At 54.5% G+C, this 115,343-nt stretch carries 91 protein-coding genes, 2 tRNA genes and 1 other RNA gene (1 of these 94 only partly in view); 36 read left to right on the top strand and 58 right to left on the bottom strand.

Annotated features, from left to right (window positions below; all coding sequences use genetic code 11):
- The 11 genes from BUA44_RS06775 to BUA44_RS06725 form a co-directional block, all read right to left on the bottom strand.
- Positions 1–231 carry the beginning of an efflux RND transporter permease subunit gene (locus tag BUA44_RS06775; protein ID WP_072810071.1) on the bottom strand. It extends 2,829 nt beyond the left edge of the window, so only the first 231 of its 3,060 coding nucleotides appear in the window; the start codon lies at positions 229–231; the stop codon falls past the left edge of the window.
- A 6-nt stretch (positions 232–237) separates the two neighbouring features.
- Positions 238–1,353 carry an efflux RND transporter periplasmic adaptor subunit gene (locus BUA44_RS06770; protein WP_255370478.1) on the bottom strand — a complete coding sequence of 372 codons (1,116 nt, stop codon included), beginning with the start codon at positions 1,351–1,353 and terminating at the stop codon, positions 238–240.
- A gap of 64 nt (positions 1,354–1,417) precedes the next feature.
- Positions 1,418–2,560, bottom strand: a complete 1,143-nt coding sequence (locus BUA44_RS06765; protein ID WP_143151893.1) for an SGNH/GDSL hydrolase family protein — start codon at positions 2,558–2,560, stop codon at positions 1,418–1,420.
- A gap of 22 nt (positions 2,561–2,582) precedes the next feature.
- Positions 2,583–3,293, bottom strand: a complete 711-nt coding sequence (locus BUA44_RS06760) for a hypothetical protein (RefSeq protein WP_072810064.1) — start codon at positions 3,291–3,293, stop codon at positions 2,583–2,585.
- Positions 3,294–4,730 (bottom strand): DUF5683 domain-containing protein, encoded by a 1,437-nt coding sequence (locus BUA44_RS06755; protein ID WP_072810061.1) that lies wholly within the window; start codon positions 4,728–4,730, stop codon positions 3,294–3,296. It lies immediately after the preceding gene.
- Positions 4,731–4,799: 69 nt separating this feature from the next.
- Positions 4,800–5,246 (bottom strand): 50S ribosomal protein L9, encoded by a 447-nt coding sequence (gene rplI / locus BUA44_RS06750; protein WP_072810059.1) that lies wholly within the window; start codon positions 5,244–5,246, stop codon positions 4,800–4,802.
- A gap of 14 nt (positions 5,247–5,260) precedes the next feature.
- Entirely contained in the window at positions 5,261–5,512 is a 252-nt protein-coding gene (gene rpsR / locus BUA44_RS06745; RefSeq protein ID WP_072810056.1) for a 30S ribosomal protein S18, read from the bottom strand.
- Positions 5,512–5,883 (bottom strand): 30S ribosomal protein S6, encoded by a 372-nt coding sequence (rpsF, locus tag BUA44_RS06740; RefSeq protein WP_072810054.1) that lies wholly within the window; start codon positions 5,881–5,883, stop codon positions 5,512–5,514. The genes rpsR and rpsF overlap by 1 nt, the downstream gene beginning before the upstream one ends.
- Positions 5,884–5,983: 100 nt before the next feature.
- Positions 5,984–7,123: a hypothetical protein gene (locus BUA44_RS06735; protein WP_072810051.1), complete on the bottom strand. Its 1,140-nt coding sequence runs from the start codon at positions 7,121–7,123 to the stop codon at positions 5,984–5,986.
- Between the two features lie 89 nt (positions 7,124–7,212).
- Positions 7,213–7,998 carry a nucleotidyl transferase AbiEii/AbiGii toxin family protein gene (locus BUA44_RS06730; protein ID WP_072810049.1) on the bottom strand — a complete coding sequence of 262 codons (786 nt, stop codon included), beginning with the start codon at positions 7,996–7,998 and terminating at the stop codon, positions 7,213–7,215.
- The gene (locus BUA44_RS06725; protein ID WP_072810046.1) at positions 7,991–8,617 is read right to left on the bottom strand and encodes a type IV toxin-antitoxin system AbiEi family antitoxin domain-containing protein; all 627 of its coding nucleotides are present in this window, start codon (positions 8,615–8,617) and stop codon (positions 7,991–7,993) included. Before BUA44_RS06725 ends, BUA44_RS06730 begins: the two co-directional genes overlap by 8 nt.
- A 130-nt stretch (positions 8,618–8,747) precedes the next feature.
- Between BUA44_RS06725 and BUA44_RS06720 the strand changes: the two genes are divergently transcribed.
- Together BUA44_RS06720 and BUA44_RS06715 are read left to right on the top strand one after the other, a co-directional pair.
- On the top strand, positions 8,748–9,767 hold the full coding sequence (locus BUA44_RS06720) for an MlaD family protein (protein WP_072810044.1): 1,020 nt from the start codon (positions 8,748–8,750) through the stop codon (positions 9,765–9,767).
- A 33-nt stretch (positions 9,768–9,800) separates the two neighbouring features.
- On the top strand, positions 9,801–11,960 hold the full coding sequence (locus BUA44_RS06715; RefSeq protein WP_072810041.1) for an ATP-dependent DNA helicase RecG: 2,160 nt from the start codon (positions 9,801–9,803) through the stop codon (positions 11,958–11,960).
- Between the two features lie 47 nt (positions 11,961–12,007).
- Here the strand turns inward: BUA44_RS06715 and BUA44_RS06710 are convergent, their stop codons facing one another.
- Entirely contained in the window at positions 12,008–12,337 is a 330-nt protein-coding gene (locus tag BUA44_RS06710; RefSeq protein WP_072810039.1) for a hypothetical protein, read from the bottom strand.
- 26 nt (positions 12,338–12,363) lie between these two features.
- Positions 12,364–14,187: a BamA/TamA family outer membrane protein gene (locus BUA44_RS06705; RefSeq protein WP_178348756.1), complete on the bottom strand. Its 1,824-nt coding sequence runs from the start codon at positions 14,185–14,187 to the stop codon at positions 12,364–12,366.
- A gap of 149 nt (positions 14,188–14,336) precedes the next feature.
- On the opposite strand from BUA44_RS06705, the gene rnpB reads away from it, so the two are divergent.
- Positions 14,337–14,713, top strand: an RNA gene (gene rnpB, locus BUA44_RS06700) — RNase P RNA component class A.
- Positions 14,714–14,763: 50 nt separating this feature from the next.
- Here rnpB and BUA44_RS06695 read toward each other — a convergent pair.
- On the bottom strand, positions 14,764–16,599 hold the full coding sequence (locus BUA44_RS06695) for an OmpA family protein (RefSeq protein WP_178348755.1): 1,836 nt from the start codon (positions 16,597–16,599) through the stop codon (positions 14,764–14,766).
- A 288-nt stretch (positions 16,600–16,887) separates the two neighbouring features.
- Between BUA44_RS06695 and BUA44_RS06690 the strand changes: the two genes are divergently transcribed.
- Positions 16,888–17,538, top strand: a complete 651-nt coding sequence (locus tag BUA44_RS06690; RefSeq protein ID WP_072810035.1) for a hypothetical protein — start codon at positions 16,888–16,890, stop codon at positions 17,536–17,538.
- Between the two features lie 38 nt (positions 17,539–17,576).
- On the opposite strand, the gene BUA44_RS06685 is transcribed toward BUA44_RS06690, so the two are convergent.
- On the bottom strand, positions 17,577–17,999 hold the full coding sequence (locus BUA44_RS06685) for a VanZ family protein (protein ID WP_072810435.1): 423 nt from the start codon (positions 17,997–17,999) through the stop codon (positions 17,577–17,579).
- Positions 18,000–18,059: 60 nt separating this feature from the next.
- Here BUA44_RS06685 and BUA44_RS06680 point away from each other — a divergent pair, with 60 nt between their 5' ends.
- Positions 18,060–19,253 carry a class I SAM-dependent rRNA methyltransferase gene (locus BUA44_RS06680; RefSeq protein ID WP_072810033.1) on the top strand — a complete coding sequence of 398 codons (1,194 nt, stop codon included), beginning with the start codon at positions 18,060–18,062 and terminating at the stop codon, positions 19,251–19,253.
- Between the two features lie 87 nt (positions 19,254–19,340).
- On the opposite strand, the gene BUA44_RS06670 is transcribed toward BUA44_RS06680, so the two are convergent.
- From BUA44_RS06670 to BUA44_RS06660, 3 genes are all read right to left on the bottom strand, one after another.
- Entirely contained in the window at positions 19,341–20,873 is a 1,533-nt protein-coding gene (locus tag BUA44_RS06670) for a family 16 glycosylhydrolase (protein ID WP_178348754.1), read from the bottom strand.
- A gap of 159 nt (positions 20,874–21,032) precedes the next feature.
- Positions 21,033–22,466 carry a tetratricopeptide repeat protein gene (locus tag BUA44_RS06665; protein WP_255370477.1) on the bottom strand — a complete coding sequence of 478 codons (1,434 nt, stop codon included), beginning with the start codon at positions 22,464–22,466 and terminating at the stop codon, positions 21,033–21,035.
- Between the two features lie 106 nt (positions 22,467–22,572).
- Positions 22,573–24,639, bottom strand: coding sequence for a pectate lyase family protein (locus BUA44_RS06660; RefSeq protein ID WP_072810030.1), 2,067 nt, complete (start codon positions 24,637–24,639; stop codon positions 22,573–22,575).
- A 221-nt stretch (positions 24,640–24,860) separates the two neighbouring features.
- Between BUA44_RS06660 and BUA44_RS06655 the strand changes: the two genes are divergently transcribed.
- From BUA44_RS06655 to BUA44_RS06640, 4 genes are read left to right on the top strand one after another with little or no spacing between them, the layout of a single operon-like run.
- The gene (locus BUA44_RS06655; RefSeq protein ID WP_143151892.1) at positions 24,861–26,078 is read left to right on the top strand and encodes a hypothetical protein; all 1,218 of its coding nucleotides are present in this window, start codon (positions 24,861–24,863) and stop codon (positions 26,076–26,078) included.
- Positions 26,079–26,092: 14 nt separating this feature from the next.
- Positions 26,093–26,677, top strand: coding sequence for a hypothetical protein (locus BUA44_RS06650; RefSeq protein WP_072810025.1), 585 nt, complete (start codon positions 26,093–26,095; stop codon positions 26,675–26,677).
- Between the two features lie 22 nt (positions 26,678–26,699).
- Positions 26,700–28,055: a hypothetical protein gene (locus BUA44_RS06645; RefSeq protein WP_072810023.1), complete on the top strand. Its 1,356-nt coding sequence runs from the start codon at positions 26,700–26,702 to the stop codon at positions 28,053–28,055.
- 15 nt (positions 28,056–28,070) lie between these two features.
- The gene (locus tag BUA44_RS06640; RefSeq protein ID WP_139258672.1) at positions 28,071–28,298 is read left to right on the top strand and encodes a hypothetical protein; all 228 of its coding nucleotides are present in this window, start codon (positions 28,071–28,073) and stop codon (positions 28,296–28,298) included.
- 98 nt (positions 28,299–28,396) lie between these two features.
- On the opposite strand, the gene BUA44_RS06635 is transcribed toward BUA44_RS06640, so the two are convergent.
- On the bottom strand, positions 28,397–28,723 hold the full coding sequence (locus BUA44_RS06635; protein WP_072810430.1) for a hypothetical protein: 327 nt from the start codon (positions 28,721–28,723) through the stop codon (positions 28,397–28,399).
- An 82-nt stretch (positions 28,724–28,805) separates the two neighbouring features.
- Between BUA44_RS06635 and BUA44_RS06630 the strand changes: the two genes are divergently transcribed.
- Positions 28,806–30,575, top strand: a complete 1,770-nt coding sequence (locus BUA44_RS06630; protein WP_255370476.1) for an AMP-dependent synthetase/ligase — start codon at positions 28,806–28,808, stop codon at positions 30,573–30,575.
- A gap of 25 nt (positions 30,576–30,600) precedes the next feature.
- Here the strand turns inward: BUA44_RS06630 and BUA44_RS06625 are convergent, their stop codons facing one another.
- From BUA44_RS06625 to BUA44_RS06615, 3 genes are read right to left on the bottom strand one after another with little or no spacing between them, the layout of a single operon-like run.
- The gene (locus tag BUA44_RS06625) at positions 30,601–31,929 is read right to left on the bottom strand and encodes a hemolysin family protein (RefSeq protein ID WP_072810019.1); all 1,329 of its coding nucleotides are present in this window, start codon (positions 31,927–31,929) and stop codon (positions 30,601–30,603) included.
- Positions 31,929–32,387, bottom strand: a complete 459-nt coding sequence (gene ybeY / locus BUA44_RS06620; protein ID WP_083579514.1) for an rRNA maturation RNase YbeY — start codon at positions 32,385–32,387, stop codon at positions 31,929–31,931. The genes BUA44_RS06625 and ybeY overlap by 1 nt, the downstream gene beginning before the upstream one ends.
- On the bottom strand, positions 32,387–32,677 hold the full coding sequence (locus BUA44_RS06615) for a hypothetical protein (protein ID WP_072810016.1): 291 nt from the start codon (positions 32,675–32,677) through the stop codon (positions 32,387–32,389). The genes ybeY and BUA44_RS06615 overlap by 1 nt, the downstream gene beginning before the upstream one ends.
- A 115-nt stretch (positions 32,678–32,792) precedes the next feature.
- On the opposite strand from BUA44_RS06615, the gene BUA44_RS06610 reads away from it, so the two are divergent.
- The 3 genes from BUA44_RS06610 to BUA44_RS06600 all read left to right on the top strand — a co-directional run bounded on the left by BUA44_RS06610 (position 32,793) and on the right by BUA44_RS06600 (position 40,191).
- Positions 32,793–34,769, top strand: a complete 1,977-nt coding sequence (locus BUA44_RS06610) for a FecR family protein (protein ID WP_083579513.1) — start codon at positions 32,793–32,795, stop codon at positions 34,767–34,769.
- The gene (locus BUA44_RS15285) at positions 34,769–38,368 is read left to right on the top strand and encodes a right-handed parallel beta-helix repeat-containing protein (RefSeq protein WP_072810012.1); all 3,600 of its coding nucleotides are present in this window, start codon (positions 34,769–34,771) and stop codon (positions 38,366–38,368) included. Before BUA44_RS06610 ends, BUA44_RS15285 begins: the two co-directional genes overlap by 1 nt.
- Positions 38,369–38,529: 161 nt before the next feature.
- The gene (locus BUA44_RS06600; RefSeq protein WP_072810010.1) at positions 38,530–40,191 is read left to right on the top strand and encodes an NAD(P)/FAD-dependent oxidoreductase; all 1,662 of its coding nucleotides are present in this window, start codon (positions 38,530–38,532) and stop codon (positions 40,189–40,191) included.
- Between the two features lie 506 nt (positions 40,192–40,697).
- Here the strand turns inward: BUA44_RS06600 and BUA44_RS06595 are convergent.
- Genes BUA44_RS06595 through BUA44_RS06585 form a run of 3 tightly spaced genes read right to left on the bottom strand, consistent with a single transcriptional unit; the run spans position 40,698 to position 44,305 of the window.
- Positions 40,698–41,021, bottom strand: coding sequence for a YbjQ family protein (locus BUA44_RS06595; RefSeq protein WP_072810007.1), 324 nt, complete (start codon positions 41,019–41,021; stop codon positions 40,698–40,700).
- 56 nt (positions 41,022–41,077) lie between these two features.
- Positions 41,078–43,279: a cytochrome c biogenesis protein gene (locus BUA44_RS06590; RefSeq protein WP_072810004.1), complete on the bottom strand. Its 2,202-nt coding sequence runs from the start codon at positions 43,277–43,279 to the stop codon at positions 41,078–41,080.
- A 33-nt stretch (positions 43,280–43,312) separates the two neighbouring features.
- Complete coding sequence (locus BUA44_RS06585) at positions 43,313–44,305, bottom strand: metallophosphoesterase (RefSeq protein WP_072810001.1); 993 nt, start codon at positions 44,303–44,305, stop codon at positions 43,313–43,315.
- 54 nt (positions 44,306–44,359) lie between these two features.
- Here BUA44_RS06585 and BUA44_RS06580 point away from each other — a divergent pair, with 54 nt between their 5' ends.
- Positions 44,360–44,920 (top strand): DUF5662 family protein, encoded by a 561-nt coding sequence (locus tag BUA44_RS06580; protein WP_072809999.1) that lies wholly within the window; start codon positions 44,360–44,362, stop codon positions 44,918–44,920.
- Positions 44,921–44,944: 24 nt separating this feature from the next.
- On the top strand, positions 44,945–45,838 hold the full coding sequence (locus BUA44_RS06575; RefSeq protein WP_255370475.1) for a CvfB family protein: 894 nt from the start codon (positions 44,945–44,947) through the stop codon (positions 45,836–45,838).
- 17 nt (positions 45,839–45,855) lie between these two features.
- Here the strand turns inward: BUA44_RS06575 and BUA44_RS06570 are convergent, their stop codons facing one another.
- Positions 45,856–46,587, bottom strand: a complete 732-nt coding sequence (locus BUA44_RS06570) for an OmpA family protein (RefSeq protein WP_072809996.1) — start codon at positions 46,585–46,587, stop codon at positions 45,856–45,858.
- Between the two features lie 154 nt (positions 46,588–46,741).
- On the opposite strand from BUA44_RS06570, the gene BUA44_RS06565 reads away from it, so the two are divergent.
- Positions 46,742–47,785 (top strand): hypothetical protein, encoded by a 1,044-nt coding sequence (locus BUA44_RS06565; RefSeq protein ID WP_072809994.1) that lies wholly within the window; start codon positions 46,742–46,744, stop codon positions 47,783–47,785.
- A gap of 134 nt (positions 47,786–47,919) precedes the next feature.
- Here the strand turns inward: BUA44_RS06565 and BUA44_RS06560 are convergent, their stop codons facing one another.
- The 9 genes from BUA44_RS06560 to BUA44_RS06520 all read right to left on the bottom strand — a co-directional run bounded on the left by BUA44_RS06560 (position 47,920) and on the right by BUA44_RS06520 (position 64,406).
- Positions 47,920–48,837, bottom strand: coding sequence for an outer membrane beta-barrel protein (locus tag BUA44_RS06560; protein WP_072809991.1), 918 nt, complete (start codon positions 48,835–48,837; stop codon positions 47,920–47,922).
- Between the two features lie 63 nt (positions 48,838–48,900).
- Positions 48,901–50,163, bottom strand: a complete 1,263-nt coding sequence (locus tag BUA44_RS06555) for a CsgG/HfaB family protein (protein ID WP_072809989.1) — start codon at positions 50,161–50,163, stop codon at positions 48,901–48,903.
- 36 nt (positions 50,164–50,199) lie between these two features.
- On the bottom strand, positions 50,200–51,216 hold the full coding sequence (locus BUA44_RS06550; RefSeq protein WP_072809987.1) for a hypothetical protein: 1,017 nt from the start codon (positions 51,214–51,216) through the stop codon (positions 50,200–50,202).
- Between the two features lie 187 nt (positions 51,217–51,403).
- Complete coding sequence (locus BUA44_RS06545) at positions 51,404–53,101, bottom strand: glycoside hydrolase family 11 protein (RefSeq protein ID WP_072809984.1); 1,698 nt, start codon at positions 53,099–53,101, stop codon at positions 51,404–51,406.
- Positions 53,102–53,320: 219 nt separating this feature from the next.
- On the bottom strand, positions 53,321–55,231 hold the full coding sequence (locus BUA44_RS06540; RefSeq protein WP_083579511.1) for a glycoside hydrolase family 11 protein: 1,911 nt from the start codon (positions 55,229–55,231) through the stop codon (positions 53,321–53,323).
- Between the two features lie 204 nt (positions 55,232–55,435).
- Positions 55,436–58,117, bottom strand: coding sequence for a DNA gyrase subunit A (gene gyrA / locus BUA44_RS06535; protein ID WP_072809980.1), 2,682 nt, complete (start codon positions 58,115–58,117; stop codon positions 55,436–55,438).
- Positions 58,118–58,135: 18 nt separating this feature from the next.
- Positions 58,136–58,930, bottom strand: a complete 795-nt coding sequence (gene surE, locus BUA44_RS06530; protein WP_072809978.1) for a 5'/3'-nucleotidase SurE — start codon at positions 58,928–58,930, stop codon at positions 58,136–58,138.
- A 71-nt stretch (positions 58,931–59,001) separates the two neighbouring features.
- Positions 59,002–61,692, bottom strand: a complete 2,691-nt coding sequence (locus BUA44_RS06525; protein WP_072810423.1) for a TIGR02171 family lipoprotein — start codon at positions 61,690–61,692, stop codon at positions 59,002–59,004.
- A gap of 5 nt (positions 61,693–61,697) precedes the next feature.
- Positions 61,698–64,406: a TIGR02171 family lipoprotein gene (locus tag BUA44_RS06520; RefSeq protein ID WP_072809975.1), complete on the bottom strand. Its 2,709-nt coding sequence runs from the start codon at positions 64,404–64,406 to the stop codon at positions 61,698–61,700.
- 82 nt (positions 64,407–64,488) lie between these two features.
- Here BUA44_RS06520 and BUA44_RS06515 point away from each other — a divergent pair, with 82 nt between their 5' ends.
- The gene (locus BUA44_RS06515; protein WP_072809972.1) at positions 64,489–65,247 is read left to right on the top strand and encodes a TrmH family RNA methyltransferase; all 759 of its coding nucleotides are present in this window, start codon (positions 64,489–64,491) and stop codon (positions 65,245–65,247) included.
- Here BUA44_RS06515 and BUA44_RS06510 read toward each other — a convergent pair.
- From BUA44_RS06510 to BUA44_RS06495, 4 genes are all read right to left on the bottom strand, one after another.
- Positions 65,221–66,468 (bottom strand): PD40 domain-containing protein, encoded by a 1,248-nt coding sequence (locus tag BUA44_RS06510; RefSeq protein WP_072809970.1) that lies wholly within the window; start codon positions 66,466–66,468, stop codon positions 65,221–65,223. The two genes, BUA44_RS06515 and BUA44_RS06510, sit on opposite strands and share 27 nt — an antisense overlap.
- Before the next feature lie 85 nt (positions 66,469–66,553).
- Positions 66,554–68,044 (bottom strand): glycosyl hydrolase family 8, encoded by a 1,491-nt coding sequence (locus BUA44_RS06505; protein WP_072809968.1) that lies wholly within the window; start codon positions 68,042–68,044, stop codon positions 66,554–66,556.
- Positions 68,045–68,186: 142 nt separating this feature from the next.
- On the bottom strand, positions 68,187–71,048 hold the full coding sequence (locus tag BUA44_RS06500; RefSeq protein ID WP_072809965.1) for a TIGR02171 family lipoprotein: 2,862 nt from the start codon (positions 71,046–71,048) through the stop codon (positions 68,187–68,189).
- Between the two features lie 67 nt (positions 71,049–71,115).
- Positions 71,116–73,890 (bottom strand): TIGR02171 family lipoprotein, encoded by a 2,775-nt coding sequence (locus tag BUA44_RS06495; protein ID WP_072809962.1) that lies wholly within the window; start codon positions 73,888–73,890, stop codon positions 71,116–71,118.
- A 90-nt stretch (positions 73,891–73,980) separates the two neighbouring features.
- Here BUA44_RS06495 and BUA44_RS06490 point away from each other — a divergent pair, with 90 nt between their 5' ends.
- From BUA44_RS06490 to BUA44_RS06470, 5 genes are read left to right on the top strand one after another with little or no spacing between them, the layout of a single operon-like run.
- A complete protein-coding gene (locus BUA44_RS06490) occupies positions 73,981–74,172 on the top strand; it encodes a TM2 domain-containing protein (protein ID WP_072809959.1) in 192 nt (63 codons plus the stop codon).
- A 55-nt stretch (positions 74,173–74,227) separates the two neighbouring features.
- Positions 74,228–74,899 carry a non-canonical purine NTP pyrophosphatase gene (locus BUA44_RS06485; protein ID WP_072809956.1) on the top strand — a complete coding sequence of 224 codons (672 nt, stop codon included), beginning with the start codon at positions 74,228–74,230 and terminating at the stop codon, positions 74,897–74,899.
- Positions 74,900–74,943: 44 nt separating this feature from the next.
- Complete coding sequence (locus BUA44_RS06480) at positions 74,944–75,909, top strand: tRNA-dihydrouridine synthase family protein (protein ID WP_072809954.1); 966 nt, start codon at positions 74,944–74,946, stop codon at positions 75,907–75,909.
- Positions 75,906–76,850, top strand: a complete 945-nt coding sequence (locus BUA44_RS06475; protein ID WP_072809951.1) for a radical SAM/SPASM domain-containing protein — start codon at positions 75,906–75,908, stop codon at positions 76,848–76,850. Before BUA44_RS06480 ends, BUA44_RS06475 begins: the two co-directional genes overlap by 4 nt.
- A 45-nt stretch (positions 76,851–76,895) precedes the next feature.
- A complete protein-coding gene (locus tag BUA44_RS06470; protein WP_072809949.1) occupies positions 76,896–77,777 on the top strand; it encodes an arginase family protein in 882 nt (293 codons plus the stop codon).
- Here the strand turns inward: BUA44_RS06470 and BUA44_RS06465 are convergent.
- On the bottom strand, positions 77,770–78,324 hold the full coding sequence (locus BUA44_RS06465; RefSeq protein ID WP_072809947.1) for a ribonuclease domain-containing protein: 555 nt from the start codon (positions 78,322–78,324) through the stop codon (positions 77,770–77,772). The genes BUA44_RS06470 and BUA44_RS06465 overlap by 8 nt on opposite strands.
- 148 nt (positions 78,325–78,472) lie before the next feature.
- Here BUA44_RS06465 and hisC point away from each other — a divergent pair, with 148 nt between their 5' ends.
- Together hisC and BUA44_RS06455 are read left to right on the top strand one after the other, a co-directional pair.
- On the top strand, positions 78,473–79,582 hold the full coding sequence (hisC, locus tag BUA44_RS06460) for a histidinol-phosphate transaminase (RefSeq protein ID WP_072809944.1): 1,110 nt from the start codon (positions 78,473–78,475) through the stop codon (positions 79,580–79,582).
- Between the two features lie 92 nt (positions 79,583–79,674).
- Positions 79,675–80,475 carry a pseudouridine synthase gene (locus tag BUA44_RS06455; RefSeq protein ID WP_072809942.1) on the top strand — a complete coding sequence of 267 codons (801 nt, stop codon included), beginning with the start codon at positions 79,675–79,677 and terminating at the stop codon, positions 80,473–80,475.
- A 7-nt stretch (positions 80,476–80,482) separates the two neighbouring features.
- Here BUA44_RS06455 and BUA44_RS06450 read toward each other — a convergent pair whose 3' ends face one another.
- The 6 genes from BUA44_RS06450 to BUA44_RS06425 form a co-directional block, all read right to left on the bottom strand.
- On the bottom strand, positions 80,483–81,205 hold the full coding sequence (locus tag BUA44_RS06450; protein ID WP_143151891.1) for a hypothetical protein: 723 nt from the start codon (positions 81,203–81,205) through the stop codon (positions 80,483–80,485).
- Complete coding sequence (locus BUA44_RS06445) at positions 81,193–81,720, bottom strand: hypothetical protein (protein WP_072809937.1); 528 nt, start codon at positions 81,718–81,720, stop codon at positions 81,193–81,195. The genes BUA44_RS06450 and BUA44_RS06445 overlap by 13 nt, the downstream gene beginning before the upstream one ends.
- A gap of 54 nt (positions 81,721–81,774) precedes the next feature.
- Positions 81,775–83,424 (bottom strand): glycoside hydrolase family 9 protein, encoded by a 1,650-nt coding sequence (locus BUA44_RS06440; protein ID WP_072809935.1) that lies wholly within the window; start codon positions 83,422–83,424, stop codon positions 81,775–81,777.
- 77 nt (positions 83,425–83,501) lie between these two features.
- A complete protein-coding gene (locus tag BUA44_RS06435; protein ID WP_072809933.1) occupies positions 83,502–84,191 on the bottom strand; it encodes a cell division ATP-binding protein FtsE in 690 nt (229 codons plus the stop codon).
- Positions 84,192–84,224: 33 nt separating this feature from the next.
- On the bottom strand, positions 84,225–85,511 hold the full coding sequence (locus BUA44_RS06430) for a peptidylprolyl isomerase (RefSeq protein ID WP_072809930.1): 1,287 nt from the start codon (positions 85,509–85,511) through the stop codon (positions 84,225–84,227).
- Positions 85,508–86,359 carry a hypothetical protein gene (locus BUA44_RS06425; RefSeq protein ID WP_097035068.1) on the bottom strand — a complete coding sequence of 284 codons (852 nt, stop codon included), beginning with the start codon at positions 86,357–86,359 and terminating at the stop codon, positions 85,508–85,510. The genes BUA44_RS06430 and BUA44_RS06425 overlap by 4 nt, the downstream gene beginning before the upstream one ends.
- Positions 86,360–86,519: 160 nt before the next feature.
- Between BUA44_RS06425 and pheT the strand changes: the two genes are divergently transcribed.
- Positions 86,520–88,955 (top strand): phenylalanine--tRNA ligase subunit beta, encoded by a 2,436-nt coding sequence (gene pheT / locus BUA44_RS06420; protein ID WP_072809925.1) that lies wholly within the window; start codon positions 86,520–86,522, stop codon positions 88,953–88,955.
- Positions 88,956–89,024: 69 nt separating this feature from the next.
- On the opposite strand, the gene BUA44_RS06415 is transcribed toward pheT, so the two are convergent.
- Complete coding sequence (locus BUA44_RS06415; RefSeq protein WP_072809923.1) at positions 89,025–89,402, bottom strand: hypothetical protein; 378 nt, start codon at positions 89,400–89,402, stop codon at positions 89,025–89,027.
- A gap of 166 nt (positions 89,403–89,568) precedes the next feature.
- Between BUA44_RS06415 and dnaX the strand changes: the two genes are divergently transcribed.
- The 7 genes from dnaX to BUA44_RS06380 all read left to right on the top strand — a co-directional run bounded on the left by dnaX (position 89,569) and on the right by BUA44_RS06380 (position 101,174).
- Positions 89,569–91,284, top strand: a complete 1,716-nt coding sequence (gene dnaX / locus BUA44_RS06410; RefSeq protein ID WP_072809920.1) for a DNA polymerase III subunit gamma/tau — start codon at positions 89,569–89,571, stop codon at positions 91,282–91,284.
- Positions 91,285–91,297: 13 nt separating this feature from the next.
- Positions 91,298–91,606, top strand: a complete 309-nt coding sequence (locus tag BUA44_RS06405) for a YbaB/EbfC family nucleoid-associated protein (RefSeq protein WP_072809918.1) — start codon at positions 91,298–91,300, stop codon at positions 91,604–91,606.
- A gap of 180 nt (positions 91,607–91,786) precedes the next feature.
- Complete coding sequence (locus BUA44_RS06400) at positions 91,787–93,205, top strand: TolC family protein (RefSeq protein ID WP_072809916.1); 1,419 nt, start codon at positions 91,787–91,789, stop codon at positions 93,203–93,205.
- A gap of 13 nt (positions 93,206–93,218) precedes the next feature.
- The gene (locus BUA44_RS06395; RefSeq protein WP_072809913.1) at positions 93,219–94,265 is read left to right on the top strand and encodes an efflux RND transporter periplasmic adaptor subunit; all 1,047 of its coding nucleotides are present in this window, start codon (positions 93,219–93,221) and stop codon (positions 94,263–94,265) included.
- A 14-nt stretch (positions 94,266–94,279) separates the two neighbouring features.
- Positions 94,280–97,429, top strand: a complete 3,150-nt coding sequence (locus tag BUA44_RS06390) for an efflux RND transporter permease subunit (protein ID WP_072809910.1) — start codon at positions 94,280–94,282, stop codon at positions 97,427–97,429.
- A 149-nt stretch (positions 97,430–97,578) separates the two neighbouring features.
- Positions 97,579–99,780, top strand: a complete 2,202-nt coding sequence (locus tag BUA44_RS15280) for a T9SS type A sorting domain-containing protein (protein ID WP_143151890.1) — start codon at positions 97,579–97,581, stop codon at positions 99,778–99,780.
- Between the two features lie 167 nt (positions 99,781–99,947).
- Positions 99,948–101,174: a GspE/PulE family protein gene (locus BUA44_RS06380; protein ID WP_083579508.1), complete on the top strand. Its 1,227-nt coding sequence runs from the start codon at positions 99,948–99,950 to the stop codon at positions 101,172–101,174.
- 7 nt (positions 101,175–101,181) lie between these two features.
- Here the strand turns inward: BUA44_RS06380 and mtgA are convergent, their stop codons facing one another.
- Together mtgA and BUA44_RS06370 are read right to left on the bottom strand one after the other, a co-directional pair.
- Positions 101,182–101,925 (bottom strand): monofunctional biosynthetic peptidoglycan transglycosylase, encoded by a 744-nt coding sequence (gene mtgA, locus BUA44_RS06375; RefSeq protein WP_072809903.1) that lies wholly within the window; start codon positions 101,923–101,925, stop codon positions 101,182–101,184.
- 21 nt (positions 101,926–101,946) lie between these two features.
- Entirely contained in the window at positions 101,947–103,089 is a 1,143-nt protein-coding gene (locus tag BUA44_RS06370; protein ID WP_072809901.1) for a toprim domain-containing protein, read from the bottom strand.
- Between the two features lie 31 nt (positions 103,090–103,120).
- On the opposite strand from BUA44_RS06370, the gene murB reads away from it, so the two are divergent.
- Both murB and BUA44_RS06360 read left to right on the top strand, forming a co-directional pair.
- Positions 103,121–104,059, top strand: a complete 939-nt coding sequence (gene murB / locus BUA44_RS06365; protein ID WP_072809899.1) for a UDP-N-acetylmuramate dehydrogenase — start codon at positions 103,121–103,123, stop codon at positions 104,057–104,059.
- 122 nt (positions 104,060–104,181) lie between these two features.
- A tRNA-Ala gene (locus tag BUA44_RS06360) sits at positions 104,182–104,254 on the top strand.
- Between the two features lie 39 nt (positions 104,255–104,293).
- Here BUA44_RS06360 and BUA44_RS06355 read toward each other — a convergent pair.
- From BUA44_RS06355 to BUA44_RS06325, 7 genes are all read right to left on the bottom strand, one after another.
- Positions 104,294–105,547: a hypothetical protein gene (locus BUA44_RS06355; RefSeq protein WP_143151889.1), complete on the bottom strand. Its 1,254-nt coding sequence runs from the start codon at positions 105,545–105,547 to the stop codon at positions 104,294–104,296.
- 23 nt (positions 105,548–105,570) lie between these two features.
- On the bottom strand, positions 105,571–106,011 hold the full coding sequence (locus BUA44_RS06350) for a hypothetical protein (RefSeq protein ID WP_143151888.1): 441 nt from the start codon (positions 106,009–106,011) through the stop codon (positions 105,571–105,573).
- Positions 106,012–106,179: 168 nt separating this feature from the next.
- Positions 106,180–107,634 (bottom strand): sigma-54 interaction domain-containing protein, encoded by a 1,455-nt coding sequence (locus BUA44_RS06345; protein WP_072809892.1) that lies wholly within the window; start codon positions 107,632–107,634, stop codon positions 106,180–106,182.
- Between the two features lie 19 nt (positions 107,635–107,653).
- Entirely contained in the window at positions 107,654–108,829 is a 1,176-nt protein-coding gene (locus tag BUA44_RS06340; protein ID WP_072809890.1) for a protein kinase domain-containing protein, read from the bottom strand.
- Positions 108,826–109,533, bottom strand: a complete 708-nt coding sequence (locus BUA44_RS06335) for a tetratricopeptide repeat protein (protein ID WP_255370474.1) — start codon at positions 109,531–109,533, stop codon at positions 108,826–108,828. The genes BUA44_RS06340 and BUA44_RS06335 overlap by 4 nt, the downstream gene beginning before the upstream one ends.
- Before the next feature lie 294 nt (positions 109,534–109,827).
- Positions 109,828–110,265, bottom strand: coding sequence for a DUF3332 family protein (locus BUA44_RS06330; RefSeq protein ID WP_072809886.1), 438 nt, complete (start codon positions 110,263–110,265; stop codon positions 109,828–109,830).
- 83 nt (positions 110,266–110,348) lie between these two features.
- The gene (locus BUA44_RS06325) at positions 110,349–110,726 is read right to left on the bottom strand and encodes an NUDIX hydrolase (RefSeq protein WP_072809884.1); all 378 of its coding nucleotides are present in this window, start codon (positions 110,724–110,726) and stop codon (positions 110,349–110,351) included.
- 109 nt (positions 110,727–110,835) lie between these two features.
- On the opposite strand from BUA44_RS06325, the gene BUA44_RS06320 reads away from it, so the two are divergent.
- Both BUA44_RS06320 and BUA44_RS06315 read left to right on the top strand, forming a co-directional pair.
- The gene (locus BUA44_RS06320) at positions 110,836–112,341 is read left to right on the top strand and encodes an extracellular solute-binding protein (RefSeq protein ID WP_072809882.1); all 1,506 of its coding nucleotides are present in this window, start codon (positions 110,836–110,838) and stop codon (positions 112,339–112,341) included.
- A gap of 9 nt (positions 112,342–112,350) precedes the next feature.
- The gene (locus tag BUA44_RS06315) at positions 112,351–114,027 is read left to right on the top strand and encodes a sensor domain-containing diguanylate cyclase (protein ID WP_072809880.1); all 1,677 of its coding nucleotides are present in this window, start codon (positions 112,351–112,353) and stop codon (positions 114,025–114,027) included.
- 140 nt (positions 114,028–114,167) lie between these two features.
- Here the strand turns inward: BUA44_RS06315 and BUA44_RS06310 are convergent.
- Positions 114,168–114,241, bottom strand: a tRNA-Pro gene (locus BUA44_RS06310).
- Between the two features lie 98 nt (positions 114,242–114,339).
- Positions 114,340–115,074, bottom strand: a complete 735-nt coding sequence (locus BUA44_RS06305) for a hypothetical protein (protein WP_072809878.1) — start codon at positions 115,072–115,074, stop codon at positions 114,340–114,342.
- Positions 115,075–115,343: the final 269 nt, after the last annotated feature.

Raw genomic sequence — 115,343 nt, 5'->3', positions numbered from 1 at the left:
GATGCCCGACGCACTGTTGATGGATGCTTCCAAGATTTCGGTGACTTCGGCCTCCACCACCGCGGCGTTCGCGCCCGGGTACGAGGTACGCACCTGAATCAAGGGATAGTCGACGTTCGGGTATTCGCGCACGCCCAGGTTGCTTGCGCCAAACGCACCGAGCAGGATGATGACAAGCGCCATCACCGTCATGAGTACCGGGCGACGTACGGAAAGGTTCGCGACACTCATCCGCGTTTACTCCACTTCGTAATCGGCGTTGTGGCGGATTTCACGGATGCGCACGGAAATGCCTTCGCGCAGGCTAATGAGGCCCGAAGTAATCACGGTATCGCCCTCGTCGAGCCCTCCGGTCACATCGACCGTAATCGGCGTGCGGAGCCCGGTCTGTACGTGCTTGATTTTCGCCTTCCCGCCCGTAGCCACGAACACGTAGGCGCCGTCCTTGTCCAGCGTAAACGCCTCGGCCGGAATCGGGATGCTCTTTGCGACTCCCGCCTGCATAGTCACATTCACCTTCGCATAAGAACCCGCAAGGAGTTCGCCCCCTGCGTTATTGACTTCCACCAACACCTGGCGGGTACGGCTACTTTCCGAAAGTCCCGCTTCCAGGGCCTTCACCTTGCCGCTTGCAGAAATATTGCGTTCCTCGTCCTTGAGTTCCACGGCATCGCCCGGCTTGAGGGCCGATGCATAGCGCTGCGGGAGGGCGAATTTCGCCTTCAACTTCTTCACTTCGCTGAGAGTTGCGACCGAGGTCCCGGTCGTGAGCCACGCGCCCACCGAAACGTTCACGAAACCGAGCTTGCCAGCGAACGGGGCACGAACTTCGGTCTTCGCAATCTGCGCCCTGATGAGTTCCACCGACGCTTCCGCAGACTTGAGCGACGCTTCCGCCGCTTCCATGTCGGCCTTCGTCGCACCATCCTTCTCGTAGAGCCCCTTCGCGCGGTCGTACTTCTGCTGGGCGAGCTGCTTGTTCGATTCCGCCTGCTTGAGCTGCGCCCTGAGTTCGGAATCGTCAATCTTTGCAAGGAGCGTGCCCTTCTGCACCTGGGCGCCGTCCTTCGCATAAAGGTTCATGAGTCTGCCGGATGTTGCCGCGGTCAGTTCCACACTGTTGAGGGGTTCGAGCGTCGCCATCGCAGAGAACGTCTTGCCGCCCTCGTGGGCTTCGGCAATATAGCCTTCCACAGCAATCTCGCGTGCAGGCCTGCCTCCCGGTCCGCCTTTCCCGCTCGGGCCACCCTTGCCCGGAGCACCGGCACCCTTCGCACCGCTCGCAGCGGAATCTTCGCCACCGCAGGCGGCAAGGAAAAGGGCTACAAAAACGAATACAGTAAACTTTTTCACGCTATTTAGATGCATAGAGGGTATCAATTGGTTGCAAAATCTAGAAAAAAACAAAACCTCGCCCCTAATTCCACCCGAATTCCGAGCGTATCCACGCGGTCAGGCTTTGGGCATCCGCAGCGGCCTCTTCCCTTGTCGGGTGGTAGTAAACGTTATACGCAGACTCTCCATGCGGGTCAAACGAGAACCTGTACAATTCATCAACACCCTCGCCTTCAAGAATCGCCTTCGCGGTGTCCAGGTACTGGCGGCATCTCACCATGTAATCCCCGGTAAGCATCGGGCCATCCAGCAATACAATCTTTGCCTCCGGATGGTAAGAACGTATCTTTCGGATAAAGTTTACGGTCGCGTTCACAAATCGGGTAGAATCAATCATCCTGCTTGCAAAATCGTTCGTGCCCAGGTTTACCACGACAATATCGGGATGCCACTTGCTATGGTCCCATGCAACCGCATCGAGCGACAGCGTCGCCGTCCTGTTATACACAACCGGAAGAGCAAGGGCCGTAGAACCATCGTAATTGAGATAGACCCCGTGACCGCCGCTACAGATGTTATGTTCCTCCGCATGTAGCATCTTTGCCGTCTGCCCTGCATAACTGTAGTATGAGCTTTCAAAATACAGGTCAAATTCCTGCCCCGGCACAGGCATCAGCACATCGCAACCGCAGGCAATAGAATTCCCGACAAACTCAATCCGGCGCTCCGGCCTAGCGGGCAACAAATCCTTCTCCGCACGGCCCAGCACCCGCATTCCATACACGCGCCAGTCACCAAAGTTGCTGCCAGTCCTTTTATACAAAGTAACAACATGTTCGCCATAGGGCAGGTCCGAAACTACAGGTACAGATACAGGCTCGTTCAGCGAATCTTCCTCGGAATAGGTAAGCTTTATCAGGGAGGAAGGGTCTTCTTCCCCATCCACAAAGACATCAAGATAGACGATATTGTTTGTCCAGCCCTTCATCTCCAGGGCGGTTCCGCGAAAGGCAATCGTAACGGAAGACGCCGACCACGAAAGAATCAGGAAGTCGCCTTTTTCGTAATTGGTGCGCCCGGAAATCTGCAATACGTCCGAATCATAAGGGACCCAAGTCCATTCCAGCACGGGAACATCGGTAGAATCTTCTGAATAGGAAACACTGTTGCTGCAAGAAGCTAGGCAAAGGGAACAGAGCAACGCCATGACGAGAATATTCTTCACCGCGATACCCCGCAACCACAGCCTAGAACTTCACGTTCATCAGGATTCCGCCGCCGTCTTCCAGGAACTCGGGCGCAAATTCCATCCGCTGCGAAAAGGACCTGGACGATGTCGCCCGGTAGACGCGCATCACGTCAAGAATCGAGACCACGCGGTTAAGCACCAGCGCGCCGACAGAAACCTGGAATACAATGCGGCTCACGCGGAAATGGCGCAGGCGGCTCTTGTACTCCTCGATACGCTCGGTCGATTCGGGATTGTCGCTCGAGCCCCAGTCCCACTGGATGCTCTCGCTGTATTCGTCGTCAATCGCCTTGCCCGCACGGATCATCGCCTGGTTGTAGTCCTCGTCCATATCGGGAGAGGAATTCTGGCCGGCGACTCCCCCGCGGCTGCGGTAGTCGCCCACAGTATTGAGGAGAGAAACATCCTTGCTATCCGTAGTGAGGCCCGCATGGCGCACCGCGTAGCCGTGCGCCGAGGTGATGTAGCGTTCACCAATGAAATACGACCCGATTGCAGTAAGCCAGAGGGCGGCATCCGTCCACACGAACGGCTTGACCAGCGAGCGCTCGTCCAAGTAAAGTTCGCCCATACCGGGTAGCAAGGCCGACGCCCCGAGCGCAAGCCAGAGGCTCTTGTCCTGGTTCTTGCTCACGTTCTCGTCGACGGTAATAACTACCTGCGAAAAGGCTGAGACCGCAACCAGAAGAATGACCATCAAAAGGCGCATCTAGAATCCCCAACTAGCCTGCACGCCCACGTCGAGCCCGTTAAAGATGCTCACGTAGCTATCGAAGTGAAGGCGGTCATACCACGAAAGTTCCTCGGAGTAGAGCGTCTTGTTGTGAGCGTTCGCCGTAAACGCGGCGTCGATGGCCGAAACAATGTGGTTGAGGATAAGCCCGCCGAAGAACCACACCTGCAAATCGGCGTAGTCATTCGCCTTGCTGCGCATGGAGCGGTACTCGTCCATGTTCGAGGATTTCGCGAGCGGCACAATTCCGTCGGAAGGCTCGTCGTCCTCGAGTTCGAGGTTCATGGCAACCGCCGGTTCTTCCACATCGTCCCAACCGAGCACATAAGCCCTGTCCGCAATCTGCTGGTAGACCGCAGAACCATCATAGAACGAACCGACCGACTCGATTTCGTTCTCGAGCGACGTGGGGTTGCCCACAGAGAAGCGGTCGTAATGGCTCTTGTCGTTGTAGAAAAGCCTGTTCGCCGTATAGCAACCCGCCGAAGACGCGTTGCCGTAGATGGCCTCGCAGAAACTTTCACGACTATTCATGTAGCGGGTCTCGAAGCGGGATTCTTCCGTCTCGTCAGAAAGCTGGCCCACAAGTTCACGCATGCCCGCCTCGTAACGGCCAATGGAATAGTGTTCCCTGGCAAACTTCTTGTACTTCTTGACCTGGTCGTTGTACTTGTACACCGAGAAATAGGCCCAACTGCCCCACAGGGCCGCTTCGAGCGCAAGGTAGGCACCACCGCGCACATACGTGAACGTCGAACCGCCCACATAGAGCTGGCCGGAACCCGGCACCACGAGCGACATGAACAGCGCCTTGCGCGGGCTCTTGTAACGGCCCTTCATATCGTCAATGCCATAGACCTTCGAAACCTTCACCGGGCCAAGCAGGTCTCGGCGACTCATGGAACTGGACGAAATATCCGGTGCAGGCTGTTCGGAACTGCTGGAACTGAGGGCCGCAAGCGAATCGCGGATACGGTTTTCTTCCGAAAGTCTCCTCATCTCTGCTGCATAGGCCTCTTCGGGGGTCATCGGCTTCGCAGAATCGCCGGCAGCGGAATCTGCAACAGTGGTGTCGGCCGGAGCAGTCGTATCCGCGACGGCAGGGGCGGTCGTGTCTGCAACAACAGGGGCGGCAGTATCAGCCGGAGCCACAGAACTTGAAGAAGCCTCTACAGAAGAACTGTTCGCCACACTCGAACTGGAGGGTGCCACAGAACTCGATGACAGCGCTGCACTAGAAACAGGTGCGACGCTACTGCTGGAGACAGCCGCCGAACTGGACGAAACAACCGTCTCGCTCGACTGGGCAGCCTCGGCTTCCGCCTCGAACTCCGCAAAAAGGTCACGCGGCTGCGCAAAGGACTGCACTGCCAAAAGACCGGCAAAACATGCCACTAAATGAAACTTATGCATACGGCTATAAAATAGCAAAAATCGCCCCCGCAGAGGGAGCGACTTTCTAAAGTTCAGTTGTAGCCGGAATTACTTCGCGGCGACCACCCAAACCTTGACCTGTGCTTCGACATCGCCGAACACCTTGATGGTGACGGTGAACACGCCGACCTGCTTGATAGGTTCAGCAAGTTCGACCTGAGCACGGGTAACCTTGACACCGGCCTTAGTGATGGCGTCGGCAATGTCACCAGCGGTCACAGAACCGTAGAGACGATCGCCTTCGACAACGCGGCGTTCGAGGTTGACAGAAATCTGAGAAAGCTTGGCAGCGACGTCACCAGCGGCGGCGAGTTCCTTCTGGAACTGAGCTTCGAGAGCAGCGCGGTTGGTTTCAATCTGGAGCTTGGCTTCCTTGGTTGCACGGACAGCGAGCTTGCGCGGGAAGAGGTAGTTACGAGCGTAACCGTCCTTAACCTTCACGACGTCGAGCATCTTGCCCAAGTGAGGAACGTTGGCCTTAAGAATAATTTCCATAGTCTAGTTCCTCCTTAGCGCAGACTGTCCGAAACGAACGGGAGAATGGCCATCTGACGGGCACGCTTGATAGCCTCGTTCAGCATACGCTGGTACTTGGCAGAGGTGCCGGAGATGCGGCGCGGGATGATCTTGCCACGTTCAGAGATGAAGCGACGGAGAGTCTTCTCGTCCTTGTAGTCAATGAACTTGACGTTGTTTTCCGTGAACCAGCAAGTCTTCTTGCGGCGGACACGGGTAGCCTGCTTCTTATCTTCAAAAGCCATTATTCAGCCTCCCCTTCTTCTGCGTCAACCGGGATGATTTCCTCGGTAGACTGAGCCATGTCCTTGTTGTAGACGATTTCGCTCATCGGATAATCAGCGAGAGTCATCCAGCGGAGGACGTTTTCGTTAAGCTTGAGAGCGGCTTCCATAGCGGCGACCACAGCGGCTTCTGCCTTGTAGTAGAAGATCACGTAGTAACCGTGCTGGCGCTTGTTGATGGTGTAAGCGAGCTTGCGCTTGCCCCAGTCGTCACGGCGGAGAATTTCGCCGTTGCCGTCGGTGATGCTCTTGCCAATCGTCTCGACTTCGGCATTGATAGCGTCGTCAGAGATCATAGCGTCGATGATCACCATCGTTTCGTATTGTCTCATAATGAGTCCCTTTGGTCTATCGCCCGGGTACCGACATTGGCTCCGGGAGGGTTCCGATTAAAAAATCGGTGTGCCAAATATAGAAAACGGGGACTTTTTGTCAATTCCTGCGGAAAAGATACATGCCGGGAGCGGCATTTTGGGGCACGGACCGCCCATTGAGGTCGAACTTTGCCGGTTTCGAGGGGAAAACGCCCCTGTACGTGTAGGGGGAACGGCGGATGCCGGTCGTACCGCCCGCAAAGGATCCATACGGGTCGATTTCGCGGATACTTACATACTTGTATTCGCCCTGGACCACGTTGTTCGTGCTGCCGTCGGTGCGCATCAGGGCAATTCCCCCGCCCTTGAGGATGGGGGCAAAAGCGTCCTCGAGCCCGTTGTAGTCCTTGCAGCCATCGATGGTCGCAGCCCCGCCCGAGGCCCCCGACCAGTCCTTCCCCCTGTCGAGCGCCTCGCCTACCTTCTCCCACTTGGCACTTGCGGGCTCGCCGTTCGAGGTCGAGTCAATGTAGAGTTCCAGACGGACAGATGTCCTAGATTCGTCGGGGCCACCATTATCCGGGTATGCACTATTGTACACTATAAACTTCATGCCGATCCAGCGGTCGGTCGGGAGTTTCGCGCCACCCCAAAGAGGCGTCTGCCTGCCCACCACGCCCTCGCTCTGGTAGTAGCTGCCGGGGTGCTTCCATTCCTTCTCGAAATCCCACTTGCCATCGTGCCTAAAGCGCGCATAGTATGTATTTGCATCGCAGTTGTTGCCCCCGCCACTTGCATGCCCGAGCGCACCGCTCCGTACGCCCATCACCATGCCGCCGTAGTCGGGGCCGTTTGCCGAAGCCTCGCCCCTGCGGTAGTAGGCAGTGAATTCCACATCGCGATAGAACTGCTTCTTTGCCGCCCATTCCGTCTGGCTATTGATATGGAAGCGCGGGCCGGAGCTCATCATCTGCATCACGCCGTTGCCGTCTATCTTAAAAAAGGGAGACGCATCGCCAGCGCTACGGTTGTCCGTCCACTCCAGCGGATCGTCGGCATCGCCATCCCATTCGATACCGCGGGCATGCCCATTGTTCCAGTGGGCAGAATTCCACTCGACCGAGCCCTCCTTCGTGGGGTAGAACTTCTCGATGCCGAAAGTATCCTGTGGAACCTCGTCGTAGAGGGTTACCGCGAAAGCGAGTTGGCCCAGAAGGCCTACTGTAAACAGAAAAGATTTCTTTCCAGCAAACACCATACCTTAAACACTCCTTTACGAGGAATATATGTTTTTTCTAGCTAAATGGAAACAATAATGTTTTTTTATACAGGAGCCAATCGCAAGAGTTACAACCAGTTTTCTACGAATTCCTTGAACTGCAGGATTTTTTCGCTAGAGTGGACATTGAACAGCAGATGTTCGAAATCCCGCTTTTTCATGTTTAGGTCAACGGTATCGGCGACTTTCAGGAGTTCTTTTTTTAGACTACGCAAATCCTTGATGCCGTTTCTCTTTTGCAAGAAATCCATATTCGGGCTAACTTGAGGCAAAAGGAACATACAATCGTAAAAATCCCGCCCCTTGCCACGGGACAAAAGCGCTGAAATTTTCATTGCGCAAAGAATGTCATCAGGAGGAACCTGCAACGGGAAAAAGAACCCGCATCCGCTCACGTTTACTATCTGAGGCTTGTATCCAACACCCTGATCTTCGGCTTCAATCTTTACCAGCAAACGTTCTTCCCTATGGCCGCTCAACTTCAGTGTAAAGAGCAGTTCCGGGAAATAGATGCTTCGCCGGAATGCGGTTATCCGTTCACTTTCCTTTTGCTTGACGACTGCATTCAACCCATTCCCCTGCAGGTATCGAATTATGTTGTCTGTAAGTAAAATAAAGTCTTCCTTGGAAAGATCCTTGCAGTCAAAATCCAGGTCTTCGGAGAACCTGTCTATCTTCTTGATTAGCCGGAGATTTGTTCCGCCAATAAAGGAGAGACGACTCACATATTCCGAACTAGAAATGTAGTCAAGAATCATCAGCAACAGATACTCCTTGAGCATCTGCTTTGCAAACAGAGGATTGTTCGCAATTTGTGGCGGAAAGAAATTCTTGATGTAGTTCAAATCAATCATACAACCTCAACAAACTTGCGACGCGCTTGTCCAACGCCTTATTAGCAAATTTCCTCAAATAGGCATCCATTCTCTCGCGGTCCAGCGAATTCGTCATAAAATCTTCGTCCAGGCGGAGCGCCTCGAAATCATCTTGTGTCTTGTAAAACGGGTTCAAGTACAAGAAATCCAGCAGCGCCTTTTCGGGTGTCGCCATCAAGAAATACTGGCCATTTGCCGACGGATGCTCTATAGGGTACGGCGCATAGCCAAAAAACAACGACGGCTTTAGGTTCTGGTAAACGAACTGCCCCCAGCCATTTTCGAACGAGGCGGTCTTTAGCGACGCCACGCAGGTCAGTTGCACCACCGTTTCGGGAATCATCCCGTAGAACGCAAGCGCATACTGGAGCGAAATGTAAGAAGGCTTGTAAATCTTGTTAGCGGCAAGCCTCACAAAGTCAGGATTTTTGCCGAACTCCGGAAAAGAAAACCACCCCCGGCGCAGGCGCACGATATATCCCTGCTTTAGCCAGTGCGTCAAGTTCATCTGACTGAAATCAGTATACTTCGCAAGCACCTGGTTCGTCGTAAAGCAAACCAACGGGAAAAAAGCTTCTTTAAACTGCAAAAAATTCATTTTATTTCCGTTGTTATACAAATATATATAATTTCAGAAACAAAATCAAATTTTCTCTATTTTTTTCGTTTTCTACGTTATTTTGCCGTTCAACAAAGAAATCCATGCGAAAAAAACTATTTTTCCGCACATGAACAAGTCCGACAGGATTATAGGCTACATTTCGCTCCTGGCGCTCCTCGCCCTCTTTGCGGGCATTGCCTACGGCATGTTCGAGGCGCACGAGCACGTGACCTACAAGGCATACGTCGATTTTGACGAACTGGGCTCGCTACAGCCCGAAGACCCGGTGGTCATCCGCGGCTACAACGTGGGCACTATCGGCAAGGTAACATGGCTGGGCGACCGCGCCCGCGTGGAAATCAAGTTCGACGAGCCCCGCACCATCCGCGAGGGCACGCAGTTCAACAACGTGAACTACGCCATCATGGGCCAGCGCAGGCTCGAGATTGTGCCGAACAAGCACGGCAAGGTGCTCCCGCAGGACTTTATCCACCAGGGAACGTTCGAGCCGGGAATTTCCGAGGCGCTCCGCTACATGGAAGACGTGAACGCGCAGATTACCCGCGTCCGCGAGGTGATAATGCTTATCGCGAACGGGGATTCCACCCACCAGTCCGCGCAGGAACTCTACGAGAACGTGATGGGTACCATCGAGGGAATCCTCGAGAACGCCGACAAGACCATCGACAAGCTGAACCCCGCCATAAACGGTCTCGTGAAGCAGATAAACGAGGCGGGCAACACGGTAGCAACCATGACAGACCAGGTCGATACCACGGTGAAGACGACGACTGACGCCCTGAATGCCAAGATAGGCGAAGCCGAGAACGTCATCAAATCCATCGCCGAGGGTACGGAAAAAGCCGAGAAGATGATTGCCGACATCGAGAACTCCCCCGCCATGAACAAGCTCATGAATTCCACCGAAATCGTGGACAAGGTCGCCGACCTCACCAAGAAGATGAACGAGCTCATCGCGGCCATCGACACGAAGGGAATCAAGATGTACGACGACCAGGGCAAGGAAGTAAAGCTCTTTACCTGGAAGAACACGAACCTTATCGGCAAGACTGCCCGCGAGAAGGCGAAACTCCGCGCCGAGAAGGGCGAAGCACTGCCGGGTTCGGAAGAGGTCGAGGGCGAATAGCCCGAAAGCGCAAACCAACGGAAGCGCACCCAGATGGAAATTTCGCAACTACCGGGGCTCGGGCCCAAACGCGCAGAAGCGCTCCGCAAGGCGGGGCTCGGTTCCGTTGCCGACCTGCTGTACAACATTCCGCGCACATACCTCGACCACACGAAGGTCACCCCCATCGGGCAGTGCCGCGCCGGCGACAAGGTGGTGCTTATCGGCACCATCAAGCGCGCGGGCGTGGTGCGCGGGAGACGTTCCCGATTCATGGCGACGCTCACCGACGGCACGGGCGAAATCCAGTTGTTGTTTTTCCAGGGGACGAGCTACTGGGCAAGGCGCATCAAGAACGATACGCGCTGGTGCGTCTCGGGTGCGGTCGGTGAATACCGCGGCCTCCAGATGACACACCCCGACATGCAGCCGTTCGATGACGACGAGGAATTCACCGGAGCGATTCTCCCGGTGTACCCCATCAGCGAAGCCTGCCGCGAAGCCCGCATGGAGCAGAAGTTCTTCCGCAAGCTGTACAAGACCATTTTCGGGTTCCCGGGACTCACGCTGCCCGGGCTATGCCCGAAGGCGCTCACGGACTACCTCCGTTTTGCGCCGGTCATGCAGAACCTGCGCACGCTCCACCTGCCCAAGGAATTCCCCGCGATATACAAGGCGAAGCGCGAACTGAAGGTCCTTGAACTGCTGCCGTTCTGCCTGCGCATGGTGAAGCGGCGCGAGAACCAGAAGTTGCGCGGGCACGAGCGGCAGATTGACCTCGGGACGGTAATGGCGGCGAAGGCGCAGTTGCCGTTCGCGCTGACCCGCGGGCAAGAAGAAGCTCTCGACACGATTGTAGCAGGTCTTAACGGCAAGAAGCAGTTCCACGCGCTTTTGCAGGGCGACGTCGGCTGTGGAAAGACCGTGGTCGCGATGCTCGCGATGATGGCCGTATGCGGCGGCGGAAGGCTTGTCGCCGGTTCTAATATGCCCGCCGATAACGGGATGCGCGAGCAGTGCGCGCTGATGGTGCCGACAGACATTCTCGCGCGACAGCACTACAAGAGTCTCAAGCCGTTCTTCGATGCCGCAGGCCTGAACGTACGCCTGCTGGTCGGCGCCACACCCGCCGCCGAGAAGAAGGTAATACTCGGGGAAATCCAGATGGGGCTCGCCGATATCGTGATAGGCACGCACGCGCTATTCAGCAAGGACGTGATTTTCTCGCGTCTCGGGTTCGTTGTCATCGACGAACAGCACCGTTTTGGCGTGGGCCAGCGCGAGGCCCTGCTCGCGAAGGGCGACTACCCCGACATGCTCGTGATGAGCGCGACGCCGATTCCGCGAAGCCTCGCGATGACGCTCTACGGCGACCTGAAGGTCATCAGCATCAAAGAAAAGCCCGCGGGCCGCAAGCCCATCAAGACGCGCCTCGTGAACGCAAGCAAGCGCGAGGACATGAAGAAGTTTATATGCAAGGAAGCCGCCACCGGGAACCTGTGCTACTGGATTGCGAGCCGCGTCGGGAGTGACGACGCTTCGGCAAGCTCAGCAACCGGCGATAACAGCGCAAGAACCGTCGACGAGATTGTCGAGGAACTGCGGGCGTATGTCGCAGGGCCGGGCCGCGCCGTTTTAGGGCCGGCTTTAAACGGCGACACGCTGAAGGTCGCGGGCGTGCACGGCCAGATGGACGAAAACGAGCGGGATGCGATTATCGCGCAGTTCGCCGCCGGAAAGATACACATCCTTGTGGCAACGACCGTAATAGAGGTGGGCGTGAACGTGCCCGCGGCAAACCTGATGGTCATCGATCAGCCCGACAGGTTCGGGCTCGCGCAACTGCACCAGTTGCGCGGCCGCGTTGGCCGCGGCGATCGGGAAGCGTGGTGCTTCTTGATGATGCCCGAGGGCGACACCGCCGATACCAGCATGGAGCGGCTCTCCCAATTCTCGCAGACCGAGGACGGCTTCGAGATTGCGGAACTCGACCTGCAGACGCGCGGCGCAGGCAACCTCGAAGGCAACGAACAGAGCGGCGCGTGGGTGTTCCGCTGGTTCGACTGGATAGCCGACCAGGAACTCATCAGCCAGACGCTCGAGACCGCCGAGCACATACTGCACGACAAAGAATCCTTCGACGACACCGCCCGCGAGCAGATACAGGCGTGGTACGGCGAAAGGGATTTCGCGAACGAAGACGGCGTGCACTAGGCCCGCGCAATTCTATACGCGATTTAAACCGCGCGATAATTCCGCAACTAGATTAAATTGGTAAACGTGCCGAGCACGAGCGCCAAAAGCGCAATATTCAAGAAGAACATCGCCCTGCGCACAATCATGAAGAACACCGCCTGCCAATGGAGCAGGTGGTCGGTCGGGGCGACAAGTTCCTTGAACGCGAGGTAAATATTGAGCGCGCCGGTAAGCACCATCATGAGCGCCCCCGCAAAGTAGCCCTCGCTCCAGACCATCACGGTAACGATGACGCCCGCCACCATCGCAAAGAACCCGATGATGAGTTCGACGCGCAGAATCATGTTCTTTATCTGGCGCAACTTGGCGCGAGTCATATTTTTCTGTTCTTCCATATTACCAATATTAAAAACTGCGCGTCTTACAGCGTATAGCTTGTCGTAATCGAGTAGTGCGGTTCAGCCTTGCGCGCGCCGTTCAAGGGGAAGCTCACATCGAGTTTGTTTATCAACTTGCTTATTGACTTTGTCTGTACAAAACGCGCGCCAAAGCCAAGCACGTAAATCAGGTCCTTGCGTCGGATATCGCCAATTTTCCACGCAGTCTCGCCCACGCTCGCATAGCCCACGAACACGGGAACGAGCGTCGCGATTTCGAAATCCGGGAACCAGCGCTGTTCCAGGCTTCCGTAGACGCGGGCCTGCCCCGTGTAGAACCCGGTCGGGAACCCGACAAAGCCATCCGTACCGCCGAGAGAAAGCTGGTAACCGTAACGCGCCTCGTCATAGAAGTCGACAAGCCCGGTAAGCGCCGTAGAGAACCTGTTGTTCGGGTGGAAAATATATTCGCCCTTCACGCGGGTGTACATGTCGCGCATTTCGCCGTGGTCCAGGTAGAAGTTGCTGTACGAAAGCAGCGTCAGGTAGTGCATCCCCGCGCCCAGGTAAAGGTTCAGCCAGAAGTCGAGCCGTATATCGTTGTCGTGCGCGCCTATCTGTTCGTAGTTTTTCGAAAGTTGCACCTTCGCGGTCCAGCCCTTGTCCACATCCTCGTTCCACTTCACGTTATGGAAGTTGCGGAGTTTCTCGTAGCGCAAATCCGAATACATGATATAGGCGCCCAGGCGGGAATCCTTGCGTTCCGGGAGCCACTCGTTCCAGGCAGACGCGGAATCAATCGCGTACGAATTTTCGCCGTCGGTAAACCTGTAGCGCAACAGTTCGCCCTTGCTTGCAGTGAGCCTGCGGTAGTCGTATGTCGCCCCGAGGTAGAACTTGCGCTGCGTGCCCCCGAAGGAGCGACTCACGCGAAAACTGAGCGAGTCACTGATGAATCCCTTCACCTTCATGAGTTCCACAGTCTCGTCGCCGTTATACTGCTGGAGCGAATCGAGCGGCAAATCGGTCGGCGAAAGAACCGTACCTGCGGGCAAGTCGCCACTGCCATAAACGTAATAGTAACTCTCGTTCTTGAGGCCCGCGAGCGTGTAGGCCCACTGGTTCACGCTCCTGCTGAGGAACGGCACGTACATTGTCCAGCTGGCGAGGTAGCCGTCGGTATTGTAACTGTAGAGGAAATCCAAATGGTTGTAGCGGAATATAAAGTGCGGCGCGCCGTATTCCACCTGCCACATGTCGCGGAACTCGTTGTGCCCGAAATAGAACCCGAGCAGTTGTCCGAGCCCGAGGAAGTTGCTTTCTTGCACGCCGACACCCCACACCAGGTTCTTGTACTTCCATTCGCGGCCACCGAACCCGAAACTTGTCAGCACATTCAACGTCCAGTTGTCGCTCGTGTGCACGTTCACCACATTCTTCCCGCTATCCTGTTCCACCGTGATGGTGGCATCGCTCAAGAAGCGCTGTTCGCGCAGGAACCGCTCCGATTCGAGCATCAGGTCGAGATTCACCATGTCGCCCGTATTGAAGAGGAGCAACTTGCGGACGGTGTGCTCGCGGGTCTCGATATGCACAATGTTCAGGATGTCGTAAACCAGTTTATCGTACTTGGTATGCACCTTCGAATCGTCAAAGGCATCGCCGATATCGTAGACAATGCTATCGACGCGAAAAAGTGCGGATGAATCGCGAGACGGACTTGTTACCGACGGGTCAAGAGAAGCCGCGACAGAAGAATCGACCGTAGCGGAATCTACAGCAGAGGAATCCGCAACAGAGGAAACGGGCTCGGCAAAGGCGACCGCCGCAAAAAAAGCAAGAAACAGAGAACAAACAAGTTTATGCACAGTGAAATCCCCAAAGGCAGGTCTAATATAGAAAGAAAGCAAAAAAGGCAGGCCGAAAAAAGCGCGAAGAAGCGCAAAAACGCGCAAAACCGTATTCCATACAGACCACTTCGCACTTGCCGGCCGGAGCGATTGTTTTTAAATTTGCCTGCGGGTAGCGGATGGCCGCCGGCAGCAATGCTGGAGGAAAGTCCGGGCACCACAGGGCAGGATGCTGGATAACGTCCAGGCGCGGAAACGCGACAGACAGTGCAACAGAAAGCAAACCGCCAGGTTCGGGCGCAAGCCCGGGCAAGGTAAGGGTGAAACGGCGAGGTAAGAGCTCACCGCATTCCTGGTGACAGGGATGGCACGGTAAACCTCATCCGGTGCAAGACCAAGCAGGAATCCGTCCGCAAGGACCGGCTGCGGCTCGCGGCTGTTGGATATCCGGGTAGGTCGCTTGAGGCGGTCGGTAACGACTGGCCCAGAGAGATGGTCATCGCCCCGCAAGGGGTACAGAACCCGGCTTATAACTACTCAATATGGAAACCCCCGCTAATCGCGGGGGTTTTCACTTGTATCTTTTACAGAGTACTACTGTTCGTCGTTGTAGAACGGCACGAGTTCCACGCGGCGGTTCTTCGCACGGCCGGCCTTTTTCTTGTTGTCGGCAATGGGCTTCGTGGGGCCGAATCCCTTCGCGCGCAGGCGTTCCACAGGAATCCCCTTACGGATAAGGTAATCTACCGCCGACTGGGCACGGCCCTGCGAGAGGTTCATGTTGTATTCTTCCTCGCCCACGTTGTCCGTGTGGCCCTGAATTTCGAGGTTCACCTCGGGGAACTTGTTCAACAGCGAAACAATGTCGTCCAGGGTCTTGAAACTCGGCTTGGTGAGCACGGTCGACCCGCTCTTGAAGTTGATTCCCTTCTTGAGGCGTTCCAGGTCTTCCCTCTTGTTCACGGGGCAGCCCTTCTTGTCTATCTTCACGCCGCGGAGCGTGTTGGGGCACTTATCCTGGTAATCGGGCACGCCGTCCTTGTCGGTATCCATCGGGCAGCCGGTCGTATCCACGGGTATTCCCTTCCCTGTCGCCGGGCACTTGTCGTTATCGTCGGCAACGCCATCGCGGTCCTCGTCCTTCGCGCATCCGGTCGAATCCACGCCGATGTTCGGGAGCGTGTTGGGGCACATATCCTGGTAGTCGGGCACGCCATCCACGTCAAAGTCACGCGGGCAACCCGTAGTATCCACGGTAATACCCTTCGGGGAATCCGGGCACTTATCCAGGTCGTCCGAGACGCCATCTTCATCCGTATCGGACATCGGCAGAACCTTCACGAACGATTCCGTCTTCTCGACCGTATCGACCTTCACGAGAGTATCCACATGCACAAGCGTATCGACCTTGAACAGGGTATCCGTCTTCGCGACCGTATCCTGCGGCGGCAGCCCCTGCGGGCATTCGCGTTCCGGAGCCTTTTCCGCTCCGCCAAAGTACCACGTGAGCAACCCGGTGAACGCATAGGTCGCGGTAGGCACGTAGCCGTAAGTCTTCACGTAGCCCTTCTCGTCCTTGTAAGTAATCGTGTAGTCCTCGGTCCCGCGCATTTCCGTCGACTTGCTGCGGCCAAAGTTACGCATGGAGCGCACAGACAGGTCGAAACCGCCAGCAATATCCACACCGAACGGAGTATGCAGGCGAATACCCGGAGTAAGCGTCATCGGGTCTTCGAAGAAATCAATCGGGTACTTTTCGCCTTCTACGCGGAACTCGCCGGAAAATTCGATAAACGGGATAATCCAGTCGGTCATGAACCAGTTAAGGCCCGTCGAATAAACAATAGTGTTCGAGCCCAGGTTCGCGTACATGAACCCGCCCTCCAAGTTAAACCGCAAGGGAACGTCGCGCTTGGTAAAGTCAAGAGTCATGATGGCGTGAGCACCCACCACGACTTCGTCGGCGGTATAGGGATTGGTATATCCTTTATCCTTAAGCATCCAGGCATGGCGCGGACGCAGACCAATTTCCTTCGAGCCCGTCGGCAGCATCATGTGCAACTGCATCGCAAGCCCGAGAATGTTGTCTTCGGCCAGGAACGGAGCAGACACCTTCATGAACAAGTCAATGTCACCCGGACGTATGTTGCCGGTCGCTTCCAGGTAGTCTTCCGCATAGGAGCGGTCATAGTTGATAGGGAGCGCAACCGCCACATCGATATTATCGGCCAAGCCAAACCCGATGTAGAAGTTACCCGTCGCAGAGATCTTGAAATCCTGCAAGTGCTGCTCGACACCATCATCGTAAAAAACGCCACCGCGGGTAAGCGCCCACGGGTCGATAGTCACGTTACCGCCGGTTCCGAGCGAGAACCTGTACTTGCCCAGCGTTTTCGAATTGATCTGGTGGATACCGTCGGTTCCGCCCATAAGGCCACTTTGAGCAAAGGCTAAGCCCGCGGCCATCAAAAGAAAGAAAGTAAAAAAACGTATTTTCATAATATTTCGATTAAAAATTCATCGCCAAATTTAGAAAGTTATTCCTATATTCCAATATTGATAAAAGGCCCAAGAAGCGTATTTTTACGCAATAGCAGGAATTATTTACAAACCGACGGACGCAGTTTTCATATTTTTGTAACGTACGTCACACAATAATGCACACGTGCAAAACACGACTTTATCGAGCGCACCAGACAAGGAGAAAAGAGGCTTTAAATGATCTGCAAAAAATGCGGCAGGGAATACGCTGACGACATGTTCAATTGCCTCTGGTGTGACGCGCCCAACGAACACCATGTTCCGCCCGAAGTTCCCGAAACGGTCGACATCTCCGAAGTTCTTGATGTGCAGCAGCACGTAGACAACATCATCCTCAGCAGGATACCCGAGGAACACAGGGAACTAGACGAAGAAGGCGAAGCAAAAGTCGCCAAACACCCCGCAGGAAACTTCATGTGGTGCGCAGCCATTCTCGGAGCGGGCGCCTACGCCATATTCCTCGTGCCTTTCTACGTAGCTTTCTTCCACCGGAAAGAAATCCTGAAAAAAAGTTCCATGCTGAAATTCATCGGAGCGTACGTATCCTCGATGGCAGCATTCACCATCCTCATGAACATACTCGACCTCAAGAAGCTCATCGAAAAGCTTCCCCTGCACGGGAACTCGGCAAGCATTCTCCAGGCCTTTACGACACTCGGGCAAGCGCTCGTCTATCTTTTGCTCTGCGGCTATACTTCAGCATTCATCATGAAAAGGCTCGCTCCGGACTACAGTGCAGAAGAATACGAGAAATGCTCAAAGGCGGCAACGCTCTTTGCCGTACCGGCAATGATTCTCTCGTACATTCTAGAGCAATATATAAAGTAACGTTGTTCGGGCTACTTTGTAAAGCCGCCTTGTTCGGGCTACTTTTCTTCGGGCGGAGGTGGGACCGGATCAAAGCGGTTCAGGATGCGGACAACAACCGCATAGACAATTCCGCCAATCAAGCCACCGGTAAGGTCGGCCACGAGGTCAAACACGCTGCTTTCGCGACCATCCACGAAACTCTGGTGGAATTCATCCGTGCAACCGTATGCAAGCGCGAGTACGCCCACAACAAGTACGCGCAGCCACTGCCGCTTGGACCACTCGGCGCGGGACCAGAGCATGGCATAGCAACCGGCAAGAGTCGCGTATTCGCAGAAATGCGCCAGCTTGTCCCAGACCTGCGGAAAATCTTCCAGTTGCTCGTTTGTGAGCGAAGATATCTTGAAGATTATCGCCATGCAGAGAACAGCGGGAACGGCACGGAAAAACGGGTACTTGTCAAAAAGGCTTTCAAACATCTTGACGCCAAATATAAAAAAACGCCCCGCCCAAACTGCCATTTTTCTACATTTGTATGCATGAAAGCGATTACCCTGAAGGCCGGACGCGAGAAGTCCGCATTGCGTTACCACCCGTGGATCTTTAGCGGGGCCGTCGACGAAGTCGTCGGCGACCCGGAACTCGGCGATACCGTCGAGGTGTACAGCTACCGGAGCGATTTTCTGGGTCTTGCGGCGTACTCGCCCAAGTCCCAGATTCGCGGGCGCTTCTGGACGTTCGGCGAGAAGGCGAACATCGACCGCGAATTCTTCAGCGACATTCTGGACCGTGCGATTGCCGCCCGCAAGAGCCGCGGCTTCGACATCGAAGACAAGGAATCCGCTTTCCGCCTGATTAACGCCGAGAACGACGGCATTCCGGGCTGCATCATCGACAAGTACGCCGACATCTATTCTGTCGAAATCCTTGCAGCCGGTGCGGAAGTCCACCGCGAAACGATTTACGAGTTGCTTGCCGAAAAGACGCACTGCAAGGGCATCTACGAGCGCTGCGATTCCGAGGTGCGCCGCAAGGAAGGCCTGCAACTGCGCACGGGTGTAGTTTATGGCGAAGTGAGCGACGAGCCCGTAATCATCAACGAGAACGGCATCCTCTTCCCCATCGACGTGAAGAACGGTCACAAGACGGGTTACTATCTGGACCAGCGCGACGCCCGCCGCCGCATTGGCGAACTCTCGAAGGGCAAGAAGGTCCTGAACTGCTTCTGCTATACCGGCGGGTTCGGGCTATACGCCCTCCGTGGCGGTTGCGAGAAGGTTTACCAGGTAGACGTCTCGAAAGACGCCCTCAAGCTCGCGAAGGAAGGCATCATGCGGAACAAGCTCAGCACCGCACATGCCACGCACGTAGAAGCGGATGTATTCCAGTACCTGCGCAAGTGCCGCGACAAGGCGGAAACGTTCGACCTCATCGTGCTGGACCCGCCCAAGTTCGTGGAAAGCAAGGATAACCTGCAGAAGGGCGCCCGCGGGTACAAGGACATCAATCTACTTGCAATGAAGCTGTTGGCCGAAGGCGGCATGCTCGCGACCTTCAGTTGTTCCGGGCTAATGGAGATGGACCTGTTCCAGAAGATTATCGCGGATGCCGCCGCCGATGCACATCGGCGCGTTCAAATCATTGAACGCTTCGGCCAACCCGCCGACCATCCCGTAAACACGGCATTCCCCGAAGGTCAGTACCTCAAGGGATTGCTCGTACAAGTCGTTTAACCATTCTCTTAAAACAGAAGATGCCCGACTTGATCGGGCATGACAACGTTTGAGCGAGCACGACAGCGGGCTCGCGAAAGTTGCTTCCTATTTCTTGAACCGCCGGATTTCCGTGCGGTTCTTGTTCTGCACGGCAACGTGGTAAATGCCCGCGGGCAAAGCCTGCACGTCGAATGCAGCAGACCGCGCAGCAATTTTGCGCATCACCTCGCGCCCCTGCAGGTCAAGAATGCGCACCGTCGCACCATCAATAAACGTGCTTCCGAGTTCTACAAACAGATGGTTGCCAGCATAATGGACCGAAGTTCCGTACACGCTTGCGAAATTACCCAGCGCAGTCGTACCCGTGTCGGTTTTTGCCGTATCCTTCTTCGTCGTATCCTTCGAGGGAACAACATCGTCCTTGCCCACCAGGCGCCACATCTGGTTCCATTCCCAGTCGTCGGCCCAGCTCTGCACCACGCGTTCGCCGTCTGTTGTCGCACGCAGGTACATGTTGCTGTGCTGCATCTTCATGCGCACCACGGAGCCCTCGTACCCGGACTGTTTTTCCATTACCACCTTCTGGTGAGCGCCCCCATTCCACTTGTAAAGACCCATCGTGATGCCCGCATCCGTAGATTCGTTCGGGGTATCGAGAGAAATGTCGCCGAAGTTGATGCGGAACGTCGTCGAAGATAGCGGCGTAACCGTCGCAACAGCATTCTCGCCATTGCAATCGCCCAACGCAAGTTTGTCTTCGGATGTACGGACCATGCAGGTACCAAAATTCATCGACATGATGCGCACCGTATCGGGTTTCGCGGGCTTGGCCTGCCACACGCGCACCCAGTCCGCCTCGAAATACGCCGGCTTGTCGGAGGTAATCTCGATATCATCGCCCGCCCAGCCACCGATGGCGAGGTTCACGATGATGTACTGAGCCGCAAGCTGCTTGATTTCTGTCGGGCGCGTGTAACTTGCAAACCGCTTGTCGTCAAAGTAAAAACTGAGGGTCGACTCGTCCCATTCCACGCCGTAGTTGTGGAAACCTGCAGAGCGGTCCACGTCATCGTCCTTGTGTCCGCCGAAGGACGCCTCGTGATCCCATGCAGAGCCGTGACTGCTATACCAGCTCGGGTCGGTGTAGTGCAGGTAGTAGTGGTGCTGCTTGCGCGACGCAGGGATTTCGAGAATGTCGATTTCCGGAGGCCAGCCGTCCTGCAGGGTCCAGAACGCGGGCCAGGTCCCCTTCTGCCACGGGGCCTTGAAGCGGCCCTCGATGTAGCCGTACTTCACCTCGAAATGGCCCTTCGTGTCAATCGCGCCGCTCGTATAGTCGACCGGGATTTCCTTGTTGTTGAACTTCGCCTTGCGCCCGTTGGCATCCGGGTGCACCTTCTTTTCGCCCTTCAGCTTGAGCGTACCGTCAGAGACAATCACGTTCTCTTCGGCACAGTAGGCGCGATGGTTGTGCGTTGGGCCCCAGTTGTACGTGGGGTTCCATTTCTTCTTGTCAAGAGAAGTACCGTCGAAGTTGTCCTCGAACACCTTCTCCCAACCGCTGAAATTCGCCGGCGGGTCTGCAAAAGCTAGCGTTGCTGCAACCGCACCCGCGAGAACCAAGAATTTTCTTTTCATATCCTAATCCAACCTCATCCAAACTTTTTTTCCGACATCCCACCTTTTATTACCTCGCTTAATCTATACTCTTTTGTACAAAAACGCAATAGAGCGCCCCCGCACAAACGCAAAAACGCCCCGATTTCGGGGCATTTTCAAGAAAACTTTTTTAAACGTTTATCTTGTGCGGCGCGGGAGCTCGGACGCATGCTTCTCGAGCCACACGGCATCTTCGAGGGCGCGTTCCGCCTCGGTCGCCCAATCCGATTCCGGGTACTGCTGCACCACGGTGCGGTAGCGGGTCACAGCGCTATGGAAGTCGCGCAGTTCGCGGTAGATGTTGCCCATCTGGAGCGTGGCAAAGTAACGTTCGTCAGGCGAAATTTCCGTTTCGAGGAGAGCCTTGTACATCTGGAGCGCGGCCTCGTAACTCCCCGCCTTGAAAAGCAGGTTCGCGTTCGCAATCGTCGGCGTATCGGACGGTCCCTTCGCTTCGCTCGCCACAGGCGCGGCAGGGGCCGTTTCCACCGGAGCAGCCTTCTCGGCAACAGGAGCAGATTCCTTAGCGGGCGCAGCAGCTTCTGTTGCAGGGGCAGCACTCGCCACCTTCGCAGAATCGGCGGCAGCCTTCATCTCGGCAAGACGGTCTTCCGCGGGCTTGCGGAACTTGGCATCCGGAGCGGCCTTCTTCAGGTAGGCGGCCAGGGCCTTCTTTTCAAGGTCGTTCTTCTTGCCTTTCTGATAAATTAACGCAAGGTAGTAGTTGGCATCGTTGCCCTCTTCCTTGTATTCAAGGCCCTTCTTCAGGTTAAATTCCGCCTTGTCGTACTCGCCCATGTAGTAGCGCGTGACACCGGCATAAAAATAGGCACCCTTGTCGCCGGGCTTCTTGGCGAGCACTTCGCGCCAGAGCGGGGCGGCATCCTTGTACTTGCCCTCGGCAAGCAGCTTCTTGCCCTTCTCGAACGGGTCGGTCGGCACCACAGTTTCAGCCTTCGCAGGTTCCGCAGCCTTCACCGGCTCAGCGGGTTTTGCCTCGGCGGCCTTCGCAGGTTCAGCGACCTTTACCGGTTCCGGAGCCTTTTCCGCGGCCTTCGTTTCGACCGCTGCCGGCGCACTTTCCGGCTTTGCAGGTTCGGCAATCTTCGTCTCGGCAGGCTTCGCAGGTTCAGCGGCCTTGGATTCCGCAGACGGAGCTTCCGAAAGTTCCACCGCAGGGGCGGTAACCTCTTCCGTAGGCTTGTTCTTCGGGTCCTTCGCGCGTTCCTCTTCGGCCTTCGCCTTCTTGCCCATCAGTTCATAGACCCTCGCGGCACCCTCGTACGCCTTGCTCATTGTCGGCGTAAACTTGTACGCCAGACGGTAATTGGCAAGGGCGCGGGCCAAGTCCTGCTTGGGCATCTTGAGGTAGACTTCCGCAGCAAGGAAATACGCCTCGGAATTCTGGGGCTGTTCCGCAAGGATAGCCCTGTATTCACCGAGGGCCATTTCGTATTCGCCCTTGGCCTCGAAAATCGCCCCCTGTTCTATGCGGGGGTCGGCAGCGAAGGAAGTACCAAACGAAAATGCAAGCGCAAGGGCCGTAGCGGCCACGGAAAGTCTGATGTTCATACGAAGTAATATAGCAATTTTCATCATGGACATCGCTGTCCTTACCCGAATATACAGGAAAAGGCCGCCGAAGCGACCTTTGCATGCGCACCTTCGGTGAGGAAATCTATGGTGCGGACTTCAGGATTTTTAACTGGAGCGCAGAGCCAGCCGACACCAGACGGACCACGTACACACCCGCACGCAGGCCCGAGAGGTCGACAACGCGGGAGGCGCTGGAGAGTACCTTCGTACCGTCCATCCGCACGACATCCACACGGAACATGCCTGCAACGCCGATTTCAAGACGGCGATCAGCGGCGATGTAACGCATTGCGGGGGCGCGCAAGGATTCTGCAATGGACACACTTGTCTCGCTGTCGCTTGACTGCAGTGTGACGCTAGAAGAACTGCTGCTAGACAGATCCTCGACCGGTGCCGAGGATGACGAGGCAAGAGAACTGCTGCTGGACAGATCCTCGACCGGTGCCGAGGATGACGAAGAAGCGAGAGTCGAGGATGACGATTCAACCGGCACAACATTCCCGTTCCAGCCCTTGTACGCTACGAGCGCATCCTTGAGCGGCTGGTTCACATCAGAAGAAGCATCATCAACAGAATTGTCGAAAGTCCACTTAAAATCGCCGCCCTGCACGCGCCCCGCATACCGTACAACGTTGTCCCTAGCCGTTGCGGCATCGTCCGCCTTGTAGCTGTACATAACGGAATTGTCGGTATCGAAGTTGTTGTAGGTGTTTGCGCCGTCATACGACTTGACCGTAGAGGGCACCTTCGTGCCACGGCTATCCACAACGTACGCATCGAAATCCTCGGAGGTATTGATTCCCTGGCTTGCCGCCGTCGTTTCCACACCCTTTACCTTGTACGAGGTCGCGCCATACGGAATGAACGTGTAGGAACCTTCAAAATGGTTGCCGTAAGCCTTGATGGTTCCGCCCGCTTCCTTGCTGAACGTGCCGTTGTTCGTCGGGTCGCGCTTGGTGCCGCTCGCATACACGTCAGTCCCCTGCATCGACGTGAGCATCGGGTACTTGCAGTTGCGGAAGTAGTTGTTTTCCATGAACACCGAGGAACCCAGCGTAGAGCCCGCGCCATACTTCGCATTGCCGTCGTAATAGTTGTTGTACACGTGGGCGCTGTAGTAGCGCACGCGCGGGTGGCGGCTGTCGGAATGGTCGTACCAGTTGTGGTGATACGTGATGTAGTAGCCATCGTTCGTACCTTCCTTAAGGCCAAGCAAGTTCGACTTACCGTTGTCCCAGAAATGGTTGTAGCTGAACGTAATGTACGTGGAAAGTTTGCAGTCAAGCGCGCCATCGCCCTTCACCTGGTCCTTGTCGCTGCCCGCATCGCCGTAGAAGAAGTCGCAGTTGTGCACCCACACGTACTGGTTGTTCTGCTGCAGGCCAACGTTGTCGCCTTCATCGCTGTTCACGTTCATGATTCCGAGATTACGGATTTCCACGTTCTGCGCGTTCTTGACACGAATGCCCCAGCCGTTCACCGTAGCATCGGGCCCGACACCTTCCACCGTCACGTAGGAGGTTTCAGACTTGCCGAGGTCAATCACCATGTCGCCCTGCACGAGCGAGTCGGAATCCGTCACGTTGCCGACAAAGCGCAGGTCAAGCGGAGTCGTCTCGTAGCCCTTCTTGAAGCAGTTCAATATGCCCTGGAAGCTCTTGCAAGTTGTCTTTGCACCCTTTGAACTTGTAGCCACGTCCATCGTCACGGTATTCTTGGTGCTTTCGGTAATGTAGAGTACCACGGCGCCATCCTTGAGCGTGCCGTCGGCCTTGTACGCACCGGGAACGCGCCCGTTGGCAAAAGCAAAACCGCTGCGGTCGTGCGCCTTTACCGAAAGCGTCTTTGTAGTGGCAGAAGCGCCTTCCTTGCCGCTCTTCACGCCCACAATCTTGAGCGTGTAGTCGCCCGCCTTGAGCCCCGGAACGTCTACGCGCCAGGTAGAGCCGTACTTGCGGACAAGTTCCGCATCGACCTTAACATTGCTCTTGCCATTACCCGAGTAATACACGTTGTAACTGTCGGAGCCGTCCGAGGCCCACTGGGCATAGGCAGATTCGAGCCAGCCACCGGCATCGCCGAGGGTCACCTGGGCACCCGCCACGGTCACCAAACCGAGGCAAGCGAGAACTGTCGTACAAGATTTCATAATCACATCCCTTTTTATTGTTCTCACTAAATATAATCACAATTCAATCAAAAAGCAACAACTTTTCTTAAATTTTTACAAAAACAAGGTTTTTAGAAACAAATTGTTCTCAAAATTTATAAAATTGTTGTAAAACATAACATTTTTAATTTCATTATAATCCCCGCAAACTCCCTTCGTTAAGTTATCTTTGTTGCTGGAGAAAACATTTCGGACAAATTATGAGATTAAAACTGCACCTTTTCGCGTTAGCAACGATTGTCGCAGCCGCAATTGCGGAAACTCCGTCAGATACCGCAAATTTCAACGTTCTTCACGGAAACGCATACTACACCACAGCGAGAACGCCGGGCGAAGCGCCCTCCGTATTGAGGAACCTCTACACCCCATACCTCATGTACGGAAACAGCCTGGTTTATCTCGCTCCATCGGACAACCAGGCCGTTGCCAGTTACGCGTCTGGCGAGCACACGTCGTTTTTCGCCTACCTGAACAGCCGTGCCATGCTCGGCATCGCCACTAAGTCATTCGGTTTCAGTTTTTCGCTCGATCTCGACGAAAAAGTGGAATTTTTTGACGAAAAGGACGCCTATCACAAGGACGAAAGGACATCTGTCAGCGGTCATGGCAACGAATTCACCTTCCGCTTTTCGCTCCCCTTCCAGACCACCGACTTCCTGGCCACCCTGCGGTACAGCCAATACAACGATTCCCTCGCCAAGGTCGAGTACGCCGACAACGACGGCAAAATAAAGAAGGAATACCATAGCCACGACCACTATATTTCCGGGTCTGTCACCTTCACAAACAAGCCTTCCGCCAAGGACTTCTCCTGGAGCACCGGAGGAACCGCCGCCCGCAATATCGAAACCGTAAAAACCTCCTTGAAAAGCTCCATCGACCCCGATGACAACTACAAGGAAAAACTCCGGGGGACCTCGAACTACATCTACGCATCCTTTTTCTACAACTTCGGCTACATCGTCCTGCGATCCGCAAACGCACGCGTCCACGTCGGCAACAACACTTCCGTTAACGCATACATCTACGACCGCGTCAAGGACAATGATAACCGACGCAAGGACTTCTACATACAGAGCAACCTCTACCTCACTCCCCACATCCTTGCAGAATATGCATTCAACGAGAACTGGATGATTTGGGGCGGTTCCTACTACACCTGGAGCAATTCCTTCAACCGCGAAGAATACCAGGAGGCATACGTAGTCGAAGACGAGGACAAGGACTTCACGGTAAAGAACTACCTTACGCAGATTTCGACAAAGACAAACACGCTCGGTTTGAGCACGGGCCTGCTTTTCAAGTACAAGAAACTGATACTTGAAGCGGGCATCCAGTCTGCGCTGTACCGCAACCCCTTTAGAGGTTTCGACGGAGGTTCCATGCTTATGGACTTCAGCGGAACCGTAACATTCTAGCCGGGAGGATAGCCATGAAAAAAGCAGTCATTCTCGTTATTAGCCTGGTTTTCGCCCTTGTAATCGCATGCTCCACAGATTCGACCATCACAGGGCCGCACAACAGCAAGACCCCGCACGGGGACACGAGCCTCCGGAGCAGTTCCTCGAAAAAGAGTTCGTCGAGCAGCGCAGAAAGTTCGAGTTCTTCGGCAAAGTCTTCGAGCAGCTACTCGAGTTCTTCCAGTTCCGACGAGGAAGAAAGTTCGTCGAGCACGGCATCCTCGAGTTCGGTCAGCAGCTCGAGCAGCATCGCCTCTTCAAGTTCCGTGAGTAGTTCGAGCAGCGCTCCGGAATCCAGTTCCTCCGAAGTTGCAGAAAGTTCCTCGAGCGATATCGCAGAATCTTCCAGCAGCGATGTTACGGAAAGTTCCTCGAGCGACTTCGCGGAATCCTCCAGTAGCGACGCTATCGAAAGCTCGTCCAGCGAAGAGGAATCCAGTTCTTCGTTCGAGATAGACAGTTCCTCGAGCGATACATTTGAATCGTCCAGCAGCGAGGATGCAGAAAGTTCTTCGAGCAGCGAAGATCTCGCAGAATCCTCCAGCAGTGAAGTTTAAAACAATAACAAAAGGAAAAACAATGGATATCAAACTGATTACCTTGACTGCGGCATTCGCCATCGCGAGCGCCATGGCCCAAGAAGGCGATACGGCACAGGCAGCACCGGAACAGAATTCCGCTCCTGCCGCCGAAGTTTCGACAAGCCAGACAACCGCAGCTACCGCAAAGGCGGCTCCCGCTCCTGCCCCCGCAGCAAAGCCTGCACCTGCAGTAGACACAGCGACCACGGCCAAGGCGCCAGCAAAACCGCACGGCATCGCCTACAACAACGTGGGTAACCCCGCGGCAAGCCCCACCATCCGCGACAACCTCGACAAGCCCTACAAGATGGCAGGCATCAACCTCGTGTACATGGAACCCACGAGCGAATTCAGCGCGGTGGCATTCGGTTCGGGCAACACGAAGTTCATTTCCTTCGAGAACTACAACAACCTCGCCATGGCTACCGTCGGTCTTGCCAGCAGGGGCCTGGGCATTTCTCTTAGCTACGCGCTCGCCAAGGAACTTACCTTCACCGAGACGAAGGACCCCTACGAGAAAGAAGACGAGGACACCTACACCGTTGGCGCGAACGACATTCTGCGCCTGCGTTTAGCCCTCCCCCTCGGAGCCTTTGACTTCAATGCATCCGCATTCTGGCTCACCTACCAGAACGAGACCTCAACCGATACCGAACAGAAGGACGCCGACAGCAAGTCAACCACCGAAACCGAATACGACTACTGGGATCTCGGTGCAACGGTCGCCATCAGTAACGACCCCTCCGCAAAGAACATCTTCTGGAACGCCGGCGTGAACTTCACCCGTCACGAGAATTCCTACTACCGCGAAAGCAAGTCCGGTTCGTCTTCCACCAAGACCGAAACCACAGGCAAGGACGCGCACATCTACATCCAGCCCTCCTTCAACATCGGCGGCACGATTCTCCGTAACGAATTCGCCCGCGTGTTGCTCGGCGTGAACAGCCGCGCTCCCTTTATATTCTACGACGAATTCAAGGACGAAAGCAACCACAACAAGGACAGCTACTTCACGATGGGCGTTTACGCCACACCGAACATCTTTGCCGAACTCAAGCTCGGCAACTGCTGGCGCGTCTTTGGCGGAGCTAACTACACCTGGGCCGTGTTCTCCATGGAATCGGAAGAGTTCATTACCGACTACAACGACGAACTCGATATCGTGAAGAGCAGCATCACCAGGATGTCTTCCCGTACCGGAGTCGCGACGGCTAGCCTCGGTGCACGTTTCCAGTACGCAAGTTTCGCCGTGGAAGCCTCCATCGAGGACAACTTCTACTCCAACCCGTTCACCGGGTTTAGCGACACGAACAACGACTTCATCGCTAACTTCGGCGCATTCATCTACTTCTAGGCAGGAGGATAAATCATGAAAAAAGCGATTGCAACATTACTCGGCTCCATGGCGATAGCCGCACTCTCTGCCTGTTCCGCCGCAGACAACAGCACCATCACGAGCCCCCGCATGGGCACAACCATCGACAGCTACTGCCATTTCTACGAAAAGGTATCTGTTTCGGGTTCGTACACCACGTACTACTGCACCGACGATGGGGAAACGTACAAGTGTTCCGCTTCCGGGTGCGAAGAGGATTAGGACGACGACTCATTAAGATGAGTCGCCTACGGCTCACAAGAGACCGCTCGCACATACACGAGTATAAGTGAAGAACGCGCCTGAAAGGGCGCGTTTTTTTATAGGTTTTCGAGTTCTGCGTACAGGTCGTACAGGCGCTGCACGCCGTTCTCGAGCCCGTAATAATGCTTTATGTAGGGCACGAGGAGCGCAAAGAACAGCACGTCCAGGCAGAAAATCGGGATTTCGGGGAACGCCACGAAGAAGAACACCCCGCCCACACTCAAAAGCGCAAACAGGATCATCACGAACTCGTGCGCGAGCCGTTCATGCTGGAAAAAGGCGATGCGGGTCCGCACCGAAAGCAGTTCGGCATCGCTCACCGGGGTGCCTTCCTCAAGCCTTTTTTGCAGACTTTGCTCGTAATCCCGCAATTTTTTCAGCATATTCAACCCTTCAGTTACAAATTAAAGTAAAAAATAACGATTTTTTATGTACGTTCCAAAAATAGAATAGTATTTTTTGGGTATGGAGCCGCTACAGTACACATCGCTTGTCTCAATGTTCTTTGCAACATGTTCCCGCGACGACTTTGGCGGGTGGTACAAGCGCACCGACGGCCAGTGGCTCCACTACTCGCGCGATTTCTTGAGGGATAGCGCCATCTACCTTTCCATAGCGCTCAACAACCGCGGGCTAAAACCGCACGACAGCGTGAGCATTATCGCCCCGAGCTCTCCGGAATGGTTCATCGCGGATATCGCGACGCAAATCAACCACGCGCAGGTGGCCCCGCTATTCCCGAACATTTCTTCCGAGAATTTCACGTTCCAGTGCGACGATTCGGGCGCACAGATTCTCTTCGTGAACACCATCGCCGAACTGGACGAGCCTTTACACAAGTTCCTACCCCGGTTCAAGCTTATCATCTGCATCAATCCAGCATCGGAACTGCCCGAAAACGGCATCTACTGGAACAACCTTATCGACGAGGGCAAGGAACTCGCCGAAAGCAACCGCTACTTCAGCTGGGTCGATGACCAGATTCAGTCCATTCGCCCCGACGACCTCTTCAGCATCATCTACACGAGCGGTTCCCTGGGTTCCCCGAAAGGTGTTGACCTCTCGCAGCGCAACATGCTGGCACAAATCCAGAACCTGATGGAACTCTTCCCGCTAAATAGCGAAGAAGACGTCTGCCTCACGATTTTGCCGGTCGCCCACATTCTCGAACGCATGGCGGTCTACTTCTACATGCTGAACGGAGTGCGCATTTACTTCGGCGACACACCGAAAAACGTGGCCACGATGCTTACTGAGGTCCACCCCACCGTGATGATCGTGGTGCCGCGCATACTGGAACGCCTGTACGAAAGCATGACCATGATTGGCGACAAGGCGAAGGGATTCAAGCGTCTCGTTATCCAGAATGCGGTCAAGCTCGCAAAAATCAGCGAACCCGGGAAGGGCAGGTCCTTAATGCAGCGCATTTACGACAGGCTCGTGTACCGCAAGATGCGCGATGCCCTCGGTGGAAAGTTCAAGCTTATCGTGAGCGGAAGCTGCGCACTCAACAAGTCCATCCTCAGGTTCCTCCTGAACATCGGGCTCCCCGTGTACGAAGGCTACGGGATGACGGAATGTAGCCCGGTCGTTTCTGCGAACTGCCCGAAGGTCTCGAAGGCGGGCACCATCGGGAAACCCCTCTCGCTGCTCGAAGTAAAGATTGGAGACAACAGCGAAATCTGGGTGAAAGGCGACAGCGTGTTTGTCGGCTACCACAACGACCCCGTAACCAACAAGAGAGTCTTTACCGAGGACGGGTTCTTCAAGACAGGCGACCAGGGATTCTTCGACAGCGATGACTTTCTCAACTTCACGGGCCGCATAAAGGAGCTCCTGAAAACGAGTACCGGCAAGTACGTGTGCCCGAGCCCCATCGAGCTCGAAATCAGCCGGCACCCCGTAATCGAGCAGGCGCTCGTGATTGCGAACAACCGCAAGTTCGCCTCCGCGATCGTGTGGCTCAACCCCGAAGGCGCCCGCAGGCTCCTGAAATTCCAGAAAGAGGAATTCAGCGTCGAACGTGCAATGCAGTCGGAACGCGTGCGCGAGGCCATCAACAGGCACATCACCCGCGTCAACAAGAAGCTGAACCACTGGGAACAAATCCGCAAGTGGACCCTCGTCGGTGACGAACTCACCGTAGAATCCGGGCTGCTTACGCCCACGCTAAAGATACGCCGCAAGGTTGCCGAGGAAGTCTATTCCCAGCAGATTGAGGCTATGTATCTCTAGAACTTAGTTGGCAGAATGCAGGGAATTACTTCCCTACGGCCTTGAACTTGCCGGTCGGCGAAACTTCACCCGGAGGGAGAATCATCATGACCTTCTCCATGCGGGTGCCGTCCATCTTGAGCACGCGGAAGGTATAGCCCTTGAGCTTGACTTCTGCACCCGGGGAGGGAATCACGCCAAGAGTCGCCTGGATTAGGCCCGAAAGAGTCTCGACATGCGAACCTTCGGGCGGGACAAGTTCCACGCCGAATTCGTCCTCGAGTTCCGAAAGCCTCATGAGCGGGTCGAGAATGTAGCGACCATCCTTCAACTTCTGCACGTCGTCTTCTTCGTCCACGTCATCCTCGTCGCGGATTTCGCCGACGATTTCTTCCAGGATATCCTCGAGAGTCACGAGGCCCGCCGTTCCACCGTATTCGTCGATAACGATGGCCAGCTGGTTACCCGTCTTGCGCAGTTCGGTAAGCAGGTCGTCTATCTTCTTGTGGTAGGGCACGAACACCGGCGGCATCACAATCTTCATGATGTCGAACGGTTCTTCCCCATGCTCGGTGTACCACTCCAGGAAGTCGCGGTTCGAAAGGATACCCACGATGTTGTCCATCGTGTCCTTGTACACGGGCAGGCGGGAATGGCGCTCGCTGTTCAGCACCTTCACCAGGTCTTCGAGCGGCGTATCCACGTCAATGGCGCACATGTCCACACGCGGGGTCATGATTTCGCGTACCGGAGTTTCCACGAAGTCGAAGATATTGAGGATCATCTGCTGTTCCTCTTTCTCGAGGCCTTCGTCTTCACCATCGGTCACGTCGGAGAGGTCCGCCTGGACCGCATCGCGCATTTCTTCGGGCAAGAAGCTCAGCTTGGAATCGTAGCCGAAGAGGTCAAGCAACTTCACGAAAACCACGTGGCAGAACTTTGCCGCGGGCACAAACGGGAGCCTTACCAGCCTAAACAGAGGCACAAGAACGATAGACAACGTATCGGGCTTGAGACTCGCCAGCAAATACGGGATAAACACCGTAAGCACGTACAGCACGGCGCAGGCGATAATCAGGTACGCCGCCACCGAGATATAGGGGTACGTCTCGACCAGCGCGATGTTGGAATTGCCCAGCACGAAGAACCCGAGCACGCCCGCGCTCACATTGCCAAAAATGCGCCCTATGGACACGCACTCGTTGAAGCCGTTCCATTTCACGATTTCCGCAATTTTTTCTTCGCGCTCGTTGCGTTCCTTGGGGTCACGCTTCGCGAAAATCAGGCTGAACGCGCACTTGGTCGCAGAGAACATTGCCGAGGTAAGGACGAACACGCAAAGGAATACGATGGCAAGTATTTCGGAATTATCCATTACTTACCTTCCTTGTACAGGTCGAGCCCGAGGAATTCGCATTCGCGCTTGCGCATCACCTTGCGGTCGGCGGCCTTGATGTGGTCGTAGCCCGAAAGATGCAGGAGCCCGTGCACGAGCACGCGCTTGAGTTCGGCATAGAACGTGTTACCGTACTCCGGAGCCTGGCGCTTCACCTGGTCGCGGGCGATGTAGATTTCGCCCAGAAAGTCCTCTTCGTGCCATTCATAAGAAAGCACGTCTGTTACCTTGTCCAGACCGCGATAGTTCTTGTTCATCTCGCGGACAAATTCGTCTGTACAGAGGACCACGTTAACATTGTTTTCCGTGCCCTCCTCGTGCAAGAGCTTACGGGCAACGGATTCGAGCCGATCCTTCCACGGGAAAGACTCGATGTTTCCTTCACAAAGGAAATCTATCTTGTATTTCTTCTTTTTACTACTAGCAGGGTCTGCCATTAAATGTTGTACCACTTCTTTAAATTCTCGATAATGGCTTCGGCCTGGGCCTTGCCACTGATATTGAACTTGCTACGGGCCTTGAACGCCCCGCCGGCCTTCTGGTAACGGCGCAGGTACACCTTCGGTTCGCCAAATTCGCCCGTTTTAGCGTTTTTTTCCTGACAAAGGAACATCATGGTCTGCCAGGCAACCTTGGTAAGGACAGCCTTGTCCAGTTCCTTGATGACCTGTTCGCCCGTTTCGGTATCGACCATTTCGACGGTGGGTTCTTCAGTTTCCATGCTCATGAGTAACCTCTTTAAAAAACACAAAAATTCTTATACCAAAGATACAATTATTGTACGCAAAAGAACATTATTAAGATATATTTGTATCAGGTTTACATCTTGCAAGTGAGGCAATATGTCTTTTTCTGGAAAAATCAAGGCTTCCATGGTTCTGCTTCTGGCAGTTTCGTCGGTCGCCTTCGCCGCCAAGGGAACTTCCGGCAAGGTTATTGACAAACTAGGCGACGCCAAACTCCAAAAATCGACCAAGATAGGCGTCTGGGACGAAATAAACGTCGGAAACAGGGTCAGGGAAAAGGACCAGATTCGCACCGGGATAGAATCCCACGTGGCTATCACGCTTTCTGACGGTAGTTCCATCGTGGTCCAGGAAAACTCACTCGTGGAATTCACCACGCTCCAGGCCGAAGACGGCATCCAGACCGCCCTCACCGACATCAAGACCGGTAAAGTCAGGTTTGACGCGCAAAAGCAGCACTCCGGCGGAAGTTTCAAGTTCAAGACCGCAACGGCGACTGCTGCCATCCGCGGTACGGACGGTACCTTCGGAAAGACAATCAAGGACAAGGCTACATACCTTTCGCTCGGGCGAGGCAACGCAATCTTGCGCCACAACACCACTGGACAGGAATGCGAGGTCAACGGAGGCCAAACGGCAATATTCCGGGGCGAAAAGGGCAGCTGCCTGGTTCTCGACATAAAGAACTCGGGTAACAAGGAATTGGTAAACGCACTCGACACCCTGCTCGACAACGAAACCATCACCGAAGAAAAGCTCAAGGAAACCCTCGGCAAGCTTGACGCCGACCTCCAGGAGCGGATAAGCAAGGCCTTCGAATCCATCTCCTGCAAGTTCGAGCCGCTCGAAGACACCATCACCGTGAACAAGGTAAGCACCAAGGCCACCTGCCCTGAGGGAGTGCAACTGTCCATATCGGGAGCGACTCTCAAAAACAATAACAATACATACGATATCACGCTGGATTGGAAAGCGGACGCCAATGGCCCCAAGAAATTCAATGCGACCTGCACCGGCAGTCTAGAAGTCCCCTGCAAACAGCAAAAGGGAAAGAAAGGCAAGCAGCCCCTTTGCAAGAAGGAAGTTTCCTTTGAATGCGGGACGCTCACGACATTCTACAAGAATCCCGCCGACACGGTCAAGGCCGACACAGCGAAAACGGATAGCGCTGCAGTCGATTCTTCCAGCGTAAAGAAATTCTCCGTAAAGACCCCATCGCCGGTAACCGTCTGCGAACCCGGTTCCGTGACCATCGAAGGCACGTTTGACCAGACTGACCCCAAGGGAACCCTCTACGTAAAGATGGGCAAATACAAGTCCAGGAACCTCGTGCCCCTGAGCGCAAACGGTGAATTCGCACACACGATAAACATCAGCGACATGGCCGGCAACTGGAACGAAACGAAGGTAACGGTTGAATATAGCGGCGCAAGCGGAAACCACAAAGCGACAGTCCTCCTGAACGTAAACAAGACCTGCAAGCAGGTCAACATGAAGCGTCCGGCCCTCACCTTCGCAAGCACGAGTCCCATCCGCTGCGATGCCAGGTTCGCGCTTGCCGAAGCGACAGACGACATCGTCATCGTTTCCAAGGAAATCGACGGCAACGCATACGGCGAGACAACGTACAGGCAAAATTCGAACCTCGCCATCAAGCTAACCCCGGGCATCCACAAGTACACACTCAAGGCGACCGACCAGGCAGGGAACTCCACGCAAATTTCCAGGAAACTCGGATGCTTCCCGCCGCACTCTGCTACGATCGAAGTGGTTGGCGGTACTTACGAGTACATCCCTTTGCCTCCTCCGCCGCCGAGGACATCCGACGAAATCCGCAAAACAATGCGCTTCAGGTTGATTGGAGTGTTGCAGCAAGACCCCGCACACATCAAGCACATCAGGGTTACGCAAGAAAACAAGACACTCCTGGACCTGACCGGAGACCAGATTACCGAACTCGACTACGATGTGCCGGTAACGCTTTCCCGCGGAACAACGTCCTTTGTCAAAATTTATGTCGAAATGATGAACGGCAAAAAGTATAACTCCGGCAAGACTTACAAGGCCAACTAATGAAGTACGCATACAAGACTCTCCTTTCGACCATCGCCCTCGGTTCGGCAGTAATCTTCGCACAGGCACCGGCAGCACCCGAGGCCACCGCGCAGGCCACACCTGCTGTACAAGCAGCGGCCCCTGCAACGGCGGAACAAGCTGCAGCCCCTGCAGCCGCAGAACAGGCACCCGCAGAAGCTGCACCGGCCCCTGCAGAAGCTGCACCGGCCGCCGAGGCTTCGTCCGCGACTACCGCGCCGGCGACTAACGCGCCGGCTGCTCCCGCAGCAGAAACCGCTCCTGCAACAACCGCAGAAGCAGCCCCCGAAACCACCACCAAGCCAGATTCCGTTGCCGCAGCCCCTGCAGCAGCAGAACAGGCACCCGCAGCGACTGCAGAACAAACCGCAGCGACCGTGCCCGCCGATACGGCACAAAAGGCCCCGGACAGCACCGTCGCCGCAGTCGCTCCTGCAGATTCTGCAACAGGCGGATTCGTCGCCGACACGACAACTCCCCCGCCCACACTTCTTGAAGGTACCGAGATTGCCGGAGACATTCATGGGTTCCTGAAACTTGACAAGTCGCCCTATCTCGCGACCGACATGCTTATCGTTTCTCCCAACATGAGCCTCGTCGTTGAACCGGGCGTAATCATCTACTTCAAGCCCGGCACCGGCCTGCAGGTGAACAAGGGCCAGCTGGTCATCGCCGGTTCCGCAGTTTCCCCGGTCACGTTCCGTTCGGCCTACGACCGCCCCAAGGCAGGCGACTGGCTCGGCGTAACCATCACGGGCGACCAGCGTGCAGAAATCCGCAACGTGCAGATTAGCGACGCGGCCGTCGGCATTGCCGTCGAAAACGGCTCGATGGACATAAAGGATGCAAAAATCGAGAACACTTCGGTTCGCGGCGTCTATGCACGCAACGCATCCATCGCGGTGAGCGACGTTGAATTCAGGAACAACCCTGTCGCATTGCAGGTTGCAAATTACGCAAACGCAATTATCGACCGAGCCACCTTCGAAAAGAACAAGGTCGCCATCATGAATTCCGAACTCGCCGAAGCGCACGTTTCTTCCTCCAAGATCGAGGATAACGAAGTCGGCTTGCTCAACATGGCGAACAGCCTCATCACGTTCAACAACACCGAAATCACGAAGAACGGGCAGGGTGTATCTTCTGCCGAAGTTCTCGCGCCCGAAATCATCGAGCGCGTCAAGGGCAATACGCTCGATCTCGACAACCAGGCCGAAGCAACAGTATCCACACTCCCGCCCGCACCCGAAATTCCGGGCATCGAGCAAAGGCCGCTCCGCGCTTCCGACAAGATTGGCGACATCGTGGCGCAAAGGCTTGAAGCCGAAACCAGGAGCGACTCCACGGTTGCCCGCTGGAGCGTTATCGGAAACGTAATGCTCGGAACCGGATACCACTTCGTGAACACGAGCAAGAACGACAGCGACGAAACAATCGAAATTGACACGGACACCATTGCACCGGGCGATAAGTTCAGCAACAATTTCCAAGTTCCGGGCCTCGCCTCACGCGCCAGTGTCTACATGTTTATGCAGTCTATTGATGGCAAAACAATTGAATTCAACACAGACCTCTCCATTGATTCGTGGAACAAGTTCTCCCCGAACCCAGTCTCCCTCACCTATACCGACGCCTACAACAGGGCGACCCTCGGTGACTTCCAGCTCATGGGCGGCGACACCTACATGGCTGGCTTGCCGATATTCGGTATCGACTACACACTTTCGCTTTTGAAGAACAATGCCGACCAGCCCCTGTTCCAGCTAGGCGGGTTCTTCGGCGAAGCACAGCGCAGCCTTGTAGAAGGCGCACGCCACCCCTACCTCTACAACGACTACATTGACGATGGCGAACTCCAGGCCCAGCGCCTCGCCTACGGAGGATTCATCAAGTGGGCTCCGGTACGCCGCTTTGACGCGAAGTTCGGGGCACTCTACGCAAACGACGAACTCAAGGACCCGCTGCTCCGTGACGGTGCCAGCGAAAAGTGGACAACGAGCGACCCGATGCAGGAATCGTTCACGCTCTACGCCGACGGTAACTGGCTATTCTTCCCTGGCGATATCGAACTTAACGGACAGATTGCAGTGGGCCGTGCCGACACCGCCGACGTAACACGCCAGCGCGCCATCAACAAGGTGTTCAGCGACGCGAGAATCACTCCGGTTTCGTACAGCACCATGCGCCAGCTGATGCAGAACCAGAACCGCATCAACTCGCTTTCCGATGCAGAACTCGCAAACATCTTCGGCGACAACACGACCCTCAGCAGGAGCGAAATGCGCGACTCCCTCCGTGCGCTTATCCGCGAAGCAAAGGAAGTGCAGAGAGACGAAGAAGACGACCGCGACGAAGACCGCGTACTCGGGCTCAACTGGGGCAGCCAGAACTTCGCCATTGGCGCATCGCTCAACTGGAACATCTACAAGACCAGCATCAATGGCCATATCAAGTACGTGGGCGAAGACTTCTACAGTGCAGGCTCCCCGAACCAGCTTTCGGACACGCGTGAATTCGGAGGCCGCATCGAGCAGGACATTCTCGGATTCTGGGATTTGGGAATTTCGTACCAGATTAACGTCGAGAACGCAGCCAAGGGCAACAAGACGAACATCTTCGGGCTTGGCGAAGGTACCCACTGGGGCCTGTTCCCCGACGAGAACTCCAAGTGGTTCGACGAGCACGAACTTGACAACGACCGCACCAAGTACATCCAAAACGCAGGCATCGACAACACGTTCAAGATTAACAAGAATGTGGACGTGAGCGTGGGTTACAACTTCGAATACAAGACCCAATACAGGCCGTTCCAGTTGCACTACAACTACACGCTCGAAGACGGCATTTATAAGGACGACTGGTTCAATGCCCGCAAGGGACGTGACACAACAATGATTGTCGATGTCGATGACACATCCTACGTGGATGCCGAGCGCTGGAGCGAATACGTGGCCCTAGCCAAGGAGCCGTTCCTTGCGACACGATTCCAGGAACGACTCTTCAAGCACACATGGAATCTGGGAACATCGATCCGCGCATACAATTCCGTGTTCAAAGTCGGAGGACAGTGGACATACCGTACCGACGGTTCCAAGTTCCACAGGGATAGCCTGATCAAGGACATGGATCTCGAAAACACGACATGGGACAAGCTGGGTTACTACTTCGGCGGCTCTGACTATTTTGAGCAGACCTACCCCATGTCGGTAACTACGACGCTTCCGATTCTCCAGAACAGGTTCTCGCTCACTCCGCGCTTCAAGAGCTACAACCGCGACGACATGAGCGAATTCGAAATCACCATCGAAGACGAATTCGAGATGCCGTTCAAGAACAACTTCTTTGTGCTCGGCGTGAACGCAGGCTTCCGCTACATGACTACCGACTGGGAAGAAGAAGACGAATCGTACGACGAGACCGAAACCGACATCCTCGGTGGCGTGAACCTGCGCGTGAACCACAACAAGCGCTTCTACACGGAATGGTATACCGGCACGGCGATTTACTTCCGCCCGGACAACCTGAGCAACGAATACAACGATATCTACCTGGGCGTGAACGCACATTTTGTATTCTGACCGTTCGCGCTTAACTAGGGTATTAAATTACTCCGGTTAGCGCTCACTCTCGAACCGCCCCAGTTTAATAACTGGGGCTTTGTTGCTCACGGCGTGTTTTAACGAATAAAGGGAATTCTTGAAGCGGGCCGAAGGGCTCGCTTTTTTTATTTTTGACACTGATGTTCACGTACCGCTACAGAGAATTGCCTGTCGCCCTCGAAAAGAAGGGCGAAGTACGCAGTGCACTGGCGCGTGAACTTCGCCTGAACCCAGAACAGATTTTCAACCTGGAAGTGGAGCGATTCGCACTGGATAGCCGCCGGAAGGGCGCGCCCCACTGGAGCTACAACGTAATTTTTGAAACGGAACGCCCGCTGCGAGCTTCGGGCAATGCGGCCCGCGGACTAATTGCGGCTTCACGGGAACGCGAAACTCTCGAAAGCGACCCGCTTACAGGCAGTGTTCCGATGGCAAGTCACGTGGATGTTATCGGGGCGGGCCCCGCAGGGCTGTGGGCAGCCCTCCACCTGCTGCGTCGCGGATTTACCGTAGACCTGTACGAGCAGGGCAAGCCCGTGGAAGAACGATTCCGCGACATCCGCAGGTTCTTCGCCGAACGGAAATTCAACGAGCATTCCAACGTGCTGTTCGGCGAAGGCGGGGCCGGCGCATTCAGTGACGGCAAGCTCAATACCCGCAGCCGCAATATCTTCTCGGAAACCGTCCTGCGCGACATGGTGGAATTCGGCGTGGATGAAAACGTCGTGACCTTCGCCAAACCGCATATCGGTACCGACAGGCTCGTGCTGATGCTGCGCCAGATTCGCGCAGAGATTGCACGCCTCGGCGGGAAGATACACTTCAATACCGCGCTTGAGGATGTGGAGATAAAAGATGGGCGCATTGCCGCAATCAAGATGCGCGACGTTTCCAGTGTATCGCCGGCGTTAAACAGCGCTGCGGACTCAGCGCAGTCGTTAAACAGCGCGCCGGCATTAAACAGCGCCGCCCGCTGGCAAAAGTGCGAGGCGCTGGTACTTGCCACGGGGCATTCCGCCCGCGGGATCTATGAACTCCTGGCAGCCCGCGGGGTTGCGCTCGAAAGCAAGGCGTTCGCGATGGGCGTACGCGTAGAACACCCGCAGGCACTTATCAACCTGCGCCAGCTCGGGAAGGGCGTAGACACGCGCCTCACGGGAGCCGCAGAATATTTTCTCGCCACCCCGACGCTTAACAAGACGAGCAGTGCCTACAGTTTCTGCATGTGCCCGGGTGGCGTGCTGGTGCCCTGCGCATCGGAACCGGGAACGCTCGCCACCAACGGCATGAGCTACAGCCGTCGCAACGGCCCCACCGCAAACGGTGCGATTGTAGTACCCGTAGAGGCGAGCGAAACGACCTTCGGCGGGCTCAATTTCCAGCGCAAGACGGAACGCGACGCATTCGATGTCGGCGGCAAGGAATACGCAGCCCCCGCGCAGACCATCAAGGCCTTCCTCGCCCACCATGCAGACCGCAACCTGCCCAAGACAACTTACCCCTGCGGGCTTGTCGCCTGCAACATGTGGGACTGGCTCGACAAGAAAATCTGCAGTTCGCTCGCCGAAGGTTTCCAGAATTTTGACCGCAAGATTCCTGGATTTATCGAGCAAGGGCTGATTGTCGCCCCCGAAACGCGCACGAGTTCGCCGGTACGCATCACGCGCAACAACGATACGCTCGAAAGCATCAACACGCTGGGGCTTTTCGTGCTCGGCGAGGGCGCAGGCTATTCCGGCGGAATCGTCACGAGCGCCGCAGACGGCGTAAGACTTGCCGTTCGAGCAAAGAGAAGCAAGTAAACCCAATATTGCAATAAACGAAATTCGTGAACGGCAAACCCGCTAGCAATTTGCTGTTGTTTGAATGTGTGAACGTGTGAATAGACTCTTGAAGCACATCCTTCAAAAAAAACAGGCCTCGTGAAGGCCTTATACGAATAACACCTCTCCGATGTTTAAATCCCTATTGATTTTCGTAGAAGTCCGAAGGGACTAACAGTCACAAGGACTTCTGCAGAACCCGCCTATTGCAAATCCCTTGCGATAAACTAGTTTCTGCCGGAGCAAATGTTGTATTCTTTGCGTAGAGAGGCTATTTACAAAGTGAACACTCGAACGAAGTGAATGTGTGAACGTGTGAATAGACTCTTGAAGCAAACAAGAATCTACTACGTGAGCCAAAAGCGGCACTACGCAAGTGTGCCGCGTTGGTCGCGACCTTTGACCACTTGGCAACTTGTTGCTTAGTGGGCATGGCCACCTTTAGGTGGGAGTGAGCGCAAACCGGAGTAATTTAATACAGAATATTAGCGCGAACGGTCGCTAAACTTCACGGCAGTCCCGTACACGATAATTTCGGACGACCCCGCCATGACAGATGACGTCGCAAACCGCACGTTTACCACAGCGTCACCACCGATACGGGACGCTTCCTCTATCATGCGCTGCATCGCGATGTTGCGGGCGTCGTTCAGCATCTCAGTATAACCGGCAATTTCGCCACCGATAATCGTCTTGAGGCCCGCAAAGATATCGCGCACCACGTTCTTGCTGAACACGACACTGCCCTTCACCACCTGAATGGTCTCAATTTCCTTGCCCGTAATAAAATCTGTCGTTACAATCTGCATGTTCCATGCCTCCTTTTTGCACGAATATATAAAATTACTCCGGTGCAGAGTTTTTTTCAGGAGCGTCGCGCGACAAGACGTTCAATAAGCACGATAAGCAGCACATCGACCGCCACAAATATGGCAAGCCACATGGCGGTTCCACCCTGGAACCCGTAACTGTGCAAGCCAACCCCGAGCAAGTTCACGCCGAACCAGCAAAGGAACGTCACGATTACGTTGAAACAGTTGAGCAAGGCAAATCCGTGCGTATCCACCAGGCGGCCAACACGCAAATGAAGCAGGAGCATCGCCCACAGGATTACAAAAAGCGCACCACATTCCTTCGGGTCGAACCCCCAGAAGCGACCCCATGCGAAATCGGCCCACACGCCGCCCAGGAGCGTACCAAGCATTGTGAATACTGCGCCAAAGACGAGCGTGCCATACAGGAGCGAATCGAGCGGGGTGCGCGGCGATTCACCCGAAGATACCGCGCAGTTCTCTTCTGAAGATGCATCCAAGCCAGCAAATTGCCCGCGGGAACGGAACAGCGCCATGTGCGCGACAACTCCCGAAAGAATCATGCCCGCAAATCCGAGCGCAATCGTGAACACGTGAACCGTGAGGAAAACCGAGGAATTCAATACGGCAGGAATCGGCCGGAAGGTATCGCCCGGTTCCAGCACGAACTTTGCGAAGAACAATAGGAGAGCCGCCATGAACGTCACAGGAATCATGAGCGAGAACGTGCGACGCTTACAGAATATAAACGCACCCGATTCGAACGCCATCAATAGCATAGCCACGAGCAACACAATTTCGTACAAACTAGAAAGAGGAACGCGGGCAGCTACATACGTGCGCAAGGCAAACAGAACCGCAAGTATACCTGCCGTCGCGATGCAGGCCAAATTTGCGGCAACATCCAACTTCCGCGACCTGAAAATCATATTCAACGAAGCAAGCAGGCTGGCGACAAACGCCAAGATAAAGGCAATCAATGCAAAATTCGCCTTGTGGTAAAACACTTCCGCCGCAAGCCGGTTTTCATCAACCGTCACCGACTCCGAAGAAGATTCCTCGACAATGGAAAACGCAGTTCCATTTTTCACCGCTTCATATTGCAGCACATTCGCATAAAGCCGCTTCATTTCGGATGTTGCCGGATGGCTGTCATCCCGGCTCGCATAGAGTTCCAGCAAATTCCGCGATGGCGCCAACTCCGCATAACTTACATAGCGAGAATCAGCCGGCAAACGCAAGGCTTCCAGCACATCGCTGCGCAAGACCTTGAACAGCGCAAGGCCGCTTGTTTTTTCTGGTAAATCCTTTATCCACCCAACAATGTTTACGGCAGGTTCCTTCCCATCGCAAAAATCATTTTTCCCGCACTTGAATGTCACGCGCCCGCTCAAATCATCGAGGAACCCGCGGGCAAACGAATCGAACGGGCGCACTACGCCATCCACAATTACCGGGGCGTCGCGCCCCACCGAGAACCATACCAAGGCATCACTCGGGATCTCATCCGCACGTGCATTCATCGGCATTGCGAACATCACAAGTGCAACTAACGGCACGATTTTTGAAACCACGCGAGTAGCCGACGTTTGCGCAACGCTCTTCCGCGCACTGCGCACCTTCACCACATAATGGAACACCGCTCCCAACAGGAACAGCACCATGAATGCGTACGGCACAAAGTGCAACGGGTCGTAATAAACCTTGTACATCGAGATGACCTTGTCCTTCGACATAGGCAGGTCACCCCGGAAATGCGCGTAGTAGGGCCAACCCGCGAGCAATACGGATTCATCCAGATTCGCGGGTTCTGCGCCCAGGCTATCGTCTGCCGCATAGAACTTGAGCTTTTGCGCAGTTCCGCTAGAATCAAGGAGTTCTACCGAATTCAAAGAAAGCACTTCGAACCCGTTATACTCCCGCTTGATTTCGCTGCCGACAACACCACCCGCAAGCAACACGAGCAGGGCAACATGCATGAGCCAGAGGCCCGCGTTCTTCCAGCCTCGGGGCATCCGGAAAACCATACTCGCGACAAGGTTCACGCACGCAAGAATCGCAATACTCTTGAACGCAGGCAACGGCACCACGCCCAGTGCCCATATAAAGTAACTGTCAAAGAAGCGGTCTACCGCTATCGATGCCGGATAACCCGCCGCCTCCGCATTCGCCTGCGCCAGGGTTCCCCAGAACGTGAGCACCAGGAACGCGACAAGCAAAACCACAGTCACCTTCAGCGAAGCCAACTTTTTCAAAAATTCTTTCGTTCTTCGTCTTTCCACTTTCGTCTAAACAGCCTCCACCCAAACGAACTTGCTTTCGTCGAGTTTCTGTTCGCCATCAAAACGATAAGCGACAAGCCGTCCATCGCCACGGTAACCCGCCACACTGTAGTCCAGGCAACACACGTTGTCGCGTATAAGCTTCGGGAGGCCCGTAAGCCAGTAGTGCCCGAAGAACACGGGCCGTTCGTTCTCGCCGTAATAGCCATGCCCAAGGACTTCCGCGGGCGCATCGCAGGCCGGCAGTTCCACTCCCGGCTGGAAGGCCAGTTCCCGCAGGCTGCAGCCCTTCGGGTCAATCCACCATTTTACCCGCGCCCGCCTACGAAGCACGTTTTCCCCATCGCGGAATGTAATCCCGTCGGGCAAGTTCATCTCGGGCCCCTTCAAGAAGTAGTTTATCGGATCAAAGAGTGAATCATCGTATTCGTTAAACTGGTCGTTCGCGCAGGCAATAAGTTCATCAAAGTTCCCGTCAGCAAAACTGCGGATGCCCGCTGCATCTAGCGCACGTGCGGCACCCAAGTCAAAGCAGGCATGCTGCGCCCGGAACGAATCCTCTTCGATAAAGAACGGAAGCGTCTTCAAGAAGTCGAGCATGTCCTCGAATTCCTTTTTGCGCCCCTTGTAGCTTTCAACCGTCCTCGTGTGGATTGCCACCTTGTTGAAGCTGTGCTCGCGCAGGTAGCCCCCGGGAATGCAGTGAATCACGTGAGAGCCGCCTGCGCCGTTCAGTTGCCAGAAGCAGAGCGCATTGAATTCGTGGTTTCCCATCAGGGCGACCGCCGAACCTGCGTCGCGCATGGCACGCACCAGGTCAATCACTTCGCGCGACTGGCTCCCGCGATCGATGTAGTCCCCCAGAAATACGACAGAACGCGCGCCACCCGGATAGCGGAACGCGCCCATGGATTCCTCGTACCCGAGCTTTGCCAGCAACAGCCGCAACTCGGTGCAGTGCCCGTGTATATCGCCGATAAAATCAACTGAGGAATTCATGACTGAAATATAATTTCTATTTGCCCGCCCGTCGGCATTTTTTATCTTTTTCGCATGTTCCACCCAATACGCCACTTTATCACCATCACAAAGCACAGGAACGAGGTCGTGCGCCTCTGCTTCAAGGCGGGAATCGGGTTCCAGGGACTGTTCCACGACCTTTCCAAGTACTCGCCCACGGAATTTATCCCGGGAGCGCGCTACTACAGCGGCAAGGAATCCCCGAACAACGGGGAACGCCGCGATACGGGAATGAGCCTCGCGTGGATGCACCACAAGGGCAGGAACAAGCACCACTTTGAATTCTGGTACGACTACGAACTCGCCACCAAGAAAATAGTGCCGATGGACATGCCCGACCGCTACATCAAGGAGATGTTCTGCGACCGCATCGCCGCATCGAAGACCTACAACAAGGCAGGCTACACGCAACGTTCCCCGCTCGAGTACCTCGAAAAAAGTACCGCCAGGGAAAAGATGACGGAAAACACCTACCGAAAGCTCCTGTACCTGCTGCGCCTTCTTGCCGAAAAGGGCGAAAAGGAGACACTCCGGTTCGTGCGGCACTGCAAGGTTCTGCCTCTCGCCGAGATAGCCCCGAGCACGTCCCCGTAAAATCCTATATTTTTGATGTCGCGGATGGTCGCGACCATAACCCCGCGAAATAACAACGTCGGGCACCAGAACGGAAAGGCCAATATGGAAATCGGAAAGATTAACCGCGCGCGCGTCGATGCAGTCATGCCCCAGGGTTTCTACCTGGAACTCGAGACCGGAGGCCGCGTGCTCCTCCCCGGAAACAAGAACCAGTTTACGCTCGAAGAGGGCGAAATCATTGACGTTTTCGTCTACATGGATTCCGAGGACCGCCCCATTGCGACTCTCGACAAGCCGTTCGCGCAGGCGGGCGAATTTGCGGTACTTACCGTCAAGGACGTGAACCGCGTGGGCGCGTTCCTGGACTGGGGATTAAACAAGGACCTGTTCCTCCCCTACAAGCAGCAGCTCGGCGAGCTCGTGGAAGGCGACCGTTGCGTGGTCTACATTCTTGTGGACGAGAAGAGCGGAAGGCTTGTCGCCACCGAAAAAATCAAGACGTTTATCGACTACGACACCGAGGACCTGCACGTGGGCCAGCGCGTGGAACTTGCCGCCTACGAGGTGACCCGCGAATACGTCGACTTCCTGGTCGATTACCGCTACACGGGAAGGCTCATGCTTACCCCGGGAATGCAACGCATATACATCGGCGATACCATGCCCGGGTTTATCCAGCGCATCACAAATGATGGAAAGATTACGCTGAACCTCACGCCCGTGGGCTACAAGGGCGTAATCAACAGCGACGCCCCGAGCGTCATTCTGAACAAACTAGCAGAAGCCGGCGGCTTTTTGCCCTACGGCGACCACACCGACCCCGAGACCATACGCCAGGAATTCGGCATCTCTAAAAAGACCTTCAAGAAGATTATCGGCGGACTCTTCCGCGAAGGGAAAATTACGATAAGCGACGACGGAATCCGCTCCATCTAGGGCCGGAACCGTTTTTACTACTCGCTTTTCGCGTTCACTTCGTCCGGGTTCACCACACGGATTTCTATGCGGCGGTTCTGCTTGCGGCCCGCCTCGGTGCCGTTGTCCGCCTTCGGGCGGCTGGAGCCATAGCCCACCGCAGTCACGCGGTCCTTAGAAATTCCCTTGCGAATCATGTATTCCATCACGCTGTTCGCACGGTCCTCGGAAAGTTTCTGGTTAAAGGAATCGCTCCCTTCGCTACTCGTGTGGCCTTCGATTTCGACCTTCGCCTTCGCATTGCGCTTGAGGCCAGCAATGGCGTTGTCGAGAGTCTTGAGCGAATTCGGGATAAGTTCCGCGCTGCCCGCCTTGAAGTTCACGCCCGTCAGTTCCGCACGCGTATCGTCGAAAAGCACCGTAATGCCGCCCGTGCTCGCCGTCAGAGAAACATACGGCGTCGTACCGCATTCGAACGGTCCCGTAAGGCTCTCGCAGAGCACCGTGTAGGAATCTTCGCGCGGAATCATGAAGGCGGCCTCGCCGTACATGTCGGTAACTACGGTAATCTTGTTCTTGGGCTTCTTCTGGCCCTGAAACACAAGCTTTTTCCTTGCCTGCGGAACATCGTCGTAATTCGTGTAGGTGACATTCAGAACTGCGTGCGTCTTGTTGGGAGCAAGTTCACCGGCAACAGAAAGGGCCGGAGCCATAAGGCCAATTGCGGCACACGCGCAGAGAGCAGTAGTCAAGCGGGAAAAAACGGGCATACACACCTCATCCATAATCAATAATCCGCGACAAAGATAAAAAAACGCGACAAATGGGGAAAGAGGGCATTTCCAAAACAGGTGCCAAATTCTATCTTTACGCGCGGAAACAATAAGGAGCCACGGGAACCGCGTGGCCATCATAGGAGAAACGATGAAACACCTAAAGATTGCGGCAGCACTCCTGACCATGGGGCTCGCCACCTCCGCATTCGCCATCGACGGCGAGTTCGGCCTCAAGGGCAACGTGCAGACTCAGGTTACCAAGTCCATCGCCGACGAAGACCACAACTTCAGCAGCGGCTGGATTCGCGCCAACGTGGGCGGCCAGTACAAGAGTGAAAACCTCGACGGGCTTATCATGCTGCGCATCTTCGCGCCAGAATTCGGCAACAAGATTGACGGCAAAATGTACGACAAGATTCTCGCCGATCTCTACTGGGTGAACTACAAGTGGAATCTGGGCGACAGCGACAAGCTCAACCTGAAGATTGGTCGCTGGAAGACAGACTGGTCGCAGTCCACCCACTTCGGTACCTACGTAGACAAGGACCTGACCAAGCGCGGGCTCTGGATGCGCGACTACAGCCACAACGCCCTTGAACTCGGCTGGAACCACGGGCTCAGCAACCTCACCGCCATGCTTGCCACGCAGGACGGCAACGCTAACCGCGGCTACCTGCGCGTGGAAGAAGACATGAAGTTCACCTTCCCGCTCGAAGTGAAGGTCGCCTACCGCGGAAACCTCATCGACGTCCTGCAGAACACCGCCTACGTGACTCACCGCGTGGCTGCCTACGCAAGCTACAACGTCCTCCCGATGTTCCGCGTCTACGGCGAATATGCCTGCGTGTACACACAGGACGACGACCTGAATACGAACGCAAGCAACTACATCGCCCCCGAAACCAAGTACTACCTGCCGGGCATCTACTTCCAGCCGTTCTACCTGGGTGTCGATTTCGCCCCGAAGAGCGGAATCTTGAGCACGCTCATGAGCAACCTCATGGTGGAATGGGAATACATCAACAAGCGCGACAACCTGTATGCCGCAACCGAGCACACCTACGATGACTGGGCATGGACGGTTGCATGGAACAAGAAGATTGGTTCTTCGAGGCTCCAGTTCAGCGTTTATAGCGAAAACGAGATGAGCGACGTGGGCCTCGCCTTCCGCCTCACCTCCACAATCAAGTAAAAATCAAACGGTTTCTGATAGCCAAGTAAACACATTTAATCCCCGTGTAAGCGGGGATTTTTTGTACCAGAAGCAGACCGACAAAATGAAAGCCCCGCATTGCTGCGGGGCCTTTCCTTTAAGTATCTCTTGGATTAGAACCAGTACTTGACAACAAGCTGGAGAGTCCACATCTTGGTTTCATCCTTGAACGTGGAACCATCGAGATCCGGCATTTCGGTATCATCCTTTTCGAGCTTGGTCATGTCCATGATGAAGCGAAGACCGATGTCGAAGAGCTTGCCATCGAGATCAAGAGTTGCACCGCCGCCAATCACGAGGGAGGCAAAGAACGTAGCGCATTCCCAGGAGCCATTGGCATCGCTGTAAATCGTTTCGTCGGTGTAGCTATCAACGTAATCAACAGAGTGGTTCGCAACCAGCTTCAGCGTGAACTGAGGACCGGCTTCGAAATAGATCTGGTGAGTCGGCATCACGCGGAGCAGAATCGGAAGTTCGATATCGAACATGAAGATGTCTTCGTTAACTTCAACGTAGGTATCGTACCAGTAGCTGTAGTAAGAATCCAGGTTACGGATAAAGCCCCTGATTCCGAGGTTGAATTCCGGAGACACGCTCAAGATATCCATGATGCGATAGTTGAACGCCATACCGAAGGCTACGCTGTAGCCGAGCCATTCATCGTACGGATTGGAATCCATTCCGTAAGCCTGGCGCCAGGCAGCATTGTCATACTGGTCCGGAGTGCTCCAGAAAGAACCATAACCGAGAGCAATGTGTGCGGCCATGTTGAACGGCCTGTCGAAGAATGCCGGCTTCGTGCCTTCGTCGCGGCTTACCTTCTTGCCTTCGTCCATGTTCTTGTATTCAACATCAGATGCAGGCTTTTCTTCGGTAGTGGCCTTGTCGCCACTGTCCATATCGGTGTAGCCGTCATCGCTGCTGGTGGAGGCTTCGGTACCGTAATCATCACCGTAGTCGTAGTCGTCCTGTGCAAAAGCCATCGTGCTGACAAGGCTTGCCGCAGCGAGAGCGAGGAACATCTTTTTCATCGGATTTTCTCCTTATATAGGTGTTATTTATCAAAATTTAGAAATAATCTACCCCGAACCGCACTACTTGGTCAGTTCCTTGGTAACTTTAGTTATCTCGGCCACGGCCTTGCGGGCAAAATCGACCGTCATCTGGTCGTTCATCTCGCTGCAAGAGCGGAGTGTGATTTCGGTGTGCTTGCAGATGGGCTTGTACGCACGCGGGTCGCCGGAACAGCCCGCCACTATACCCGACGACATCACGCCTACGCGCACGTCGGTTTTCTTCTTGACTTCGCCCGTCTTGAAGTCGAGAATCTGGATAAAGCCAGAGGTCGAGGCCTTCTTCGTGAGCGAGTCGGTAATGATTGTGGCATACACATTAGCGTAGTCGTTCACGTCGTAACAACGGCGCTTACCGTTTTTGAGCCTTTCACATTCCTGGTGGCTGCCGACCTTCACTCGGGCGGCATTTTCCTTCTCTTCACGGTCGCGTTCCACCGCACTTTCGTCGTCGGAACACACGTGCTTCTCGATGGAACCCGCGATGAGGAATTCCGCGGTACGGAGATTGCCCATCATTTCATCGCCCTCGCCTTCCTTGAAATCGCCCGAAGAAGCAAGCGTCTGCTCTTCGAGAATGCGGTCCAGGTCGGCACGGGTCAAGAACTGAAGGAACTCGGAAGCTTCCTTGTTCTTCTGGAGTTCGGCAATCAGGGCAGCATCCATGCGGCCACTGTAGTCGTTGTTGAACGGGTCAACCGCTACGCGCACCGTGCCGCGCTTCTTGCATTCCGCATAGAGCTGCTTGGAATCTTCGTAGTCAGCATGGTAGGTGAACGCCTTGCGGAAGTGGACTGCGGCTTCCTGCTGGGCAGCCTTGCCTCGCCCGTTCATCTTTTCGAGACCTGCGGCATAGTGCGATGCGGCGGCACTGTCGCGGGCGACCTTGATATCTTCGGGGTCGACATCCACGCTCAACTTAATCTTGTCGTTACGGCGGGCAATCAACTTGAGCTGCTTCGCGTAATCGGCCTTCTGCTCTTCCATAAACACGATCTTGTCCCAGCGCTTGGGGTTCGGGTCGTCGCGCTTCTTGAACATCGCAATCGTATCGTTCTTTGCGGCAATCACGTCGTCGAACGTCTTGTTCAAAAACTCGATGGCGGGCTTGTAGTCGGGCTTGATTTTCAGGGCCTCGAGAGCCTCGGCAATAGCCTTGTCGTCCTTGCCGTCATTGTACGCCTTCTGCGCGCGGTTAAAGGCATCCACGTGCGGGCCAGAAGAGGCGCACGACATAAACACAAACGCAGCGGAAGCGATTGCGGAAAGCCAAATCTTCTTCATTATTTAAAAACTCCTTTGCAAGTCAGGCTCGCTCGCCTACTTCAAGAATTCAAAAACAACCTTACCGTCGATATCATGCGGACCGTCGAAGGACTTCTCGTCGAAACCGGGCTTGTCGCCAATCGCCTCGAGAATCGCCGTGCCAAGATCGCCCTTAGACCCCTTGAACGTCACGGAGTAGGTCACCACATCCTTTGCGGGCTGGGTCTGCGAATTGATGGTAACGACGCCCTTGAGCGCCTTCTCGAACGGAATCTTCTGGCTGCGGGCGGACTTCATCTTGCGGAGTTCCACCACAAACTGCGAGCCGTTGTCGGCCGCATTGATCCAGGCTTCCATCACCTGTTCCGAAAGCGTGCGGGCAGCAATGACGGCAGCCTTGTTGATGCCGCCATTGCGGGCAACTTCCTTGCTTGTGGCAACGGTATGCACGCCGTTCGAGAACGCGGCAATCACCTCGCCCGAATTCACATCGATAACCTCGACCCCAATCTGGAGCGAGGCCTTAATCTTGTTGCCCTTCACCTTCATGTAGCTGGTCACCGCGACTTCACCGCGGGCAACGAAATTTACGCCTTCCTTCTCGGCATACTTCTTGACGGCAGCGCGGTCAGAAGGGTTAACGCCGGTCTTTGCAAGCGAGGGCGCCAGGGCAATGTTGCGGGCCATGTCGGAAGACTTCACGTTGAACTGCTGCTTCACGAACTGCTGCTGGAACTTGTCGACAATCTGAGCGTCGGGAATCTTTGTCCAGATATCCTCGCTGTAGGTTGCCTCGGTCGTTACTGCAGTCGTCTTTGCACGTGCCTTGGTGGACTTGCCCGATTCGTCTTCGGCAGAACTTTCCGAAACAGTTTCCTCGCTTTCGGAGTGGGTCACCTCGGTAGTGACTTCCGCGCCCTTCTTTTCCCACGTGGTGAGCACGAAGGCGATGGAGGGACGGGCCTTCTGCACTGCACCGTAACCGTTACCGGTCAGGTCGTAGGCAAACCCGAAGGAAGCCAAAGCAAAAATGGCGAAAAACGCCAGGGCAAAAACGGATATCTTTTTCACAGATAAACCTCGCAATAAAAAAATCTACTAGACTTAATTTAACTTTTAGAGGGGGGCTAGTCAATAGGGAAATGCGACACAAGTGTCTTTGAGCACACCTTACGGTGCTAAAAAAATATATCCCCGCCACAAGGCGGGGATAAAAAAGAACTTGAGAAGATCCCCGCCTTCGCGGGAATGACATCTGCTAGCGGTTAATGACGCGCACCTTCTTGAAGCCCTGGATATCCTTCACCATGTAGATGCCGGACTTCTGGAACTTGGCGGCGATAGCCTCGTTAACGCTCGTGCCAGCGGAGATTTCCACCTTGCCGAGGGACTTGCCCTGCATGTCGAACACCTGCACGGTACGGGCGATGTTGTTCATGCTGACCGGTCGGGCAATCACAGTCGTGCCTTCACCACCTTCGGAACCCGGTTCAGCAGTGGTGAACACCAGCTTGACGTCACTAATCTTGACTGTACCTGTAGCTTGTCCCAAATTGATGGCAAACTGAGCGGCATCATCAGAATCTTCTTCCATAGCAAAGATAAATGTGTATTCCTGTTCCGTAGTGGTGATGTCAAATTCCTTAGTGGCGTATGCACCCCAGGGGTCTACGGATTGTTGGAAATTAACTTCAATCTTGCGATCTACATCAGCGCTAGCCTTAAAGGACAACTTGTACTTCATGCCCTTATCAAGAGCCAGATTGTACTGAACAAGCTGCGGCTGGTAACTTTCTGTACCAATAGTGGTAACGTCTACCGTAGCCGTGCCACCAGAAACAGATGTCTTTGCAGCAGAGTTACCCCAGTTTGTACCCTGACCCAGGAACCAAGATGCATCTTGGCTTGTAGAAATCACGTTGCCGCTCGGGAAATCACCATCCTTAAGAAGGTTCACTGTGGTTTCGCCGACCAATTCAAACTTGGCGACCACATCCTTTTCCTTGTCCATGGTTACAGAAATGGTTTCGGTAGTGCCGGTAACAGCACCTTCCCAACCCACAAACTTCCAGCCTTCGTTAGCTTTGGCGGTGAGCTGAACAGTTGTCTTGGGAGCATAATAGTTAGCGCTCGGGCTCTTTGTCACAGTACCTGCAGCAGCCGGAGATGCAGTTACATTGAGGGCAAGTTCATCGGCACTGCCACCAATTTTCAGCAGGTTCTTCTTAACTTTAGCATAACCCCTTGCAGAGCCCGTATTTCCGGTGTAGGATTCAATTTTCATGGAAGCAACTTCATACAGTCTACCCATCTTCATACCCGCTTTAGCCCATTCGCTGAAGTGCTTGGAAATAGAAATGGTACCCTTGGTGCGATGCTGGCTCGGATTCGACGGGATGGACCAATACTGCTTAAAGGTGCTGGTGCCCGAAAGAGAAGGTTGCTGAATACGGTCGGTCGTATAGAAATCGTAGCTAATACCATCAATAGTTGCAGACCCAAACTTTTTACCGCCTGAGGTAGGATTGTAGCTTCCGCGATCCTGGACAATGTAGTATTCAATTTCATTGCTGAAACCACTGGGAATGTCCTGCTGGTCGTAATAGCCCCAACCATAGACACTGACATATTTCACGTTGTCGGAGGAGCTCCATTCCACATCAAATTCGGCGGTAATATTACCCACATTCTGTACGGTAACATTGGAGTTAGACCCCCAACGCTTTCCGGAACGGGCCAACATATTGATAGTACCACTCCACTCAACTTCGAAAGCACCACCATTTTCGGTGCTTGGGTGAAGCGTCATAGTTGCGTTACCGGCACCATTCTGGCTCCAGAGTTCGTAATCATAGCCAGAGCCGCTACCAAACTTCTGGGACGTGCCATTAGAGCAGTTAAGGGTAGTCTGCCCCCAGGAAATGGATGACGAAATTGCTGCTATGGCAATCCCCATCTTGATAATTTTATTAAAGCTCCTATTCATTTTCTAACTCCTGAATGTTTAGGTTTCTGCCCTAAAGATATATCTGTACACTCCAAATTGGAATACAATCAATAAAAAGGCGTTGTTGCAAAAAACAACGCGCAACGAGCAAAAAATTGCCGTTTTTAGCGAAAATTCCCCACTTTCGCAGGGAATCTCGTTCAGGAGTATCTGAAGATTAAGCGTTTTTTACGGAGTCACCTTCACGCGGAGGAAGGTCTTGCCCTGCTTCACAAGGTAGATGCCCGTATTCTTGAACTTCGCCTTGACGGCAGATGCAACCGTAGAACCGGCCGGCACATCAATTGCGCCAAGAGTGCGGCCCTGCATGTCGAACACCATGAACTGACCATCCATAGTCGCGAGAGCCTGGGTCATGAACGGGAGAGCATCTGTAGCGCTACTGCTGCGGTCCCAGTTCCACCCGCCGCGGCTAGAACTGGATTTAGCGCTACCGCTGGAGCTGGACTTGGCAATAGAAGAACTGGACTTCGGAGCCTCGTACTTGTCGGTCATGTCGAAGTAGGTGTAGTCCACGGAACCCGTAGCATTGCCACCCGCTTCGGTCATGAGCATCACTTCGGTCACGTTACCGAACTTGAGCGAAGCAGATCCACCGCCCTTCGAACCGCGAAGCTGCTTCTGCTGGCCGGTGAAGAGTTCATCCCACTTCTTGAAGTGGGCAGAAATGTCGATATGGCCACACTGACGCGGAGTCTCGCGAATGCTGAAGAACTGCACGAACGTAGAAGTGCCCGACTTGGAGGGTTCCTGCTGGCGGAGGAACGCGTGGATGGAGTACTTGGCGCCATCCACCGTGATTTCGCCGAACTTTTCACCCACATACTGTTCGTTCGGCTTACTGAACCAGTCGTCCACGATGTAGTATTCCGTTTCCGGGTTCTTGGTCCAGCCGTAAACGCCGATGTAACCGTACTGGGCGTTACCTGTCTTGGTGTACTTGTAATCGACTGCAAAATTCTTCGACTTGTGGTCGATTCCGTTGCCGTTGTACTGGTAACCCACGCGAGTCAGGTAGTCGCTAGAACCACTCCAGTTGGCCTTGAACGTACCGTTGTTATAGTAGGTCATCGAGGCGTTACCACCCTGATACCACTGTTCGTAGCCCCAGGGTGTTCCACTAATGGAGCCAACCTTGTTGCCGCTCACATTGTTGCCATTGCCAGGATGGCCCATATCTGTGGCCTTGCAAACATCAGTCACAACCGTCTGGCCACCACCCTGAGAAGAGCTAGACTTTGCCACAGATGAGCTGGACTTCGGCGCAGAACCGCTAGAAGTCGGCGACGACGTGGCATTGTCGACCATATTGAAGTAAGTGTAGTCCACGGAACCCGTAGCATTGCCTCCCGCTTCGGTCATGAGCATCACTTCGGTCACGTTACCGAACTTGAGCGAAGCAGATCCACCGCCCTTCGAACCGCGAAGCTGCTTCTGCTGGCCGGTGAAGAGTTCATCCCACTTCTTGAAGTGGGCAGAAATGTCGATATGGCCACACTGACGCGGAGTCTCGCGAATGCTGAAGAACTGCACGAACGTAGAAGTGCCCGACTTGGAGGGTTCCTGCTGGCGGAGGAACGCGTGGATGGAGTACTTGGCGCCATCCACCGTGATTTCGCCGAACTTTTCACCCACATACTGTTCGCTCGGCTTACTGAACCAGTCGTCCACGATGTAGTATTCCGTTTCCGGGTTCTTGGTCCAGCCGTAAACGCCGATGTAACCGTACTGGGCGTTACCGCTCTTGGTATACTTGTAGTCGACCGCAAAGTTCTTTGTTTTGTGGTCGATTCCGTTGCCGTTGTACTGGTAGCCCACGCGAGTCAGGTAGTCGCTAGAACCACTCCAGTTGGCCTTGAACGTACCATTGCTGTAGTAGGTCATCGAGGCGTTGCCACCCTGATACCACTGTTCGTAGCCCCAAGGGGTCCCATTGATAGACCCCACCCTGTTGCCGCTCACTTGTGAGCCGTTTCCTGTATGACCCATGTTGTCGTTGCAGGCATCAGCAGCGAAAGCCGATACCGCTAACCCCAGCGTCATGGCAAGGCCGATACCGGCCAAAGAACATTTCTTCATAATTACTCCTATAAAGAATCGATGCGATCCCTTATCTATAATTTATATTGAAAACGTTCTTTTCTTTTACACAAGATAAACAAAGCGTTGTTGTAAATTTCAACGCAGAATTTGTCAAAATTCGGGCAGTTTTTGTAAACTTTTTTCACGACAAAAGGCGCCCGGAGGCGCCTTTGTTAATATATGTTATATGTGTTGTCGGAGCTATTCTTCGGCGGGAGCTTCCGGAGCGGCATCGGCGGGGTCGACCTTCTCGACGGAATCGTCATCGACTTCCACACCCTGCACATGGTCGAAGGTTTCCTTCGCCTCGGCGCTATCCTGCTCGATGTCTTCCACGCTCGGAAGCGCGGTGGCGTCTTGCACCATGTCGCCGTCACGCAGGCTAATCGCCTTCACGCCCTGGGCATTGCGGCCCGTCAGGCGGATGGAATCGGCCTTGATGCGGATAACCTGGCCTTCCTTACTCGTGATAATCAGGTCGTAATCGTCGGCAACGCTATCCACGAACACGGCCGGGCCAATCTTGTCGGTAACGTTGAGGTTCTTCACGCCCTTGCTTCCGCGCTTGGTAACGCGGTAGGTGCCCGGTTCACTGCGCTTGCCGTAGCCCTTCTCGGTAATGGTAAGCACCTTGTTGCCTTCCTTGAGCCACAGGAGCGAAATGACCTCGTCTCCTTCGGCAAGCTTGATACCGCGAACACCATGCGTACCGCGGCCCATCGGGCGGAAGCACGTAATCGGGAACGTGACGGCCTGGCCGTTGCGGGTCGCAAGCATAAGCAGGTCCTTCGGAATCGGGCGGCCTTCGAGATCGTCGGCATCATCCGCTTCAGGAACCTCTGTCTCAGGCCCCTCGGCAAGCTCAGTGGCCTGATCGTCGCCCGCATTGAGCGAGGCCTTGTATTCCTCTTCGCTCATGCCCACGAGCTGCACCTTCACGAGTTCGTCACCCTCGTCGAGGGTAATGGCGTTCACGCCGGCCTTGCGCGGGCGGCTGAACAGCGTAAGGTCCATCTTGTTGATGATACCCTTCTTGGTCGCAAACACGAGGCAGAAGAAACCGCCGAACTTGCGCACAGGCACAATGGCCTGAACCTTTTCGCCTTCGGTGAGGCCCACGAAGTTCACAATCGGGCGGCCCTTGCCGTTGCGCGTGCCTTCGGGCAGGCGGTAAACCTTCGTCCAGTAGGCGCGACCCTTGTTGGTAAACACGAGCAGGTAACTGTGCGTGCTTGCCGTAAAGATCTGGTCCACGTCGTCTTCTTCCTTGAGGCCGGCACCGATAATGCCCTTGCCGCCACGGCTCTGGGTCTTGAAGGTGTCAATCGGGAGGCGCTTGATGTAGCCTTCCTTGCTCAAGGTAATCACCTGTTCCTCTTCGGCAATCAGGTCTTCGTAGTCACTGTCGTCCACAGATTCGCCGATGGTGGTGCGGCGTTCGTCACCGAACTTGTCCACCACCTCGTCGAGCCTCTTGAGGATAATCGCAATGCGGCGTTCGCGCTTGGCGAGGATATCTTCGAGGTCGGCAACCGTCGCGATGAGTTCGTTGTATTCCGCTTCCAGTTTTTCGAGGTTGAGGCCCGTCAACTGGGCAAGTCGCATATCGACAATCGCCTGAGACTGGATTTCGTCGAGGCTGAAGCGTTCCTGCAAGTTCTGCTTCGCGATTTCGGTCGTCTTGCTCGACTTGATAATCTGCACGACCTCGTCGATGTTCTGGGTCGCAATGCGCAGGCCTTCGATAATGTGCAGGCGGGCCTTCGCCTTCTTCAGGTCGAACTGCGTAGCGCGAGTCACCACGTCCATACGGTGGTCGATGTAAATCTGCACCAAGTCCTTGAGAGTCAACAACTTAGGCAAGTTGTTCACGAGAGCCAGGTTGTAGATGCTGAAGGTGGTCTGCAACTGCGTGTACTTGAACAGGTTGTTGAGGACAACCTCGCCCACCGCATCGCGCCTGAGTTCAATCACGATGCGAACATCCTTCGCAGATTCGTCGCGGATATCGGTGATGCCGTCCACGCGCTTTTCGCGAACAAGGTCCGCAATTTTTTTGCAGAGTTCGGACTTGTTCACCATGTACGGGATTTCCGTCACGATGATGCGCGGCTTGCCCTTCGAATCAATCTCGATGTCGGTACGGGCACGCACACGTACGCGGCCGTGGCCCGTGAGGTAGGCATCGCGGATACCCGCACGCCCGCAAATGATTGCACCCGTCGGGAAGTCCGGACCGGAAACGTACTGCAAGAGTTCTTCGCCCGTAATTTCCGGGTTTTCTGCCACCGCGTGGATAGCGTTCGCGATTTCGCGCAGGTTGTGCGGGGCCATCGAGGTAGCCATACCCACGGCGATACCCGTAGTACCGTTCACGAGCATGTTCGGGAGCACGGACGGGAGCACCAGCGGTTCGTCGAGGGTTTCGTCGAAGTTCGGGCCCATGTCCACGGTGTCCTTCTCGAGGTCTTCGAGCATCAGGGCGCCCATGTTGTTCATCTTCGCTTCGGTGTAACGCATTGCGGCGGCACCGTCGCCGTCGATGTTACCGAAGTTACCCTGACCGAACACCAGCGGGTAACGCAGCGAGAAATCTTGCGCCATGCGGACGAGAGTCTCGTAAACAGCGGAGTCGCCATGCGGGTGGTACTTACCAATCACGTCGCCCACGATACGCGCGCTCTTCACCGTCGGCTTGTTGGGCACCACGCCCAGCTTGTGCATACTGAACATCACGCGACGGTGCACCGGCTTGAAGCCGTCTCGTGCGTCCGGGAGCGCACGCGCCACAATGACGCTCATGGAGTAGCGGAGATAGCAATCCTGCATGTCCTTTTCGATAAGGCTCTTGAACTGCGTTCCTGGTACCAATTCTTCTGACATTCGTTATCCTCTTGGTGATTAGCCGTTTCCGGCCAACATCTCGTTTATCTTTTTCAAACTTTCTTCGTCGGTCTGGTCGATGCGGTGCGGCGTAACCGTCGCGTAGCCCTGGTGGAGCAGGTAATCGTCCGTATAGTCGGGCTGCCTGTCCCAGAGTTTTTCGCCATCGAGCTGCCACAGGCGGCCTTCGTTCGTGTAGTGGTCCGTAAACATGCCGCACGCCATACATGCAGGCCTAACGCCCTTGAATCCGTCAACATGCGCCTTCGGGAAGTTCACGTTCCAGAACACTCCCGCGGGGATATTCCTGAACATTCCCTCGCGCACGACCCGCACGGCAAAATCAATCGATTCCTGCAAAAGCGCATCGCCCCCATGCAGCGAAAGGGCTATTCCTGGAACACTCCAGAGGGCAGCCTCGCGGGCTCCGGCGACCGTGCCCGAATAAAGCGCGGACACGCCCGAATTCTCGCCGATGTTTACGCCCGAAAAGCACACGTCGAACTTACCCGGACCGGCCCCCTCGGTTTGTTCCAGGCCAAAAGCGGCATAGTGCCCGAGAGCAAACTTCACGCAATCGGCAGGGGTTCCGTCGACCGAAAACACCCTATAATCGCCCGCAGAATGGCATTCCTCGATACAGAGCGGGCGACGCAACGTAAATGCGTGAGAAACGCCGCTCTGTTCCGTTTGCGGGGCAAACACGAAAACCTCCCCACAGGGAGCAAGAGCACGCGCCAAAGCGTGCATATTCGCGCTATTCACCCCATCGTCGTTCGTGATGAGGATACGCGGTTTTCGAGGGCTTTGCATACAGCCCGAAATATAGAAAAATCCCTAAAAATATAAGGAAAATGAAAGAAATTTCACCCCGAAAAAAGCCCCTATTCAAGCGTTTTAAACAACGAATCCAGGCGTTCCGAAAGCTGCTTTGCACCCTCACGACCGAGATGGTCGGTATTGAACGCCATGCTCGATTTGTAGTCGTGATTACCCATCTTGTTTTCATCCAGGAACAGCACGTCCAGCGCCTTCGCGCGCTCCAGAAGTTCCTGCGCTACCGAGCGGCGCACCCCATAAACACCATACGCGCCCGTTTTCGCATAGCGCGGATTTTGCGGTGTCACGAGCAGCACGACTTCTATACCACGGGCACGAGCCTCCCCTACCAGTTTTTCGAGCGTAGCCATGTTGTTTACGACAGCGGGCAAATCCAGGCGGAACAGTGTAGAATCGTTCGATACCGAAGGTTCACCCCAGCCACCCGAGGGCAACAGAAATTCATCGAAACTGTAGGGCAACATCTGACCGGGCCGTGCCTTATACGATTTTTCAACAAGCGTTTCAAAGCCCTTCGGGAGCGAATCCACCCAAAAACCGTGAGACTCGTCGTACCTGAGCCCCGGGGAATTCTCGTAAATCGAGTTCCACGACGAATTCTCGGTCACCCACATGAAATCCGGCGAGAATTCAAGTACCAGGAACCGGAGTTTTGGCAAATGGCTGAACACGTAATGCTCCGTCAGGAATTCCATTCCGAAAATGTCTCCCGAAGAAAAAGCCATGTTTAGGAGATTTTCCGATTGCACGTAAGAGGCATTCACGCCGAACATCGCCCTCGAGGACCCGAGCACCACTGCCGTAACGCTATCGCGGGATTTCCAGAAATATTCCATCTTTACACGCAATTCCAGCCCGTAGAATTCCATCTGCGGCGTGAAATAAACTCCCGCGCTATCGATATCCAAATCGGGATTGACGACCGCACGATCATACGCATTGACCCATACGGCGGGGTGCCAGAGTTCCTCGCCGCACAACATTTCGAGCACATCGCCCGTGAATGCGTTCAAGGCAACCACCTTGCGATGCGCGCCATCGACATCCACCTGTGTCGCCACCACAAGGGAATCTGCACCGTATATCCATTCTGTATGGTCGAAAGTGTAGGGTGCAGGAGCCTTCGTAAAACGTTCCAGCGTTCCCGTACTATCGGCATAAAGAATCACCTCGTGCGTCGCGTAGTCTTCCCCCACAAACTTGCGGCCCGTCGTTCCCGCAAAATCCAGGAAGAGGGTTCGTTTCGACTTATCGTGCGAAAGGCTTGCATTGCACGCCTGTTCGCCGTTGTACCAGAGCGTATCATGCCCAGAAACGCGGGCGCGCAGGAGTCTCGCTCCGCTCACGGCAAGTTTTCCATCCCGGCTTATACCCCCGTGGTACGCGCCATCGAACAATTTCTCGGGCTCACCGAACTTGCCATCCGAAAAACGAACCTGCCACGTGCTCGCCTGCCTAAACGCAGATTCATCCTTGTTGTTGCCTGCATCGGTCACGAAAACAACCACCGTATCGCCCGATTCAAGCACGCGCCATCGGGGAATCGCCGCATTTTCCACATCGAGCTTTACGAGCCCCGAACCTATAGAATCAAGCGTTCGTACATACACGCTTGACTTGCCCGATACACCTTCAAGCCCCGTGCAAAAAGCAACGCGGTTCCCGTCGGGCGATATATCCGGATGGTACACTTCTATAGAATCGTCAATTTCTACCACGCGCGGATTATCGCCCGAATAGTCCACGAAGGCGAGTTTTCCCGTTTCGTCATCGCGGAACGCAATTTTTACTTTATTCGTACCCAACTCATGACGCATATCCATCGAATTTGCCAAAATCGACACGATGATGCTTTTCTGCTGTCCATCCCTGTTCAACCACATCGGGCTCCTTATCGGGCCAAACGCTAGCCTAAACCCCACATACTCCGCCTTCGAAACAGACGTGACCGTGTAGATGTCGCCACGGGAATACAGATGCATCGATGCGGCAGAATTCCTGTAGCTTCCGCCCTTCACGACACGCTCGCCAAGCACACCACCATCAATCCCGCCGACATAATCCGCAACCGGTTCCATACGGAACGGCACATACCAGTCGTTTACCCATTCCATCACGTTGCCCGCCATGTCACAGACCCCATTACCATCGATAAACGCGCTGCAGACCTCATGTGCACGGTAATCAGAATTGTCCGCATTCCAGCCCGAATCGGGCTTCCACCCACCACTTGCCGCATACACCCATTCCGCTTCCGTGGGAAGGCGATACGCGCTTACCGTCGGCAGGAACACGAGCCCCTCCAGATTCACACACGAGCCCTCGTTATCGAACGTGGTCCCGGTGTAGGTATAGGCCGTATCGAACCCTTCGGCAACACTCCGGCGGTTGGCATACAAGACGGCATCGTAGTAGGTGACGTTTACCGCAGGGAGCGAATCTCCGCAGTCCTTGCCCATTTCGGCGCAGGTAACCTCGTGCTTACCGATAAAGTAATCGTAATCGAACGACACCTGCATCGCAGGCCGCGCATGCGCAAGAGCGTTAGAGTCGTCCGTCCCCAGGGTAACGGATTCACCGAGTGCGTAAACCGGCACCATGCTGGCAAGGTCGAACGAATCCAGCAGGGACTTGCGGGCAGCCCCTTCCCGCTCACCAGATGCGCTTGCGGAATTCGAACACGCCCCAAGCACCGCGAACGCAGCAAACAGCAGAAAAACCAACACCCCTTTCATCGCAATCACTCCATCTGTCTTAGCACATAATAGACACGCGATGTAAGAATCGCAGAACCCACGTAGTTGATGTGGTCGTAATCAAACCCTACTTCGAGCGGATAATCGTGGTCGCCCATCTTGTTCTCGTCAAGGAACCTGAAATAGTCCTCGCGAGCATCGTATGCATGAACTTTTTCGAAGAATTCCTTCGCCTGGCTGCGTCTGAGCCCGTAGCGCCCGTAAGCTCCCGTTTTCTTGTAGCAGGGGCATAGCGGGGCAGTCACACCCAGAACCTTCACTCCACGGTCCTTCGCCATGTTCACGAGGTTCACGAGCATTTCCAGTTCCTGGTCAAGCGTTTTCGAAAGGTCGCTATCCGTGGTATCGTTCACGATTTCCGTCGACGACAAATCCTTGTCCCAGCCATGTTCCCCGATAAGCTGAATCCACCCACGATAAGGGGCAGCATTGTTGTAATCGTTGTCCGCGCGGAAGTTGTTATCCACCATCTGTACAAATTCATCGCTCACGCCCTCCTTCCAAAAACCGTGATAGGCATCGTAGGCAAAGCCGGGCACGTACTTGATATTGTTGTCGATATTCCATTCCGTATCATCAATCCACCACATATCAGGGTCAATCCCGACCACAACGAATTTCAGGTTCGGGGAATGTGGCAACACATAGTTCGAAAACATGTAGTACGAAGCGTTCATGTCGCAGGGGACCGTTCCGAAATTGAACACGTAGTAATCTTCCATCTGCATGGGGTTCACGCCAAACAACATGCGGGAATTACCAAACACGACAACCTCAATGGAATCGTGGTTGTGCCAGAACATGTGCATCTTGCCGGCCAACACGTGATTTTCCTTGCCCTCCACAAAGTAGAGGCCGGCACTGTCCGGATTGAGCGACGACTCACCCGAAACATCCATCGGCAAAGCCCAGAAGGCGGGGTGCCAGATTTCTTCGCCTTCAAGGAGAACGACTGACTTGCCACTGTACGAATCAACCATCGCGATACGGGCATGCCTGCCGTTTGCATCGGTAAGCGAGGCGACAAACATGTGGTTTGTCCCCTGCATCCATTCGGTATGGTCAAAGGCATAGCCCTCGGGAGCCATCACGTAGCGCACCAAGCGACCCGCACTATCCGCCACGAAGGCGACCTCGTGCGCACCGTAGGATTTCCCTACAAAGTCAGTACCCGTACGCGAGGCAAAATCCAGGAACAGCGTCTGTTTGGAATTGTCCTTACTGAGCGAAGCATTGCACGCCTGTTCGCCGTTGTACCAAACGGTATCGACCCCCGCCACGCGCGCACGCAACAATCTCGCACCACTTACCGCAAAGGAATTGCCATCGCTCACGCCTCCGTGATAAGCACCGCCGAATAATTTTTCGGGCGTGCCGAACTTTCCTTTCGAAAAGCGAACCTGCCACGTACTCGCCTGCTTAAATACAGATTCGTCCTTGTTGTTGCCCGCATCGGTTACGTAAACAATCACCGTATCGCCCGATTCAAGCACGCGCCATCGGGGAATCGCCGCATTTTCCACATCAAGCTTCACAAGCCCCGAGCCTATGGAATCCAGCGAACGCACATACACGCTAGACTTACCACGAACGCCTTCAAGGCCCGTGCAGAACGCCACCCAGTTTCCATCGGGTGAAATATCCGGATGGTAAACATTGAGCGTATCCTCAATTTCGGTCACCACGGAACCACCCTGAGTATAGTCCACAAACGCAAGGTTGCCCGTTTCGTCGTTACGGAACGCGAGTTTCGCCTTGAACGTGCCCGCCCACCTGCGGATATCCATCGCCCCCGCAAGCACCGACACTACCGAATTCACCTGCTTGCCATCCTTGCCCAACCATACCGGAGATTCGATTGCACCGAACGCAAGCCTGAACCCGACGTAATCAGACTGCGATGCAGATGTGACCGTGTAGATGTCACCTCGCGAATAACGGTTAATCGAGCCAACGGCGTTCCTGTAACTGCCACCTTTCACGACACGTTCCCCGAGAGTCCCGCCATCAGGGGCTCCAACGAAATTGTGGACTGTCGTATCGCGCAAGGGCGTAAACCAGTCGTTCACCCATTCCATCACGTTGCCCGCCATGTCACACAGGCTATCCTCGCCAACAAACGACGTGCACACGTTCTGCAGTTCAAAACCGGAATTGCCGTTGTGCCAGCCTTTCTCCGGATTCCAGTTGCGTTCCGCCGCATAGACCCACTCCGCCTCTGTCGGCAATCGGTACGCCATCACCGAAGGCGAAAACACCAGCCCGTCCAGATTCATGCACGAACCGAACGCGTCGAATGTAGCCCCGGTATAACTGTACGCAGTATCGAAGCCTTCCTCAATACTGCGCTTGTTGGCATAAAGCACCGCATCGAAATAAGTAACCCTCGTTGCAGGCAGAGAGTCCTCGCAGGGGCGGCCCATTTCGGCACAAGTAATCTCGTGGGTCCCGATAAAAAAGTCGTAATCAAAAACAACGCGCATCGAAGGGCGGTCCTTCAGCGACGCAGACGAATTGTCCGTCCCGATAGAAACCTTCTTCCCGAATGAACGGACGAGCGACATATCCTTGAGTTCAAAGGAATCGAGCGGAGAAATCCTGTTTTGTTCTTCGCGTTCCCATTCAGAAACGGAATTGGAACAGGAACACAAAAAGCAAAGACAAAAAACAACAAACGGAACTAAAAAACGCATACCCTAAAATATACAAAGAATAGGGGCAACAAAGCAGGCGAACACACACACCGCGCTCCCATTTTTTCTAGTTTATTCCCCGATGTATACGGAACCGAAATTCCTCGCGATGAAAGAGACCTCCAAGGCCAAGCGCATGGCGGAACTCCTGCGCGTCATCATCTTGCAACTGGGCGACGACGTGCCCCGCGCTAGGCGTGAATACGAGACATACGCCGGATGGATGAAACTCCCCGAAGCAGAATGCCTCACGGGCAAGAACCAGGCGCAGATGATTGACCTGTACAAGACATTCCGCACGCGGGCGGGCCTCGGGTTCGAACGCGATGTTTACCTAGAGCAGGAACCGGGGGACCGCGATGTCGCGAACGAAAAACCGATACAGTTTGCCGTGCTGGTACATAACCTGAGGAGCGCCTTCAACGTAGGTTCCATCATCAGGAGCACGGACTGCTTCGGGCTCGAAGGAGTCCACCTGAGCGGCTACAGCTGCGGACCCGACCACGTGACCGTCAAGAGCGCTGCCCGCGGGTGCCAGGAATGGATTCCCATCAAGCGCTGGGACTCGCCCTTCGATTGCGTGAAGTGGCACAAGGAAAACGGCTACGAGATTATCGCGCTCGAAACCGGCGAAGATATCCCGAGCATAAACGATGTCAAGTGGCCCGAAAAAGGCCTGATTATCCTCGGGAACGAAGAACTGGGAATTGCCCCCGAACTGATGGCAGAGGCGACCATGAAGGTGACCATCCCGATGGCTGGCCGCAAGGCGAGCATGAACGTCGCCGGTGCGTTCGCCATTATGGCATTCTGCCTACGGAGCCGTTGCGGCAGGGGCTGACGATTTCTCGTTGTTCAACGCCTTCACCGCTTCGGTCAGACGGTCAATGGCCTGAATAAGTTCATCCATCTTGGCTTCGCTCACGCCACCCGCAACGGCGGCACCGACCGCAGCCTGGGCCGCAGTCTCGACAGCCTTTGTCGCTCCGGTCGCTGAGCCTGTCGAAGCGTTCACCGGCACCTTGCCGAGCCAGATATCGGGCCAGCGGTCGTTACCCGTGTGGTAGGTAATGCGGGTCGCCGTCTCTACCGGTTCGCCAATCTTCCAGATGTATAGTTCGTAGTCGAACAAGTCGTGGTCGTGGCCCTTGTCGGTAGCACCCCACACGAGCCACTTACCATCGGGCGAAAGACGCGGGAAGTATTCGTGACTGCGGCGGCCGGGCAAGTCCATTAACTTCACGTTCTTCGGGATGCCGAAGAAGCCGACCTTCTCGATCTGCTTGCCGTCCTTAGCAGAGAACCACAAAATTTCGCTCGGGGCGGCCGTGCCGCCGTTACCCGTCGGGTTCACGCGGTAAATCTTGCTTCCGTCGAAGTTCCAGTCAATCTGGCAACCGTCGCCGGACTTGGTCCACTGGGCCTTTTCCAGGTCCCACACACCCGTCTCACGCATGGAACCGCGAAGCGTAATCGCCAAATGCTTGCCATCGGGGCTCATGTTCGGTTCCTGCAGAATCACGCCAGACTTCTTGAAGGCGGCCTCGCCATCCAGAATCATCTTTTCGGCCTTGCTCGCGAGGTCCATCGTAAAGACCTTCCCTGCGCGGCTAAACACGATGGACTTGCCGTCGGGCCTCCAGGTGCCCCACGTGGCATTGTCCACCACCTTGCGGGCATTTTCGCCGGAGATGTCGACCATCCACAGGTCCCACTTTTCAGGATAGTTCGCGTCGTTCTCGGGAACCCAGCCGCCCTTGCTGCGGTTAAACAGCACCGTGGCGCCATCCGGAGAAATCCTCGGGAACCAGTCCACATTATCGCCCTGCGTCAAGGCACGTGGGTTCGTGCCGTCGGCATTCATAATCCAGATATCGTGATGCGAGTTTGCACGGCTCGTCGCCCAGACAATCGCCCCTTCGAGTTTTCCCTTCAAGGCATTGAGGGCTTTCTGCTCATCTGCAGTCGGGTCAACGGCAGCCCCTGTCGGGGCGCCCTGCTGGGCAAAAACAGAAGTTGCGGCAAATGCCGCACAGGCGCAAATCTTCACAATCTTATTCATGCCCTAAAAATACGAAAAAAAAAGCGCCCGCCTTTACGGCAAGCGCATTTTTTCTTTGGAATCGGCAAAATTCCTAAGCAAGTATCTACTCCAGGCGGATTTTTTTCATGTGCGAGCCACCCGCAGTCTGAACGCGCAGCACATATATGCCCGCGGGGATTCCCTTGAGGCTCATCTCCATACTGCCAGAAACATTCCCGTTCCAGAGAGTCTTTACCGCGGTTCCCGTCACGCTGAACATATCCACACGCACGTGGCCCACAGCATTCACATGCAGTGCGCGGCCCTGCTGCGACATTCCTACCGCCGAGGGCAAGCTTGCCTCAGGAACAGCGACACTCCCGTCGGAACTGGAACTCAAATCCACGTTCATCTCGCTCGAACTAGAAGACAGCGGAGGTTCAGCGCTCGAGGAACTCTGCGGCGGCGGATTCGAGCCCGCCGTCATGAGGTTAGGCATGTTGCCCGAAACCAGGAGGCCGTTCAAGAGCTTGAGCGACTGGTTAAAGTAATTCTCGTCACCGAGCGCCACCGCTTCTTTCCAGTATTCGTCAAGTTTGGACTGGTACTTGGCATCCGAGATGAGAGCCGTCATCAAGGATGTCACGAACGTACTGTTGTGATCATTGCCGAGACTGCCGGAAGAACGAAGTACAGGCCCCTTCATGTTCGATGCGGGAACAGTCGACACGAACTCAGCCATCTTCTTGTCTATTGCAAGAGCACGCTGGTCGCCATGCCAGCAGACAGCCTTCGCGTTACGCCACGGGGCGCGCGATGCATCGTAGCTGTAGTAATCGTCTTCACTCTTGCCGTTCTTGTCAGTCCAGTCGTCCACAAGGCCCGTATTCACTTCGCCCGAACTCGCCTCGTAAAGCTTCATGTTGGCGTCGTAGGCGGTCTTGCTCCAGAACTCGGCGTTTTCCGTATCAACGGCGGCGAAAAGCGGCATGTAGGCCGGGTCGAAGTAACCCGGGTTCTTGCGGTTTAAGGCGGCATCGCCCCACTTGTCACCAGGCATATGCAAGCCGTTGCTTTCGAATTCGGACTTTTTCATGGCCTGGATGAGTTTCTTGGCGTCTTCCTTGTACTTCTCGTCGCCAAACTGGTAGTATGCCATCACCAAGGCTGCTGCGGCATCGATATCGCCATCCAGAGCGGCACCGTTGCCCGCATCCCACGATTCCGAAAGATTACCGATTTTCCAAATCATGAGTCCGTTTTCGTTCTGGAACTTCTTGTAGAAATTCCAGATCTTGTCGAACTGGCTCTGGTAACTCGTAGTATTGTCACTGAAATAGACCATCAGGAGCATGCCGTAGCCGACACCTTCCGAAAAATACTGGTTGGACCCAGGATCAGAACGCACACCGGCGATATCGCCCTGTTCGTTGTACATGTCCCTCATCCAGGCAGCGAACTGCTTTTTCAGCTGTTCCGAGGCGGCAGCCTTGTCGCTCAAAAGAGTCGCGTTTCCGCCATAATCCGACATCTGCGGATACGGGAAGTTCACCGCCGCCTGCGAAAGTCCAAAAGCCATAAGGCCCGCGAGGCCCATTTTTACCAAACATTTCATAAACACTCCTTGTCGTTACGCGACTTATCTAAATTACAAGTTCTCGCCTTTTTTTGCAACCTATTTTTTTGTGATTCTGTCAAAATAAAGGGCAAAATGTGATTTTGTTCAACCAAAAAACTTTCCTCCGGAACTTCGCGAATCACTTTTTCGCATCAAGTTCCGCCCGAAGCGAGTCCAGTTTTGTCAGAACCGAATCTAACCGAGCCGTATACTGCCTTGCACCGAGTTCGCTCAGGTGCGTCGCATTGAACGCCATGTCATCAGTATAGTCGTGTTCGCCCATCCTGTATTCGTCAAACACGATAAACCCGCTTTCCTTGAACATCGATATGATGGATTCCGCAACGGCCCAGCGCGGGCCAAAGTAGTCGTAGGCTTCCGTTTCCCGGTACATCGGGCTTCGCGGGGTAATGTTGACAAAGAACTTTATCCCAAGAGTTTCCATATTCTTCTTGAGGCCCTTGAACGTTTCAAAATCCACCTTGAAATGCGAATTCGTCGTGTACATCCACGCGATATCATCGATGTACGTCGGTTCCTTCCAGCCAGCCGAGGGCAACAGGTATGTTCCCTCGATATACGACGACGAGAACATGTCCTTCGTGAATTCCTGTTCAGTAGCACTCTTGACTATGGCATCGAACTGCGCGTCCAGATGCTTTTCGTCGTAGGCAAACCCGGGGGAATTGTCGTAGAGGTCTTCCCACATGTCCTCTTCCAGATGGAAAAGGAACCCGGGAGTCAATTCCATCGACACAACCTTCAACGAGGATGCGTACGGGAGCACATAGTTCTTCAGCAGGTAAATCGCCCCAAATACATCGCCCAGCGTGTAAGACATATTGAGCGTCTTGTAGGTTTTCACCGAATCGTCGATAAGCGCATTCAGCGTCATGGAACTGCCGAATGCCACGTACTCGACATCCTTGTACACCGACCAGAACTTAGACATCTTGCTTGCGAGTTCTACCGCGGAGGTCGCATACTCGTAGCCCCCTTCCGGGTCATAGTAGACGCCAGCGCTATCCGCCGAAACGGAATTTCTCTCCGCATCAGAACTCCCGTACACCCACATATTCGGATGCCAGAGTTCCATTCCCGAGGCAACCTCGAGCAAAGCAGAATCGGCAAGATTAAGGAGTGCAATCTTGGAATGAGCCCCTTCCCCGTTCACGAGCGTCACGACCGCCACGTCAGAGGAAAGCTTCGGCGAATTGTCCGAGCGGGCCACCCATTCTGCATGGTCAAAACTGGTCCCGGCCGGAGCGGGGATTCCCCGAACGAGCGTTCCCGTACTGTCTACGACAAGGAGCATCTCGTGCGTACCGTAATCAGTGCCCGCAAATTCCTTGCCCGTCTTCCCGCCAAAATCAAGGAACAGGGTGCGCTTGGAATTGTCCCGCGAAAGGCTTGCATTGCAGGCCTGTTCCCCACCGTACCAAACCGTATCGAGCGCTTTCTCCGCATCCGCCGAGCCCGAAGGCACAACCCGCGCACGCAAAAGCCTCGCCCCGGTAACGGCCAGCCGCCCGTCCTTACTCACGCCATCGTGGTAAGCGCCGTCAAAAAGTTTCTGTGGTGTGCCGAACCTATTGTTCGCAAACTTGACCTGCCACGTACTCTGCGACTTAAACGATGCATCATCCTTGTTGTTGCCCGCACTGGTCACGTAGACAATTACCGTGTCCCCGTTCTCGAGAACACGCCAACGCGGGATTGCCGCAGATTCCGCGTTCAACTTCACGAGATTAGAACCCGACGGATTCAGGTGACGCACATACACCTGCGACTTCCCGTCAATTCCTTCGAGCCCCGTACAGAACGCGACAAGTTTCCCGTTCGGGGAAATTTCCGGATGATAAACCGTCAGCGTATCCCGGATTTCAACCGCAGACGTGCCTCCTATAGCAAAATCGACGTAGGTCAGGTTTCCGGTAAGGTCGTTGCGGAAGGCCAGTTTCGCCTTGCTCGTGCCCAAAACCGTACCGAGCGTAGAAGCCTTCGTGAGCACATTCACGCGGCTGCTGGTAAGGGAACCGTCTCCATTCACCCACAGCGCATCGGGAATCTTTCCGTACGCAACGCGAAAGCCCACGTAATCGGCCCGGGAACTGCCGGTAACCGTATAGATATCCCCGCGGTTATATATCTTCATGCCCTTCGGCTTGTCGTTGTAACTGCCACCCTTCACCACCTTTTCGCCAATCGAACCGCCATCGGAACCCCCGACATAGTTGACCACCACAGAATCCACGAACGCGCCCATCCAGTCGTTCACCCATTCAAGCGCATTGCCTGCCATATCGCAAAAGGCGCTGTCCCGCGCAGCGGAATCCAGTTCGGATACTTCGTCCGCCGTACAAACCACATGCAGTCCGTGCCCAGAATTTTCAGCATTCCAGCCCTTTTCGGGATTCCACCTCCTGCTTGCCACGAGCACCCATTCCGCCTCGGTCGGCAGCCTGTATGCATCCAGTTCCGGATGGAACACGAGTCCTTCAAGACCGGTGCAATTGCCTTCTTCATTGAATGTCGCCGACTTGTAGGTATAGGCTGTATCGTACTTTTCGAACTTGCTTCTTGCGTTCACATACAACACGGCATCGTAATACGTGACGTTTGTTACCGGATAGTTCAGCGAATCCAGCGTGAACTTTCTTTTCTGGTTCCACTTGGCAGGCACTTCCACCGAATCCATCATCATCTTGTATTCGCGACGGGTAATCTCGGCTTGCCCCATATAGAAATCATAGGTCAGTTCGACCTTCATGGAGGGGCGCTCCTTCGCCGGAGCAAGCGTATCGTTCGTGCCTAAAGCAATACGGCCTTCACCGGGCTTTACAATGCGCATCCCGGAGAATTTTTTTGAAGTTGCACTCTGTTGCGGGCGGGTGATGCTATCCGCCCCATGGCTACGCCCCGAAGAATCACAAGAGCACAGGATAGCGAGAAGGCTACCCAGCACAAAAAGCACAATCTTGTGACCCAGGGAAAAAGTCATGAACGGCGAACACTCCTAGATACAGTCAAACCAACAGAAAGAATATAGCAACATTCCGCAAGGGTTCTCAATGCAGCAAGGTTTTCCAGTGGTTTTCAATCAACCAGGTCGCCTTTGTCGCACCAACTAGATTCAGGTGGTCTTCGTTCGCGAAATCCCCATATTCAAAATCGTGCAATCCATTTTCGTGCAAGTCAACAACGATAAAGTTCGGGAATTCACTATACAAGCCAATTACAATATCCTTGATTTCATCGGCAGAGCTTTCATCTAGCCCGTAACGTCCCCAGGCACCCTTCTCGCGGTAACGTGGCGACTGCGGGAAAACCACGCCAACGACAACCACCCCCTTCTCCTTCGCTATGTCAAGAACCGTCTTCAGTAACCCCAGGTTGTATTCAAATTTCTTCTTTGACTTTTTGTACCAATCTATAGACCCCTCCATGGAAGGGGTGTCCTCGCCCCACCCCGTTGTTGTCGAAAAGTAAAGCCCCCGATGAAAGCTGTACAGGAACGCTTCCGAGGAATCCAGCGCCGGGCTGTTTTCCGCAATTTGAGCCATCTCAGGAGGAACTCCATCAGCCCAGAAACCATGGTTCTTATCATACTGGTATCCGGGAATGGCCGAAAAATACTTCTGGAAATCCCTGCCATCGGTATCCCAGCGGTCAAAATCCAGCGAAAGCACAATCATTTTTAGTTTAGGCATCAAGGGAACAATGTAATTGCGGACAAAGTATTCCGTCGAAGTCAGGTTCTGCGATGAATAAGAAAGGTTTATGGCAAACAACGACGAAAAACTCCTCGGATCAAAACCGCTAAACGAGCGAGACGATCCGATAGCGACCGCTTCTGCCATTTCACGGTATTTCCAGAAGAGATCCATTTTAACCTTCATTATCCGCGCCCTAGACCCCGCATAAGACGTAAGGTAGACGCAGGCACTATCCAAATCCAGTTCCGACTCGGCAACGGCCTTCGGCTCTGGCCTTGCCCACAGGCTGGGGTGCCAGAGATCATCACCGCCAAGCAGGTTCACAAAGGAGGAATCGGACGTATCCAGCAGAGAAATCTTCGAATGACTCCCCTCCGAATTCATCAGGCTCGTCACCACGAAACCAGAGTTATCCGCAGCCCATTCCGTATGGTCAAAGGTGTAGCCCCGTGGTGCAGGGATCCCCTGAACAAGATTCCCCGCCTTATCCGACACAAGGAGCATTCCGTGTACGCCATAGTTGGCCGACGTAAAATCTCGGCCCGTCTTGCCACCGAAATCCAGAAACAGCGATCGGTCCGTTCCGTCTTTCGAAAGGCTCACATTGCAGACCTGCTCCCCATTATACCACGTTTCTTCCTGCACGCTATCCGATGGCGATCCACCCGCCTTTCGAACACGGAAAAGCCGGGCTCCAGTCACCGCAAGCGAATTGTCTTCGCTTATGCCGCCGTGATAGGTGCCGTCAAAGAGCTTTTCGGGTATACCGAACCTACCTCTCGAAAATTTCACCTGCCATGTACTCGCCGCCTTAAATACCGCGGTATCCCTATTGTTAGCCGCACTGGTCACGTAGACAATAACCGTATCACCATTATCAAGGACCTTCCAACGGGGGATTGCCGCCGACTCGACATCAAGCCGGGCAAGATCCGATCCCGCAGCGTCCAGTCTACGTACATAGACGGACGATTGCCCAGAAACACCCTCTATTCCCGTACAAAAGGCAACCCATTTACCATCAGGCGACAGCTCCGGATGGTACGCTTCCAGCGTATCCTTGATTTCCACGACCGCAAGCGGAATCGCTCCATAATCCACGTAGGCCAACTTCTTGCTGGTGATATCCCGAAACACGAGCTTGACATGACGCGTGCCCATCTTCTCCTGAACCGTTTGTGCCTTCGCCTGCAACGAATAGGTCGATTTTGCCACCGGGGTACCACCCGAAAGCCACGTCGGTGCGGGAATAGCGCCATACGCCAAGCGGAATCCGACATGGGTGGCTTTTGTCGAAGACGTTACCGTATAGACATCGCCACGGCTATAAATCCTCATCGATGATGCCGCGTTGTGGAAACTGCCTCCCTTGAGAACCCGTTCCCCCATCGTTCCGCCATCATTTGCACCTACAAAATTCGACACCTCGCCATCGGTAAATGCGCCCTTCCAATCATTTACCCATTCCATCACGTTACCCGCCATATCGCAAATAGCCGAACCTTCGCCTGCATTCCTTTCCGTACATACCTCGTGCAGGGAGTTTCCAGACCTTTCCAAATTCCAGCACTTCTCCGGATTCCAGTGGGACCGCGCTACGATAGTCCATTCCGCCTCGGTCGGCAATCGGTAACCGTTCACCTCGGGATGAAACGCAATATTCCCAAGACCGGAACAATTTCCATCACCATCCAATACAACTTCGTCGTAGGTGTACACCGCATCAAGGCGGTCGCCCTTGCTTTTCGCATTTGCATATAGCACGGCATCGAAAAACGTAACCTGCGATATCGGGTAATTTCCCGAATCAGGAGTCATGTCCTTCATCCAGCCATCCGGAGCCCTTCCAGAAACAACTTCTGAATAGTACTCCGACCGGGTCACCTCATGAGACGAAATTGAAAAATCATAGTCAAAGGTGACCTTCATGGCGGGGTGCACATCGGGCGGGGCCTTTTCGTTTTCCGTTCCTAGCGTAACGTTTCTACCGAAACTCCGCACCAGCACCATCCCGCCCCTATCGGAAGTTTCCTCCTCGACAGGCAGGAAAAACGTTTCGCTATTAGAACAGCAGACAAGGCAGAAAAAGACCGCCATCAAAAACACTGCCTGCAAACGTTTCTCCATACACGACAATATAAAAAAAACGGGTATTTCCCCGGCGAGCCAAGGGACGGGGCAACGCTTTTTTCTATCTTTCAAGAAAAAGGAACAACTATGCCCGCACAAGGTGAACACAACAAATGGATAGCCCTCGCCCTCTGCATTCTACTCGGTTACCTGGGCCTGCACCGCTTTTACGAAGGCAAAATCTGGACCGGCATTCTCTGGCTCTGCACCGCAGGCCTCTGCGGGGTGGGCGTCGTCGTTGACGCCATCCTCATCGTCATGAAGCCGGAACACTACTAACAGACGAAAGAACGGCCTTGCAGGCCTATAGACGAAAGACGAGAGATATTCGGGAATGAAGCACTTATTTGTTATTGCGACGGCGAGCGCCGGCAAGATTAGGGACTTTGCGCACATCCTCGGCACCGACCACTACGAATTCAAGACACTGAAGGACATCGGATTCGACGAAGAAATCGTGGAAGACGGGAACTCGTTTGCCGAGAATGCCATCATCAAGTCGAACACCACGGCTCGCTGGCTTGCAAAGCGCGGGATTGAAGCCACGGTACTTGCGGACGATTCCGGGCTCGAAGTTTTTGCATTGAACGGGGAACCGGGAATCTACAGCGCCCGCTACTGCGGTGACCACGGGAACGACGGCGCGAACAACGACAAACTGATGAAAAAGCTCGAAGGCATCGAAGACCGCAGGGCACGCTACTTCTGCGCACTCTCGTACCAGACCGTAAAGCGGGTTGACGCCCCAATCTTAAACGGCGCAACAATAAACGGCGCCGGGACTCGGGTCGGCGACTTCGTCGTGAGCGAACCGCAGATTTTCGAGGGTGAATGCCGCGGGCAAATCAACTTCGCTCCCGTAGGCGACATGGGCTTCGGTTACGACCCGCTATTCGTTCCCGACGGCGAAACCCGCACCTTCGCGCAGATGGAACTAGAAGAGAAGAAGGCCATCAGCCACCGCGGAAACGCCATCCGCGCCCTGAAAAAAGCGCTCGGGAAATAAAGGCCTCGCCACCTTTTCAAAACGTTCGCAAGAATTGTGCCATAATGAGAGTCTTATTCGCACCGTTACAAGGTTACACAACGGGCATCTACCGTAAAGCCCATGCAGAAATCTTTGGCGGAGTTGATGTATATTACGCGCCCTTCCTGCGCATAGAAAACGGGAAGCCGCGCGAAAAGGACTTGCGGGATTTGGAAGTTTCCAACCCGCAGCATTCCAACCCAGAAAAGCCGGCATGCGCAATTACCGTGCCGCAAATTATTGCGAACAGCGTAGATGAATTCAAGGTTCTCACCGAAGTCCTTTTGCAAAAAGGCTTCACCGAAATCGACTTCAACATGGGTTGCCCTTTCCCCATGCAGGTCAACCGCCATCGCGGTTCTGGTTTGCTAGGCGACACGCAAGCCATCCAAGCAATTATGGGCGAAATCGCGCGGCAGTCTGCAACAGAGACCGCTAGATTTTCCGTCAAGATGCGACTCGGGCAAAATTCCCCAGATGAGGCATTCGCGCTCCTCCCGATTTTAAACGATACTCCGCTCACGCAAATCACACTCCACCCGCGGCTCGGCAAACAGCAATACAAGGGCGCAATTGATATCAAGTCATTTGAGAAATTTTACAGCGAATGCCGCCATCCACTCGTCTACAACGGAGACATATCGAGCGTTTCGCAAATCTGCGAAATGGAACAACACTATCCTAAGCTCGCAGGCATAATGATCGGTCGCGGATTACTTGCGCAGCCAAGCCTCGCAGCGGAATACAAAGCAGGGAAAGCGAACATAACAGGAAAAGAATTTACAGACAAGCTTCTCCAAATGCACGAAATCATTTTCGAGTACGCTTGCAAAACATACCAAGGCGACAGCCAAATTCTTTCGCACATCAAGAGTTTTTGGGATTATCTGGAGCCCAGCCTCCCCAAAAAAGTCTTCAAGAAAATTCAGAAGGCCGGCAAACTGAGCGAATACCAAGAAGCAATTATTGAGATGAGGGCCCTCTCGTGAAAAGCGTTTATATCGAGATAACGGACGCCTGCAACTTGCGTTGCAGCTTTTGCCCCAGCAGTGATTGCAGGCACGAGGCCGGTTCGGGCGTATCGCACACGTTCATGCCGAGCGCACTCTTCAAGAAGTGTATCGCGGGAGCGGTAGAAGCGGGCATCGAGAACGTATATTTGCACGTTCTGGGCGAACCGACGCTACATCCCGGTTTTACTCTCTTCCTCAAGGATATAAAAGCCGCGGGCCTCACCGCGACGCTCACCACGAACGGCACGACCATCAGACGAGTCGCCCACCACATATTGAACTGCCCCGCCGTGCGCCAGGTAAACTTCTCGACGCACGCATATGCGGAACTCCCGCCAGATGACGCCCGCGAGCATCTCGTGGACGTTCTCGATTTCTGCAGAATCGCGCTTATCGCAAGGCCCGACATGTACATCAATCTGCGGCTCTGGAACATCGGCGCCGCAACCGCCGGAGACTGGAACGAGTCCGCGATTTCTCGCATAAACGAGACATTCAACACGCAGGTCGCTCCGGGGAATTTCTGCAGCAGGCACAAGAGTTTCCCCATCGCGGGCAGGCTCTACCTGCACGAAGATTCACGATTCGAGTGGCCCGCACGTCATATCAAAAGCGAAAGAAGCGAGTGTCATCCTGAGCAGAGCACCGACAGGTGCGACGTCGAAGGATCTACGAACAAACCGGTCGCAGGCACATGCCATGCCCTCGATACGCACGTAGCCATACTCCACGACGGGCGCGTCGTCGCCTGCTGTCTCGACTACAGCGGGCAAATCACCCTCGGGAACATCGTCGACCAGGGCCTCGCCGAAATTCTCGGCTCGCCCCTCGCCCGCAAACTGCGCGAAGGGTTCGAAAAGCACGAACTGCGCCACCCATTCTGCCAAAAATGCACGTTCTGCAAGCGGTTCAAGTAAGAAACATGCCACCAAAAAAATCCCCTTGTTTTGTATATTAGGGACATGCCGCGAACTAATCGCATCATCCAGGACTTTACCGGAGTCTACGCCGAGCAGCCCTTTATGCAGGGGCTGCGAAAAGACGCGGTTCAAAGTTCCGCAGGGCCGGACGCAAAAATCCGCTGGATAGACTGTTCCGACATTCCGGGCACGGACTGCTACTGTGACGACGAGGCCGTGACCGCCATCCGCAAGCAAATCGCCTCTGCTGGCATCACGGATGCGAGCGGCATTCACTTCTTTGACAACGGCAATTACCACTACATGAGTAAAATCTGGACCGACATGGTCCAGGAACCGTTTTCGCTTGTCGTTTTTGACCACCATCCCGACATGCAGGCCCCGAGATTCGGGAACATTCTCAGTTGCGGTGGCTGGGTCAAGAAGGTTCTAGACGAAAACCAGTTTATAAACAACGTTGTCATTATCGGGGTTGCCGACCACCTCGTAGACGAAATCCGCGCAGAACTTTCGCAGGCAGGTGATGCCGATATTTTAGACAAAGTAACTTGCATCAAAGAAAGCGAAGTACGTGAAACCGGCACACCCTCGTCATTCTCGCGAATGCGAGAATCTTTAAGATCCCCGACCGAGTCGGGGATGACAGAAGGCCGAATCTACATCTCCATCGACAAAGACGCCCTCTCCCCCACATACGCGGCCACAAACTGGGACCAGGGTTCGCTAGATATAGCGACACTCAAAGAAGTCATCGGAGGTCTCGCCACAAGCCACAAAATCATCGGCGTAGACATCTGCGGGGAACGCGCCCGTGACTTTGCAGGCGACGAGTACCACACCGTGCAAGAAGCGGACGCCCTGAACGACCGCATAAACCGCGAATTGTCGGAGTTTTTAACTTCCCTCGCGTCGTCCCCTACTTAATTTCCAATTTATAGAAAGTATCGTAGTGGTCTGACGTGTAGTAGATTACACAGTCCGGCTGGTACACGAGCCGCTTGGTTCCGCGATTTGCACCGGAATAGTCTACGTCGGCTTCGTGGTAAGAACCTTCGGGCAACGTTTCGTGAAAGTTCTCCGGATTCGAGGCTAAATTGTCAAAGTTGTCGCCGCCAATCATCACGCCGATTGTGGTCCACGGGTTAAAATTCCACTTATCAAAGGTGTTGCCCGTCTTGGACTCGTAAAGCTTTTTGCCTTCACTCTTGCCGACATAGTTCTCGGGCAACTTGTCAAACTTGCACAGGTATGCGGCCACGGAATCCCTGGTCGTGTACAGACCAGATTCCTCCACCGCTTCGTAGATGCTTTTTTCTGTTGCGCTAGATGATTCCGCTACGCTACTGGAAGAAACTTTTTCTACACTGGACGAAGATTCTTCTTCATCTTCTGCAGAAAGCGAAGTCGTGCACGCCGTGAAGAAAATCGCGACAAAACCGGCAAGAAAAAACTTGAAAAACGACTTGTTCATACCATCAATATAACTTTTTCAAATCGCATTTGCTATTTTTCTATGCAGAACATAACACCGGGACAAAATCCTTCGGCTCTCCGCTCAGGATGACACATCCCGTGACCAGCATTTCTAATAACTAACAACTAATAACTAAGAACTAAAAATGGATATTAACGAACTCGCACAACAGCACATCTTGAAGCAGCCCGTCTACGTGACCGGCAAACCCATCGCCTACACCGCCCGCGAATTCGGCCTCGACCCGAAAAACGTGGACAAGCTCGCGAGTAACGAGAACCCCGTGGGCCCGAGCCCGAAGGGCATGGAAGAGGCCCGCAAGGCACTCGAAGAAGTGAACCTCTACCCGGACGGCGGCAGCTACGACCTCATCGGAAAGATTGCAGAGTTCCGCGGCGTGAAGCGCGAACAGATTGCAGTGGGTAACGGCAGCAACGAGCTCCTGGACATGATCGCCCAGGTGTTCCTCGGGCCCGGCACCGAAGCCGTCATGGGCAAGCACAGCTTCGCCGTCTACAAGCTCGCCACCATGGCCATGAACGCGAAGATTATCGAAGTCGACATGCCGGCCCCGGCCTACAACTACGACCTCAAGGCCATGCGCGCCGCCGTGAACGAGAAGACCCGCATCGTGTTCCTCGCGAACCCGAACAACCCGACGGGCTCCGACCTCACCGCCAAGGAAATCATCGACTTCGCCGACAGCCTGCCCGAAACCTGCGTGCTCGTGATGGACGAAGCCTACACCGAATTCATCGAAGACACGCCGGAGCTCGTCCCGGATTTCAACAGCCGTATCGCCGAAGGCAGGAACATCATCTGCTGCCGTACGTTCAGCAAGATCTACGGTCTCGCGGGACTGCGCGTGGGCTACTGCATCACCCGCCCCGAAATCGTGAACCTCATCAACCGCGTGCGTGAACCGTTCAACGTGAACAGCATCGCCCAGGCTGCCGCCATCGGCGCCATCGACGACCAGGAATACGTGAACAAGGTCCGCGAGCTCAACAAGAAGGGCCTCGACCAGCTCAAGGCCGGTTTCAAGGAACTGGGCCTTCCCTATGTGGATAGCCACGCGAACTTCATCGCCGTCGGCGGTTTCAAGGACCCGATGGACGCATTCAAGTACCTGCAGATGAAGGGCACCATCATCCGTCCGCAGCCTGCGATGGGTGACGTGCTCCGCATTACCGTGGGCACCGAAGCGCAGAACGAAAAATGCCTCAAAAACATCAAGGCATACCTCGGGAAGTAAATCACTGGTTATGTCATTCCCGCGAAGGCGGGAATCTCCATTTCAAACCAACAAAGGGAGGTGCCCGCCCGGAGGCGGGCATGACAATTTAGATGAGTGCAAACCATCAAAATAACAGGATCAAACCTCACGGGGTTGCACGCGTTATTTCGAAGCGCGGGTTCTGTAGCCGTAGCGTCGCAGAAAACCTGGTCCGCGAGGGCCGGGTTTCTTTGCGTGGTAAAATCGTGCGCGATCCCGAAACGCCCACCTTCGAAAGTGATGAAATCCTTGTGGACGGCGCGCCCGTCACCGCAAGCGAGTTCGTGTATTTCGCAATGAACAAGCCCCGCGGAATCGTCACTACCGCAAGCGACGAGAAGGGCCGCAAGACCGTGATGGACTTGTTCCGCGAGCAATACTCCAAGATGTTCCCCGGCAGGCCCGTACCGCATATATCGCCGGTGGGCCGCCTCGACGCCGCGAGCGAAGGCCTGCTGCTTTTTACGAACGACACCAAGTGGGCCGACACACTGCTGAGTCAAACCTGCTGTCATTCTGGAGCCGCAGGCGATAGAATCCACAAGCAATCCCACTTGAAAATCTACTGCGTGCAGGTCAAAGGCCTCCCCACTGCCGAAGAGCTCGGACAAATGGAAGCGGGCTTCAATGTACCGCCCCGCGTCTTCGGCGAAAGCGAGGAGTTCATGCACGCGGAGCGCGCCGTTCTCCACAGCGAAGGCGAAAAGAACTGCTGGCTCGAAATTACGTTGTCCGAAGGCAAGAACCGCGAAATCCGCCGCATGCTCGCCCACCTGGGTTATGAAGTCATGCGGCTCATGCGCATCCAGTTCGACAAATACACACTGGGCAATTTAAAGCCAGGCGAAATCAGGGAAATCAAGCCCCGTTAAAACAGCGCTACTTCCAAGCGGCAGTCAGCGAAATCCCTAGATGGAGGTTATTTATTTCTTCAACAGGGTCGCGTTTCGGGTTCTTCCCTATCCGGAAGTTCTCATCGCCGTATTCGTAATTCGAGCCAGTCGCGTTTTCATATATTCCCATATTCAGGGTAAAGCCGATGAAGTAATGCTCCGACACCTTCCAGAGTTTGCCTACCTCGAACTTGCCGCCAACCTCAAAACCACAGTATGCCATTCCGTAGTCTTCCCATAGGTTGTCGGTAAACATGAACGAAAGTGTCGCCCCGATAAAAGTCCCGTATAAAAATGAAGATTTTGTCTGGAAGGGATACACCTTTAATCCAAAGCCAAATATCGGGCGGACCATGACTTCAGTCCTATCGTATTCCTCCTTGTCACGGGAATAGAACTTGTAGCGTGAATCGCCTATCGATACGGCAAGGCCCAAATCAAAAAGGAAAATAAACCGCTTGGCTAGAGAAAGCCCCGCCTGCACATCGAGTATCGGGCCACCCCCTTCAAACGAGTAAATGTCGTAAGTGAGGTTCTCGTCATAGACCATCTCGTCGCGGTCCTTGTCGTGATACCAATGGGTAGAGGATTCCGTCTCGTAACTAGATTTCGTATAATGGCCACCCAGGGATACTTCGAAATACGGGAGTACCGAATCGTCCGAAATGGCAAGCGCCGCACAGGCCAAGCACGCTACTAATTGCACCATCCGTTGGAACATTTCAACCTCAGGGCTGCGTAATTCACGAACTTGCCACAGGATGTATCCTCCGGCGGCAGGAATTTATCGAACTCGTAATCTCCGGCGATACTGCGCTCGTCAAATTCCACAAAACGAAAATTGAGGTCATCCGGCTTCCAGTATTCCGAATGGCTATCAATCTCGTACGTGGGCAGCGCAACAACCTTGTCGCCGCAATAGAAGGAGATATTGACAGAAACCTTGTTCTCGCGACCTAGCGAAAACAGGCTGTCGCAAGTGTCCCTGCAAACAATCCTATTCACCGAATCCTGTACTACGGACGTATCCGCCCAGACGATATCTCCGGCCTGGTACGTAATCCGCAATTCCAGGGAATCTACCTTGTCGGGCTTATATGCGGCAATGTCGGTCGAGTATTCAGGGTCAGTTTCCCAATCCGGGTCACAAGCCATGCAACAGAATGCAAGCCACGCCAAAACAAGCGCGTAAAATATCGCAAATCTGGACCTGATCAGCTTCATCAGGTTTTAATATATAAACAAATTAAATGTTGTGCAACAGGCGCCGGTTAAAAATTAGCAGCAGAAACTGAGTGCAGCAACCAGCGGGGCATTCCAGTTGATAGCGGTCTCGTTACTCGCAAAGGAACAGCGCTCATCCGTGTACGAGAATCCCGGCTGCGGGCCCGGATAATGCGGGAACCTATGCAGGTCCTGCCTGTCGGCATTGATGCCACCCGCGAGAAGCCCGGGAATCGGGGCCTCGATTCCGTCGGAATGGCTTATGCGATGATGGATGAACTTCGGAGAACTCCACGCGGAGCCCGTCACGAAGCAGCGGTCCACCGGATTCTTCCCGAAAATAAAGTCCAGCATGCGCCTTGCACAGTCCGCATAGACTTTCGACGGGAACCATTCATCCACAAGGAACAATGTAAGCGCGTGGTTTGCTATTTCGCCGTTCGAACCCCATACAAACTTGCGGATAGAAAGCCCGTACGGGTCCTCGCCGGCAAGTTTCACGATTTTGTCCGCAACGCCCTTCAGCGTATTGCGGGCTCGTACCTGCAAATCCGGGTCCTGCGACTGCAGGGCAAGCGCAATCCAGCCCAAGTTTTGCGTATCGCGCCAGCTCATGCCCAAATCGGGCGGGCATTTTTCCATGTCACGGAGGAGCAGTTCCTTAAGGTCCGCACCAGCGACCTGCCCTTCGCGGTACAGCATCGCGCGCGCCCAGAAGAACTCGTCATCGTAGCGCTCGTCACCGTACCCGCCGCTACCCTCGGTATTGTGCGGGTAAGTGACATCGGGATTCTCGACGGCCCAGCGGTAAGCGCGGAGGGCTGCATCCAGACACTGCTTGGCAAATCCGGGATACGCACGGGCAAATACGCGATGCGCCTGCGCAAGAGCACCTGCAAAATTCAGTGTCGATGTGGTCGATTTCCCGAGAATCTGGCGCTTCTGCAGGGCATCGGACTGCGACGGCGAAACAAACCCGTCCCAGCGCACCGGCGACACCTTGAAAAACACACCGCCGTCTTCGTCCTGCATGCGGAGGAAAAATTCAAGTTCGAACCGGATTTCCTCGAGCAGGTTCGAGCGGAACGACCCCACATCGAAAAAGTCCGCATTGCTAGAAACCATCGGGCGGTCATCCGCAAATTCTGCCGCCAGCAGGAGCGTCGCCAGCGACACACCGCCATTCACTATATACTTGCCGTAGTCGCCAGCATCGTACCAGCCGCCATGAGCATTCCACGTTCCGGCACGTTCCATGCTCGGGTGGAATTCGATGTTGTCGTCCAGATGCGCGGCGGGTCTCGCCCATTTCCCAGCACGGTCCGGAGTCAACTCCACACCACAGCGCTGAAAATAGAACGACTTGAGCGTCAGCGAAAGTTGTTCCAGGGCAAGCCTATCAGAAACTTCAAAGAACTTTGATTCGGCAAGGATATTCCCCTTCGCATCCATCACCGCAATACGGTAATTCCCATCCCTTGCAATTTCCGAAAAGTCGCCTTCCCATACAAATTCGTCTGTATATGAACAGGCGCCCTTCTCGGCCATCGAGGCACCGAACACGCGTTCTCCCCTCTCGGTATATACCTCAAACCACGGCTGCATTCCCTTCAGGGGATTATCCGCCACATCGCATGCAAGCAGGAAAACCTTCGGCCCCTTGGGGGCATAGCCGACATGGTTGTAGCGGACGCTGAATTTCATGCCCTAAGAATAAATTTTTCACAGCCCAAAAGAAAGGGCCTTGATGTCTTTTCCGTTTACAAAAATAACCAGCGCAATTAAATCAGGTCTCTGTTCAAGAGTTCGCCGTGATCAAGCACCAGGCGGCGGAACGGGCTATTCAGGTAAAAGTCCGGGTTATGCGTCGCCATCACCACGGTGGTGCCGCGGGCATTGATTTCCTTGAAAATCTTGAACACCTCGTCGGCGTTTTTCGGGTCCAGGTTACCGGTCGGTTCGTCCGCCAAGAGCAAGTACGGGTTATGCACCATCGCGCGGGCAATCGCCACACGCTGCTGTTCACCACCGGAAAGCGTATAGGGCATCGCAAATCGTTTCTGGCTTATCCCCACCAGGGCAAGCGCGTCAAACACGGCCGCATTTATCTTGCTGCTCGGGGTCCCTACGATGCGCAGTGCCAGCGCCACGTTCTCAAAAACGTTCCTGTCGGGCAATAACTTGAAATCCTGGAAAATTATTCCCATCTTGCGGCGGAACGCCTGTATCCTGTTGTCCGGAGAACTCTTGCTGTCGTAAATGCAGTCGCTGGTGAACTTCACCATTACCTGGCCGCCACGTTCCATATCGGGGCGTTCGTCCATATAAATTAATTTCAGCACGGTCGACTTACCCGCACCCGAATGCCCCGTCAGGAACACGAACTCACCCTTATTGATACGGAAGGTGACATTGTTCAGCGCCTTCCAGTTATCCTCGTAGGACTTTGTCACGTGGGTGAAGTGAATCATGATGGTCCGTGCTCCTCGCGATAAACCGGAGAACTATTCCGTCATGCGGATTTCGATGTGGACTTCCTCGCGCCACTTCTTGAGGAGGGCGTTCAGTTTCTCGTTTTCCAGGTGGTTTGCCGCCATAGCCTCAATCTTGCCGTAATCTTCCTCGAGCGTGAGTTCGCGAACCTGGCGAGAATCGTCCAGGCGGAACAGGTGGTACGAACCGTCAATCTCCACAGGCTCCGAGACTTCGCCCACGTTCAGGTTAGAAACGGGGTCAACGTACGCGGGTTCCATCTCGTTCTTCTGGTACCAGCCCAGCAGGCCTCCCGCAAAGTTGCTCGACTTGTCGGTACTGAACTTCTTCGCCGCCGCAGAGAAATCGTCCTTCGTCTTGATGGAGGCACGGAGAGAATCCGCCAGTTGCAGCACGCGTGCAGAATCCGCTGCCGTCGGAATCGTGCGGAGCAGAATGTGTGCAGAACGCACGCCGTCTTCCTTACGGCCAATCACGCGGACAATGTGCCAGCCACGGTCCGTCTTGACCGGAGTGGAGGAATACTGCCCATTCTTCAGCAGGTCGAGCGTGCGCTCAAAAGCCGGGTCCAAAAGTCCACGCCTGTAGTAACCGAGGTCACCTCCCTTTTCGGCAGAGGAATCCTGCGAATGGTTCTTCGCAAGCAGTTCAAATTTGATACCCAGGTTCAGGCTATCCACGAGATTCTCTGCCAGGCGCTTCACGGAATCCACGATGGCGGAATCCGGTTCAATCTTCAACTGGATATGACTCAGCTGCACGCAGTTGTACTGCCTCGGGAGCGAATCCTTGTACGTCTGGTAGAAAAAGTCCACTTCCTTTTTGGTCGGGCTTACCGCACCCACATGGCGCTGGCGCACGCGCTGCGTTTCCACATGGCTCCTGATTTGCTTCGCAAGCTGTTCGCGGTACTGCGCCATGCTCACCCCCAGCTGGGAACGGATGGCCTTCTCGAGCGTCGCCATGTTCACGTTCTGGCTTGCCGCAAGCTGGCTCAGGTGCGCCGTCACGCGCTGGTCAATTTCCGCATCGCTCACCACGATGGAATCGCGGTCAATGCGGCTCAGCAAAACCTTTTCTTCAATCAGCTTGTCGAGCACGTACTGCTTCTGCTGTTCCTCGGTCATCGCAGCGCCTTCGGGCGTTTCCTGGAAATGGTACAGGTTGTTCAGGAACTCCGAGCGCATAATCGGCTTCCCGTCGACAATCGCCGCAATCCCTTCCATGAGGACCGGGGCAGAAAAAGCCGAAGCGACAAGCCCTGCAAGGGCGACAACAACTAGATAAAACTTCTTCATTCGCTTTCCTTTTCAGAGAACACGGTAGATTTCGAGAAAATCGGCCGCTTCATTTTCCATTCTTTCTTCAGGCGCTCCATAACCGTATTGCGGTGTTCGAGCCAAACCATGTTCGAAACATCCTCGGCAACGTCCTTGTAGGGTCTCACCTCCGCAGAATCGAGCCTTTCCGTAACTATCGCCATCTTCAGGGCGCCACCACAGTAGCGCATCACCGAAAGTTTGCCTATCGGGAACGTCTCGATTTCCTTGATCATGCACGTATCCGGCGAGGCTGTCACGGTATCAAACTTCACGATTTCGCTTATCAGCGGGTTTTCCGCAGGTACCACGTTCAGGGCCCGCGACTTCATTTCCTTGTAGTACGCATCGGCATTCGCCCACGTCTTAAAGTAGAGAATCGCACCCGAGATGGAGGTCTTGCCACGCAGGTAGTTTTCGCGGTGTTCCTGATAGTAGTTTAGTTTCTCGGCATCGCCTATCAGCATGGTATCAGCAAACGTCTGCAGGTAGTAATCCACCACCAGCTTGCGCACGGTACTCTCGATTTGGCCCGAAAGCACGGAATCCGACATAATCCCGGCATCCATGGCCTCCTGGTAGGCAACCTCCTCGTCTATCCAGTGCTCGAGGAAGGCAAGCCGGGTACGGTCATCCAGCGAGTTCCAGTTCGGGACCATGCTCAAGAGTTTGGACTGCGTCAGGTTCACCTTGCCCACGGAAACAACGACCGGGTCTTCCTTGCCAAAGGGCAAGTCGAACGGCAACTTGAACGGCAGGTCACAACCCGTCAAGGCAACAAGCGAACACAGGCTCAATGCAAACAATAAGCACTTCACAAATTTCATCGCGCTATAATTTAGAAAATTCATGCCCCGCAATGTCATAAAACTCATTTTTTGCTAAATTTCCCGACGAAAATTTAAGCGGGCACGGATTTTGCGACGTTGCCACGTTTATCCGTATGGATTGACGCGTTGTTGCAGTCCTCGTGCCAAAGAGGAAAAAATGAAAGTTTCTTTGAATTGGCTCAGACGTCACGTTGATCTTCCGGAATCTGCGGAAGAAGTTGCAAAGGCCCTCACCTCCATCGGCCTCGAAGTCGAAGGCATGGAAGAACCGGGCAAGGTCTACGAGAAGCTCGTGGTGGCGAAGGTCCTCACCTGTGAAGCTCACCCGGACAGCGACCACCTGCACATCACCACCGTGAACGACGGCAAGGAAACGCTCCAGGTCGTGTGCGGCGCCCCGAACGTAGCCGCAGGCCAGACCGTGGTTCTCGCCCCGATTGGCGCGGAACTCCCGCTTCCCGATGGCGGCACGCTCAAGATGAAGAAGTCCAAGATCCGCGGTGTAGAAAGTTTCGGCATGATCTGCGCCGAAGACGAAATCGGCCTTAGCGACGATCACGCGGGCATCATGGTGCTGGATGACAGCATTCCCGCAGGTACCCCGTTCGTGAGCCTCGGCCTCTACGACGTGTGCTTTGAGTTGAACGTGACCCCGAACCGCCCGGATGCACTCAGCCACCGCGGCGTGGCACGCGAACTCGCAGCGAAGTTCAACCGCCCGCTCAAGCCCCTCGCCTACACCTTGAACGAGGATGCCGAGGCGGCAAGTTCCGCCATCAGCCTCGAAGTGGTGCCCGGCTGCGGTTGCTCCCGCTATGTGGGCCGCGTCATCAAGGACGTGAAGGTCGAAAAGTCCCCGGCATGGCTCGCAAAACTCCTGCACGCCGTGGGCATGAACAGCATCAACAACGTGGTGGACATTACGAACTTCATTCTAATGGACGTGGGCCAGCCGCTCCACAGCTTCGACATGGACCAGCTGCACGGCAACAAGATCAAGGTGCGCCGTGCCGTGAAGGGCGAGCATATTGAAACTATCGACCACACCGCTCACGAACTCGTTGAAAACGACCTCGTGATTTGCGACGGCGACCGTCCGGCCTGCGTTGCCGGCGTGATGGGTGGCGTCGAATCCGAAATTGTCGATACCACCAAGAACGTGTTCCTCGAGAGCGCCTGGTTCAACCCGACGGTGGTCCGCAAGCAGGCAAAGCGCCTCTGCATCTCCACGGACTCCAGCTACCGCTTTGAACGCGAAATCGACTTCGCGACCCAAGACGAATACAGCAAGTACGCCTGCGCACTCATCCAGGAAGTGGCCGGCGGCCGTATTCTCAAGGGCACTGTCGAATACACCGGCGACGACCACAAGAAGGAATGCAACGTGGTCACGCTCCGCATTGCGCAGGCCGAACGTGTTATCGGCATGAAGTTCGACATGGCCCAGGTGGAAAAGTTCCTCACTGGCATCGCCCTCGAAGTCGTTTCCAAGACGGCAGACTCCATCACGTTCAAGATTCCGAGCTTCCGCCCCGACCTCGAACGCGAAGTGGACCTCATCGAAGAAGTCGCCCGCCTCGTCGGGTTCGACAACATCCCGTACACGCTGCCCTCCTTCAAAATGCAGCCGAACGAGCTTCCGCCGATTGAAGTTTTGAACCGCAAGATCCGCAAGACGCTCTCCGCTATGGGTCTGCTCGAATGCCTGAGCCTGCGCTTCACGAGCAAGGCACGCACCGAGGCCCTCTTCGGCCCCGAAAGCGACGACCGCCGCAGCAAGCCCGCACTGCTCCTGAACCCGCTTTCCGAAGAGCTGGGCGCCGTGCCCACGAGCCTTCTCCCCAACCTTCTCAAGAGCGTTGCCGAGAACGAGAAGAACCGTCCGGGTTCCGTGCGCCTGTTCGAAGTGGCCAAGGGCCAGTTCAAGCGCGACCGCAAGGACGTGCGCGACCCGGGCTTCGACGAATCGAACCTCGTCGCCCTCACGATTGCAGGCAACTTCGACGTGAACCCGCTCAACGACAAGCCCGCCCAGATTGACTTTGCCGCGTTCAAGGGATTCGTGCAGAGCTTCCTCAAGCGCGTGGGTCTCGTGGTTGAATTCCGCGTGCCGGCCAAGCCTGAAATTTTCCTGCACCCGGGCAAGCAGACCGAAATCCTCGCCGACGGCGTGGTGCTCGGCACCATGGGCGAACTCCACCCCTCTGTGATGGCCGCGAACGACATCAGCTACACCACCTACGTGATGGAACTCGACATGGACAAGATGGAACACGCCACCCACAAGAAGATCGTGTTCGAAGCCTTCAGCCGCCAGGTGCCGTCTAGCCGCGACATCTCGCTGGAAGTGGCGAAATCCATGACCCACGAGGACATCGTCGCCCGCATCAAGGGGCTCAACCCCAAGAACCTCGCGAAGATTACCCTCAAGAGCATCTACGAAGGTGACAAGATCGAAGCCGGCAAGAAGAACATGGTCTACAGCCTCACCTACCAGGCCATGGACCGCACACTTACCGACGACGAAGTCAACAAGGCGCACAACAAGCTGCGTGACAAGCTCGTCGCGAACGGCGACATCGTACTCCGCTAAACTGCGCCTATATAAAGATTAAAACCGCTGAGGCATCCTCGGCGGTTTCTTTTTTTACAGGTGTTTTTTTTATTCCAGCGCTTCCCTAATCTGCTGGATAAAGTCCATTTCCTCGGGCGAAACGTTGGTCTCGTTGTCGTTTTCGCGCGAGGCGTTCGCGACACGGAGCATCGATTCCAGGACCTTGCTACGGAATTCGCCGGACTGCCCCTTGAGGACCTCGACGCAAGCCGCCGCACGCTCCTTCGCAGTCTTGAAACTCGCATACGTGTCGTTAAAATCGTCCCACGAAACATCCGGGGTCACCTCGTCGTGAATGGCATCGAGCGCATCGCTTTCCGCCTCAGTCGCGGAGGTAGAACCGGGCAGCAATTTCTCTGTCTCGGATTCATGGTACAGGCATGCCACCTGCCAAGAAAGAATCAATAACGCCAAATTCGGATTCATCGTGTACCTCGTGGTTTTATTTACAAATAATAAAAAAAAATGTGAAATGTGGAATGTGGGATGTAAGATTACCCATTTTTCATCAGCCATTCGTCATTTCTCATTAGTCATTACACATTTCACACCACACACTTCACATTTCTGACTTTTTACTACATTTAAAGTCATGGCATACGTAGCAATGGCCCGCAAGTGGCGCCCGCAGTCCTTTGACGACATGGTCGGGCAGGAACATATCGCACAGACCCTCAAGAACGCAATCGAAGGGGGCCGTCTCCACCACGCATTCCTGTTTACCGGGACCCGTGGCGTAGGCAAGACCACCAGTGCCAGAATCCTCGCCCGCACGCTCAACTGCACCGGCGGCGACCCGCTGCACCCCTGCGGAAAGTGCGAAAGTTGCAAGGATATCGCGGGCGGCAACCCGATGGATATCTACGAAATAGACGCTGCCTCCAACACCGGCGTCGACAATATCCGCGACGTGATTGACCGCGTGCAGTACCCGCCCGTTATAGGCAAGTACAAGATTTTCATCATCGACGAAGTCCACATGCTGTCTCCGGGTGCGTTCAACGCGCTCCTGAAGACCCTCGAGGAACCCCCTCCGCACGTGATTTTCATCTTCGCGACCACCGAAGTGAACAAGCTGCTGCCGACCATCCTTTCGCGCGTGCAGCGTTTCGACTTCAAGCGCCTGACCATCAACCAGATTGCCTCGCGCCTGCGCTACATCTGCGAGCAGGAACACATCAACGCCTCCGACGAAACCCTCAATATTTTCGCCGAGAAGGCGGATGGCTCCATGCGCGACGGCCTTACCTTCTTTGACCAGGCATACGCGTTTACCGGCAGCGAGATGGACGCCGATTCCGTGCGCTCCGTGCTCGGCATTCCGCCTACGGAACTGTTCTTCGAGCTCATCCAGGCCATCGAGAACCACGACCTCAAGGGTTGCTTCCAGATGGTCGACAAGGCCGTCAACCGCGGTATCGAGTTTGCCCCCCTCCTCGACGGGTTCGGCAAGTTCCTGCGCAACCTCATCTACAGCAGGCTCGACGCCTTCACGCCCGACGAACTGAACATTTCGGCGGAACTCTACGAGAAATTCAAGGAAACCGCAAAGGGCCTCTCGAACGGCGACCTGCTGCGCATATCCAAGATGCTTATCGACCTGCAGGCGCAAATCCGCTACAGCACGAACCCGCGCCTCCTGGTAGAAACGACTTTCGCTCGCATGGCATGGCTAGACCGGCTGACCGATCTACGACGCGCACTAGCCGCCATAAACGACCCCAAATCCGCCGCCGACGAGGCGACAAAAAAAAAAGTAGGTAAAATCCTCGAGGTACTCCCCCAAGAGGAGGAATCCGTCTCAAACGAGACGTTCCCCGAATCGCCCGCTCCGTACACGCGGTACGAGATTACCAACGCATGGCCCTCCATATCGGCATCGCTCGCGAACTGCGGCGACCTGCAGTTCTCTGCCGCCGTAAACGGTTCCGTTCTTGAATCGGGCGACCAGAAGCTGACCCCGTTCCCGCTGTTCCTTACCTACGTATGCGAAAACGAGCAGAGCGTTCCCTGGGGCTACCAGCAAATACAGGAACAGCCGGAATACCTCGCGCGCCTAAAGACTATCCTCCAGGACAAACTCCAGACCCAGGTCGATCTTAGGCTTCGGCTCAGGACTTTTACCAACGAAGAACTCATCGCCCGCGCAAACGCGCAGAAAAACCCCTTTGAGCGAGACATGGATAAGGACGAACTTCTCAGGAAGATGGTCGAAATCTTCGGCGGACAATATTTAAATTCTAAACAGTTAAACAAGCAGGTTGACCTCCCGACAAGCGAGTCGTGTGAAGAGGTCACCGACAACTAGAAGGAAACGCACTATGGACATGAACAAGATGCTCCGGGACCTCCAGAAAATGCAGAGCAAGATGCTCAGGGCCCAGAACGACCTTAAGACGCAGAGTTTTGACGCCGAGGCGGGCGGCGGCATGGTAAAGGTGGCCATCAACGGCCAGGGAATCCTCACCATGATAAAGATCAACCCCGATGCAGTCGACAAGGACGACGTGGAAGCCCTCGAAGACCTCGTCATGGCTGCCATCAACGCAGCAATCAAGAAGAAGGACGAAGCGGCCCAGTCGAGCCTCAACGACATCACCGGCGGCATGAAAATCCCCGGCCTGATGTAATCCGGACACATCCATATTTTTTGCAAAACACGTGCACAGATAAGCACGTGTTTTGTTTTTTAGGGCCGTTCCTTTTACCGCCTAAATTGGTCGTTTCATCTAGAAATACAACCCCACTCCCTTGTTATATAGTGCGGTTTTTGCTAAATTTGGCGCAACCTTGTAGTATAGGAGTACTAGATGTCAAGGAATTTCGCCCTTTTATCGGCACTTGCCCTGAGCCTCGCGATACCATCGTGGGCGGGCAAGACGTACACCCGCGAAGAAGCGATCAATATTGCTCTTGAAAAATCTTCGGACGTCAAGTCTGCCGAAGAAGACCTAAAAAGCGCCAGCTCCCAGGTAACCGCCGGCTACGGCAACGCCTACCCCACAATCGACCTGAGTGCAACGGTTACCCGTATTTTTGGCCTTGATGACGTGGAAAAGACCTCCGACCTCGCCGACGCTGCCGCAAACATGGCAGCAGGTACCGACGAGAACGGCAACCCCATGGCAAACGCCTACGACCAGCAGGTTATCGGCCCCGCCGTGGACGGGCTCATTTACGGCATGAAGTCACAGGGCTACCGCTGGCAATCCAGCGTAGGCATCACGGCCACGCAGATTCTCTACGCCCAGGGCAAGGTGGGTACCGGTATCGAGATTGCAAAGGCATACAAGCGCGTAAGCGAAGTGAATCTCGAAAACAAGAAGGCCCAGGTCCGCTACGATGTCGCGAACGCATTTGACCAGCTCATCTATCTCGATTCCGCAATCAGCATCATGTACGCCTCCAAGGACATGCTCCAGGAAAACCTGAGCTTCGTGGAACAGTCCCTCAAGAGCGGGCTCGCCACGGAACTTGACCTCATCCGCGTGCAGCTCTCGATGGACCAGCTGAATTCCAAGATTGCAAGCACCGAAAAGAAGCGCATCCTCGCCCGTAACGCCCTCCTGAACACCATGGGCCTCGAATGGGAAAGCGACGTGCAGTTCCAGGGCGACCTGCGCGACCCCGCGGCAGGCTACACCTACCCCGATACCAGCATGGCGAACGTGAAGAAGCGCCGCAGGGAACTCGTGATGCTCGAAGAAACCGAGAACATGAAGAACCTGAACATCGAAATCGAGGAAGGCGGCTACAAGCCGACAGTCGTGCTCCTTGGCGGCATCAAGTACGCAAACAACAAGAACGACTTCTTCGACTGGGATGCACCCAAGTGGGATAAGCTCAACAAGTACGTGGCACTTAACGTCACGATGAACCTCTTCAACGGCATGAAGACCCGCGAGAGCGTCACGCAGGCCAAATCGAGCCTCCGCAGCACGCAAATCCAGAAGGAAACTGCCGAGCGCGGGTTCCGCATGCAGATTGAATCCTGCGCGAACACGCTCGAGGACGCGAACAGCCAGATTGAAATTGCAAAGCGCCAGGTTGACTTGGCGCAGAAGAACTATGACCTCACGAACGACGCCTACAAGCTCGGGCGCGAAACGCAGCTGAACCTCCTGACGGCAGAAAACAGCCTGCGCACCGCAAAGCTCGACTACATGAATTCCATCGTCGAATGGAACAAGGCATACAACGCCCTCCTGCAGGCCACCGGAGAATATTAATAGGAAGCAGAATATGAACAAGATCACGAAAACAGTCATCACCCTTTCAGCCATTTCGCTTCTTCTTGTCGGCTGCGATCTCAAGAAAGACGAAAAAACCGAAGCAAAGCCCACCACTATCGAGGAAATCCAGAAGGAAAAGGGCAAGCCCGCACGAGTCGTGAAGGCAACCGCGGCAAAGCTCAGCGATGTCCGCAAGTTCAGCGGTTCTATCGAAGGTATGCAGCAGTCCTACGCCATCTCCAAGATGAGCGACCCGCTCGCAAAGATTAACGTGCAGGTAGGTTCCTCCGTGCAAAAAGACCAGGTGCTCGCCGAATACATCTTTACCGGCGACAACACGCAGTACCAGCAGGCGCAAGAACAGGTGGCCCTCCTCGAGAAGGCGACCGAGCGCATGCGTGAACTCCATGCCAAGGGTGGTATCAGCCAGCAGGACATGGACACGCAGGAAATGCAGTTGAAGATTGCCAAGATGAACCTCGAGACCGCCCGCCGCGCCACAAAGATTCTCGCACCGGCTGCAGGCGTGGTGACCGAGCTCAACTACAAGGTGGGCCAGACTCCGGGACTTGGCGGCGTGTTCTGCACCATCGCGAAACTCAACCAGGTTATCCTCAAGCTGAACGTCACGAGTAACGACATCGGTTACTTCAAGAAGGGCGCTACCGCAACGGTCACCGTCGCCGGCGAAAAGATCAAGGGCAAGGTGACGCTTATCCCGCTCGCCGCCAACCCGCAGACCCGATTCTTCCCGGTGGAAGTCACCTTCGACAACAAGCACAAGAAGCTCCTCCCCGGCATGTACGTGACCGCGGAACTCGACGCACGCGAAGTGAGCGGCATCGTAATCCCGAACGAGGCGATTGTCTACCGCAATGGCGTGAACGCCGTATGGACTGTCGACAACGAAGGCAAGGCCCGCCGCAAGATTGTGAAGCTCGGCGTGCAGACCAAGGACGACATCCAGATTACCGAAGGCCTGGAAGACAACGAGACCGTCATGGTGGAAGGCCAGAACCGCATGAGCGACGGCGACAAGGTCCTGATTGTCGAATAAGGGAGTTTTGCTGAATGATTAAGGCCAGTATCTACAAACCGATTACCATGCTCATGGTCATCTTGACCGTGGTGGTTTTCGGTCTCTACACCTACAGCATGATGGTGGTCGACCTGATGCCGAAATTCGACGTCCCCGTGGTCACCGCAACCATCATCTACCAGGGCGCAAGCCCCGAAGAAATCGAGTCCACCATCATCAAGCCCATCGAAGACCAGGTGGAACTTGTTGACGGTATCGACTTCGTGCAATCCATATGCCTTGAGAACTACGGCATTCTCGTCGCCATGTTCAACATGGGCGTCAACGTGGACGTGGCCGCAAACGACGTGCGTTCCAAGATTGACCTTGCGTCGGTGAACTTCCCCGATGCCGTGCAGGCCCCGATTATCGCGAAGGTCGATATCAACGGCGCCGCCATCATGTCCATCTCGTTTACCGGACCGCTCAACTCCACGGAACTCCGCCAGAAGGTGGAAGACGATATCGAACCGCTCTTTACCGCAGTTTCCGGCGTGGCTAGCGTCGATGTGTTCGGTGGTACCACTCGCCAGATTTCCATCGAGATTGACAAGGACAAGATGCTCGACCGCAATGTCGATATTGCGACCATCATGGGGCTCTTCGGGCAGTCGAACATCAACTTCCCTATCGGTGAAGTTATCGGCAAGCACAAGAACACGAGCGTGCGTACTTCGGGCAAGTTCCAGACCCTTGACGAAATCCGCAACATGGATATCCCGACGGCGAAGGGCGTCATCAAGCTTAGCGAAATCGCAGTCGTGAAGGATACCATCGAGACCATCACTTCCGCATCGCGCTTCAACGGGCAAAACTCCGTATCGCTCGATATCAAGAAACGTTCCGACGCGAACGTGGTGAAGGTTTCCGAAGGCGTCATCAAGCGCATGAACGAAATCCAGAAGACCCTCCCCGAAGGATTCGAACTGCACCTGGTGTACGACAAGTCCGAAGCCGTGAGCGAATCTATCGACAACGTTATCCAGAACATCATCATCGCCATCGCGCTTACCGCAGGCCTCCTGCTTCTGTTCCTCGGCAAGTTCTCGACGATGATTATCGCTGCCCTCACGATGCCTATCTCCGTGATCGGTGCTTTTACCCTCATGTACTTCGCGGGCTTCGGCATCAACATGATGTCCTTGATGGCACTTTCTTCATCGGTGGGCTTGCTCGTCACAAACTCCATCGTGGTGCTCGAGAACATCAACGAAAAGCTGAAACTCGGGCTTGAACCCAAGGAAGCCGCCTACAAGGGTACCTCCGAAATCATGGTCGCCATTATGGCATCCACGCTCACCAACGTGTGCGTGTTCGTGCCTATCGCATTCATGAAGTCCATCGCCGGTATCTTCTTCCGCACCTTCGGCCTTACCATGGTGTTCGCCACGTTCGTGTCGCTCCTCGTGACCTTCACGCTGACACCGCTCATGGCCGCCTACCTGTTCAAGGGCAAGAAGAAGGATGAATTCGGGAACATCATCGAAGAAAAGCCCGGCATTATCGCAAGCGCGCTGGGCATCTTCCCGAAGGCCCTGAACGGCATCCGCTTTATCTACCTCAAGACGCTTTCGTTCTGCCTCTCCATTCCGGGCGTGATTTTCCAGGTCCTCGCTCTCGTGGGCACAATCGCTGTCGTCGGCTTCCTTGCCAAGAACGCCCTTACGGTCGAAATTATGCCGAAGCAGGACCAGGGCATGATCAGCGTCAAGCTCGAAATGCCCGTGGGCACCAACATCGAAACGACCGACAGCATTGCTCAAATCATCGAAAGCCGCATCAAGGGCGTCCCCGAAATTGTGCACTACAGCATGAACGTCGGTGGTTCCAACGGCATGACGACGGTCAACCAGGCAACGATGCGCGTGAAGCTCTTGAAGGACTGGGAAGGCCGTACCCGCAGCACCGACCAGATTGTCGATTCCCTGCGCCCCTACCTCGCCGACATCCCCGACGCCTACATTTCCATCAAGTCCGCATCCGCTTCCGAAATGAACAACAACTCCGCGGGCGACGTGGTGCTCGAAGTGAACGGCCTGCATGCGGATTCCGTCGTGAAGGCGTCCAACCTGATTATGGACCGCATCAAGGATTCCATCAGCGGCATTGTTGACCTCAAGACGAGTTACGAAGCGGGTAAACCCGAAATTCGCCTCATTCCGAACCGCCAGGCACTCGCCGACTACGGCGTTACGCTCCAGACCGTCGCCACCTACAACTACATCGCGGTGAGCGGCTACGAAGCGGGGCAATATACCGAAGACGGTGAAGAATACGACGTATACGTGCGCATGATGGAAAAGGACCGCCAGAGCCATACCGACATCGAGAACCTGCCGATTATGACCCCGAAGGGTTACCTGAACGCAAGCGAACTCTTCTACATCGAAGACGGTGCGGGCCCGACCCGAATCGACCGCAAGCGCAAGCGTACCCGTGTCGACGTTTCCATGAACCTCTTGCCCGGCCACACTACCGGTGAAATCATGGGCAAGGTGGGCGCACTCGCCGAAAGCATGAAGAGCGAACTTCCCGAAGGCATTACCTTCAGTTTCGGTGCACAGGCCGACATGCAAAACGACATGGTGGCGGAATTCAAGGTGGCCATTATCATGGCAATCCTCCTCACCTACATTTTGCTCATCGCGCTCCTCGAAAGTTTCATGCAGCCGTTCATCATCATGATGACCATCCCGATGGGCGCTATCGGCGTGCTCCTCGCCCTCGTGTTTACCGGCAAGGCGCTCTCGATGATTGCCCTCATGGCTATAGTGATGCTTATCGGTGTGGTGGTGAACAACGCTATTCTATTGCTTGACGAATCGAACAGGCTGCTGCGAAGCGGTGCCATGGGAAGGCGTTCGGCAATGATGACTGCCGCAAAGAACAAGTTCCAGCCGATTGTGCTTGCAACGTTTGCGTCCATCGTGGCACAGCTTCCGCTCGCATTCGCGCTCGGTGGTAACGTGGCCGCCATGACGCAGCCGATGGGTATCGCATCCGTGGGTGGTCTCCTCGTGTCGGCAATCCTCACGATGTACCTCGTGCCCACGTTCTTCTGGCTCCCGAACGCCATATTCCACAAGGCGAAGAAAGGCGCGAGCAAGATCAAGAAAAAGATGAACAAGCACGCGACGGCATAAGCCCGCACAAGCAATGTTTCAGAAATCCCGCCGATCAAGGCGGGATTTTTCGTGCGCAAAAAGGACTAAAAGGCGCAAAATATATATTTTTCTTTACAAAGTGCCAATGATAATATATATTTAGGAGTAACCTGTCCAAGGAGCCGCCTATGACCACCCAGACCCGCCCCTCCTGTTTCCGCCGTTTCTCGGCTTTCAAAGCAATCATTCTCTGCCTGCTGGCAGGGCTATTCAGCACGGCTTTTGCCGAAGATTGGGATGGCTCTACGTCAAAGCCATCTTCCAAAGAAATAGATGGCGTTGAATATTACGTTATCACAAGTCCGAGTGAACTGGCTTGGTTTGCTTACCAGGTGAATACAAACGGAAATACGTCTATTAATGCTGTTTTGAATAACGATATTTATTATGTGGATGATTCTACGACGGCAGCATCACGAGCAACTCCTGTAATTGGAAATGTCTCGAATAAGTTTAATGGAATTTTTGATGGAAATGGTCACGCCATTTATGGAGTGAATAGCTCAAGCCTTTTTGATTATTGTCGGCCCAATTTTATTCTAAAAAATTTAGCGATAAAATCAGGTAAAACAACTTATGGATTTGTTAGATTAAATCATGGAAAAATCGAAAATTGTGTTAATTATGCCGTCGTTCAAGGTGCTTCTGCTATAGCACATGATAATTACGGAGTGATTGAATCGTGCGTTAATAGAGCAACGTTTACGACAGACTCAAGTTTTGGAGGGATTACATATGTGAATTGGGAAAGCGGAACGGTGAAAAATTCTCAATCATTTTTTGATTTTTGTGAAAAAAAACAATTTGTGCTATACGGAAATGCAAAAATTGGAGGAATTGCTGCTCAAAATCGAGGACTAATTTCGTCCTCCATATCAGAAATTTGTTTTCCTAAATTAAAAAATTCTGAATATAACTCGTCGGATTTTCGGCGTATAGGCGGAATTGCTGCCGAAAATATTGGTGGCGCACAATCAATGAATATTGAAAATGCTGTTGTTGAAAAAAGTCAATCAAATGTAAGAATCTATTCAATAGAATCCATAAGTTCTACTAGCACGGTTTCTGCAGAGTTTTATTTTGGTGGAATTGCGGGAAAAAGCGGAGGAACGGTAAAAGAAAGCCAATCCGTCTTTTACATTGACTCCATTTATATAGGGAATAACTTGAATAATAATTTTTATATAGGCGGATTGGTCGGTTTTGCCTCTTGTGGACTTCTCGGAAATAAGGATTACGGGTTTATTGAACAATCTTATTCAGAATTATCTATTGATGTAATTAACGCTCAACCATCAAATAAGATGACTCCATTTCTCATTGGCGGATTGGTGGGAAAAACGCAGTATGAAAAAATTGAAAACAATCATAGCGTATTAAACACACCATTTGAAAATTCCATTGCAAACTTTGTCAGTGCGTCATCATATTATTGGATAAAAAGTGCAGGACTAATCCGAGAAAATACAAAATCACTTGTAAAAAATAGTTATGCCGTTGTAAACAACCGTAGTACCGATTTAGCGAAATATCTAAAAATTTCCGGAATTGCATATACGAATGATTCTGCGTCAACGATAAGTAATAGTTACTACAATATTGATTTTATTGGGGAGGGCGCTAATCCCATACAAATAGATTCTTCTTCATTTACTGTAAATGTATTTGGCAAAACAACTGCGGTTATGCAATCGCCTGAATTTGTAGAAACGTTGAACACGAATGCCGGTCTTGATGACGATAGCGGCCTCTGGCAATACTGCGAGGGCAATTATCCGATTCTCGTAAGCGAGGGAACCTGCGAAGAATTCTACTCAAAGTATGGAATGTCAAGTAGTTCGCTGTCGAGTAGTTCTAGTGCAGAATCGTCTAGTTCAACACCTGTTGAATCTAGCAGTTCTGATGCCGAATCCAGTTCGTCGGAGATTGAATCCTCTAGTTCTGTTCCGATACTTTCGTCCAGTAGTGAAGAATCCAGTAGCAGTTCTGTGATTGCATCTAGTTCTTCTGATGAGTCCTCTTCGAGCAAGGCCGAGACTTCGTCTTCTACAAAGCCGGAATCGTCTTCGTCGTCGAAGGCGAATAGCAGTTCCTCAAAGGGAACGGATATTGCGTGGAATGCGATGCGGCCTATGTTCAATCTTGCGGTAAACGGCATGACGCTCACGCTTTCTAATACGCAGGGTGGCGTTGTCCGCATCTTCGATGCGCTTGGTCACTTGGTTGCTGCCAAGCCAATTGCCAGTGCAACGACGAGCATCACCCTGCAAACTCCGGGCAACTACATCGTCCGAGTGAACGGAATAAGCCGTAGCGTGACGCTCAAGTAAGCCCCTTTGCCCCGTAACACTAGTTATCGGGGCTTTTTTATGCCTTTTTTGAAAATTATTTAGTAGAAAAATTATTTTTCTGCTAAATAATTTCTTTATTTGAACTATATCGGGGATTTTTTATTTCTTGTTGGTTTTCCTGGCCTGCATTTTGTACATTCTCCCCCATGACACCACTTATTTATTGGGGAGTGTCACGCGAGGCAGGCATATATCGCGTGGCGGTTCCAGACATATACGATGAACTTGCGCTCGAGCGCATCCGCATAGAATCGGGGTGCCGGGTTATACCCGAACAGCACAGCGAAAAGGAAATCCGCCAGATGATAAAGCAGGCGGCATGCGGGGCCGCGGACTGCATAAGCATTCCCGAGGCGCCAAAACCCGGGGGCATCAAGAGCAATAGTTGGGAATCGGAGCCCATCATCAACCTGGTGGATTCGCTTATCGAGAAGGCGCAGGAACTGAAGGCGTCGGACATCCACCTGGAACCCGGTGAAAATACGTTCCGCGTGCGGTTCCGCATCGACGGAATGCTCGAGGACTACCGCGAACTGCCGGGATGGCTCGCCGAACCCGTGCTTATCCGGCTCAAGCTACTCGCAAACGTAGACATTACCGAAAGGCGGCTCCCCCACGACGGGAGTTTCACGTTCCAGGGAATCTACCAGAACGTGAATATCCGGCTGAGCACGCTCCCCATACAGGCGGGCGAAAAGTGCGTGCTCCGCCTGCTGCAATCGCAGGATAGCGGCCAGACGCTCGACAGTCTCGAGTTTACCAGCGAAATCCTGCACGCGTTCCGCGAGATATTCAACAAGCCGCAGGGACTATTCCTGATTACCGGGCCCACGGGAAGCGGGAAAACCACCACGCTCTACGCAGGGCTCCGCGAGATACTGCACCGGCAGGTGAACGTGACGACCATCGAGGACCCGGTAGAATACCCGCTGAAGGGGGCGAACCAGGTGCAGGTGAACGCGAAATGCGGTTTCACATTCGCGACCGCCATGAGGTCGATACTGCGCCAGGACCCGGACGTTATCCTCATCGGGGAAATCCGTGACGAGGAAACCGCGCGAATCGCCATACAGGCGGCGGAAACTGGCCACCTCGTGCTCTCCACGCTCCATACGAACAGCGCGAAGGCGGCTATCGACAGGCTACGCGATTTGGGCGTATTGCCCGAAGCCATCCGGGAATCCGTCCTCGGGATTGCCGCCCAGAGGCTGTTGCGCAAGAAGTCGCCCGGCGGATACAAAGGGCGAATCGCCGCCGTCGAACTGCTCCGGCCCGACGGAACGTTCGTGCAGGGCTCATTGCACGAATATGCAGACAAACTAGCGGAAAGGGGAATTACCGACGAGGCTGAAATCCGGCGGGTACTCGGTTAAGCAACCGTTACCGCTTTTCGGTTTCGGGTTCCTTCACGTAGCGGATATTCTGGTGGATGACGCTACGCCTGCGGACCATCGTGGAATCTTCCGATTCGGGCTTGTACTTGCAGGGCGCTACAAGCATAGCCGCGAGGTTCAGCGCCTGCGTGCTATCGAGTTGCGAGCAGTGCACACCGTAATACGCCTCGCTCGCCGCCTCGCACCCGAAAATGTCCTTGCCCCACTGGGCGTAATTCAGGTACAATTCCAGAATACGCTTTTTCCCGAGGTCGTATTCCATCAGGAACGCGTACCCCAGTTCGCGCACCTTGCGTTCCCACGTGCGTTCGCCCGTAAGGAAGAGGTTCTTCGCGAGCTGCTGCGTGATGGTCGAGCCCCCGTAGCGCAACTTGCCCGAAGTTACGTTCGCGTCGACTGCGGTAACGATGCTCCGGATATCGATTCCCGGATGGTAGTAGAAACTCGGGTCCTCTACGGCAATGACCGCATGCTGCAATTTTTTGCTGATGGAATCCAGCGGGACAAAGCGGTGCTTGATTTGCACCTTCGGGTTCGAATCCACAAGGTCGAGCATGAACTTGCTCATCTGCGGTTCAGACTCGCGCATCGCATGGATTTCATCTATCGCCCCGAATATATAGGAATGCGCCTTGATGACGAATACAGTCCCCACAATCGAGAACAATACCGAATAGATAAACAAGACGACAACAAATATACGGGCGACAATCGAAATCTTCTGGAGCATGGTCTTTACAATATAGATAAATTACTTTTTCCCGCCGAACCACTCGTTCACATCTTCGCCTTCTTTCATGTTCACGGGAATATTCTCGAGACCATCGCCCAGGATAATCGTGCGGATACCCGCATTGCCGAACACCTGCTGCAGGTATTCCATGCCCTTGCGGCCCGCCTCGTCGTGATCGAGGCACAGCACCACGTTCTTTTCCTTGAACAGCGGGAGCCACTGCACCTTGAAACTGCGGACGCCGGGAATGCCTACCGCCTGCAGGCCCTGCTGCAGCATCGTGAGCGTGTCGATAACGCCCTCGCACAGGTAAATCCAGCCACGCTTCTGGTCGAGCGCAGACATGTTGTACGGGAACGGAATCGTGCCCTTCAGGTGAAGTTCCTTGGGCTCGACGCTCGAATCGACGGCGCGCGCCTGGAAATGCGAAGCCCTACGGAGCGTATCGAGGTACGGGAAAATCAGCGGGTGCTTGTAATAGCGCAGGTTACCCTTCTCGTTGAACAGCCCTACGTACTGGAGCACTTCCAGACTGTAGGTTTCCTTGAGCTGACGGTTCAGCGCATTGTAGTCGGTAATGGTCCGGAGGAGCATCCTATCCCACACAGGCTTGTATATGCGGCGCTTCATGAGGTAGGCCGCCGCGGGCGTACCGTCCACCGGCGCAAGCATCTTTAAAAACGAGAGCACCACCTTCTTGCGTTCGTCCTCGGGAATGAGTTCCTTGGGTTTTTCTTCCAGGAGCGGCTGCAAGTCCTCTTCGCGAGATTCCTGCCCACGGGATTCCTGAACGCGGGAACTGCGCTCTACCGCATTCACCGCCTGCACCGTGCGTTTTTTCGGGGAACCTTCCTGTGCCCTTTTTCCACCGGGCAACAGGAACGGGTAGGTTTCCTTGAGCCAGTCGAGCGCCTCCATAAAGGAGCAGCCCCTGTACTGTTGCACCAGGTCAAACACGTCGCCACGGATATCATCGCACACCCAGCAACGGAACAGCCCGCGGTCCTCGGATATCGAGACCGAAGGCGTACGGTCGCCGTTCGCATGCCGTTGCGGGCAAAAGCAGTGGAACCTGCCCCGCTCGACATCGATGCCCAGAGCCCCGGCAACCGAGGTAATGGAAAGCGACGCCTTGAATTGTTTCAGTTCTTCGCTGGTCATTTGCAGGAATAATAGTAACTATATTTACGGCATGCACGTTCTTGAAAACGAACCGATGAGCAAACACACCTCATTCCGCGTGGGCGGGCCCGCTCGTTACTACGTGAAGGTGGAATGTGTAGCCGACCTGCAAGAGGCGCTCGCGCTTGCCCGCAGGGGCAACATGCCCCACTTTATTCTCGGGAACGGCACGAACGTCCTCGTAAGTGATGAGGGATATGCCGGCGTTATAATAACACTTGCGGGGGAATTTTCGGCCATCGATTCGCCAGACGGCAGAACCTACCGGGTCGGTGCAGGGTGCCCGCTCGGGAAATTCGCCCGCGCGACCCTCAAGCAGGGGCTTTCCGGTATCCACAAGCTCGCGGGAATCCCCGGGACCCTCGGGGGCGCCATCTACATGAACGCGGGCGCATACGGGCAAGAAATCGGGACTTGCTGCACGCAGGTCACAAGCCTCGATACCGCAGGCAACACGCGCGTGCGTACCGCAGGCGAATGCGCCTTCGGGTACAGACACAGTTTATTCCAGGACCTTGCCCGGAATGGTTCCGCAGAAACAATCCTTTCGGCGACGTTCGCGTTCGACCCCGCCACCGCGGGCGACAATTCCACCGGAGAATCGCAGGAGCAAACCGTCGCGCGACTCGAGGCGGAACTTGCCGAATGCATGGCAAAACGCAAGGCGACACAGCCCCTCAACATGCCCAACGCGGGTTCCACCTTCAAGAGGCTCGCACAAGGCGCCGCAGACACACCTACGCAAATCGCCCCCGGCTACTACATCGAGGCGGCAGGCCTCAAGGGCACCCGCATCGGCGGCGCCGAAGTCAGCACGCTACACGCAAACTTTATCGTGAACGCCGGCGGCGCAACCGCAAAGGATATTTCCGCACTTGCAGAACTCGTACAGCAGAAGGTCCGCGAAAAGTTCGGGATTACCCTCGAGCGCGAAATTGTCCTGCTGTAACGCAGGTGCCAGCGCCTGAACCTCCACGCAAGGTCGAGCCTCCCCCATGGCAAAAAATTTGCGGTTTACCCCCGTTTTCGCTTGACGAAACAGGCAATAAAAAATATATTTGGCACACAATCGGGGATATAGCTCAGTTGGTAGAGCGACAGGTTCGCAATCTGTAGGTCATGGGTTCGACTCCCACTATCTCCACGCAAAAGAGGCCGGTATAAACCGGCCTTTTTTATTTTCTTAAAACTCCACTTTTACTCCCGCCTTAAGCGAGGTCAGCAGGCATGTCTCGGGGAAATAGTCCTTGAGCGAATTCGGCAGCACGTACCGCAAGTACGTCTGCTCCGCCCCCAAATAAAGCGTGAGCCAGTTCGGGTTCCAGTTGAACACGAGCCCCCACTTCCCCGAGAACTTCCCCATCTTCTCGTATTCCGCAGAGGCTCCATCCACCAGGAACGCATAGAACAAGTCAAACTTCGTCTCTACAGAAATCTTCGTCTTGAACAAGTAAGAAAGCCTCAACTGGAACGAGGGACCAATCCAGCGGCTCCAGTACCTGTCAAAAGAAAGGTCTTCCGTCTGGTCAAGTTCGGCATACGCGGCATCGATATACGGCTGGAACACGTTCGGATCCCAGCAGAGCGAATCCCCGTTCTCGGCCACACACTTCGCCACGACCTCTTCAAAATTTATTGTCGGGAATGTCTGGTCAATGCAGTTGCCCCAAGCATCGCGTTCACAATCCTCTTGCGAGCTACCGACATAATCCAGAATGTCGAGAAGGTAGTCGGCCTCGTATTTCGCACCCAGGTAGGCAGAGCCGTTCAGCCCCTGGGTTTCGGAGCGGTGCCAGGAACCGAACACGCCCGCGGTCGCCGGGCCATCCTTCCTGTAGTAAATGGATCCCGCCACCCCAAAACGCTGAGCCGTATATCGCGCGATGTCAAATTCCACCCAGCCGTAACCCGCCGGATTGAAATCCCCTTCGCTCGTAATATTGAAGTCCACCCCGATATCCAGGAGCAGGCGCTGCCCGACAAGCGAATACTCCAGCCCCGGAGCCATCGTCCAGTCGTTTGTATCGAGCACGGGCATGTCTTCGTTCGTCACAAACCAATCCGAAACAAACGCAACGCCAAAGGAATGAATCCAGTTGCCCGTAGAAAAATCCAAGTACCCGCTTACCGAGGCGAACAAGTCGCCGCCATTTTCGGAAACGTCTTTTGTAGAACCATATTCGGCATAGTGCAGACCGTAAAAGCCCAAGTTGCCCAAGAAACGGAAAGACACCTCCGAAGTATCCGCATCGCCACCCAGGGCCTCCTCGTAGGCTTCCAGGATTTCGCTGATTTCTTCGGTGTACTCGCCACCCGCATCGCGAGCCTTCTCGAACAGTTCAATAGACTTGGAAACGTCCCCCGCCTCTTCGGCTTCAAGTGCCTGCCTATAAATGTCTTGTTGCGTCTGCGCAAAAAGCGCAGACGCTAACAACACGAGGAATAATGTCAGGGACCGCATTACGGCTGAGGTGGAACCGGCTGGGGCTGCCACCACCAGGGGGGCGGCAGGACAGGCGGATTGTTACCTCGCATCGGATTCATATTCGGAGAATCGGGTCTATCGTAAAACGGTTGACGCTCGCGAGGTTCATTCTTTTGCGGTTTTCCCTCAAAGCGAGATTTTTCGTTCCGTTTTTTCGAAACGTCTTGGCGAATGCCCTGTTTTTCAACATTGGACCTTTCCTTCAGCTTGGAAAGGATCTGTTCGCGGGCCTGCTTGCGTTCTGCACGCATTTTTTGCCATTCTGCGCTTTCTTTAGCGCCTAAGTCCGGGGTCTGGTTAGAAATTTCCGCACTTTCGGCAGGGGTCGGAACACTGGATTCCGGCGCTGCAAAGCCCTGGGCGAACGAAAGCGTCGCCGCGAGGCCTATAATCGATATGAAAGTTGCGTGTTTCATACTCATTACTTAGCAAAAACCGTGCCAGTTTTCCTTTAGGCTTTATTTACTGCTCATTTCGAGCATTCTAGCAAATAATATACATAAAATTCGCGTTCACCCAAAGTAAAATTTCGAGACTTTTTGCTCCTATAGTACTTTTTGTTCCGTTTTTTAGTTTTCAGACCCTTAATTCTTGAAATCTTCCTTTTTTATGCCCAGGCGTTCCATGATTTCGCGCAGCACCTTGCGGTCGATGCCCAAAATCGTCGCAGCAAGAGTCAGGTTCGCATTGCTATCCTGCAGGGCGCGGCCAATGACCTCGCGTTCCACGGTCTCGCGGGCTTCCTTGAGCGTGCGGGGGCTTTCCTTCGCCTCCTTCTGCACCTCGTCAAGCCCGATATCCTTGGGCTGTATAACGCCGTGAACCGCCTGCACCAGGCCCTTCTGGATGCGGTTCTCGAGTTCGCGCACGTTGCCCGGCCAGTGGTAACCGAGCAGCGCCTTTTCAGTATTGCGGCTCATCTTGAACCTGCCACGACCGTACTCGGCACCGTAGCGCTTGATAAATTCTTCTGCAAGCAAAATAACGTCCTGGCCACGTTCACGCAGGGGCGGCAGCTGGAGCGGCATCACCTGGATGCGGAAGTACAGGTCCTCGCGGAAACGTTTTTCACGCACGGCCTCTTCCAAGTCCACATGCGTCGCAGATATCACGCGCACGTTCACCGGAATCTCGCGGTTGTCGCCCACGCGGGTAATGTGCTTCTCCTGCAATACGCGCAGGAGTTTCACCTGCATGTTCATCGGGAGTTCGCCAATCTCGTCCAGGAAAATCGTGCCGCCATCGGCTTCCTCGAAAAATCCCTTGCGGGTATCAATCGCCCCGGTGAACGAGCCCTTCGCATGCCCGAACAGCAGGGATTCTATCAGGTTTTCGGGAATGGCCCCGCAGTTTACCGCAATAAACGGGCGTTCCGCACGCGGGCTGTGGTTATGGATAAAGCGTGCAAACACTTCCTTGCCCGTACCGGTTTCGCCGCGGATAATCACGGGTAGCGGAAGCGTGGAAAGCTTTTCGGCCAGGGCGACAAGGTCTGCCATAGCCTTGCTCGAATAAACAATCCCGTCCTTACGTACAACGTTCTTCAAAACATCGAGCGATTCCTTGTCGCGCAGGCGGTCGTAGGCGGCAAAGGCAAACTTTTCGCACACCGCCACGAACGAATCGAACAGGGCGCTGTCTTCTTCGGTAAAGGGTTCCTCGCGTGCGGCGCGCTGCAGGTACAGGTAGCCGGATTCGCTATCGGGAGTGCGGAACGGGGAAACCATGATACTCGTGAGCTGGTTCTGCACAATAGACTTCGAAAGGTCTGCGGTATCGTCGTCGAGCTGGTTCCACACCACCGCCCGCCGTTCGCTCTTCGCCTGCCTCACCGCCGAAATAGAAATGCTCACCTGCTCCGGGTTCGAAAAGTGGAGGGGCGTCTCGCCCGAAATATCCAGCACTGCGGCATCCGCACGGAGCACGCTTTTCGCCACTTCAAGAATTTTCGAGAAAAGACTTTCGGGCTGTTCCTCGTCAAGGAGGGTCTTCACCACGTCCAGCATCTTTTCCGTTGCAAGCATCGTTTCTGTCTTCATACCTAATTACTCCATTACGTCATTCGGGCCGTTCCGGCACAGGCAGGGATTCCAGCACCTCGCCCGAAATCCGGCCCGCATCGCCCGAAGAATCCGCGACCAGTCCGGTAGCGCCTTCGAGAGACCTCGAGTTGGAAAGTATCTTCGCACCAGTCTCATCGATAGACGGTTGCCTGGGAGCAAGCGCGAAAAACAATACCAACACAAACAATATAAATCCTAATACCCCCGCAAAAACAGCGAATTTGCGGTGACCTGTGGGCTTCGTCACTGCAAATTCGGGAGGCAAGCCGCATTCCGCACCCGCGTCGCGACAATTCGTTCCGATTTTCGCAGCAATGTTCTTGGTAAAGGCATCACGAATGGTTTCCCAGGTGACCGACCCGCGGGAGGCGGCGTCAAAGGCAATCTCAAGCAGTTCGTCGAGTTCCTCGAAATCTTCGGCACGTTCGGCAGGGTCGGCACGTAGCGTCGCCTTCCACAAGGGAGCTAGTGTGGAAAGGATTTCCGCATCCATTCCCTTGCCGTAGAGGAGCGCAGTCACATCCACCGCATCTATTTCCGCCGCGGCCTGCGCAAAGCCATCGAAGCAGTCGCAGTGCAGCAGGTTCTCGCCCGCAACAAGCCGGTAGAGCAATAGCCCCAGGCTGTACATGTCGCTCTTTACCGTGGCGGGCTTGCCCTGGATGCGTTCGGGCGCAGCATACGCGAGGGCGCCCGGGCCCACTATCCCGCAGTCGATAAGCACCGGAGCAGCGTCCGCCGTCACAAGCACGTTGGAGGGGCTCAGGTCCCCGTGGTGAACGTCTTTTTTTGAAAGTTGCGCGAGCGACTGCGCCAGGTTACGTACAAGCGAAATTGCTACCGGCGCGGGAACGCAACCATCCTTTGCTGCGAAGGGGCCCGCAGGGGGATTGCTCGCAGTGGAGATGCTCGCGAGATCCGCAACCGAAACGCCTTCGATAAACTCGTACACCAGGTAGTGACGGCCCGCCTTCTTGCCCGCTTCCATCAGGCGGTAGACGCCCGGAATGCGTTCGCGCAGGAGAGCTTCTACCACACGGGAATCAATCTGAACGCCGTCGGCATACCACTTGAGCACATACTTCTTGCCATCCGATTCAAGCGCGTAGACCTGAGCCTCGCCACCCTCGTGCAACAATGCACAACGGTTCACTCCGGCAAGCACGCTCATAGTTCACCCGCAATGGCAAGAGCCTTGAGTGAATCTTCTGCAACAGCCGTCCAGCGCGCAAGTCCAGCATTTTCGGGCAGCGCCTCGTGCCCCATCGACCATATATCCCACGCGGATTCTATGTCGCCCTCGGTCCAGTAGATATTGCCCAGGTTCAAGTAGGCCGAGGCGAACTTCGGGTTCTTCGTCACGATAAAGACGAAAATCTTCTTTGCTTCCTCGGTGCGCCCGAGATTCCCGAGCACAAGCGCCTTCAGGTTGTAACTGAAGTAGTTCGCGCTATCGAGGGCGATAGACTTGTCGAGTAGCGGGAGCACATCGGCATGCCCGTTGCTTGCAAGCGTCGCGCGCGCCAGGTAGAACAGGCTCGTGGAATACGTTCCGGAAATGCGCCCGCTAGAATCCACGCGCGAAAGGATGCGGAATTCGTTCACGGTGCGCTGCCAGGTTTCAAGAACAGGGACCTTCAGGCGTTCGTTCTCTTCGGCAATGGAATAGTAGGCCAGCGCAAGGCCATAGCGCGCGTCGCGATTCGCCGGCTGCATGTCGAGCGCCTTCGAGAAGTTCGCCACGGCACGGTCGTAGTCGCCAATGCGGAGCGCATCGTTCCCGCGATTCACGTCATCCTCGACGCACGCGCAGAAACAGATTGCAGTAAGCAATACCGCAACCAAGCGTCCAACTTTTGCAAAACGCCTTGCCATACCCCCAAAATACATTAAAATTCAAGAAAAAAGCGGTTTACAACGCAAAAATTGCACTTTTTATTAAAAAACAGGCCAATAAGCAGTATAATGTGAGCCATAAGCGGCACGGCGCAAGCGTGCCGTGTTGGCGACCTTTGACCACTTGGCACTTCAGTGCCTATGTGGGCATGGCCACCTTTAGGTGGGAGCGAGTGAGGAACCGGAGGTTCTCAACCCAAGACGACGAACGAGCGGTTATAAAAAAGAAACCCTGGCATGTGCCAGGGTTCCAAAACATTTCCGAAGTAGAAATTACTTGGCGATGTCGTACTGAGCAACGAGGTTGCCTTCGGCGTCGAGAGCGCGGACAACGTTTTCGTCGCGCTGGAGCGTGAGGCTAGCCTTTTCGCCAGCAGCAGAGGTGAGTTCGACGCTCATGGAGCCATCGGCGTTCTTCACGGCAGCGATGGAGTTGCCCTGGGCATCCTGTTCGAAGTAGGAGTCACCAGCAGCGAGCGGGTTGGAGCCAGTCCAGAATTCGATGGTGTTGAGCACGAGGCCGTCGATGAGGCCAAGGCAAATCCAGTACACACCGAAGATCTGCAGGAAGAAGTGAACGATGGAGTTGAGCCACTTGTTGCCAAGCGTGCCGTTCCACTTGTGAAGCTTTTCGAAGCAAGCGTTGCTGCCATAGCAGCCCGTGAGGGTGATCATGCCAGCGCAAACGAGAGCAGCGATACCTTTTTTCATTTTTTTACTCCTTAAGGATTTGGTTTTATCGTAATTACGACTGAGCAGAAATATAAATAAAAAATATGTTTCTGCACGAATTTTCACGAAAAATTTTCAATTTCTTTGACCATTGTCACACTGTCGGGGTGCAGCCGAAGCCTACAAAGTTTCTCTTTTCGCACCCAACGGGCATCTTTGTAGCCATTTAGGCTCATTTTTGTTTCAAAAAAGTTTACCTTGAATGTAAAAAGCCGGCACCCGGGCACACACGCAGAATCGAACGCGAAAATGGCACGATTCTCGGCCAAAACAGCCGAAATACGGTCAAAAAACGCCGTTTTTACACAATTTTCAAGAGTTTCCCCTTCCGCGAGTTCCTCGGAAGGGAACTCCCAGGCACCCGCGTAAGGCACGCCCGAAGGCCTTTTGCACACAAGCAACTTCCCTTCCCGTTCTGCAATCCCGCAAGCAACAAGCATAAACGCTCCCCTTTTTACGAATTTTTTGCGAAGAATGTACAAAAATTTATTTAATTTGAACAAGGGTACACGCATTTATCGGGGCTTTCCCGAAAAAAAGGATAGGAGTATGAATTTTTCCCTTAAAGGTACGGCTCTCGCACTTGCCTTATCGCTCTCGCCGGCCATCGCCGCCGATACGCTCAGCATCTGGATTATGCCCAACGGCGCCACCCCGCAAGAGAAACTGGAACAACAGCTCGAAAAGTTCACGCAAAAGACTCGTATCCCGACAAAAGTGACCGTGCTCGACTGGGGAGAAGCCTGGAACCGCATTTCTACCATGCTCGAAACCGGGAACGGCACACCCGACGTACTGCAGCTCGGGTCCACGTGGGTCCCGTACTTTGCCGCACGCGGCGAAATCAAGCCCCTGAACGCCTACCTCGACAAGATTGATTCAAATCGGTTCGTGCCCGTCTCGTGGTACACGTCGCACATCGATTCCGACACGAACATCTATTCCGTTCCGTGGTTCATCGACATCCGCCCCGTGCTCGGCAACAAGCGCATCATGGAAAAGTACGGCATTTCGCCCGCCGACATCGAGAGCTACAAGGGTTTCACGAACGCCATCCGCAAGGTGAACGAGGGCAAGGAAATCCTCGAAGACGGTGCAAAGATTCGTGGTTACGCGCTCCCCGGCAAGAGCGACTGGAACATTCCCCACAACTTCGCCCCCTGGGTGTGGAGTTACGGCGGCTCCTTTGTCAAGAAGGACAACAACGGCAAGTGGTGCTCGAACATCCTTGCACCGCAAACGCTCGAAGGGATAGCCAAGTACATATCGTTCGTCATCGACTCGCTGGTCTCTACCGACGCGCTGCAGGCGAACTCCGCGCAAATCGCGCAGCAGTTCAACAACGGCGAACTCGCTTTCATCGTGAGTACAGCAGAAGTCGTGATGCAGACGCGCATCCACAGTTCGCAGGGCGGGCTTTCGAATTCGCGTATCGGGGCGGACGGCGTAATTGTGCTACCTTTCCCGAAGGGAAGTGCGGGCAGCGTGAGCTTTATCGGAGGTTCGAACCTCGCCATTCCCACAAAAAGCACGAACAAGGAAGCAGCCAAGCTGTTGCTCTACCTGACCGAAGACAACAGCCTGGACGACTACACTAAGCAAATCGGGTTCCTCCCCACATCCAAGGCGGTTCTTGCATCCTGGGCCGAAGACGAAGCGTACAAGAGCCTCGTAACGCAGCTGGAAACCGGCAAGACCTACCCGGCACTCCCCGAATGGGGCGAAGTCGAGCAGTCGCTCGTCTGCATGTTCAGCGCCGTATGGGACCACCTGGAACTCCCCGTTCCCTACTCCAAAGAGAAACTCTACCAGATATTCAAGAGCTACTCGGATACCATCAACAACCAGCTCGGCTATACGCCGACAAGCACGACGACCTACGCCGAATTCCAGGAAATATGGGCAAAGGCAATGAACAAGGGCGCCCCAAAGGATACCTCCGACAAAAAGGCCGAGCAGGTCGAAGGGAACGGAGTCAACCCGACCTTCTTTATATTCTTCTTTGTACTAGTCCTGAGTTTCCTTTTTTCGTACACGCGCAAGAGAAAAAGTTAAACTAGAACCATGAGCGAAAAGAAAATCCTAAAACTCTCCAAGAGCATCATCGTCAAGAGCCTGCTGCTCCTGGTAAGCACAATGGCGGTCGTCACCATCGGTGGCACGTACTATTTCGCGAAGCGACAGACCCAGATGACGCTCGAGTCCGCCGACGAGACCAACATCATCCACCTGCAGCAGATGTCGTCGACCCTCCACAACGAGCTGTTCCAGTTCGGCAACCAGCTTACCCTGCTCGCCAAGGCATCCGAAATCAAGAGCATGGACCCGGCCATATCGACCAGCTACCTCAAGAGCTACAACATTTCCCCGCTATTCATATCGGGCGAGAAGGTTTCCCTGTTCGACCGTAACGACAGCCTCATCTGCGACAACGCGATGATTGCGTCTGCCCCCACCAAGTATCCCGTAGACTTCAGCAAGATTACACCGCACAGGCCGTTTATTTCGGGCTGGTACCGCGACTCGGACAACATGCGACCCAAGCGCGCTTTCGCGACAGTCGTCTCGGACAACGCGAAGGGCAACGGGAGTCTCGTGGCCAGCTTCTCGGCGCAGAGGCTCTGGAGAATCCTTTCCGAAAGCAAGGTGGGCAAGAAGGGGTACTACATCGTCATCAATTCCGAAGGCGAGATACTGTTCCACCCCGACCTGGAGACCTGGCTTACCGAGCCTCACAAGATTGCAGAAATCGGAATCAAGGGGTTCGACCCGAAGGCAGACGAGACAAAGGGAATCAAGTTCTACACGCTCTCCGATAACCAGGCCTACCTTGCAAACTACGTGTACGACGCCTCGTACGATTTCGGCCTGCTGTCGCTGCAGCCCAAGTCCGAAATCGACGAACAGGTGGCTTCGCTCCTGCTCGTGAGCAAGGTCATGCTTGCCACGGCGCTTATCGCGATACTGCTCATTTCTTTCTGGCTCTACCGCAAGCTGGTGCTCCCGATGGGGCGATTCATCCAGCACACCATAGAGATTTCGGAAGGCGACATGGAAGCTCCGGATATCGACGTGGGCAACAGGCAAGACGAAATAGGAATCCTCGCGAAGCACTTCAACATAATGCACCACACCATCAAGCGACAGATTGCGGAACTGAACGCGCACCGGGAAATGCTTGAACAGGAAGTGCAGGAACGCACGAAGGAACTCGAGGAAGCGAACAAGAAACTCGACCTGATTTCGCGGACCGACGAACTCACCGGACTTCCGAACCGGCGCGACATGTTGCGGACCATCGACAACGAGATACAGCGCGTGACCCGCTCCAAGAAACCGTTCTGCTTCATATTCATTGATATAGACCACTTCAAGAACGTGAACGACACCTACGGGCATGCCTGCGGCGACGAAGTCCTTAAGCATGTTTCGGCCACAATCCGCAACCTGCTACGCAAGTACGACGTGCTCGCGCGATACGGCGGGGAGGAATTCCTCACGCTGCTCCCGGAAACTGACCTCGAAGGGGCGAAGATTGTCGCCGAGCGTTTCCGCAAGACAATTGAGAACACGACCGTCATATTCGGGAAACTTTCCATCAAGGTGACCATCACGCTCGGCGTCGCGCAATACGACCACGCGCTCGGGGCGGACAAGAGCATCCAGATGGCGGACCGCGCGCTCTACGAAGGCAAGGAAACCGGGCGCAACAAGGTGATTGTCTGGAAACCGGAGTCGTAGGGCCGCGGTTGAATTGCTAGTTGAACTGCTGGTTGATTTGCCGGTCGAAGAACCGCGCAAAATTGCCGGTTGAATTGCCGGTCGAAGAACCGCGCGGATCAGTAAAAAGAAAAGCGCCGCTGAAACAGCGGCGTTTTCTATCGGGATGACTGAATTCGAATCAGCGACCTCTTGAACCCCATTCAAGCGCTCTACCAGGCTGAGCTACATCCCGAGGTCTCTCGTAAGAGTATGCCAAAGTTAGTTAAACTCGGGGCATTTTTCAAGGCAAAAGCCCGAAAAAGGCAAAATTTTCGCCATTTCGGGGCCGGACTACTCGTTCCAGTAGCCGACGATGAGCACTTCCGGAGTCGCCTTCGGGTACTTCTTGCTCTTGAAGGAGACTATCTTCCGGATGCTCTTCTGCTTTAATTCCCAGCCCTCGCGGGTAAGCCCCTTCGTCGAGAGAGTCACCTTGATTCCGGGAACCTTGCCGCCTTCCTTGATCTTGTCGAGCTTGTCGACATTGAGCATCACGGGTTTAGACTTCATCGCAAACTGCTTCGCCGACTCGGGCGAAAGTTCAATATCGGGGCGAGCCTTCTTGTCGGTCTCCCACACGTAGAACGTCCATTCGCGCTTTTCGCCCGCCTTGTAGAAACCAGCATCGAAAAGCTTCTCGCCGAAGAACACGGGAGCCTTCACCACGCCCGAAAGGTTCGCCGTATAGGGCTTACCGCCGGCGGCAACAAGCACGACCGTCGGGTCAATTTTCCCTTCCATGCCAGCGAAGTCCATATCGAACTCGATGGTGACGGTCGCATTCGGGGCAATTTTCTGCGGGAACTTGAAGTTCGACATACCGATGCCCTGCCCGAACACGTTTTCGAGCACGATCTCTGCACCTGTGGTGTTCGCGCCCTGCAGCACGTAGTGTTTCTGGTCGCCCTGAGCAACCTCGCCCATCGGGAAAACCTCGGGAACAAAGCGGATGGCCTCGTCGGCAAAGGAGGCCGCGGCAAAAGCGAGCGCCGCGATGAATGCCGGTTTAAAAATTCTTGAAATCATAGGCAAGAATATAGCAAATTCAACGCAGAGGGCTCGAAAATAGGACTAAACGGCATCTTTTCGCCCATTTAGTCCTATCGCCACTTTGACTGCGACGGCCTCGGTAGGACTAAACCACAATTTCACCCCCGTTTAGTCCTACCAACCTGCAACTTCAAAAAAATTTTCTACCTCTTTCAGCAAAAAATCAGAGGGTTGCGGGGATTCTGCATACAAAAATGGAGGGAGGAGCGCCCGAAAATAGGACTAAACGGCATCTTTTCGCCCAT

Origin of the sequence: Fibrobacter sp. UWR3, from assembly GCF_900143055.1 — a bacterium.
Lineage (GTDB): Bacteria > Fibrobacterota > Fibrobacteria > Fibrobacterales > Fibrobacteraceae > Fibrobacter.
The sequence above is the reverse complement of the archived record's forward strand: the minus strand, read 5'-3'. Positions and strand labels throughout refer to the sequence as shown.

Excerpts from the sequence above, each read along its gene's own strand:
- BUA44_RS06395 (WP_072809913.1), top strand. The coding sequence starts at position 93,219 with ATGAACAAGATCACGAAAACAGTCATCACCCTTTCAGCCATTTCGCTT.
- BUA44_RS06455 (WP_072809942.1), top strand. The coding sequence starts at position 79,675 with ATGAGTGCAAACCATCAAAATAACAGGATCAAACCTCACGGGGTTGCA.
- BUA44_RS06655 (WP_143151892.1), top strand. The coding sequence starts at position 24,861 with ATGAGATTAAAACTGCACCTTTTCGCGTTAGCAACGATTGTCGCAGCC.
- BUA44_RS06575 (WP_255370475.1), top strand. The coding sequence starts at position 44,945 with ATGGTCGCGACCATAACCCCGCGAAATAACAACGTCGGGCACCAGAAC.
- BUA44_RS06510 (WP_072809970.1), bottom strand. The coding sequence starts at position 66,468 with ATGAATAAGATTGTGAAGATTTGCGCCTGTGCGGCATTTGCCGCAACT.
- mtgA (WP_072809903.1), bottom strand. The coding sequence starts at position 101,925 with ATGCTCCAGAAGATTTCGATTGTCGCCCGTATATTTGTTGTCGTCTTG.
- BUA44_RS06625 (WP_072810019.1), bottom strand. The coding sequence starts at position 31,929 with ATGGATAATTCCGAAATACTTGCCATCGTATTCCTTTGCGTGTTCGTC.
- BUA44_RS06630 (WP_255370476.1), top strand. The coding sequence starts at position 28,806 with ATGGAGCCGCTACAGTACACATCGCTTGTCTCAATGTTCTTTGCAACA.
- BUA44_RS06380 (WP_083579508.1), top strand. The coding sequence starts at position 99,948 with ATGACACCACTTATTTATTGGGGAGTGTCACGCGAGGCAGGCATATAT.
- BUA44_RS06760 (WP_072810064.1), bottom strand. The coding sequence starts at position 3,293 with ATGCGCCTTTTGATGGTCATTCTTCTGGTTGCGGTCTCAGCCTTTTCG.
- BUA44_RS06595 (WP_072810007.1), bottom strand. The coding sequence starts at position 41,021 with ATGCAGATTGTAACGACAGATTTTATTACGGGCAAGGAAATTGAGACC.
- BUA44_RS06435 (WP_072809933.1), bottom strand. The coding sequence starts at position 84,191 with ATGATTCACTTCACCCACGTGACAAAGTCCTACGAGGATAACTGGAAG.
- BUA44_RS06710 (WP_072810039.1), bottom strand. The coding sequence starts at position 12,337 with ATGGAAGAACAGAAAAATATGACTCGCGCCAAGTTGCGCCAGATAAAG.
- BUA44_RS06645 (WP_072810023.1), top strand. The coding sequence starts at position 26,700 with ATGGATATCAAACTGATTACCTTGACTGCGGCATTCGCCATCGCGAGC.
- rplI (WP_072810059.1), bottom strand. The coding sequence starts at position 5,246 with ATGGAAATTATTCTTAAGGCCAACGTTCCTCACTTGGGCAAGATGCTC.
- BUA44_RS06505 (WP_072809968.1), bottom strand. The coding sequence starts at position 68,044 with ATGAAATGTTTGGTAAAAATGGGCCTCGCGGGCCTTATGGCTTTTGGA.
- BUA44_RS06670 (WP_178348754.1), bottom strand. The coding sequence starts at position 20,873 with ATGAAAAGAAAATTCTTGGTTCTCGCGGGTGCGGTTGCAGCAACGCTA.
- BUA44_RS06640 (WP_139258672.1), top strand. The coding sequence starts at position 28,071 with ATGAAAAAAGCGATTGCAACATTACTCGGCTCCATGGCGATAGCCGCA.
- BUA44_RS06635 (WP_072810430.1), bottom strand. The coding sequence starts at position 28,723 with ATGCTGAAAAAATTGCGGGATTACGAGCAAAGTCTGCAAAAAAGGCTT.
- BUA44_RS06480 (WP_072809954.1), top strand. The coding sequence starts at position 74,944 with ATGAGAGTCTTATTCGCACCGTTACAAGGTTACACAACGGGCATCTAC.
- BUA44_RS06515 (WP_072809972.1), top strand. The coding sequence starts at position 64,489 with ATGTATACGGAACCGAAATTCCTCGCGATGAAAGAGACCTCCAAGGCC.
- BUA44_RS06690 (WP_072810035.1), top strand. The coding sequence starts at position 16,888 with ATGATCTGCAAAAAATGCGGCAGGGAATACGCTGACGACATGTTCAAT.
- BUA44_RS06320 (WP_072809882.1), top strand. The coding sequence starts at position 110,836 with ATGAATTTTTCCCTTAAAGGTACGGCTCTCGCACTTGCCTTATCGCTC.
- gyrA (WP_072809980.1), bottom strand. The coding sequence starts at position 58,117 with ATGTCAGAAGAATTGGTACCAGGAACGCAGTTCAAGAGCCTTATCGAA.
- BUA44_RS06565 (WP_072809994.1), top strand. The coding sequence starts at position 46,742 with ATGAAACACCTAAAGATTGCGGCAGCACTCCTGACCATGGGGCTCGCC.
- BUA44_RS06465 (WP_072809947.1), bottom strand. The coding sequence starts at position 78,324 with ATGAACAAGTCGTTTTTCAAGTTTTTTCTTGCCGGTTTTGTCGCGATT.
- BUA44_RS06725 (WP_072810046.1), bottom strand. The coding sequence starts at position 8,617 with ATGAATTTTTTGCAGTTTAAAGAAGCTTTTTTCCCGTTGGTTTGCTTT.
- BUA44_RS06345 (WP_072809892.1), bottom strand. The coding sequence starts at position 107,634 with ATGAAGACAGAAACGATGCTTGCAACGGAAAAGATGCTGGACGTGGTG.
- rpsF (WP_072810054.1), bottom strand. The coding sequence starts at position 5,883 with ATGAGACAATACGAAACGATGGTGATCATCGACGCTATGATCTCTGAC.
- BUA44_RS15280 (WP_143151890.1), top strand. The coding sequence starts at position 97,579 with ATGACCACCCAGACCCGCCCCTCCTGTTTCCGCCGTTTCTCGGCTTTC.
- BUA44_RS06325 (WP_072809884.1), bottom strand. The coding sequence starts at position 110,726 with ATGCTTGTTGCTTGCGGGATTGCAGAACGGGAAGGGAAGTTGCTTGTG.
- BUA44_RS06370 (WP_072809901.1), bottom strand. The coding sequence starts at position 103,089 with ATGACCAGCGAAGAACTGAAACAATTCAAGGCGTCGCTTTCCATTACC.
- BUA44_RS06440 (WP_072809935.1), bottom strand. The coding sequence starts at position 83,424 with ATGAAATTCAGCGTCCGCTACAACCATGTCGGCTATGCCCCCAAGGGG.
- dnaX (WP_072809920.1), top strand. The coding sequence starts at position 89,569 with ATGGCATACGTAGCAATGGCCCGCAAGTGGCGCCCGCAGTCCTTTGAC.
- BUA44_RS06520 (WP_072809975.1), bottom strand. The coding sequence starts at position 64,406 with ATGCGTTTTTTAGTTCCGTTTGTTGTTTTTTGTCTTTGCTTTTTGTGT.
- BUA44_RS06755 (WP_072810061.1), bottom strand. The coding sequence starts at position 4,730 with ATGCATAAGTTTCATTTAGTGGCATGTTTTGCCGGTCTTTTGGCAGTG.
- BUA44_RS15285 (WP_072810012.1), top strand. The coding sequence starts at position 34,769 with ATGAAGTACGCATACAAGACTCTCCTTTCGACCATCGCCCTCGGTTCG.
- BUA44_RS06490 (WP_072809959.1), top strand. The coding sequence starts at position 73,981 with ATGCCCGCACAAGGTGAACACAACAAATGGATAGCCCTCGCCCTCTGC.
- surE (WP_072809978.1), bottom strand. The coding sequence starts at position 58,930 with ATGCAAAGCCCTCGAAAACCGCGTATCCTCATCACGAACGACGATGGG.
- BUA44_RS06330 (WP_072809886.1), bottom strand. The coding sequence starts at position 110,265 with ATGAAAAAAGGTATCGCTGCTCTCGTTTGCGCTGGCATGATCACCCTC.
- BUA44_RS06720 (WP_072810044.1), top strand. The coding sequence starts at position 8,748 with ATGAACAAGTCCGACAGGATTATAGGCTACATTTCGCTCCTGGCGCTC.
- hisC (WP_072809944.1), top strand. The coding sequence starts at position 78,473 with ATGGATATTAACGAACTCGCACAACAGCACATCTTGAAGCAGCCCGTC.
- BUA44_RS06585 (WP_072810001.1), bottom strand. The coding sequence starts at position 44,305 with ATGAATTCCTCAGTTGATTTTATCGGCGATATACACGGGCACTGCACC.
- BUA44_RS06340 (WP_072809890.1), bottom strand. The coding sequence starts at position 108,829 with ATGAGCGTGCTTGCCGGAGTGAACCGTTGTGCATTGTTGCACGAGGGT.
- murB (WP_072809899.1), top strand. The coding sequence starts at position 103,121 with ATGCACGTTCTTGAAAACGAACCGATGAGCAAACACACCTCATTCCGC.
- BUA44_RS06315 (WP_072809880.1), top strand. The coding sequence starts at position 112,351 with ATGAGCGAAAAGAAAATCCTAAAACTCTCCAAGAGCATCATCGTCAAG.
- BUA44_RS06445 (WP_072809937.1), bottom strand. The coding sequence starts at position 81,720 with ATGAAGCTGATCAGGTCCAGATTTGCGATATTTTACGCGCTTGTTTTG.
- BUA44_RS06660 (WP_072810030.1), bottom strand. The coding sequence starts at position 24,639 with ATGAAATCTTGTACGACAGTTCTCGCTTGCCTCGGTTTGGTGACCGTG.
- BUA44_RS06570 (WP_072809996.1), bottom strand. The coding sequence starts at position 46,587 with ATGCCCGTTTTTTCCCGCTTGACTACTGCTCTCTGCGCGTGTGCCGCA.
- BUA44_RS06415 (WP_072809923.1), bottom strand. The coding sequence starts at position 89,402 with ATGAATCCGAATTTGGCGTTATTGATTCTTTCTTGGCAGGTGGCATGC.
- BUA44_RS06335 (WP_255370474.1), bottom strand. The coding sequence starts at position 109,533 with ATGGCAAGGCGTTTTGCAAAAGTTGGACGCTTGGTTGCGGTATTGCTT.
- rpsR (WP_072810056.1), bottom strand. The coding sequence starts at position 5,512 with ATGGCTTTTGAAGATAAGAAGCAGGCTACCCGTGTCCGCCGCAAGAAG.
- BUA44_RS06695 (WP_178348755.1), bottom strand. The coding sequence starts at position 16,599 with ATGGGCGGAACCGACGGTATCCACCAGATCAATTCGAAAACGCTGGGC.
- BUA44_RS06405 (WP_072809918.1), top strand. The coding sequence starts at position 91,298 with ATGGACATGAACAAGATGCTCCGGGACCTCCAGAAAATGCAGAGCAAG.
- BUA44_RS06600 (WP_072810010.1), top strand. The coding sequence starts at position 38,530 with ATGTTCACGTACCGCTACAGAGAATTGCCTGTCGCCCTCGAAAAGAAG.
- BUA44_RS06450 (WP_143151891.1), bottom strand. The coding sequence starts at position 81,205 with ATGGTGCAATTAGTAGCGTGCTTGGCCTGTGCGGCGCTTGCCATTTCG.
- BUA44_RS06580 (WP_072809999.1), top strand. The coding sequence starts at position 44,360 with ATGTTCCACCCAATACGCCACTTTATCACCATCACAAAGCACAGGAAC.
- BUA44_RS06500 (WP_072809965.1), bottom strand. The coding sequence starts at position 71,048 with ATGACTTTTTCCCTGGGTCACAAGATTGTGCTTTTTGTGCTGGGTAGC.
- BUA44_RS06390 (WP_072809910.1), top strand. The coding sequence starts at position 94,280 with ATGATTAAGGCCAGTATCTACAAACCGATTACCATGCTCATGGTCATC.
- BUA44_RS06425 (WP_097035068.1), bottom strand. The coding sequence starts at position 86,359 with ATGAAATTTGTGAAGTGCTTATTGTTTGCATTGAGCCTGTGTTCGCTT.
- pheT (WP_072809925.1), top strand. The coding sequence starts at position 86,520 with ATGAAAGTTTCTTTGAATTGGCTCAGACGTCACGTTGATCTTCCGGAA.
- BUA44_RS06495 (WP_072809962.1), bottom strand. The coding sequence starts at position 73,890 with ATGGAGAAACGTTTGCAGGCAGTGTTTTTGATGGCGGTCTTTTTCTGC.
- BUA44_RS06715 (WP_072810041.1), top strand. The coding sequence starts at position 9,801 with ATGGAAATTTCGCAACTACCGGGGCTCGGGCCCAAACGCGCAGAAGCG.
- BUA44_RS06615 (WP_072810016.1), bottom strand. The coding sequence starts at position 32,677 with ATGAGCATGGAAACTGAAGAACCCACCGTCGAAATGGTCGATACCGAA.
- BUA44_RS06680 (WP_072810033.1), top strand. The coding sequence starts at position 18,060 with ATGAAAGCGATTACCCTGAAGGCCGGACGCGAGAAGTCCGCATTGCGT.
- ybeY (WP_083579514.1), bottom strand. The coding sequence starts at position 32,387 with ATGGCAGACCCTGCTAGTAGTAAAAAGAAGAAATACAAGATAGATTTC.
- BUA44_RS06545 (WP_072809984.1), bottom strand. The coding sequence starts at position 53,101 with ATGGGGATTGCCATAGCAGCAATTTCGTCATCCATTTCCTGGGGGCAG.
- BUA44_RS06470 (WP_072809949.1), top strand. The coding sequence starts at position 76,896 with ATGCCGCGAACTAATCGCATCATCCAGGACTTTACCGGAGTCTACGCC.
- BUA44_RS06305 (WP_072809878.1), bottom strand. The coding sequence starts at position 115,074 with ATGATTTCAAGAATTTTTAAACCGGCATTCATCGCGGCGCTCGCTTTT.
- BUA44_RS06650 (WP_072810025.1), top strand. The coding sequence starts at position 26,093 with ATGAAAAAAGCAGTCATTCTCGTTATTAGCCTGGTTTTCGCCCTTGTA.
- BUA44_RS06555 (WP_072809989.1), bottom strand. The coding sequence starts at position 50,163 with ATGAAGAAGATTTGGCTTTCCGCAATCGCTTCCGCTGCGTTTGTGTTT.
- BUA44_RS06540 (WP_083579511.1), bottom strand. The coding sequence starts at position 55,231 with ATGAAGAAATGTTCTTTGGCCGGTATCGGCCTTGCCATGACGCTGGGG.
- BUA44_RS06665 (WP_255370477.1), bottom strand. The coding sequence starts at position 22,466 with ATGAACATCAGACTTTCCGTGGCCGCTACGGCCCTTGCGCTTGCATTT.
- BUA44_RS06685 (WP_072810435.1), bottom strand. The coding sequence starts at position 17,999 with ATGTTTGAAAGCCTTTTTGACAAGTACCCGTTTTTCCGTGCCGTTCCC.
- BUA44_RS06400 (WP_072809916.1), top strand. The coding sequence starts at position 91,787 with ATGTCAAGGAATTTCGCCCTTTTATCGGCACTTGCCCTGAGCCTCGCG.
- BUA44_RS06560 (WP_072809991.1), bottom strand. The coding sequence starts at position 48,837 with ATGAAAAAGATGTTCCTCGCTCTCGCTGCGGCAAGCCTTGTCAGCACG.
- BUA44_RS06485 (WP_072809956.1), top strand. The coding sequence starts at position 74,228 with ATGAAGCACTTATTTGTTATTGCGACGGCGAGCGCCGGCAAGATTAGG.
- BUA44_RS06730 (WP_072810049.1), bottom strand. The coding sequence starts at position 7,998 with ATGATTGATTTGAACTACATCAAGAATTTCTTTCCGCCACAAATTGCG.
- BUA44_RS06525 (WP_072810423.1), bottom strand. The coding sequence starts at position 61,692 with ATGAAAGGGGTGTTGGTTTTTCTGCTGTTTGCTGCGTTCGCGGTGCTT.
- BUA44_RS06610 (WP_083579513.1), top strand. The coding sequence starts at position 32,793 with ATGTCTTTTTCTGGAAAAATCAAGGCTTCCATGGTTCTGCTTCTGGCA.
- BUA44_RS06350 (WP_143151888.1), bottom strand. The coding sequence starts at position 106,011 with ATGAAACACGCAACTTTCATATCGATTATAGGCCTCGCGGCGACGCTT.
- BUA44_RS06430 (WP_072809930.1), bottom strand. The coding sequence starts at position 85,511 with ATGAAGAAGTTTTATCTAGTTGTTGTCGCCCTTGCAGGGCTTGTCGCT.
- BUA44_RS06735 (WP_072810051.1), bottom strand. The coding sequence starts at position 7,123 with ATGGTGTTTGCTGGAAAGAAATCTTTTCTGTTTACAGTAGGCCTTCTG.